The sequence below is a fragment of the Streptomyces sp. NPDC048361 genome, assembly GCF_040651795.1.
In the GTDB taxonomy this organism is placed as follows: Bacteria; Actinomycetota; Actinomycetes; order Streptomycetales; family Streptomycetaceae; genus Streptomyces.
On the sequence record NZ_JBEZKW010000029.1, the window covers coordinates 1 to 91,916 of the forward strand.

Here is a 91,916-nt window from a genome sequence, read left to right on the forward strand (position 1 = left end):
CTAATCAGCGGTCTGTCAGTGCCTCCGAAGCTGGTGACACCACCCCCCGGGCCATGCACTCGACAAGGGGAGGTAGTCATGCCAACTCCGAAGGCCGGCAGCCCCATTGCGGGGCTACGAAAACGGTAATGGGGGGGTCGTACGGTCCGTCCCTCCCCCAGACCGCGCGGGGCCCCAACATGCGGGGTGCCGTACAGCCCCTCGCCCGGGCCGCGCGGGGCCCCGACACGCGACTGCCATACGCCCCCTCCGGGCCGCGCGGGCCCCGTCACGCGACTTTCGGACGCCCCCCTCCCCCGAGTCGGGGGCCGCCGGGACCCGGGGCCGGCCGGGGCCTAGAACCGTGTCGCGGGCAGGTCGGCGAGGTCGAGGACGGGGAGGGTGACGTCCGGGTCGTCGAGGCATCGGCCGGTGCGCAGGTCGAACTCCTGCTTGTGCAGGGGCGACGCGACGACGGGGACGCCGTCCCGGCTGCCCATGATGCCGCCCGCGATGACGTCGGCGCCGGAGAACGGGTCGCGGTTGGACACCGCGTACACCTCCCCCGTACGGGACTTGAACAGGGCGGCCTCGCTGCCGTCGGCGAGCTTGGCGGGGCGGCCACGGCCGGGCTCCAGGGCGTCATGGGCACCGAAGTCGACGTGGCCGAAGCGGTCGAGGGCGGCCGGGTCGGCGAGGACGGCGCTCCACTCGTCGCGGTAGGCGGCGACGTGCCGGTCCATCTGCGCTTCGAGCTCGGCGCCGATGCCGAGGGAGTCCTCGATCAGGACAGCCTTCAAGTGGTCGAGGCCGCCGTCGATGCGCTCGATCCACGCGGCGGTGCGCTCCAGGCGTTCGGCGGTGCGCACGTAGTACATGAGGAACCGGTCGACGGTCCTGAAGAGGTCGGCCGTGGACAGGTCGGAGGCGAGCAGATCGGCGTGGCGGGGACGGGCGCCGCCGTTGCCGCAGACGTACAGGTTCCAGCCGCCGGCCGTCGCGATGACGCCGATGTCCTTGCCGCGCGCCTCCGCGCATTCGCGCAGGCAGCCGGAGACGCCGCCCTTGAACTTGTGCGGGGTGCGCAGGCCCCGGTAGCGGTTCTCCAGGTCGATGGCGAGCCGGATGGAGTCGCCCTGCCCGAAGCGGCAGAACCGGGCGCCCACACAGGACTTGACGGCGCGCAGCGACTTTCCGTACGCCTGCCCCGACTCGAACCCGGCCGCGCCGAGGCGCCGCCAGATGTCGGGCAGCTGGTCGGCGCGGGCGCCGAAGAGGCCGATGCGCTGGGCGCCGGTGATCTTGGTGTAGAGCCCGTAGTCGCGGGCGACCTCGCCGACCGCGATGACCTGCTCGGGGGTGACCTCGCCGCCGGGGACACGCGGGATGACGGAGTACGTGCCGTCCTTCTGGAGGTTGGCGAGGAAGAGGTCGTTGGAGTCCTGCAAGGTGGCCTGCTCGCCGTCGAGGACGTGCCCGATGCCGAGCTCGGGGGCGAGGGTGGCAAGGATGTTGCCGACGACGGGCTTGCAGACGGCGCACCCGTCTCCGCCACTGCCATGACGATCCATCAACTCCCTGAAGGAGGTGATGTGTTGCCGGGCGACGACCGCGTAGATCTCGGAGCGGGACAGGGTGAAGTGTTCGCACAGTCCGCGCGGCCTGGTGACGCCCGATGCGGTGAGTTCGGCGTCGAGTACGCCTTGCAGCGATCCGACGCAGCCGCCGCAACCGGTGCCGGCCTTGGTGCACCGCTTGATGCCGGCGATGTCGGTGAGCCCGTGCTCGGTGACGGCGTCGCGCACCTGCGCCTTGGTGACGTTGTGGCAGGAGCAGACGACGGCGTCGTCGGGGAGCGCGTCCGCTCCGGGTGCCTCGCCGCCCGCTGGGGCGATGAACACCTCGGCGGGGCTGGGGAGTTGGCGTCCGGTGTGTGGCTTGAGGGAGCCGTATGCTCCGGCGTCGCCGACCAGGATGCCGCCGAGGAGACGCCCGTCGGGTCCGAGCAGCAGCTTCTTGTAGACGCCCTCGCGCCCGTCGGAGAAGAGCACCTCGACGGCGCCGGTGTCGGAGGCGGCGAAGGGGTCGCCGAAAGAGGCGACGTCGGCGCCCATCAGCTTCAGCTTGGTGGAGGTGTCGGCGCCGGTGAAGGTGCGGCCCGAGCCGCCCGCGAGGCGTTCGGCGACGGTCTCGGCCATCTGGTAGCCGGGCGCGACCAGGCCGTAGACCCGGCCGTCGACGGTCTGGGCGCACTCGCCGACCGCATAGATGGACGGGTCGGTGGTGCGGCAGTACGCGTCCACGGCCACCCCGCCCCGGTCGCCGACGGCGAGCCCGCACTCACGGGCCAGGCGGTCCCGTGGGCGTACCCCGGCGGAGAACACCACGACGTCGGCCTCGATGCGGCGCCCGTCGCTGAGCCGCAGCTCACGCACCCGGCCGGCTTCGTCGAGCTCGACCTCGTGGGCGCCGACGCCGGTGTGCACGGCCACGCCCATGGATTCGATGGTGGTCCGCAGGGCCGCCGCGCCGCCGTCGTCGACCTGGAGCGGCATGAGGCGCGGCGCGAACTCGACGACGTGCGTGTCGAGCCCGAGCGTACGCAGCGCCCCTGCGGCCTCAAGCCCGAGCAGGCCGCCCCCGATGACGACCCCCCTGCGGGCACCCTCGCCGACGTACCGGGTGAGCTGCTCGACGTCGTACAGGGTGCGGTAGGTGAAGCAGCCGGTGGCGTCGGCGCCGGGGATGGGCGGCACGAAGGGGTAGGAGCCGGTGGCGAGCACGAGCGCGTCGTAGGGGACGACGGCGCCGGAGGTGGTGGTGACCGTGCGGGCGGCGGGGTCGACGCCTTCGGCGGGGTCACCGAGCCGCAGCTCGATGGCGTACGCCTCGATGAACTCGCCGTCACAGAGCGAGAGTTGCTGCGCAGTGGCCCCGGTGAAGGCGGAGGAGAGGTGGACGCGGTCGTAGGCGGGGACGTCTTCCTCGGCGAGCACGGTGACGCGCCAGCGGGGGGTGCCGGACGTACTGGGCGCGCTGGACGTGTTGGACGCGCCCGGCCCGGTCAGGCTTCCGAGCTCTGCCAGAGCTTCACGTCCTGCCAGAGCTTCACGTCCTGCCAGGACTTCGCGTTCGGCCAGGGCTCCGCGCTCGGCCAGGGCTCCGCGCTCGGCGAGGGCCTGGAGGAGGCGGTGGCCGACCATGCCGTGGCCGATCAGCACGAGGTGCTGCGCGGGCTGGGGCTGGGGCTGCGCGGGCAGGGGCTGCACCATGGTTCGCTCCGGGACTCGGGCTCGGCTCGGGAGGGCCTCAGGGACTCACTCTCCTTCGACGCTAGCCCGCCCGCCCAGGCCACGGCCCCCGAAAAAGCCCTGCTCACCAGGGCCGTGTGGCCCCCGGGGACCGGGCAGTCGGTCCCCCGTCCGCGTCCGCCCGGCGCCGGCTACTTCGGCGGGTGGAGCTTGCGGAAGTAGGTCCAGCTGGTCTCGTTGGGCTCGCTCCACTTCTCGGGGGCGTGCGCGAACTCGGGGTGGTGGTCGCCGATGTAGGCGCGGGTACGTTCGGGAACTTCGGCGTAGCTGCCGAGCTTGCGGCCCCGGCAGTGGTAGGTGAGCCCGCCGGCACGCTGCCCGCGCGCCATCCAGGGCAGCCACGGCGACATCCGGGTCCACGACATGGTGGCCGGCACGCTGGGCGCGGGGCCCGCGAGGTCGACGCGGTCGGCGAAGAACTGGAACAGTTCGAGCGCCTTGTAGGTGTCGCCGGCGGAATGGACCGGGTACTCGGCGACCGGCAGCGGCGAGGGGTAGGCCAGCGGGATCTCCAGGCTGAAGCAGACCTGCCCGCCGAGCTCGGTGGTGGGCACGGGGAAGGGGCGCCAGCGCTGGTTGGCCGGGTCGTTCCAGATGTGCAGGACGGGCAGGTCCTGCCAGGTGTCGAGGATCTCGCGGGTGACGGGGTCGAGGTAGAAGGCGGCCTCGCGAGTGAGCAGCTGGTACGCGTCCGGTCCGGCGTCCTCGTCGGGGACGAGGCGGGCGACGTTGACGCCCTCGAAGCCGAAGAGGCGCTGGTAGGGCTCGTCGGGGGCCCAGGAGTAGATGTCGCCGGACCACCAGTAGGTCACTTCTTCGCCGCCGAGGGAGGCGCGGGTGCGGGCGAGGTCGCGGAGCGGGTACGGGTGCACGGTCATCCCCTTACTCTGCGCGCCGCCCCGCCCGGACGAAACCCCGCGCCCCTGACGGCGCCGGTCGTGCGCGAACCGTACCCGCGTCTCGCACAGTTCCCCGCGCCCCTGACGGCGCCGGTCGTGCGCGGGCCGTACCCGCGTCTCGCGCAGTTCCCCGCGCCCCTGACGGCGCCGGTCGTGCGCGGGCCGTGCTCGCTTCTCGCGCAATTCCCCGCGCCCCCCCAACTACTCGGTGCCGGCCCGCATGGACATGGTCAGCCCGTCATGGGGGTCCCCCCTGGGCCTTGAGGCCTTGGGGGAGATCGAGGACGAGCGCCCTTCAGGCGCGAACGGGGTCCGGGGCGGAGCCCCAGGAGCCTGGACCTCAGCCCAACTCCCGCCCCCGGAGGGTTTCGGGAAGGGGCGGGGTGGGGCAAAACCCCCCGGGCCGGCCCCACCGCGTCCCTACCGGAAAGGGGAGCCCAACGTCCCCCCACCAGTGGGCTTTCGCCGAGCCCCGCACACCACCCCCCGCGCTAGCGTGAAGATGCCGGGGTGCCACGACACCACCCCGGCACCCACCCGGCCAGGGAACGGCCCCGCACCGGAAGGCCAAGCCACATGCTCGTGCTCGCCGTACACGGCAGCCCCGCCCCCGGCGCGGGCCGGACGACCGCCCGCCTCGTACAGGGGCTGGACCGCCCCACCCTGGTCGGGCACCTGGACGTACAGCGCCCCTCCCTCGCCGACGTCCTCGCGAGACACCCCGGCGCAGTCGTCGTCCCCCTCCTCCTCGGCGAGGGCTACCACCGCCGCGTGGACATCCCCGCCATCGCCCGCCGCTTCCACTGCACCGTCACCGCCGGGCTCGCGGGCGAGCCGGCCGTGGCCCGCGCCGTGCACGAGCGGCTCCTTGAGGCCGGCGGCCCCGGCGACGCGATCGTCGTCGCGGGCGCCGGCTCCACCTGGCCCGGCGGCGTCGACGGAACCCGTGCCGTGACAAGGGAGTTGAGCCGGGCCCACCCCAACCTCCCCGTCGTGGACGCCTACTGCTCCGCCGCACACCCCAGCGTCCCCGACCGCGTCGCGCAGCTCCGCGCCGCCGGGTTCCGACGGATCACGATCGCCACGCACCTCCTGGCCCCGGGCCGCTTCACCCGCGTACTCGAAGAGACCGGGGGCGTGCACGCCGTATCGGCGCCGATAGCCGATCACCCCCTCATCGCGCGCCTTGTGCTGAACCGGTACGAATCGGTGCGGCCCGAGGTGTTGGCCGCCTAGCGCACCGCGCCATCTGGTGTGCTGTGCGCATGCCACGCATGACCGCACGCAGCCGCCACGAGGGCCACCGCGCCTCCACCCCGCTAGAGCTCTTCTTCGACCTGTGCTTCGTCGTCGCCGTGGCCCAGGCCGGTGCCCGGCTCGTCCACTCTCTGGCGGAGGGCCACGTGGGCACGGGCGTCGCCGGGTACGCGGTCGTCTTCTTCGCCATTTGGTGGGCGTGGATGAACTTCACGTGGTTCGCCTCGGCGTACGACACCGACGACGCCCTGTACCGCGTGGTGACCCTGGTCCAGATCACCGGCGTACTGATCCTCGCGGCGGGCGTACCGCGCGCGTTCGACGGTGACTTCACGCTCAGCGTCATCGGCTACATCGTCATGCGGCTCGCGCTGACCAGCCAGTGGCTGCGGGCCGCGCTGTCCTGCGAGGACCGGGACGAGCGCACGATGTGCCTGCGGTACGCGGCCGGGCTCGTGGTGTGCCAAGTGGGCTGGGTCGTCCTGCTGTTCGTCCCCGACGCGGCCCGCAACTGGCTCTTCCCGCTCCTCGCCCTCGCCGAGCTGTCCGTACCGATGATCGCCGAGCGCATCCACACCACCACCTGGCACCCGCACCACATCGCGGAACGGTACGGACTGTTCACCCTGATCGTGCTCGGCGAGACGGTGTCGGCGGCGACCATCGCCGTACAGGAGGCCCTCGACGAACACGACGAGCTGGGTGATCTCCTCCCCCTTGCCGCAGGCGGACTGCTCATCGTGTTCGCCGCGTGGTGGATCTACTTCGCGGCCCCGATCCACGACCACCTGACCTCCAATCGGCAGGCTTTCGTGTGGGGTTACGGCCACTACGTGGTCCTGGCCGGGGCGGCGGCGATCGGCGCGGGCATGGAGGTGGCGATCGAGCAGACCGTGGGCAAGGCCCACATCTCGGCGAACGCGGCGGCTTCCGCCGTGACGGTCCCGGCGGCCCTGTTCCTCCTGACGGTCTGGCTCCTGCACTCCCGTCACTTCAAACGCGGCAAGGCCCAGCAACTGATGCTGCCCGTCGCGACGTTGGCCATCCTCGCCTGCACGTTCGCGGGCCACCTGGCCGTCCCCCTGGCCGGTGCGGTGGCAGTGGCGACGGTCGCGATCGGCTGGACCCTGAACCACCGCAACCCCGAGCCGGCACCGGCACCCTGACCGGCGCGCCACACCCGCCGAATCAGCCGGCACCGCCGACCACCCGGTCGCGATACGCCTGGAACGCGCGCCACCCCGTCACGTCCGGGCCGCTGAGCAGGCGTCCCGTGGAGATGTCCAGGGCCTTGCAGCGAAGGGCCCGAGCGATCCGGAGGACCAGGACGAGCACGTCGTCGCCGGAACCGTAGATGTGCAGCATGACCGTGTCCACGGGTTCGCCCTCGCCGATGTTGAGGTCCATGGACCAGGTGGGGCCCTTGAGTTCACCCCAGGCCGGGTCGGACAAGTCGGCCTCGGGAACACCCTCGCCCAGCGCCGCGAGGACGTCGTGCCGCGCGCCGAGTGCGGGCGGGGTGAAGTCGTCGGGCAGTTCTTGTACGGAGGTGAAGCCCTCGGGCAGGTGGAGCAGCAGGACGTCCCAGCTCATGGCGGCCTTCCGGTAGGACAGTGGTCGACGACACGAAGCGCCGGCCCGGACTCAGCCGTCACCCAGGCCGGGGTGACGTCGGAACCAGCCTGACATCCGCCACTGACATCGACCGCCCGCCCCAACTGGCCTGCGGACACCCGCCCTTGAGAAGCCGCATCAAGGCTGACCAACGTCCCCGCCACGGGTGAACCCATAGTGATCAGGCACGGCCAGACCGAGTGGAGCCTGACGGGGCAGCACGCGGGCCGGACCGATGTACCGCTGACCACGGCGGGGGACCTGTGGCGCGACGGGGTGGTCCCGGGCGACGCCGACCACCCGGGCGAGCAGCTCACCCAGGTCGCCACCCGCACCGACGCGGCCCTGGCTCCTCGGAGCGCCTGAGCCCGGCAGGCGCGCCAAGGCGGATATGCAAGCCCTCGGGAATGAATCCTGAGGGTCCGCGGCTGTCGATCAAGCCGGGATGATCGCAACGGCCCGGCTCCGTATGTGTGCGGTTTTGAGGGAGTGACAGCAGTATGTCCGTTACACAGCCTGCCGCGGAGCGTGTGCGTGTCTCCGCGGAACCCGACTGGTACGAGTCGGCCGGTATATCGCTCGGCGTCCGGGTCGGAAACCTGGTCTTCACATCAGGGCAGGCACCGATCGATGCCCAGGGAGCCACGGTCGGCACCGGGGACTTCGAGACGCAGGCCCGTCAGGCGCTCGCGAATCTGTCGACGGTGCTCACCAACGCGGGCTCCAGTCTCGCCGACGTGGTCAAGGCGACCGTGTTCGTCACGGACATCGCGCAGCAGGACGTCTTCGCGAGGTTGCGCGCGGAACACTTCCCGGACGAGCCGCACCTCGCAGAGTCGTTCGTAGAGGTCTCCGCACTCGCCGACCCTGAGTGGATGATCGAGATTGAGGCCATCGGGCTCGTCCGCTGACGCGGGGTACGCATAGACCCGTCGGCAGGCTTACGAGCCGGGCCCGGTGCATCGATCCGGCCCCGGTCAGTGCCCCTGCCCCGGCTCCCCCGGGTGGCGAGGATGCGCCCGCACATCGCGGGACGCCTCGTACCGACCCGTCTGATCGCCGGCCCCCTCCGCCTCGGCGAGCCGGAGCATGGCCCGCGCGCAGCCGTCACAGCCGTCGACGGGTTCGGCTTGGTACAGCCACGCGTCCAGGCCCGCCGACGGCTGCACGGCCCACATCAGCGCTCACCTCCTACGGGGGTGCCGTACATCTCGGCGCGCCGGCGCTCGGCTTCGGTGGGCGCACGCAGGCGGTGCGGGGCCACGGCCCATTCCCGGCCGCCGCCGGGTGGCCGCATGAACACCGACCCGGCGTACCGGCCGACGATTTCCCCGACGCGTCCGGTGTCCATGTCGACGACGTACCGGTCACCGTGCATTCTGCTCGCCTCCGCACTCCGTTCCGCCCCTCGTTCGGGGCGGCTTTTCCTGGCAACCCTCAACCTGCCTTTCTGGTAGCTAGGTTGGGAGTGCCCAAGGCTCTAAGAGCGCGAATTAGAGAGGAGCGAGGACCTGTGCCGAACACACGGCCGGAACCAGAGCTCTCCCCAGCGTGGTTCCTGGGACAGGAAGTCCTGCGGTTGCGCCGCGCCCTGGGCTGGTCACAGTCCACGCTGGCGGACAAGGCGCATATGGCGGTGTCCCGGATCGGACAGATCGAGAACGCCACGATTCCGGCGACGCTCGACAATGCGCGCGATCTCGATGCGGCGTTCCGGACGGACGGCATTCTTGAACGTCTCATGGTGCTGGTGGAGAACCCGCCGACCATCCCGGACTGGCTCGCCCTGTTCATTGGATTCGAGGACCGGGCCGTAAGCATCAGCGAGTACCAGCCGATGGCCGTGCCCGGACTACTGCAGACCGAGCCTTACGCCCGGGAGCTGTTGAGCCTGGGGCGGCTGGGCCGCATAGGGCCTGCGGACGCCATCGACGTTCAGCTTGAAGCACGTATGAGGCGGCAGGAGATCATCAATCGAACGCAGCCGCCCGCGCTGTGGTTCATCGTCGAGGAGTCCCTCCTGCGTCGCCCGGTCGGTGGGCCCCTCGTCATGGCGGAGCAGTTGGGGCACATGGTCACCATGTCCGAGCACCCGGCCGTGCACCTCCAGGTACTTCCCGAATCGATCGGTGCGCACCCCGCCCTGGGCGGCGCACTCACGGTCCTCGCTCTTCCGGAAAGGGCCAACGTTGCTTACCTGGAGGGTTCCTCCAGCGGACAACTCTTCGAGGAAGCACAAGCCGTGGCGCGCTACGGACTGATCTACGATCACCTCCAAGCGCACGCTCTCACGCCCCGTGAGTCGGTAGCCCTGCTCCGGCTCGCACAGGAGGACATGATCGAGATGAGTAAAACTCACCCGCAACACGACCTGACCGGGGCCGACTTCCGCAAGTCGACGCGCAGCAATACCGAAGGGCAATGCGTCGAGGTAGCCCTGAACCTTACTGCCGTGGTGCCTGTGCGCGACTCGAAGTTCGGCGTGGAAGAAAGCCCGGTGATGACCACCTCCCCCGCCGCCTGGGCCGCCTTCGTCGCGACGCTGAAGGGCTAGCCGGGGTCAAGGTCCAGCGGGGCCCGTCCGGGGTTGGCCGGGGCGTGGTAGGCATGCCCCATGACCACCAACTCCCTCACCGACGTCCCCGGGTTCCGCGTCGGGCACGCGGTCGTGGCCGGGCCCGACGCTCTGAGCGGGACCACCGTCGTGCTCGCGCCGGTCGGCGGGGCCGTCGCCGCCGTCGAGGTGCGCGGGGGCGGGCCCGGTACGCGGGAGACCGATGCGCTCGACCCCAGGAACGTCGTCGAGCGCATCGACGCCGTCGTTCTCACCGGCGGCAGCGCGTTCGGGCTCGACGCCGTGGGCGGGGTCATGGCCTGGCTGGAGGAACAGGGGCGCGGGGTGCGGGTGGGGCCCGAGCCGCGCCACGTCGTGCCGGTCGTGCCCGCGGCCTGCGTGTTCGACCTGGGGCGCGGCGGCAACTGGCTGGCAAGGCCCGACGCGTCGGTGGGGCGGGCCGCCGCCGAGGCGGCCGGGGCGGCCGGGCGCGAGGTCGCCGAGGGCAACGTGGGGGCCGGGACCGGCGCCGTGGTCGGTGGGCTCAAGGGCGGGGTCGGCACCGCGAGCGTCACCCTCGCCTCCGGGGTCACCGTCGCCGCGCTCGCCGTCGTCAACGCCGTCGGCTCGCCCGTCGACCCGTACACCGGCGTGCTGTACGGGGAGTACGGGGCGGGCCCGTTGCGTATCCCCGACCCCCGCATCCACGCGGCCGCGCAGGAGCAGATCGAGCGCTCCCGCGCACGCATGGGGCTTCCCCCGCTCAACACCACGCTCGCCGTCGTCGCCACCGACGCCCCGCTCAGCCGGCCGCAGGCGCAGAAGCTCGCCGGAACCGCACACGACGGGCTGGCCCGCGCGATCCGCCCCGTCCATCTGATGCACGACGGGGACACCGTGTTCGCGCTGGCGACCGGGGCGCACGGGGCCACCGAAACCGCGGATGCGCCCGGACCGCTGAGCCCCGAGGAGTTGAACGACGTCCTGGCCGCCGGGGCGGACGTCGTGGCGCGCGCGATCGTGCGGGGCGTGCGCGCCGCCGAAAGCGTCGAAGGACACACGGGACTCAGCGGAGAGGCCGGGGGGACATTCCCCTCTTATAGGGATCTGTACGGGAGTTGAGGCCCCGTAAGCCTTCAATGTGACGGCCGTCACATTCTGAGCTCGCAACCATGTGGTCCATTTGGGTGCTCTATGCCCGTACTGGATTCAATTCGCAGTCCATCACGCAGACATGGAGCAGCCCGTGACACCGCCCGCGTCGGACAACGCAGCGCAGCCTCAGCAGTTCAGCATCCCGCGCACCGCGCGTCCGCACGCCCGGCGTCGTGTCCGGCTGATCGCGGGCGCGGCCGGCCTGCTGGTCGGCGCGCTCGCGCTGACCGCCTGCGGCGGCGACGCCAAGGCGAACGACGACGCCAAGAGCGGCAAGGGCTCGGACGCCGCGGCCGCCAAGGACGCCTCCACGCTGAAGATCACCATCTCGGCGAAGGACGGCTCCACCAACGCCTCGATCAACGACGTCACGGTCAAGGCGGACGGCGGCAAGCTCTCCGACGTGACGATGACCGAGGCGCAGGGCGGCAAGACCGTGGCCGGCACGCTCGCCGCCGACGGGCTCTCCTGGAAGCCGACCGGCAAGGTCGAGCGCGGCACCCAGTACAAGATCACCGCGAACGGCAAGGACGACAAGGGCCGCCCGGCGACGGAGAACTCGCAGTTCACCACCGTCTCCGCCAAGGACAGCTTCATCGGCACCTACACCCCCGACGACGGCTCGACCGTCGGCGTCGGCATGCCGGTGTCCTTCACCTTCAACAAGGCGATCACCAACAAGAAGGACGTCCTCTCCCACATCACGGTCACCAGCAGCAGCGGCCAGCAGGTCGTCGGCCACTGGTTCAACTCCACCCGCCTGGACTTCCGGCCGGAGGAGTACTGGAAGGCCGGGTCCAAGGTGACGATGAAGATCGACCTGGACAAGGTCGAGGGCGCCAAGGGCATTTACGGCGTGCAGAAGAAGGACGTCTCCTTCACCATCGGCCGCAACCAGGTCTCGACGGTGGACGTGAAGACGCAGGAGATGACCGTCCAGCAGGACGGCAGGACCATCAAGACGATCCCCGTCTCGACCGGCAGCGCCGCGCACCCCACGTACAACGGGCAGATGGTCATCTCCGAGAAGTTCACGCAGACCCGGATGAACGGCGACAGCGTGGGCTTCGGCGGCGAGTACGACATCAAGGACGTGCCGCACGCGATGCGCCTGTCCACCTCCGGCACCTTCATCCACGGCAACTACTGGGGCGACCCGTCGGTGTTCGGCAACGAGGGCACCAGCCACGGCTGCGTCGGCATGCGCGACGTGAAGGGCGCCGCGGGTGACACCACGGCCAAGTGGATGTTCGACCACAGCCTCATCGGTGACGTCGTCGTCGTGAAGGGCTCGCCCGACAAGGTCATCCCCCCGGACAACGGCCTCAACGGCTGGAACCTGTCGTGGGCACAGTGGACGGCGGACAGCGCCTCCTGACCAACTCCCGTCCCGCAGACGGAACTTCACCGGCCGGTAACCCAAACGTGGGGTGCCGGCCGGAAAAGTTTCGGCCATGCCCGCTGCGCGATCGGGCCCCAGGGGCTACGTTGAGCACCTTCTACGTGACCAACAGCGACGGCCAGGAGAAGCCTTGGTGCTCCATGTGCCCCACCCGCTCTACGGCGAGCGCGGCCCCGGTGACGAATCGGCTCAGGAACAACTGGCCACACTGCTCGGGCGGGCCCTGAACTCCTTCGACCTGCCGGACGAGCTCGTCGAGCGCCTCGACTCCGCGATGGCGCACACCACTTCGCTCCACTCGTCCCTGCACACCTCGGCGGCGGGACCGGACGGCCACCGCCTGAGCCGCGAGACCTACCGGCACTGCTATCTGCTCCTGGACGGCACCACCCTCACCCTGTGGGAAGTCGCCCATCACGACGGCCGCGAGTACGCGCACGAGGTGTACGCGGCCGAGGAGGAGGCCCGTATCGCCGCCGCGCGGCTGCGCCGCAGGCACCTCCCGGCGGACGCGCCCACCGGAGCCGAGCAGGGATACGCCGAACTCCAGGATTTCGCGGACTGGGAGGCGGGGCTCGGGCCCGACGCCTTCGCGGAGCCCAGGCGCGTCACCCCGCACACCGGGCTCCTCCACCCGTACGCACCCGACGACTCCGCGGACCACGCACGGCGGTTGCTGCGCCGCGCCGAGAACCGGGACCAGCCGGGCCACCGCACCGCGCTACGGCTGCGGGCCGCACATGCGCACTGGATCAGCCAGACCTTCGGCAGCCACTGCCGTGCGGCCGGACGCGACGCCGCGTTCACGCTGTACGAGCACGCGTTCCTGCTGCTCGACGGCAGCGAGCTGAGCCTGTGGGAGGTCGAGCACACGGCCACGCCCGACGGCCGCCACATGTGCGAGGTGTACGGCAGCGAGCAGGCGGCCAGAACCGCCATGGAGCGCCGCGCACGCGTGAGTTGAGGCACGCATGAGTTGAGGCACGCGCGGGTTGAAGCACGCATTAGTTGACGCCGGGCGGCGTGGGGGTGCGCGCGCATGTTCCCGCCCGCCCGGCTCACACTCGCACCGTCCGTACGGTCAGGAGCGGCGCGGGTCCAGCTGACGCATCAGGCCCGCGAACGCGGCGCGCTCGGCCTCGGTGAGGGCCACCGCCTCCTGCGCGGGCGGCCCGGCCTGCCGGCCCACCGCCCGCAGTGAGCGCACGGCGTGCCACTCCGCCCGGTCGGCGCGCTCCCGGCGCAGCACGCGAACCAGTCCGACGACCCAGGCGACACTCGCCGCAGCGAGGACGGAGAGGCCTATCTGCTGAATGATCGTGATGTTCTGAGCCACGCGCCCCAGTAGACAACACCGCCGGGCCTTACGGCAGGGGGTGCAGGGGCTTTGGTCCTCAAGTGGTACATGTCACGTCATGACCGTCGAATGCGCCCGGCCTTGAGAGGGGCGTTGAGGATGGTGGTCGGCGCGGGAGCGCCCCGCCCCCTCCCGGTACGCCCCGCCGCCCTCCCGGAACGCCCCGCCGCCCTCCCGGAACGCCCCGCCGCCCTCCCGGTACGCTCCCTGGCATGAGTCCATGGCCGCCGGAACTGGAACCGCTGCCCGAGCCCGAGCCCGTGTTCACTCCGGAGATCACCGAGGCGGACTGCCGTAAATGCGGCACCCGTGTGGCGGGGCTCGACGGCCGGTACGCGTGTGGTGTGTGCGGCTGGACCAATGACTGGTCGGAGGGTCATCGCCCGCTGCCGAGCGGCGAGGACGACCCCGACTACCCGGGCCCGGACGGGCCGGGCAACCGCCTGACGCGCTGAGCCGTCCCCCGCGTCGCATCCGGCCTGGTTCGGCGGCCGGAGCGGTTCAGGGCGCCGGTTCCCTCAACGGCCGCTCCAGCGGCACCGCTTCGGTGATGGTGACCGCGGACGGCGCGAGGTCGGCGGGCGCGGGCGGCACGCTGCCGGGGAGGCGGACGGCGGCCGCGCCGTGGGCGACGGCCGCGGCCAGCGCCCGGGGGCCTTCGCCGCCCGCGGTGAGGAACCCGGCGAGCGAGGCGTCACCGGCCCCGACCGTGCTGCGTACGGCGTCGACGGGCGCACAGGCGAAATAGGTACCGGACGCGGAGAGCAGGAGCTGGCCGTCCGCGCCGAGGCTCGCGAGGACCGCGCCCGCCCCCGACTGCCGCATCTCCTGCGCCGCTTCGACCGCGTCGCCGATGGTGGCGAGGGGACGGCCGACGGCCCGGGCGAGTTCCTCGGCGTTGGGCTTGACCACATCGGGGCGTTCGCGCAACGCGGCGACGAGGGAGGGCCCCGAGGTGTCGAGGGCGACCTTGGCGCCGGCTTCATGGGCGCGGGCGACGAGGTCGGCGTACCACCGGGGCGCAAGGCCGGGCGGCAGGCTGCCGCAGCAGGCGATCCAGTCGGCGCCCACGGAGTGCTCACGCACGGTGGCGAGCAGCAACTCGCTTTCCGCCGCGCTCAGTTCGGGCCCGGGTGCGTTGATCTTCGTCAGGGAGCCGTCGGGTTCGACGACCGCGATGTTGGAGCGGGTGCGCCCGGCGACGGGGACGACGGCGACCTCGATGCCTTCGGCGGCGAGCAGCTCGGCGACGAGCGCGCCGGGGGCGCCGCCCAGCGGCAGCACGGCGAGCGTGCGGTGCCCGGCGGCGGCGACGGCCCGCGAAACGTTGACGCCCTTGCCGCCCGGGTCCACGCGCTCGCTCGTCGCCCGCAGCACCGAGCCGCGGCGCAGGCCGGGCACCTCGTAGGTGCGGTCGAGGCTGGGGTTGGGCGTGACGGTGAGGATGTTCATACGGTGACCACGGCCGTGCCGGCGGCCTCGATGACGGCGGCGTCCTCGGGGGCGAGCCCGCGGTCGGTGATCAGGACGTCGACGTCGGCCATGTCGGCGAAGCGGGCGAAGTGTTCCTGGCCGTGCTTGGTGGAGTCCGCGAGCAGCACGACCCGGCGGGCCGCGCCGATCGCGGCGCGCTTCACGGCGGACTCGGCGAGGTCGGGGGTGGTGAGGCCGTGCGCGGCACAGAAGCCGTTGGCGCCGAGGAAGATGACGTCGGCGCGGATCTCGCCGTAGGCGCGCAGCGCCCAGGCGTCCACGGCGGCCCGGGTGCGGTGGCGGATCCGGCCGCCGACGAGGTGGAGGTCGATGGCGGGGTGGTCGGCGAGCCGGGCCGCGACGGGCAGGGCGTGGGTGACGAGGGTCAGACCGCTCTCCAGGGGCAGCTCGGCGGCGAACCGGGCGATGGTCGAACCGGCGTCGAGGATGACGCTGCCCTCGGTGGGGAGTTCGGCGAGGGCGGCCCGGGCGATGCGGTGCTTCTCGTCGGCGGCGGTGGACTCGCGCTCGGCGAGGTCGGGTTCGAAGTCGAGCCGCCCGGCCGGGATGGCACCACCGTGCACCCGGCGGACCAGGCCGGCCCGGTCGAGCGCCTTCAGATCGCGCCGTACGGTCTCGGCGGTGACCTGGAAGGTCTCGGCGAGCGAGAGCACATCCACGCGCCCGCTCTCCCGCGCGATCCGAAGGATCTCCTGCTGCCGCTCCGGTGCGTACACGTTTGATTACGTCCGTTCCCTGCCCGAACTTGTGGTTGCTCAGCCAGGTTACGACCGTGCGGTCGTTCCGTACGTCGATCGGAGGGCCCTGCGGGCACAAACGGGCTTCGGTCCCTGGTGATCTTTCCCACGGCGGACCCACGGGGGGTCCACGGCGGGTCCACGGCGGTCCTGCCCGGCCCCACGCAGGCCTGCCTCGGCCCGCGCCGGCCACCTTCGGCGGCGGCCGGAGTCACGCAAAAGCCGCCCCCGCCGTGGCGGAGGCGGCCTTCCACGGCGTCCGGTGTCAGCCGATCGGCTGCGCCTCCCGCGTCAGGTCGAGCAGCTCGCTCTCGTCGATCGTGCCCTCGACGTGCTGCTCGGGGCGGGCCGGCAGCGCGAACATCACGCAGAAGATCACCGCGAGGACCCCGGCGACGTACCAGAGCGAGTGCTGGAAGCCGTCGATGAACGCCTGGTTCAGGCGCGGCGGGGTGAGGCCGTCGCCGATCGAGCCGAAGAAGACGACCGAGACCAGGCCGAGGCCGAGCGCGTTGCCCATCTGCTGCACCGTGTTGATGAGCCCGGACGCGGAGCCCGAGTGCTCCTTGGGGACCTCCGAGAGCACCGCGTCGGTGATCGGGGCGACGATGAGGCCCATGCCGAGGCCCATCACGACCAGCGGCAGCGCCATCTGCCACGGGGCGATGTCCAGGCCGTAGCGGCCGGCCTCCCAGATGTAGATCAGCAGCCCGGCCGCCATCGTCAGGGCGCCCGCCTGGAGGACCTTGCGGCCGAAGCGCGGGACGAGCTTCTGCACGGACAGCCCGGCGGCCACGGAGACCGCGATGGAGAACGGCACTCCGGTCAGGCCGGCGCGCAGGGCGCTCCAGCCGAGACCCATCTGCATGTAGAGCGTCCACACCAGGAAGAAGATGCCGAGCGCTACGCCGAACGTGGCCTGCACGGCGATGCCCGCGGCGAAGCTCTTCACCTTGAACAGCGACAGCTCGATGAGCGGGGAGCCGTCACGGGCCGCCTTCATCCGCTCGTACGCGATGAGACCGGCGAAGACCAGGACGCTGCCGGCCATGGAGAGGTAGCCCCACAGCGGCCAGCCGAGCTCGCGGCCGCGGGTCAGCGGGTAGAGCAGCATGAGCAGGCCGAGCGTGACCAGGACGACGCCGGCGAGGTCGAGCCGGAGGGCCCGGGGCGCCTTGGACTCGCGGATGAACTTGGTGCCGAGGATCAGGCCCGCGATGCCGACCGGCAGGTTGATCAGGAAGATCGGGCGCCATTCGAGGCCGAACAGGTTCCACTCGGTGAGCAGCGCGCCGAGCAGGGGCCCCGCGACCGCGCCGAGGCCGACGACCGCGCCGAACAGGCCGAACACCTTGCCGCGCTCGTGCGCCGGGAAGGTGGCGTGGACGATCGAGAGGACCTGCGGCACCATCATGGCGGCCATCGCGCCCTGCAGGATGCGGGAGGCGACCAGCATCTCGGGGCTCGCGGCGAAGCCGCACAGCGCGGAGGCGAGCGTGAAGCCGCCGATGCCGAGCAGGAAGAGCTTCTTGCGGCCGTGGATGTCGCCGAGGCGGCCGCCGGTGATCAGACCCGCGGCGAACGCGAGCGCGTAGCCGGCGGTTATCCACTGAATCGAGGAGAAGCTCGCTCCGGTGTCGTGCTGGATCGACGGTATGGCGATGTTGACGATCGTGACGTCGACCAGGTCCATGAAGGCCGCGGTCATGACGATGGCCAGGGCGAACCACCGGCGGCGGTCGGCTGCGGCGCTCGCCGCGGCCTCTGGGGTACTGCTGGTCGTGGTGGAAGTCATGAGAGGAAACCCCGTATAGGTCAAAGCGTGTCCTCATTGGCCGGGCATCCTGGAGGGCATGACGGACACCCCGGCACGGCTGCTGCAACTGCTCTCCCTGCTCCAGACCCCGCGCGAGTGGCCCGGCGGCGAGCTCGCGGACCGGCTCGGGGTCTCCCGGCGCACGGTGCGGCGCGACATCGACCGGCTGCGTGAGCTCGGCTATCCGGTGCAGGCGGCGCGCGGCGCCGAGGGCGGCTACCGGCTCGTCGCGGGCAAGGCGATGCCGCCGCTGGTCCTGGACGACGAGGAGGCGGTGGCCATCGCGGTGGGGCTGCGGGCGGGCGCGGGCCACGCGGTGGACGGCGTGGAGGAGGCGTCGGTGCGGGCCCTGGCCAAGCTGGAGCAGGTGCTGCCCTCGCGCCTTCGCCGCCGCGTCGCGAACCTCCAGGCGGCCACGATGCCGCTGTCCGGTGCCTGGCGCGGTGACGGCGCCACCGTCGACCCGCGCACCCTGACCACGCTGGCCTCCGCCGTCACCGGCGAGGAGCGGCTGCGGTTCGGCTACGTAGCGGGCGACGGCACCGCCACCAAGCGTCTGGCCGAGCCGTATCGCCTGGTGTCGACGGGGCGGCGGTGGTACCTGGTGGCGTACGACGTGGAGCGCGGCGACTGGCGTACGTTCCGGGTCGACCGGATCACCGAGCCGGTGGCGACCGGGGCCCGGTTCGCGCCGCGCGAGCTGCCCGAGGCGAACGCGGCGGAGTTCGTGCGGGCCTCGATGAACCGGCTGCGGCCCGTCCTTCCCGTCCTGGAGCTCGACGTCACCTTCGAGGCGCCGGCCGACTTCGTGACCGCCCGCCTGCCCGGCTCGCTCGGCGCGCCCGAGCCCCTGGACGCGGGCCGCTGCCGGCTGCGCACCACGTGCACCGACTCCCTGGAGTGGGTGGGGCTGCGGCTCGCCCTGGTGGACTGCGAATTCACGGTCGACGGCCCGCCTGCGATGACGGCGTATCTGCACGACTTGGGCGAGCGTCTGATCCGGGCGACACCGGTTGCGCCGGACGAGTGAGCGCGCCCCGGGGAACGCGACCCGCTGGCCCCGGGAGGCCTCCGTCCGAGCCGCCGCCGAAGGCCCCGTGGGCCGCGAACCCCGGGAGGCTTCCGGGAGCCGCCGCCGAAGACCCCGGTGAACGCGCGTCCGCGGGCCCGGAAAAGGGAGGGGCCCCGACACCAGGGGGGGAAGGTGCCGGGGCCGGGAGCCCCAGCACCAGGGGGGGGAGGGTGCCGGAGCTCGTCTTGGGGGTGCGGGGCCTAGGCCGCCGCGTCGAAACCCGTGTCTCGAGCCATCTTCTTCAGTTCGAGCAGGGCATGCTTTTCGATCTGCCGGATCCGTTCACGGGTCAGCCCGTGTTCCTTACCGACTTCTGTCAGCGTACGCTCCCGACCGTCGTCAATGCCGTAACGCATCTTGATGATCGAGGCGGTTCGCTGGTCGAGCTTGCCGATCAGGTCGTCCAGCTCCTCGCTGCGCAGCAGCGTGAGCACCGACTGTTCGGGCGAGATCGCGGAGGTGTCTTCGAGCAGATCGCCGAACTGGGTCTCGCCCTGATCGTCGACCGGCATGTTCAGAGAAACCGGATCACGCGCCCAGTCGAGCACGTCACCGACGCGCGCGGGCGTGGAGCCCAGCTCGGCGGCGATCTCCGCGTGCTCCGGGTCCCGGCCGTTCTCCCGGTTGAACTCGCGCTGGATCCGGCGGATACGGCCCAGCTCCTCCACGAGGTGCACGGGGAGGCGGATCGTGCGGGACTGGTCGGCGATGGAGCGGGTGATGGCCTGGCGGATCCACCAGGTCGCGTACGTGGAGAACTTGAATCCCTTGGCGTAGTCGAACTTCTCGACCGCGCGCACCAGGCCGGCGTTGCCTTCCTGGATGAGGTCGAGCAGCGGCAGACCGGCCCGCGGATAGCGGCGGGCGACGGCTACGACGAGGCGGAGGTTGGATCGGATGAACAAGTCCTTGGCGCGCTCACCGGCGGCGTACAGCGCCTCCAGCTCCTCCTGCGAGGCTCCTGCCGCCTTGCTCCCCACCTCGCCGTCGAGGATCTGGCGTGCGTACACACCGGCCTCGATGGTCTGCGAGAGCTCAACCTCCTTGGCGGCATCGAGCAGCGGCGTACGCGCGATTTCGTCGAGGTACATACCGACCAGGTCGCGGTCGGCGATCTCACCGCTGATAGCGCGGACCCTGCTTCCCGACTCCGAACCGCCAGAGGCGGACTGTCGGCGGGCGACGGCGCGGGTTGCCATGCGTGCTCCCTTACTGAGTGGTCGCGACACCCTCCCGGGTGCCCTGCATCCGATGGAAACAACGGCTGGAATCCGGACAGAATTCCCGACCCGTCCATCCATTTGCGTGATCATGCAGTACCCTGTCGCGCCACGGGAGGGGGACAGGTGCCGCAGGGACGTACAAAGGTGCAGGTCAGAGCCAGTCCGAAGGCCGTACTGGTGCCCGTTGGGGGCTTTTACACGCTCTTCACCCGTGAGACCGCCATCACACGCCCGATGGCCGTCTTGACCGACGGACGCTGCCGCCCACCGGTGCACTCCCACCCCTGAAGACGACCTGCCCCGACTTCTGGTTGCTGGCGATGCCCGATTTGTCGGAGAGGGGGAGCCCACAAGCCGCCGGAGCGGCCCCGCAGCCCGTCGACGCAGGTCCGCGCTGCGGAATCCGCGCGACCCACTCAGCCGTACTGCACCGACCGCTTGGCGAGCCCGAGCCAGAAGCCGTCGACCATGGTGCGGGCGCCGCCCGGGTCGTTCTCTCCGGCGCCCATCGTCACGAACAGCGGGGCGAAGTGTTCGGTGCGGGGGTGGGCGAGGCGGCCGGCGGGGGCCTTGTGCTCGAAGTCGAGCAGAGCGTCGGTGTCGGCTGCGGCGAGCGCCCGCGCGCCCCAGTCGTCGAACTCGGCGGACCAGGAGGGCACTTGACCTTCGGGCTCGCGCAGCGCGGCCAGATTGTGCGTGAAGAACCCGCTGCCGACGATCAGTACGCCCTCGTCGCGCAGCGGCGCCAGCTTGCGGCCGATGTCGTAGAGCTTGCGGGGGTCGAGGGTCGGCAGGGAGATCTGGAGGACGGGGATGTCGGCGGCGGGGAACATCTCCACCAGCGGGACGTAGGCGCCGTGGTCGAGCCCCCGGTCGGGGACGTCCTGCACGGGAACGCCGGGCGCACGCAGCAACTTGCGCACGGCATCGGCGAGTTCGGGTGCGCCGGGGGCCGCGTACCGCACCTGGTAGTAGTGCTCGGGGAAGCCCCAGAAGTCGTACACGAGCGGCACGGTCTCGGTGGCGCCGAGTGCGAGCGGGGCCTCTTCCCAGTGCGCGGAGACCATGAGGATCGACGTGGGCCGGGGCAGGCCGGTGGACCAGGCGGCCAGTTCGGCGGGCCACAGCGGGTCGTCGGCGAGCGGCGGGGCGCCATGGGAGAGGTACAGGGCGGGCATGCGCTCGGGGCGGGCGACGGTCATGGCGGACCCTCCGGGTTCACTCACGGGCCGGCCGGCCTCACGGCCGATGCTCCGGCGGCCGGGCTGTTGCTTGAACTCTCAAGTTTATGGATCCAGCCTAACTCCAGCTAGTTCAACTTTCAAGAAGCATCCGTACAGTAGATGCATGACCTCGGCACCTAACTGGCTCAGCGACGAGGAGCAGCGCACCTGGCGCGCCTACCTCCACGCCACCCGGCTCTTCGAAGACCACCTCGACCGACAGCTCCAGCGCGACGCCGGGATGCCGCACGTCTACTACGGGCTGCTCGTCCAGCTCTCGCAGGCGCCGCGGCGGCGGCTGCGGATGACCGAGCTGGCGAAGAACGCGAAGATCACCCGCTCCCGGCTGTCGCACGCCGTCGCGCGCCTGGAGAACAACGGCTGGGTCCGGCGCGAGGACTGCCCCTCCGACAAGCGGGGTCAGCTCGCCGCCCTGACCGACGCCGGGTACGAGGTCCTGGAGCGGGCGGCGCCCGGCCATGTCACCGCCGTACGCCAGGCCCTGTTCGACCGGCTCACCCCCGAGCAGGTGGACCAGCTCGGCGAGATCATGCGGGTGATGGCGCAGGGGCTCCAGCCCACCGACGCCAAAGCGGACCTGCCCTGGCTCCGCTGAGTTCAGCGGGGCCAGGGCAGGTCGTGCGTCCTGGGTGCTACCGGGGTCGTCCGGAGTGCCACCGGGTTCGCCCGGGGTCCTTCCGAGATCGTCCGGGGTGCTCCCGGGCGGTCAGTGGGCGACCACCGGGATGCGCACCTCGTCCTCGATGTCCTCGCCGGAGCCCGATCCGGCGATCGGACTCGCGCCGGGGCGCCCGGTGTTGATGAACGTGACGGCGATGACGGAAGCGGCAGCCAGGATGCCGACGGCCCACCAGATCGCGGCCGTGAAGCCGTGCACCATGGCCTGGAGCTTGAGGAGCTCGGGGTTGGTGGCGCCGAGCGCCATGTGACCGGTGACGTACGCCGTGGTCGCCGAGGCGGCGATGGTGTTGAGCAGGGCCGTGCCGATCGCGCCTCCGACCTGCTGCGAGGTGTTGACCATCGCGGAGGCGACACCCGCGTCACGCGGCTCGACACCGATCGTGGCGAGCGACATGGCCGGCATGAACGCGGTACCCATGCCGAGGCCGAGCAGGATCTGCGCGGGCAGGATGACACCGGCGTACGACGTGTCGACGTCCAGCTGCGTGAGCAGCAGCATGCCGACGGCGGCGGTCAGGAAGCCGGGGCCCATCAGCAGGCGCGGCGGGACCCGGGTCATCAGGCGGGCGCCGATCTGGGTGGAGCCGGTGATCATGCCCGCGATCATCGGCAGGAACGCGAAGCCCGTCTTGACCGGCGAGAAGCCCTGCACGACCTGGAGGTAGTAGGTGAGGAAGAGGAACAGGCCGAACATCGCGATGATCGCGAGGCCGAGCGAGAGGTAGACGCCGCCGCGGTTGCGGTTGGTGATCACGCGCAGGGGCAGCAGCGGGTGCCGCACCTTGGCCTCGATCGTGACGAAGGCGGTGAGCAGCACCGCGGAGGCGATGAACATCGAGATGGTCAGCGCGTCCGACCAGCCGGCCGACTCGGCGCGGGTGAAGCCGTAGACGAGGGCGACCAGACCGGTGGTGGACAGCAGCACGCCGGGGACGTCGAGCGGCGAGCGGTTGCGGGTGCCGGCCGGCTCACGGATGACGAGGTAGGCGCCGAGCGCGGCGACGATCGCGAACGGGATGTTCACGAAGAAGGTCCAGCGCCAGTTCAGGTACTCGGTGAGGAAGCCGCCGAGGATGAGGCCCACCGCGCCACCGCCACCGGCGATCGCACCGTAGATGCCGAACGCCTTGGCGCGCTCCTTGGCGTCGGTGAACATCACCGCGAGCAGCGAGAGGGCGGCCGGCGCGAGCAGCGCGCCGAAGGCGCCCTGGAGCGCGCGGGAGCCCAGCAGCATGGCCTCGCCGGTGGCGGCGCCGCCGAGCGCGGAGGCCGCGGCGAAGCCGAGCAGGCCGACGACGAAGGTGCGCTTGCGGCCCCACAGGTCGGCGATGCGCCCGCCGAACAGGAGCAGACCGCCGAAGGCGAGGGCGTAGGCCGTGATGACCCACTGCTTGTTGGCGTCACTGATGTGCAGCGCGTGCTGCGCGGAGGGCAGCGCGATGTTCACGATCGTCGCGTCGAGCACGACCATCAGCTGGGCCAGGGCTATGAAGGCGAGTGCCTTCCAGCGACTGGGATCGGGGGCGAGGGAGAACTGGTCCGGCTTGTCCAGACCGACTGTTTTAGACATGGGGGTAGCCACCTTGGGACGCGGATTACCGAGATAAGTGTTGTAACTGCGCTTCAACTACGGTGCGTGAACAGGGAGTTGAACGGAGAGGGTCGAACGCAAAAGACGGTCAACCCCTCCGGAGGTCTGCGAGGGTCGCCGCACTGCCCGGTAGCTCGGACCGCGCCGGGGCCTGAAGCCCGTCGAGGAACAGCTGCAGATGGCGGTGGACGAACTGGTCGATGTTCGGGCAGGGCGTACCCGGCAGCGGCCGGGTCAGCTGGGAGAGGGCGACCATGAGGTCACCCACGGCGACGTCGGTGCGGAGCCGGCCCGCGGCACGGGCCCGCCTCATGAGCCCCTCGACGTCGCGCTCCAGGCGCGCGCGGGCTTCGTTCAGCTCGGCGCGGTCCTGGTCGAAGGTGTCGGAGAGCATCGGGCAGAGCGCCCCGATCCGCTCGTCGGCGGCGGCGTGCACGAAGCAGCGCAGCGCGTCGAAGGGGTCGGCCTCCTCGGCGGCGGCCGCCTCGGCCCGCGCCGAGACGCGGTCCATGACGGAGAGCACGACGCTGGTGATGAGTTCGGTGCGGTCGGCGAAGTGACGGTAGATCGTGGCGTTGCCGACGCCGGCCCGGCGGGCGATCTCGTCCAGCGGCACCTCGGCGCCGAACTCGACGAACATCTCCCGTGCGGCGGCGATGATCCGCTCCCGGTTGCGCAGGGCGTCGGCCCGCGGGCGCGGGGCGCGGCGCGGTTCCGCGGTGACGGGTGCGGCGGCAGTCTGCACGGCTCTGCTCCTTCTTCGTAGAACGTCTCGGCGGGAGAGCCGCTGAGGCCCGACGGGCTCCAAGCGGGGAGGCTCTCCCCGTTTAGCGGGGACACAGGGTCAAACGGGGAGACCGTCCCCGTTTATTTCCCCGCCCGAAGGTGACCTGCGCCACACACGCACCATGGTCCGGTATGTCCGTAAAACCCCACATTCGGGCTACTCAGCGCGCGCACCCGACCCGTCCGACACAGGGTGATCAGACGAGCGCAGCCAGGAACCGGCCTGCTGTCGCGGACCCGAAGGCGAGCGCGTGCGCATGCAGGACGTCAGCCAGTCCCGCCCGGGCCGGGCGCCCCGACGCCGGATACGCCCCAGGCGCCGGACCACCTTCTTCGGCGCCGCTCTCGCCTCGGTCGCGCTCGCCGCGCTGACCACCGGTTCCACCACGCTGACCATCGCGACCCGCGCCTCCGCCGGGCCGGTCGCCGCCCCCGGCGAATCACCGCTCGACCCCTGCCGCATCCCGGCCACGCTCGGCGTGCAGATGTCGGAAGGGATGCCGACGCCGCCCGGATACGCCCACTCCACCGGCATCGTCCGCGCCCTCACACTCATGATCGACTTCCCGGACGCGCCGGGCAGCGGGACCGCGCTCAGCCGGTACAAGGAGTTCTTCCCGCAGACCAGCAACTGGTTCCGCAACGCCTCCTACGGCCGGCTCGACTACCGCCCCGAGGCACCGATCCCCCAGTGGCTCCGGATGCCCAAGGCGTTCTCGGCGTACGGGATCGACCGCGGCTCGCCCTACGAGCCCGGCTACCACCGGCTGGCCCAGGACATGATCGCGGCGGCCGGGAACCGGGTGAACTTCTCCAAGTACGACCTGGTGAACGTCCTGGTCACCCCGAACGCGGGCCCCTCGGCGCTGGACACGGTCCTGTCGGTGACGTTCTCCGGCAACGAGGACGCGCCCTACGCCGACGGCGTGCCGCTCTCCAACACCTCGTTCGTCTACAGCCGCCAGGACGACGGCTCCGGCTCGTACTCCCGGACCGGCTACCGGGTCCTTCCCCACGAGAACGGCCACGTCTTCGGACTGCCCGACCTCTATACGGCACAGGGCGGCGGGGCCGTCGGGCACTGGGACATCATGTCCGAGGACTGGGGCGCCAACAACGACATGCTGGGCTGGCACAAGTGGAAGCTCGGCTGGCTCGACAACAGCCAGGTGTCCTGCGTGACCGGCACCGGCGAGGGCCAGTACGCGCTGACGCCGCTGGCCACCGAGGGCGGCCCCAAGCTGCTCTTCGTACCGGTCACGAAGGACAGCGGGTACGCGGTCGAGGTCCGCACCCAGGCCGGCAACGACGAGGCCGTCTGCAAACCCGGGGTACTGATCTACCGCGTCGACGGCGGCATCGACACCGGCCGGGGCCCGGTCAACGTCTCGGACAGCGAGCCCACGACGGGCGGCTGCACCCGCCGCCCCAACGTCAACGCGGAGCTCTCCGACGCGCCCTACACGACGGGCGAGACCTTCACGGATCGGGCGAGCGGGGTGCGGATCGCGGTGACGGGGGTGGACGGAATGGGCAACTACCACGTCAAGGTCACCCGCTCCTGACGCGGGCGCGGGGAACTGCGCGAGAAGGGAGCACGGTCCGCGGCCTGGGGGCCGGGGCCAACGCGCGGCCCGGAGCCGGGGGCCGGGGCCGGGGGCCGGGGCCGGGGGCCGGGGCCCGGGGGCCGGGGGCTAACCCTCCCCCAGCTCCGCCCTCAGCTCCCTCTTCAGGACCTTTCCCGTAGCGTTGCGCGGCAGTTCGCCCTCGCGCACCTGCACCCGCGTCGGCACCTTGAAGGCCGCCAGCACCCCGGCCACATGTGCGCGGAGCTCGTCCGGGGTCACCGGCGCGCCCGGGCGGATCCGCACCACCGCCGCCACCTCCTCCCCCAGCGTCGGATGCGGCACCCCGAACACCGCCGCGTCCAGGACCGCGGGGTGGTCGTGGAGGACCCCCTCCACCTCCACGCAGTACACGTTCTCGCCGCCCCGGATCACCATGTCCTTGATCCGGTCGACGATCCCGACCCGCCCCTCCCGCACCACCGCGAGGTCGCCCGTCCTGAACCACCCGCCCCCGAAGGCGAGTTGGGTGGCGGTCGGGTCGTTCCAGTACCCCCGGGCCAACGACTGGCCGCGCAGCCACAGTTCGCCGATCTCGCCTTCCGGGAGGGCCGAGCCGTCCGCGCCGGCGATCCGCACCTCCGTCACCGGCGTCGGGCGCCCCGCACTCCCCGGCCAACTGCGGTACTCCGCACCGTAGTTGGCCAGCACCCCACCGCTCGTCTCGGTCAGCCCGTACCCGTTGCGCGGCTCGATGCGCGAGCCGTACCGCGCGGTGAGTCCGCTCACCAGGCCGGGCGGGGCCGCCGCGCCCCCGGTGTTGAGCGCGGCCAGGCCGTCGAGCCCGTCCCCGGACTCCTCAGCCGCGGAGAGGAGTTGGAGCGCGGTGGTCGGCACACCCGCGTAGTGCGAGACCCCGTGTTCGCGGATCAGGGCGAGGGCGCGCCCCGCGTCCCACTTGTGCATCAGGACGAGCGCCCCGCCCGCCGACATCGCCGCGTACACCGAGGTGAACGCCGCCACATGGAAGAAGGGAAAGGTCATGAGCGTGACGGGGGCCGGGCCCTGCCCCGGCACGACCCCGCGCCCGAGCATCGACATGGCCGCCTGGAAGCGGGGGTTCATGACCGCGCCGGCCTGCGCGAGCTGTGTGGCGACGGCACCCTTGGGGCGGCCGGTGGTGCCGGAGGTGTAGATGATGGTGGCGTCCGCGTCCGGCAGGACATCGACGTCGGGCGGCCCGGCGGCCCGGTCGGGCGAGGAGAGCTCGTCGAGGTCGTCCCAGCGCTCGAACCCGTCGGGCAGCGCACCGCCCGCGTGATGGAAGACCATGCCGCGCACTCCCGGCGTACGGGCCGCCCAGCCGGCCACCCGCTCCAGGCGCTCACCGTCGACGAGCAGCACCCTCGGCGCGCAGTCGTCGAGTGCGTACGCGACCTCGTCACCCGTCCACCACGCGTTGAGCGGTACCGCGACGAGGCCCGCCAACTGGGCTGCCCAGAAGGCGACTTGCCACTCGGGGTGATTGCGCAGGGCGATAGCGGCGCGGTCGCCGGGGCGCAGTCCGTAGACGTCGACGAGGCGGCGGGCCAGCGCGCAGGACGCGGCGAAGAACTCGGCGTAGGTATAGGTCCGGCTCTCGGCGATCAGGAACGGCCGGTCCCCGAAGGCCCAGACTGTCTCGGCGAACTCCCGCAGGGTGCGCGGCCCGGTGGCGTACTCGAGGGCGCCCGCCTCGCCCCGTACGACGGCGAAGGGCGCCCCAGGCGCGGTGAGCAGCCCCTCGGCGCGACGGGGCTCGATGTGCGCCGCGTCCGATCGTGCCACGTCGGATTGCCCGATGGCCCCACGCGCCGCGTCCGATCGCGCCCCGCCCGGCTGCGGTCCCGCCCCATCCGGCTGCTGCGCATCACCGCCGTGCGCCCCTGCCGCCCCAGTCGGCCCTGTCGCCCCAGTCGGCCCTGTCGTCACCACGGGAAGTCCTCCTAAGCGCCTGCTCAGTCCCAGTGGTGCCCGACGCTATGCCGCTCCCCCGCGACGGTCAAGGTCGGTGTAGAACACAACCGACTGGGTAGGGGGCGACGAGGAGCCGGGCCATAGGCTCGGGCCATCGGTCGGGCCATGGGCTCGGACCATCGGTCGGGCCATCGGCTCGGGCCATCGGTCGGGCCATCGGTTCGGCGACCGCAAGGGGCACAGCCACCGGAAGAGGCTGATCGAGTGGATGCGACCCGGCAGGCGGGGCTGAAGGACCCGGGGGAGGCGCGTGCTCAGCCCGGCATCACTACCTGACCGATTCCGTTCGGTACCGACGCCGTGCCGGTCAGGGCGTCCTCCGGAACCGGCCGGTCCGCCTTCAGGGCCGCCCAGACCTTCGCGACCCTGGCCGAGTCCGGCACCAGGCGGTCCTCGTCGCCCTGCTCCAGCTGCGCCGGCAACGTGACCATCTGGACATCGCGCGCGCCGAGTCCCCGCATCGAGTACGCCAGCGAAGCGAGGTTGCCGACATGGGCGAGGGAGGTGTCGGTCGTCAGGGACTTCGTCGCGGAGTCGGCCACGTCGAAGAGCCTGGCCGGGTCGGTCAGGAGGTTGCCGCCCGCGATCCGCCCGATCAGCGCCGTCAGGAACTGGTGCTGGAGCTGGATCCGGCCGAGGTCGCTTCCGTTGCCGACGCCGTGCCGGGTGCGTACGAGGTCGAGCGCCTGCTGGCCGTTCAAGTGGTGCCTGCCAGCGGCCAGATGGAGCCCGCTCTCCTTGTCGTCGATGGGCTTGGCCAGGGTGACGTCGGTGCCGCCCAGCGCGTCCATGAGCTCCGCGAAGCCGTTGAAGCCCACCTCGACGTAGTGGTTGACGTGCAGCCCGCCGGTGAGGGATTCCACCGCCGCGACCGTGCAGGGGGCGCCGCCCGTCTCGTACACGGAGTTGAACATGACGCCTTCGCGCGCCTCCAGTTTGCGGCCGGACGCGGTGGTGCAGGCGGGGCGGTCGACGATGGTGTCGCGCGGGATGCTGACGAGCGCCGCCTTCTTGCGGCCGCCGTACACATGGAGCAGGAGCGTGGTGTCGGAGCGGCCGGTGTCGTCGCCGCCGCCCGCGCGGGTGGCGTTCTTGCCGGCCCGCGAATCGGAGCCCACGACAAGGATGTTGAGATCGGACGTGGCCGAGGCGGCCGGAGTGAGCAAAGAGCCCAGTTCGACGCCGGTGATGTTCTGGTTGAGCCGGTGCCAGGTGTACGCGGCCGCGCCGCCCGCGAGCAGCAGGAGCCCGAGGAGCGAGCAGAGGACGATGCGGGTGGTGCGGCTGAACCGGGACGTACGGGTGGTTCGGCCGACGCCGGCGATGCGGGCGGTCCGGCCGACTCCGCCAGTATGCGCGGTCCGGCCAACACCGCCGGTGCGGATGGTCCGGCCAACACCGCCGGTGCGGGTGGTCCGGCCGACGCCACGGGTGCGGGCGGTGCGGCCGAACCGGGGTATCCGGCCCCAGCGAGGTCCGTGTGCCATCCCTCGACTCCGTCCGTCGGCGACCCAAGAACCCCGAGAACTCCCCGAGAACCCGACGAGCCCCAAACCACAGAACTCGGCATGCGTACGCACAGGGCGTTACCGCACACTACAAGAAAGGTGCATTACCCCGCATAACGGGCAGCCTGGACTGCCGGAGGGGAGACGTCCACAGTGATCTTCACTGCGACGGCCAGAGCGGCGGCCAGAGTGCCGGCCGCGGCGCAGGCCCGGTTCCTGTCCATCCGGATACCGAGCCGACCGACGGCGCGGCCCCGGCCACCCGGGCGACCGGCCGGCAGCCGGGGCAGCACCTGCGGGACCCGCCGGCCCCGGCGGCACCGCACCGCACCGGCCCTGTTCGGCCTGTTCGCGGCGGCGGCGCTCACCTTGAGCGCCTGTTCGTCGGGCGGCGGCGACCACGCCTCGCCGAGCCCGAGCCCGACCGTCTCCAGGGCCCGGATCACCACGACCCCCACGGACGGTGCCGGCCATGTGGGCATCACCGTCAAGGACGTCGGAGCGCGCGTCACGGACGGCACCTTCACCACCGTCACCCTGATGGCCCAAGGCGGCCCGGCGCTGCCCGGCGCCACATCCGCGGCCGGCACCGCCTGGCACCCCTCGGCCGCCCTGACCCGCGGCACGGCGTACACCCTGACCGCGCAGGCGAAGGACCCGGACGGGCGGACGGCGACCGTGACCACCCACTTCACCACCGTGTCCGAGAGCAACTCGGCGATCGCGTTCTACACCCCGGAGGACACCTCCACCGTCGGCGTCGGCATGGAGATCTCGTTCCGGTTCGACAAGCCGGTGAGCGACCGCAGGGCCGCCGAGTCCGCCGTGAAGATCTCGTCGAGCGGCGGCCAGCGGGCCGTCGGCCACTGGTTCGGCGACCGTCGCCTCGACTTCCGCCCCGAGACCTACTGGACACCCGGCTCCAAGGTGGCCGTCGCCTTCGACTTCGACGGGCTCGAACTGACCAAGGGAATATACGGAGTTCAGGACAAGTCGTTCTCCTTCACGGTGGGCCGCGAGCAGATCTCCACCGTGGACGCGGCCACCGAGGAGATGACCGTGCAGCAGAACGGCGCCACGGTCAGGACGGTGCCGGTCTCCACCGGTTCGCCGCAGTACGCCACGTACAACGGCACGATGGTCATCAGCGAGCAGGACCGGCAGACCAAGATGAACAGCACGACGGTCGGGCTCGGCGACGAGTACGACATCCCCGACGTGCCGCACGCCCAGCGCCTGACCAACTCCGGCACCTTCATCCACGGCAACTACTGGGCCGCGCCCACGACGTTCGGCGCCCGCGCGTCGAGCCACGGCTGCATCGGCATCCAGGACACCCAGGGCGCCGGCGACCCGGACTCCCCCGCCGCCTGGTTCTACGCCAACTCGATGCTCGGGGACGTGGTGATCGTGCGGAACTCCACGGGCGGCGGCACGGTCGCCCCGGACAACGGTCTCAGCGGCTGGAACCTGCCGTGGGCGCAGTGGACGGCGGGCAGCGCGCTCACCTAGGGAGTACCGGGGGACGCGGCTCGGCCAGCAAGCCCTTCGGGCCGAGCCCCTCCCCGCCAGCAAGCCCCCACCCTGATCCGCTACCCTGTCCAGGTCTGCCATCGGCAGCGCGCCTCCGTAGCTCAGGGGATAGAGCACCGCTCTCCTAAAGCGGGTGTCGCAGGTTCGAATCCTGCCGGGGGCACCAGGCCTGAACAGCGCGTTCACCTCTGCGAGGTGGGCGCGCTGTTCGTTGTGGCCATGGCATGGGCCGTCCATGCGTTCCGCGCCATGGCGAACACAGCCCCTTACGGGCGCCACCGGGGCGGCCCCGAACCGCGGCCGCCCGTGGCTCTCGCGGAGCGTCAGGCGGCCCGGCCCGCCCCGGACTGTCTGCGTCGGGCGTAGGCGGAGTGAGTGCGGCGACCAGGGGGCCCGGGCGGGCATCGAGGGCGTAGCCAGACGCCCATGACTGGGCCCACGGTTCCGTGCGGGAAGTCGGGGTTGGCACGTGGACCCCGGGAGCCGGCGTCACTGGCGCGCACAGAACCTGCGGGGCCCTGCCCTCCCTGTCACACCCCTGCGGGGCGGCGAGCGGACCGCCGGCCGCCGGCCCGGTCATCGCCCACCGCGGTCCTGCGGGCGTCGGCAGCACCCGTGCTCCGCGCCGCCCCTACGGGGCGACCAGCTCCCCCTCCGGGCACCCCGTCCCGCGCGGGAAGCTGTACGGGGCCGCCACGCGGTACGTGCCCGGTCTGGGGGCTACCAGCTCCGTCCACTCGTCGCCCGAGACGTTCGCCGGGGACTTGCGGAGGCAGCCGTTCACGTTGGTGTACGTCTTCGTGCCGTGGCCGCGGAGTTTGGACTCCGGGGTCTCCTGCGGGGCCTCGACGCCCTTGCCGTGGTCGTCGACCAGTTTCAGCCAGGGCGAGTACGGGATGCGGATCAGGACCGTGCCCGCCGAGCGGACGGCCACGGTGAGTTCGCCCTCGCCGGCATGCTTGACGGTGGCTGGCGGGTCCGCCAGCGGGGTCGGGTCGTCGACCGCGAACAGGCGCCAGTGCTCGTTCGACCAGACCTGCTTGAGATACGGCAGGCCCTGCTCGATGAGCTTGCCCTCCTGCACGGCGCCGTTGCGGTCCGCCGGGCCGAGCGGCAGCACCACGTAGCGCACCGCCCAGCGGTCCAGCCAGGCGTGGTAGTTGTCCGCGTTCAGGGTGTCGTCGTAGAAGAGCGGGTTGCGCTCCATGTCCGCCTGCCGGTTCCAACCGCGGGCGAGGTTCACGTACGGGGTGAACGCCGACGCCTCGCGGTGGCTGGAGGCGGGGACCACCTCGACGCGGCCGGTCGCCGCGTCGCGCCCCTGCAACTGGTCGACCAGCGGCGCCAGATCGCGCGCCCAGGTCGCCGCGGGGGCGGTGTGCACGATGTCGTCCACCGACTTGAAGCCGATCCACCCGTTGAGGCCGACGAACGCCAGCACCAGCGCGTACCACTTGAACGTCTTCGGGACGGCGTACGGGAGCGCCGCCAGCAGCACCACGCCCGCGAACAGCATCGAAAGACGCGTGATGTTCGAGCCGATCTGCGACTGGATCGCGAAGCACAGCAGCACCGCGACGCCGTACACCACCGCGGCCGTGCGGACCGTACGCCAGTCCTTCGGCACCAGGAAGAAGATGAGGACGGCGAAGAGGAACGGGCCCGATGTGGTGGCGAGCGACATCGGCTGCGTGCCCGAGAACGGGAACAGCCACGCCGACAGGGCGACCACCACGACCGGGGGCAGGCCGATCGCGTACGCACCCGGACGGCGCTTGTTCAGGAACAGCGCGGCCGCGACGAGGCCGAGGAACAGGCCCGCGACCGGGCTGCTCGCGGTGGCGAGCGCGGCGCAGGGCGCGGCCACGGCCGCCTTCGGCCAGCGGTTCTCGCGCTTGTTGTGCGGCCAGCAGAACACCGCCGCCACCGCGCCGAGCGCGAACATCGTGCCGAGCCCGAAGGTGACCCGGCCCGACATGGCGTTGCACAGGAACGCGAAGAGCGCCGCGAAGGAGCAGGCCAGCGGGGTGCGGACCGCCTTGACGCGGACCAGGATCAGCGTGGTCAGGGCCGCCGAGACCGTCCCGGCGATCATCATCGTCGTACGGACGCCGAGCAGCGCCATCAGATACGGCGAGACGACGCTGTAGGAGACCGGGTGCATCCCGCCGTACCAGGCCAGGTTGTACGCGGACTCCGGGTTGCGGCCGACGAACTCGGTCCAGGCGTCCTGCGCCGCGAGGTCGCCGCCGCTGTTGGCGAAGAGGAAGAACCACAGGATGTGGGTGACGGCGCCGGCGATTGCCATGAAGGCGACCGGGTGGCGCATCGGCCACGAATCCGGGTCCGGGCGCAGACGGCGCAGACGTGCTCGTATTCGCGGCCCGGCGCCGGGCTCCGGCACGGTGCCGGACGACGACGCTCCCGGCGCGGTCCCCGGCGTGCTCGCGCCCGCCCCCGCGTCGGTGGTCGTACCCGAGCACGCACCCGTACTCGCGCTCGTACTCGTGCTCGCGCTCGTACTCGTGCTGCTGTCGGCGCGGGTCGGCGTCGGCTCAGCGGTGGTCACTGCGGCTCTCCCGCCTCACGCTGTCTCACCTGGAATTACGCCACCGTGTGCAGATGCACACGGCAGGCGCGGGGCCGCCCGGTCCGGCCCGTACTGCTGTGCACGGGAACGACTCGATTCTCCCCCGGATACAGGGACGCCGTCCCCGCGTCCCCAGTTGCCCGAAGCTAGCACGGGGGCCGGCACGGGGGGCGCCCCGCAGGCCGGGGGCGCCCTCGACGGCTTCGGGGCGGTCAGCCCAGTCGGGTGAGCTTGGCGCCCACACCCGGCTCGGCGAGCGCGCTCTTCAGCTCGACCGGCGCGGTCAGCCTGCCGTTGCCGGAGCCGATGGACAGCTCGCCCACCACGTCACCCGCCTTCGCCGAGTGCGGGACCGGCTTGCCGCCCGCGCCCAGCTTGACGTCGACCTTCAGGCCCGGCCAGCCGACCGCCTTGAGGTCGTTGGCCGCGACCAGCGGCGTACGGCCGCCGAGCCCGTCGTCCGCATACCCGACGACGTCGCCCTTCTTGATGACGGTCGCCGAGGTCACGGCCTTCTGCACCGCCTGGATCAGCTTGTAGCTGTTGTTGATCGCGGAGCTCAGCTTGGCGTCGAGCGTGGTGCCGGTGCGCTGGCCCATGACGATGCCGTAGATCCGCTGGTTCTTGCCGTCGATCTTCGTGTCGGCCGACCACAGCAGGTTGCCGCCGGCCGGCGTGGACGAGCCGGTCTTGATGCCGCTCACACCCGGCTTGAGCAGGATCTTGTTGTTGTTGTAGATCATCGTCGGGATGCCCGGGATCTTGATCTGGGGCGTGTTGACGATCTCGCGGAACACATCGTTCTGCATGACGGCCTGGGCCAGCTTGAGCTGGTCGGTCGGGGTGGAGACCGTGGTCTCCTTCAGACCGCTCGGGTCGGTGTACGTGGTGCCGGTCATGCCGAGTTCCTTGGCGGTGGCGTTCATCTTCGCGATGAAGGCCTCCTCGTTCCCGGCGTCCCAACGGGCCAGCAGGCGCGCGGCGTTGTTGCCCGACGGGATCATCAGCAGTTCGAGCATCTGCTTCTCGGTGAACTGCTGGTCCTTGCGGATCGGCGCCGTGGACTCGTCGGGCTTCTTCGCGTCGTCCTCGGCCTGCTGGTCGACCGTGATCTTGTCGCCCTCCTGCTTCCCGGAGATCGGGTGGCCCTTGAGGATCACGTACGCCGTCATCGTCTTGGCCACGCTCGCCAGCGGGGCGGGCTTCTGCTCCCCGTGCGTGCCGAGGCTGCCCACGCCGTCCACCGTGATCGCCGACTGGCCGTCGGACGGCCACGGCAGGTCGAGCGTGCCGTCACTGAAGGTGTACGAGGCCGCGGATGTGAGGTCCAGCTTCGGCTCGGGAAGCGGACGCATGATCTGCACGACCGCAAAGACGATCAGGAGGAGCAGGACCAGTGGGGTCCAGATCTTGAACCGCCGCACCGTGGAACGGACCGCGGTCTGCGCCGGGGGCGGGGTGTTGGTCAGCTCGGCGAGCAGGTCGAGCGGGGGCTTGGGCGGCAGCGGCTGCTGTCTGGTCCGCTCGGCGCGCTCGGGAACGGCCGCGCCCGCGCCGGGGGCGGCCCCGGCCCCGGCGGGCGGCGGCGGGGTCACCTTCGGCGCCTCGGGCCGCTTGGCCGGGGCGTCGGGGTTCCTGACGGCGGTGCCGGCCCTCGCGTCGTCGGAACGCAGCGGCACGAACTGGCTGGCGCGCTCGGAGGGTCGCTCCGGGGCCCGGTCGGAGGTCCGGTCCGAGGCCCGATCGGAGGTTCGCTCCGAGACTCGTTCAGCGGCGGGCTCCGAGGTTCGCTCGGCGGCGGGCTCCCGCTGGGGCGCGGGGAGCTTGAGCATGGCCGTCGGCTGGTCGACGGGGGGCGCGGCGACGGCCTTGAACACGGCCGTGGGCTGATCGATCCCGGGGGTGGGCGAGGTCGAGTCGATCCCGGGGGTGGCCGAGGTCGAGCTCGCGGTCGAGGCCGGGGTCGAGGCCGAGTGCTCGGTCGAGGCCGAGGTCGTGCCGGCAGCCCCGGCTGCGCCGGCCCCGGCAGCGGAGGGCTTGGGGGCGGAGGGCTCGGGGGCAGCCGCCTTGTCGGCGGGGGCGGTCTTTTTGGCGTCCGCCGGGGTCGCCTTATCGGCATCGGCGGGAGCCGCCTGCGTGCTGGCTCCCGCGCTCGCCTTGTCGTCGAAGGCGGACTGCGCGGCCTCGGCCGGGGTCGCCTTGCCGGCGGCCTCGCTCGTCTCGGCCCCAGCGGCGCTCGTGTCGGCCGCAGTGGAGCTCGCCTTGCCCTCGGCAGGGGTCTTCTTCGCGCCGGACCGGGGCTCCGGGGCACCCGGCTTGGCAGTCGCAGACGTCGCGGAGGGCGCAGCCACCGCAGACGCCGCCGCCCCCGCCCCGGGCTCGCCCGCATCCGCCGCGTCCGACGTGTCCGACGCATCCGCCGCGTCCGTCTCCGCGTCGATCGCCCGCGCAGCTGCCCGCTCGGCGCCGCCGCCCGCAGCGGGGGCGGACTCGCCGCGGCCCGCCGTGACATCGCTGTCGGAGTCGCTGTCGCCGCCGGTTCCGGGCTTGTCGGCACCAGAGGTCGACCCCGTCTCAGCGGGCTCACGCTTCCCGGCGGGCTCACGCTTCCCGGCGGGCTCACGCTTCCCGGCGGGCTCACGCTTCCCGGCGTCGACATCGGCATCGCTGCCGCTCGCCTCGCCCTCCCGCGACGACGACTCGCCGCCCTCCTGGTCGACCCATGCCGCCACCGCCGCCCGGAGCCGGGTGTCGCCGTCGCCGTCCTCCTGGCGCGGGGCGCGGAAGACCGCGGTCGCCTGGTCCACGGACCCGCTGGCACCGGCTCCTCCGGTACGGCCACCGGTACCGACACCCGTACCCGTACCCGTACCGGAGCCGGAGTCAGAACCCGCACCCGCCCCGGAACCGTTCACCGCCTCCCCGCCGTCCTTCCCTTCGTCCGACGTGGAGCCGGAAGCCGACCGGGAAGCCGATCCTGAAGGGGACCCGGAACGGGCCGGGGGGTGGGAGAGCGCGAGACGCGGATCGCGTTCGCTCGTAGCCGTCTCCCCCGACGACTGCTTCTGCTCCGACTTGTCGGGGGACTCGCCCGCCACCGATGCCTCCTCCAGACGCCGGGTGGCGTCATCCGAAACTGTCCGAACCATGTACCAGTGTCCTGTGTGCCGGGTAGGACCCCCCGGCTAGACGAGAACGACATACCTGTTGGTTCCCGTACGAACCACCCAGGCGCTCTCGACAGATGAATGTGAGAGGGGTCACCCTGTCATTCATCCACGCGGGGAGGCATGGATGGGCAGGAGCCGCAGAACTATTCCGGAAGAGCTGTTGCTGCTCGCTCTGGACCCGGCCACGGGTACCACAGCGCAGCCGCAATCGCTCGACCTCGGCCTCGCCGGAGCCCAGCTAGTGGAGCTGGCTCTGGCAGGACGGATAGCCCCAGACGGGGATCGTATCGCCGTGGTGATGGCACGGCCGACAGGAGATCCGACCTTGGACTCCGCACTGGAACTGCTGCGCAGGCGTGGCAGTCCGGTTCGGGCGGTCCACTGGATCGGCGGGCCCCGTCTCGGGCTCCGTCAGATCTATCTCGCGCACCTGGAGCGGTGCGGCATGGTCCATGCCGTGTCGGGCCAGATGTGCGGGGTGCTGCCGACGACCCGCTACCAAGCGACGGAGACAGCGATCAGCCGGGACATCAGGGCCCGGCTGGACAGCGCGATCCGCACCGGCGTTCCGCCGGACCCGCGGACCGCGGCGCTTGCCGCGCTGGCCCACGCAGTCGGGCTCGGCAAGCACTTGTATCCCGGCAACGAGGGGCGGTCATCGCGCTCCCGTCTCAGGGATCTGATCAGGCACGATCCCATGGGCGGCCTCGTCGCGCACGCGGTGATGGACGTCCAGAACGGTGTGGCCGCTCAGCCACGCCGCACCACCACCACGCCGGACAACGGAAGCCGCCACGCCGCGGCGGCCGGCGTCCCGATGCAGCCGCATCACGGGGCGATGGCCAGGGCCGTGGTGCACCACTAGCACGACCCGCGACCGGCAGAACCCGCACCACCCCAGTCGCGCGCACCACAGCTGCACCGCAGACCGCACCACAGCCGCATGTCAGCTGCGCCGCGGCTGCACCGCAGACCGCACCACAGCCGCACGTCAGCTGCGCCGCGGCTGCATCACACCGCACCGCCGTCACACCGCCGCACCGCACCACCGCCGCACCGTCGTCCCCATGACCCGGTTCGGGAGCCGCACCACAACGCGCGGGGCTGTCCCAACAGCCCCGCGCGCTCGCGTCGTAGCTGTGTGTGGCCGTTTTCCAGCGCGCGCCCGGACGTTGGTGGCACTCTGCTGAGCAGAACAGCTGAGCAGAAGAACAGAAAAGCCGTGAGCCGGAGGTGCGTTACCCGTGGCGTCCAACGTCAATCCCACCGTCAGGCGGCGCCGACTGGGCCAGGAGCTGCGCAGACTCCGCGAGCTGAAGGGCATGACGGCCGAAGAGGTCGCCGAGCGCCTGCTGGTGTCCCAGTCGAAGATCAGCCGCCTTGAGAACGGCCGCCGCTCCATCAGCCAGCGCGATGTGCGCGATCTGTGCGGGGTGTACGAGGTCGAGGACCACCGCATCGTCGATTCGCTGATGCAGATGGCCAAGGACTCCCGCCAACAGGGCTGGTGGCACGCGTTCGGTGACATCCCGTACAGCGTCTACATCGGCCTGGAGACGGACGCGGCGAGCCTGCGCGTCTACGATCCGCAGGTCGTGCCCGGCCTGCTCCAGACCCGGCAGTACGCGGAGGCGCTGATCGCCGGCGCGCTCCCGGAGACGGCGCCGAGCGACGTCGAGAAACGCGTGAACGTCCGGCTGCGCCGGCAGGAGCGCGTGAAGGCGGCGGAGAACCCGCTGCGGCTGTGGGTGGTCATCGACGAGGCGGCGCTGCGCCGCAGGGTCGGCGGCAAGCAACTGATGATCGACCAGCTGGAATCCCTCATCGAGCAGTCCCAGCTGCCCCATGTGACCGTGCAGGTACTGCCGTTCAGCATGGGCGCGCACCCCGGAATCAACGGCCAGTACGCGATCCTGGAATTCCCCGACGCGTCGGACTCCAGCGTTGTCTACATCGAGGGCATCACCAGCGATCTGTATCTGGAAAAGGCGAATGATGTCCAGAAATACAGCGTGATGTACGAGCATCTGCGGGCGCAGGCCCTGAATGTGGACCAGACCCGGGAATTCATCACCGCGATCGCCAAGGAGTATGCCGATGAAACGGCGGGATGAGTGCTGAAACGGCGGGCCGAGCGCTGAAGCGCGGCACGGTACACCCCACGCGTACCGCGGTGGAAGGCCCAACCGGAATATGCCATCCGGTCGAGTGAATGGCCGCCCCGCACCCCGGAGGCTGCGAGTAGCGTCGATCACGCCAACGAAGACCGCTGGCCGAGAACGACCAACTCGCAAGAACCGGAGCGAACATGGCAATTCTTCAGGGCGCCACGGACACCTGGACCAAGTCCTCGTACTCCACCGGAAACGGCGCATGCGTTGAGGTCAAGTCCCCCGTGATGGAATCCATCGCTGTGCGGGACTCCAAGGTCTGCGAGGGCCCCTCGATCTCCTTCGCCCCCGGCGCGTGGAACGCGTTCGTGGCCGAGGTGACCCGGGATTCCCTCAGCTGACCACGCCAACCGTCATCGTGATACCCGCATTACCGACAAGAGCCCTCTCGACTGGCCCGCCGTCCCGGCCGAGGGGGCTCGGCCATGCCCGCGGCCCCCGGCCCTCCTGCCCGCGCCACCCTGCCCGCGGGCCTGCCACCCCGCCCGCCGCCCTGCCCGCGCCCGTCGCGCGCGGACGGCTGCCTCCCGGCCGGCCACCGCAGCCCGTCGAACAGCCGGTCACCGCAGCTCGTCCACATAGCGGTCGGTGCCCGGGACAGTGGGGATGAACGGCGCCGCCAACTCCAGCCGCCCCAGACCCGTTTCGGCGATCGCCTCATCGAGCCCGGTGAAGTGATCGGCCCACACCTCCCTCGGGTCACGCTCCAGGAACCAGAGCAGGGTGAGCCGGGTGCCGACGCCCTCGACCTGCTTCACGTACGACATACGGTCGCCCGGCAGCGGCGTCGGCGCGAAGACCGTCACCATGGCGGCCGGCCCCCCGGGAAGGCGCCGGGGCAGATGGCGCGAGCGCAGCCACTCCAGCAACTCCGCCCGCGCAGCCGGGCTTTCGGCATCGACGACTTCCAGGACCAGCCCCGCGTACGGGTGGTCGAGCGCATGGTAGTCGCGGGGGCCGGCCGCACCGTCGCGGTAGACAGTGGCCGCATGGTCCTGGAAGGCGGTGAAGACATGGGTACGGTCCTGGTAGACCCGGCCGTCGCGATTGAGGCGCTTGTTGATGCCGACGGTCCACTTCATGTGCTCGTCGTAGCGCCCGTCGGTGATCCAGTACGTGGAGAGGTAGCACCCGGCGCCGACCGGCTGGGCGATCGCGGACTTCTCCGGGTAGCGCAGCTCCTGGAGTTCGCGGGTCGCCACCCAGCGCCGCCCGGAGAACATCCAGGGCATGGCCATCGCGCCGGCGTAGTAGTGGTCGTCCTCGTACCAGCGGTTGTACGCGTACTCATGGCCCGGGTGCGGCTCCACCATGGTGATCAGCGCATGTCCCGGCCGCACCCCGTAGGGCCCCACCGACGCCAGCTCCGCGTACGCCTCGGGCCGTGTGTCCTCGCTCATGCCGCTTCCCTTCCCTCCGTCACCGGACGCGGCTTACTCTGACGCTCCGTCAGAAAATGTGCCAGTGCCTGGAGGCGACCGGATGTTGCTGAGTGGGAAGACCGTCATCGTCTCCGGGGTCGGGGCCGGGCTCGGGCACCAGGTCGCGGCGGCCGTCGTGCGCGACGGCGGCAACGCGGTGCTCGGCGCGCGCACCGCGGCCAACCTCGCGAAGTCCGCGGCCGAGATCGACCCGGACGGCGCCCGCACCGCCCATCTGCCGACCGACATCACCGACGAGACCCAGTGCGAGGCGCTGGCCGCGCTCGCCGTGGAGCGGTTCGGCGCCATCGACGCGGTGGTGCACGTGGCGGCCTGGGACAGTTACTTCGGCGGCCTCCAGGACGCGGACTTCACCACCTGGCAACAGGTCATCGACGTGAACCTGCTCGGCACCCTGCGCATGACCCGGGCCTGCCTGCCGGCGCTCAAGGCACACGGCGGCTCCGTCGTCGTCATCGGTACGCAGTCATCGGTGGCGGCGCCCTCCCAGGTGTGGCAGGCGGCGTATGCGGCGTCGAAGGGCGCGCTGACCTCGGCGATGTACTCGATGGCGAGGGAGCTCGGGCCCGACCGCATCCGGGTCAACACGGTGCTTCCGGGGTGGATGTGGGGGCCGCCGGTGCAGGCGTACGTCCAGTTCACCGCGCACACCGAGGGCGTGCCCGAGGAGGAGGTGCTCGGCCGGCTCACGGAGCGGATGGCGCTGCCGGAGCTGGCGACGGACGGCGATGTGGCCGACGCCGCGGTCTTCCTGGCCTCCGACAGGGCCCGCGCGATCACCGGCCAGTCGCTCCTTGTGAACGCCGGTGAGCTGATGAGGTAGCGCCTCAATCGCCCCTCCATGGAAGGACGTTGATCCTCAGTTCCTCGACCGCACGGGACCCGCATCCCGTGCGGTCGTTCGTTTCGGTACGCGCGCCCGTGCCCTGACGGGCGGAGCCTGACGAAGTGCCCGCTCATCGTGTGGCCCCCGTCACGCACACGACAACACCCCCGAGGCAAAGGCGAAGTAAATTCGTTCTACTTCCTGATCGGTGTTCATATCCATGACCGCCAGATGTCTTGACCACTCCCTGCGCCAAGAGGTTCAATCCTCCAAGTCCCCGCTCCCGCACGGGGCCCGCTGAGCCGGACGCGCTGACGAAGAGCATCCGAGTTCACAGGCGTCGTACAGCGACGTTCACAAGGCGGACCCCTGGGAGGGGGCACATGAACAGTCTCGACTGGGCCGTGCTCATCGGCTACTTCGGTGTGATGGTCGCGATCGGCATCTGGTCCCACAAACGGGTCGACGACGTCTCCGACTTCTTCACCGCTGGCGGCCGCATGCCGTGGTGGCTCTCCGGCATCTCGCACCACATGTCGGGCTACAGCGCGGTGATGTTCACCGGATACGCCGGTATCGCCTACCGGTACGGCGTCACGTCGTTCGTGACATGGTCCTTCCCCATCGCGGTCGGCATCGGCATCGGAGCCAGACTCTTCGCGCCCCGCCTCAACCGGCTGCGGTCCCGACTCCACGTGGCCTCGCCGCTCGAATACCTCAAGAACCGCTACAACGTCTCCACACAGCAGGCCCTCGCCTGGTCCGGGCTGCTGCTGAAGATCGTCGACGTGGGCGCCAAGTGGGCTGCGATCGCCACCTTGTTGTCGGTCTTCACCGGTATCACGATCACCCAGGGCATCTTCATCACCGGGTGCATCACCGCGATCTACTGCACGGTCGGCGGCCTGTGGGCGGACGCGCTCACCGAACTCGGCCAGTTCATCATCCAGTTGTTCGCCGGGCTCGCCATGCTGATCGCCGTCATGGGCAAACTGGACGGCTTCTCCACGCTGTGGACGGTCTGGGACAAGCTGCCCGCCGACCACGCCGACCCCACCGCGGGCCCGTACACCGTCACGTTCCTGATGGCGTTCCTGTTCATCAAGACCTTCGAGTACAACGGCGGCATGTGGAACCAGGCCCAGCGCTACATGGCCACCGACTCCGCGCGCTCGGCGTCCCGTTCGGCCTGGCTGTCCGCGATCCTGTGGGCGGTGTGGCCCACCGTGCTCTTCTTCCCCATGTGGTGCGCGCCGCTCCTCGTCCGCGCCAACAAGCCCGACGGCTCGGACAGTTACGCCCTGATGACCGAGACACTGCTGCCGCACGGCATGCTCGGCCTGGTCGTCGTCGGCTTCTTCTCGCACACCATGGCCATGTGCTCGTCGGACGCCAACGCCATCTCGGCCGTCTTCACCCGGGACATCATGCCGGTCCTGTCGAAGTCGGCCCGCGCCTGGAACGCGCGCGCGGGTCTGGTCGCTGCCCGCTTGTCGACGCTCGTCTTCCTCGGCCTGTCGATGACGATCGCGACGCAGGTCAGCTCGCCCACGTTCAAGGACATCATCACCGTGGTGATCAAGTGGGTGGCGGGGCTCATGGGGCCGATCGCGATCCCGTTCATGCTGGGCATGCTGAGGCCGTTCCGCCGGTCCGGCCCGACGGCGGCGCTCACCAGCTGGGCGGCCGGGCTGCTCGCGTTCTTCTTCGTCAACTACGACCTGGACGGCTCGCAGAAGACGGGCGTGGCCTTGCAGTGGCAGGTGTCGGTGCCGCTCGTGATCTCACTCGTCCTGTACGTCGTGATCGGCCTGGTCAAGCCGGAGGACACCCCGGAGCGGGACGCGCTGCTCGCGCGGATCAACTCCGATGCGGGTGGGCCGGGTTCGGCGAACGGAGCGACGGCGGCCGTACCGGTACAGCCCGAGAGCGGGGACGCGAAGGTCGCGGCACAGCCCGAGGGCGGGGACCCGAAGGTGGCGATGACCGACTGAGGGGCGACGGCCGGCTGACGGGCACGACAGCCGACTGAGGGGCGCAACGGCCGAATGACGGGCGCGTCAGCCGACGATCTCCGGATCGTCGTCGTTCCGGCGCGGCGCGGGGGCGTCCTGGCCGTCGCCGCCGCCGCTCTCGGCCGGGTAGGCCTCGTCGCGGTGCGGGCCCCAGCGGTCGTACCGGTCCTGCCGGTCGTACCCGTCCTGCTGCTCGTATCCGCCCTGCCACCCGTAGCGGTCCTGCCACTCGTGGCCGTCCTGCTGCCCGTAGCCGTCCTGCTGCCCGTAGCCGTCCTTGCTGTCGTCCTCGGACGGCGGGCAGTGCCGCCCCGCCCCCTTCGCGTCGTCCGCCTCCTCGTCCATCACCATGTCGTCGACGGCCTGCTGGGCCTCTCCGGCGTCGTACGGCGGGAGTTCGTCCTCGCGAGCCGCGGGGTCGGCGAGAGCGGGCACGGTCTCGCTCTGTACGTAACTCTGGTGATCGGCGTCGTCGGCCGGCACTGCGGCGGAGGAGGCGCCGGCACCGGAGCCGAGCAGGGCGAGGGCCACCAGCGGTGCCGTGAACCAGCGGGCCGACGGGGTGCGGCGGCCGTGCGGGATACGGGCGGTGGGAAGGGGGGTCATGGCGACGACCCTGGCGAACGCCCGCGCGCGTGCGCGAGTGACACGCGGCGCCGGAGCCGATCCTTCGCTCGCACGAGTGGTTTCAGCCCCTCGGGTAGCGGAGCAGCCACCCCGCCGTGTTGACGGCCGGGCCGTGCAGCGCGGGCCCCTGGGTCATCTCCATCGCGAAGTCGTCGGCGAGCTCAAGTACCGTGGCGCGACCCTCCAGTTGGGCCAGCCAGGCGGGGGGCAGCGCGGTCTCGCCGTGCATCGCGCCGAGCAGGCTTCCGCAGACGGTGCCGGTGGCGTCCGAGGGCCCGTCGTGGTTGACGGCGAGCAGGAGCCCGTGCCGGATGTCCTCGCCGACCAGGGCGCAGTACACGCCGATCGCGAGCGCCTCGGGGGCGGTGTGCCCGGCGCCGAGGGTGGCGACGAGGGCCGGGCTCGGCATGCCCTGGCGTACGGCGCCGAGCGCGTGCTGGAGCGCCTCCGTGACCCGCTGGTGCCCGGGGCGTACGGCGAGCTGCGCGAGGGCCCGCTGGACGGCGCCGTCCATGGACTCGCCCCGGGCGAGCCCGTGCACGATGACGGCGAGCGCGCCCGCCGCGAGGTAGGCGGCCGGGTCGCCGTGGGTCTGCGCCGCGCACTCCACGGCGAGTTGCAGCACCAGCTGCGGCTCCCAGCCCACGAGGAGGCCGAACGGCGCGGACCGGGTGAGCGCGGCCGGGTCGTCGGCGGCCGGGTTCTTCGGCTGCTCCAGGGTGCCCATGATGTCGTCGCCGAGCCCCACGAGGCAGGTCTTGGCGGGGTCGCGGCGGGCGTAGAGCCACTCCTGGCGGGCGAGCCAGCCGTTGTCCTCGCGGCGCTCGTCGGGGCCCCAGTCGCGCTGTGTGGCGGCCCAGCGCAGGTGCGCGCGGTGCACATCGGTGGGCGGGTGCCAGGCGCCGGTGTCGCGGCGGACCTGGGCGCGTATGAGCCCGTCGACGGTGAACAGGGTGAGCTGGGTGGCCGCGGTCACGGCGCCCGCGCGGCCGTGCACCGGTACGAGGTCGTCGAGGGCGTCCGGGCCGTGACGCTCGCGGATCTCGCTCAGCGCCAGCCCGGCGACGCCGGCGCCCAGGGTGTCGCCGATCGCCCCGCCCAGCAGGCAACCCCGTACGCGGCTACGGAAGTCCTGCTGTTCGGCCCGGCCCCATATGGGTGCGGATGCGGCTGCGCTCATGCGGCAGCACGGTACCTGAACGGATGCGCCCGTTTAAGAGGGCAGATTGACCGGTCCTGTACACGCCCGGTCCTTCCGGGCGGGCCCGGGGCGCGCCCTCAGCCCCGGGCCGGGCACTCCGCCCCGGGGGCACCCTCAGCCCCGGATCGTGCCCTCCGCCCGGGCCGGGCACTCAGCCCCCGGGGGGCACCCTCAGCCCCGGATCGTGTCCTCCGCCCGGGCCGGGCACTCAACCCTGGACCGCGGGCCCCGGCCCCGGCCCCGGCGGGGTGCCCGGGTAGGCGGGGTCGTCCTCGTCGGCCGGGAACGGGCCGGGCGGTATGCCCCGTGCCGCCCCCTCGCCGGCCGCCCGCAGGTGGGCCGCGCGCGCCAGGTCCGCGAGGGCCGGCTCCTCACGGCCGGCGGCCCGGTGCAGCCGCGCGCGCTGCTCGTACGCCCATACATAGCCCGGCACCATCGCCACCGCGCGGTCCAGGTCGGCCAGCGCCTCGCCCGCGCGGCCCAGTTCGGCGAGGGCCACCGCCCGGCTGCCCAGCGCCCACGCGTACCCGGGATCGAGCGCGAGCGCCCGCCCGTACGCGGCGACCGCCTCCTCGTAACGGCCCGCGAACCGGTACACGTCGCCGCGCTCGCCCAGGACCCAGGCCCACGACGGCGAGAGCCGCTCGGCGCGGTCGAGGTCACCGAGCGCGCCCGCCGTGTCGCCGAGCAGACCCCGCACATGGGCCCGGCGCACCAGCGCCCAGCCGTAGTCCGGGTCGATGAGCAGCGCCCGGTCGAAGTCGTCCAACGCCTCTGCTGTGCGCCCGAGTTGGGCTTTCGCCTGGCCTCTGCTGCCCAGGATGAGGGCGTCGCCGGGGCCGAGCGTGAAGGCCCGGTCGAGTTCGGTGACCGCGTCGGCGTAGCGGCCGGCGCGCCGGTGGGTCTCGCCGCGTTCGCGCGGCGCGCGGGGCCGGCCGGGCTCCAGCGCTTCGAGCAGGTCGAGGTCGACCAGGGCCGCCGCGTAGTCGCCGACGGCGCGGTGTGCGACGGCCCGCCCGTGATGGGCGTCCGCGCAGGACGCGTCCAGGGTGAGCGCCCGCCGGTGGTCCGCGAGACACTCCTCGTACGCCTCGGCCCTGAAGTAGCCCCAGGCGCGGGCGACGTACACGGCGACCCGGTCCGCGTCGGTGAGTTCGGGGCGGGCCAGCATCATGCCGAGCACGTCGACGCCGTGGCGATGCTCGGCGGTGAGCGCGGCGAGGCAGGCCGCGCCCCACTTGCGCAGCGGCTCGCGGTGGGCGTCCTCGCCCGCCTCGGCGACCATCCGCGCCCAGTGGCCCGCGGTGACCGTGCCCTGGCGGCACGCCTCGATGCCGTCGCGCAGCACCTGCCCGAACGCGCCCGCCGGGTCGGCGCACAACCGGTGGTACAGCTCTTCGAGCCGGGGCTCGCGCCACGCCTCGTCGCGCCAGCGCCCCTCGCTGCCGGCGGCGGCCACCTCGTGGGCGTACCACGCGGCGAGCCGCTCGTGCCCGGCGCGCCAGCGCTGCGGCGACGCGGTGCGCTGGAGGCGCAGCATGGGGGCGCGGACGACGTCGTGGTACTTGATCCGGCCGCCCTGGTCCCGTACGAACGGCAGGGACCGCAGCCAGCCGAAGAGCCCGGCCGCGTCGCCGGTCACCGCCGCGCGGAAGACGTCCTCGTCGAGCCGCCGTGGCAACGCGCCTTCGAGCGCGGCGCTCCTGCGCACCGGGTCGGGCTCCCACTTCAGGAACCGCTCGACCGCGGTGGCGCTCGGGTCGCCGATGTCGGCCGGGGTCGCGGGCCGCGCGCCGGCCAGGGTGCTGACCAGCACCGGGAGACGGCCGGACAGGCGCAGTACGTCCCGCACGACCTCCTCGTCGACCACCCCCTTGGTGGCGAGCAGTTGGCGGGCCTCGTCCTCGGTGAAGGGTTCCAGGGGCAGCTCGGCGACGTAGTCCGCGGCGGCGGGCCAGGCCAGCGGGTCGGGGCGGCCCTGGCCGGACAGGGTGAGCACGGTGGTGGCGGGGAGCGCGCCGTAGCGGTCGGTGGTGACGAGGTCGCGCAGCCAGCCGTCGAGGAAGGCACCGGTGCGTTCGTAGGTGTCGAAGAAGAGCGCCACCCACGGAACCTGGGCCGCCACCCGGGCCAGCTCCTCGACGAAGACGGGGGTGAGCACGCGCAGCGGATCGAGGACGAGCTGCACATCCTCCTGACGCCCCAGGCGCGCGCTCAGCGCACCCCGCAATCGGTCGGCGCCTTCGGCGAGTTCGACGGGGTCGAGGGCCGCGGTCACCAGGGAGGCGCCCGGCACGAGCCCGATGCCGGCGAGGCCCGCCCGTGCCGTGACGAGCGCCCCCGCCGACGGGCCCGCCCCGGTGTCGGCGCCCCCCGCCTCCGCCTCGTGCCGGCGCCTGCGGTACGTGGCGAGGATCCGGTCGAGCGCCTTGAGCGGCCACCCCTGCCGGGCGAACGCCTCGCTGATCGCCCCGAGTACCTCCGGGACGCTGTCGGCGCCCTCGTCCAGGGTGGCGGCCAGCGCACCACGCTCGCGTGCCGCCTGCTCCAACTCCCGTACCAGTGAGGTCTTTCCGACCCCGGCGTCACCGTGCACCCGGAAGACGAAGCGGTGCCGCTCGTCCTCGACCGGCAGATCGAAGTTGCGCCGGTACACGGCGAGTTCGGCCCGCCGCCCCACGAAGCCGGCCCGCTTGCGGCGCCGGATGAGCTCCTGCATCGAAGGCCGCACGACCCTTGCCCCTCCCCATGAGCGGTGAGCGCGTCACTCCCCCGCCTCCGACCCTATCGGGCCCGCCAGAACACCTCGGCGCGCGGCGGGCCCCCGGCCCTCAGTCCCCCACCACCGGCAGCAACTGCGGCAGATGCCCGTCCGAGGCGTGGGCCGCGGTGACCCGCTCCGCCGGCACCTCCCCGTAGAGCGTCGTGCGCGCACGAGACGGACGCCCTGCGGACTCCGCGATCGCCACCAGATCCTTGATGGACCGATACGAGCCATAACTCGACCCAGCCATACGGGAGATGGTCTCCTCCATCAGCGTGCCGCCCAGGTCGTTCGCGCCCGAGCGCAGCATCTCGGCCGCCCCTTCCTGCCCCAGCTTCACCCAGCTGGTCTGGATGTTGGGGATGTGCGGGTGGAGCAGGAGGCGGGCCATGGCCGTGACCGCCCGGTTGTCTCGGGCCGTGGGCCCCGGCCGCGCGATTCCCGCCAAGTACACCGGCGCGTTGGTGTGGATGAACGGCAGGGTCACGAACTCCGTGAAGCCGCCGGTCTCCTGCTGGATCCCGGCCAGCGTACGAAGGTGGCCCAGCCAGTGGCGGGGCTGGTCGACATGCCCGTACATCATCGTGGACGAGGAACGGATGCCCAGCTCGTGGGCGGTCTTGATCACCTCGATCCAGGTCGCCGTCGGCAGCTTGCCCTTGGTGAGGATCCAGCGGACCTCGTCGTCGAGGATCTCCGCCGCCGTGCCCGGGATCGAGTCGAGCCCGGCCGCCTTCGCCTCGGTCAGCCACTCGCGGATGGACAGGCCGGTGCGGGTCGCGCCGTTCACCACTTCCATCGGCGAGAACGCGTGGACGTGCATCCCCGGCACCCGCTCCTTCACGGCGCGCGCGATGTCGAAGTACGCCGTGCCCGGCAGGTCGGGGTGGATACCGCCCTGCATGCAGACCTCGACGGCCCCGACGTCCCAGGCCTGTTGAGCCCGATCAGCCACCTGGGACAGCGACAGGGTGTATGCGTCCGCGTCCGTGCGGCGTTGTGCGAAGGCGCAGAAGCGGCAGCCGGTGTAGCAGACGTTGGTGAAGTTGATGTTGCGCGTGACGATGTACGTGACGTCGTCGCCCACCATCGACTTGCGGACGTCGTCCGCGACCCGGCACAGCGCGTCGAGGGCCTCGCCGTCCGCGTGCAGCAGCGCGAGCGCCTCGTCGTCGGTGAGCCGGGTCGGGTCGTCGGCGGCCGTCGCCAGCGCCTGGCGTACGTCGGCGTCGATGCGCGACGGCACCATGCCGGGTGCGGCGGCCTCGCGCAGCTCCGCCCAGTCCCCGTACACGGAGTCGAAGTCGTCGCGGCGGTCGCCGGTGCGGCCCTCGGTGTCGATGGTGTGGTGCAGATCGGTGCGGCCGCTCGCGGTGAAGCCCTCGTCGGGCTCCTGCCAGGGCAGACCGCGCACCTGGGCCGCCTCGTTCGCCAGGCCCGTCTCCGGGTCGGCGAGTGCGCGCACGTGCGGCAGCAGCCGGGGGTCGAGCCACGGCTCGCCGCGCCGCACGAACTCCGGGTAGATGCACAGCCGTTCCCGCAGCGAGAACCCGGCGGTGCCCGACTTCTCGGCGAGCTCCTCGATCCGCGGCCAGGGGCGCTCGGGGTTGACGTGGTCGATGGTGACCGGCGAGACCCCGCCCCAGTCGTCGATGCCCGCGCCGATCAGCCGGCCGTACTCCCCCGCCACCAGGTTGGGCGGCGCCTGGAGGCAAGCGGCCGGGCCCATGATGTGCCGGGCGACGGCGACCGTCGCGACCAGGTCGTCGAGCTCGGCGTCGGGCATGCCGCGCATCGCCGTGTCCGGCTTGGCGCGGAAGTTCTGGATGATCAGCTCCTGGATGCCGTGGTAGGCGCGTGCCACGCGGCGCAGCGCGAACAGCGAGTCGGCGCGCTCCTCATACGTCTCGCCGATGCCGATGAGCAGCCCGCTGGTGAAGGGCACCGAGGAGCGCCCCGCGTCCTCCAACACCCGCAGCCGTACGGCGGGTTCCTTGTCGGGGGAGCCGTAGTGGGGGCCGCCGGGCTCGGACCACAGGCGGGTCGCGGTGGTCTCCAGCATCATGCCCATGGAGGGCGCGACGGGCTTGAGCCGCTGGAAGTCGGTCCAGGAAAGGACTCCGGGGTTGAGGTGCGGGAGCAGCCCGGTCTCCTCCAGGATCCGGATGGACATGGCGCGCACATAGGCGATGGTGTCGTCGTACCCGTGCGCGTCGAGCCATTCGCGCGCTTCGGGCCAGCGGTCCTCGGGCTTGTCACCGAGGGTGATCAGGGCTTCTTTGCAGCCCAGTTCGGCCCCGCGGCGGGCGACGTCGAGCACTTCGTCGGGTGACATGAACATCCCGTGGCCGGCCCGGCGGAGCTTGCCGGGCACGGTGACGAAGGTGCAGTAGTGGCAGGTGTCCCGGCACAGCCGGGTGAGCGGGATGAAGACGCTCTTGGAGTACGTGATCACTCCGGGCCGGCCGGCCGCCGCGAGGCCGGCGTCGCGGACCCGGGCGGCGGACGCGGTGAGGTCGTCGAGGTCGGCGCCGCGTGCCTGCAGCAGCACGGCGGCCTCGACGACGTCGAGCGCGACCCCGTCCCTGGCGCGCTTCAGCGCGCGTCGCATCGCGTTGGCGGTCGGTGCGCCGGGGGTGTGCGGGGTGGGGGGCTGCGCGCTGGAAGTCATCCTCCGAGGATACGAGCGCCCCCCAGCTGCGCAGCTCCCCGCGCCCCCGTCGGGGCTGACCTCGGCAGGGCGCCCAGCATCGGCATCCTCAGTCCGTCATGGGGGTCCCCCCTGCCATCTGGGCGGCATGCCCAGTTCAGGCCACCCCAGCCTGTCATGGGGGTCCCCCCTGGCCCTTAAGGCCTCGGGGGAGATTGCGGACGAGCGCCCTCAAGGCGCGAACCGGCCCCTGGGGCGGAGCCCCAGGGGCCCTAGAGGAACTGGGCGTATTCGTCGAGGGCCGCCGCCACCCCACCCTCCCCCGCCGAAGGCAACTGCACCACAACCTCCTCGACCCCCAACTCCGCATACCGCCCCAGCTTCCCCGCCCCCGGCACCACCGCGTACGGCACGACCTGGAGGTCACCCGGCGCCCGCCCCGCCTCCTCCCACACCCTCCGCAGCACCGGCAGGGAGTCGGCCAGCCCGCGCCCCCCGATCGGCATCCACCCGTCCGCGTACTCCGCGATGTGTGCGAACAGCTTCGGCCCCGCCGCCCCGCCGACGAGGATCCGCGGCGCCCCGTCGCGTACCGGCTTGGGATACGCGTACGAGGCCCTGACCGACCCGAACTCCCCGTCGTAGGCGATGGGTTCGGCCGCCCACAGCGCGCGCATCAGCCCCATCCGGTCCCGCACTAGGTCGCGCCGGTTCGCCCACGCGACACCGTGATCGGCCGCCTCCTCCTTGTTCCAGCCGAAGCCGAGTCCGAGCGTGAAGCGCCCGCCGGAGAGGTGGTCGAGGGTCGCGACCTGCTTGGCGAGGTCGATCGGGTCGTGCTGCGCGACCAGGGTGATCCCGGTGCCCAGCTGGAGCCGCTCGGTGACCGCCGCGGCCTGGCCGAGCGCCACGAACGGGTCGAGGGTGCGTCCATACTCCGGCGGCAGCTCCCCGCCGGCCGGATAGGGGGTGACCCGCTCCACCGGGATATGGGTGTGCTCGGGCAGGTAGAGCCCGGAGAACCCGCGCTCCTCCAGCTCGCGCGCCAGGCGTACGGGGGTGATCGTCTGGTCGGTGAGGAAGATGGTGGCGGCGATGCGCATCGGCATACCTTCCGGTCGGTCTGGAGTCCGGGTCACTTCCTATCCCCGGCGCCGCCCAACCGCAAGAGACGCTCCCGGGCCACGCGGCCCCGCCCGGAATCGGACACCACCCCTCAACTCTCCGACTCCCCTTGTTCACACGCGGGTACGACAGTGGGCAGGCGCGTCCGGGAGGGGCAGCACCGCCCTCCCGCCCTTCCGACTCAGGGGAGCCCAGCTCATGACCGAGAACGGACCGCACGACCAGCACGGGCCGTACGACCAGCAGGGACCGTACGACCAGCAGGGTCAGCATGACCGGCAGGGTCGGCGCGACCAGCGCGAACGGCACGGCCAGCACAGCCAGCACGGATCCGCCCCCATCGGCAGGCGAAGCCTCATCGCGACGGGCGCGGCCACCGCACTCACCCTGGGAACCGTGAGCTTCGCGAACGCGGCCCCCGGCGCCAGGCCCGGCTCCACCCGCCCCGATGAGACCAGAGTGGTGCGCGGCACGCTGCCGCCCGGCGCCCCCGACTTCGTATACCTGCCCGTCGAAGTGCCGCGAGGCGTACGGGAGTTGATGGTCTCGTACGCGTACCAGAAGGCGAGCGTGCCGCCCGGCACGCAGAACAACGCGCTCGACATCGGCATCTTCGACGAGCGCGGCACGGCGCTCGGCGGGGCCGGGTTCAGAGGCTGGTCGGGCGGGGCGCGCACGGAGTTCTTCCTGCGCGCCGACGACGCGACCCCGGGCTATCTGCGCGGACCGGTGCGCGCCGGGACCTGGCACATCGCGCTCGGCCCGTACACGGTCGCCCCGCAGGGCCTGCCGTACACGGTGACGGTCACGCTGAAGTACGGCGAGCCCGGCACCACCCCCGCGCCGGTCTATCCGCCGCCGCGCGCCAAGGGCCGGGGCCGGGGATGGTACCGGGGCGACTGCCATCTGCACTCGGTGCACTCCGACGGCGGCCGCACCCCGGCCCAGATCGCGGCGCACGCCCGTGCGGCGGGGCTCGACTTCATCAACACCTCCGAGCACAACACGTCGTCGGGGCACCGGGCCTGGCAGGGCCTGTGGGGCGACGACCTGCTGATCATGACGGGTGAGGAGATCACCACCCGCAACGGCCATGTCGTCGCCCTCGGCACCGAGCCCGGACACTTCATCGACTGGCGCTACCGGGCCCGGGACAACCGTTTCGGCCACTTCGCGCGCGAGGTCCGCGCGGCGGGCGGCCTCGTGGTCCCGGCCCACCCGCACGCCACGTGCGTCGGCTGCAGCTGGAAGTTCGGGTTCGGCGACGCGGACGCGGTGGAGGTGTGGAACGGCCCGTACACCCCGGACGACGAGGTGGCCCTCCTCGAATGGGACAACTCCCTTGTGATTGCGGCGCGTTCCGGGCGCGCGTGGCTGCCCGCGATGGGCAACAGCGACGCCCACCGCGACCCGGACCGCGTCGGCGGCCCTCAAACGGTGGTGCTGGCCGACGACCTGACGACGCGGGCGATCCAGGCGGGCCTGAAAGCAGGGCACTCCTACGTCGCGGAGTCGGCGGCGGTCTCCCTGTCCTTCGGCGTCTCGGGCGCCCGGGGCGGCCACGCGGGCATCGGCGACCGTCTGCGGGCCGCACCCGACGAGCTGGTCACCGCCCACCTGGAGGTGACCGGCGCTCCCGGCTGCACGGTGTGCTTCGTCACCGACCAGGGCACCCTGCACACCGTCGCCCTCCCCGCGTCGGACAGCGGCACGGCCACCTGGCAGACGACGCCGGCCAACGCCGCCTACATCCGCGCGGAGGTCCGCCACGCCCCCACCAGCCCGGCCTTCCCGGGCCCGATGGCGGCCCTCACCAACCCGGTGTTCCTGGGCGACTGAGACCGCCCCGACGCCCGGCGTGACGTGGTGTCCGTGCGTATCGTTGTACTGCGCGGCTGCCTGTGACCACACACGCGGCGGGGAGGGGTGCCACAGTGACTGCTGTCGGCGACAGGATCAGGATGGCCAACCAGAGCGACGAGCTCACGCTCGACTTCGGCGCCCCCATCGACCTCGAAGGAACCGTCGTGGACCTGATCCTCCAGACCGACGACTTCGCCCGCGACTGACCGGCCCGGCTCGGGGCGGCCTGCGGGCGGCCGGTGCCCGGTATGGCCGGTTTCGCGGAGACCGGGTGGGCCTGGCACAGTTAGAGGCATGATCTTCATCGCCGTCAGGTTCACCGTCCGTCCCGAGCACGCCGACAACTGGCTCACCATCGTCGACGACTTCACCACCGCCACCCGCGCCGAGCCGGGCAACCTGTTCTACGACTGGTCGCGCAGTGTGGACGACCCCACCCAGTACACGCTGCTCGAAGCCTTCGCCGACTCCGCCGCCGGTGCGGCCCACGTCGACTCCGACCACTTCCGCGCCGGGATGGAGACGATGGCCGGATACATCGCCGCCACCCCGGACATCATCAACGTCGAGGTGCCCGGCCAGGGCTGGAACAAGATGGCCGAGCTCCAGCCCAAGTAGCCGAGCCCCGGACCATGTAGCCGAGCCCCAGCCCAAGTAGCGGGATGGCGGCCCCCATAGCCGATTCGGACGGTCAGCCGGGCCAGTCGGGCGGTCAGCCGGGCCAGACGATCGACTGGAGTTCGCTGTACGCGTGCAGCGCGTACGAGCCGACGTCCCGGCCCACCCCGCTCTTCTTGAACCCGCCGAACGGCGCCTCCATGTTGCGGCCGATCGTGTTCACCCCGACCCCGCCGGCGCGCAGCCGCCGCGCGACCCGGAAGGCACGGGCCACGTCCCCGGACCACACGTAGTCGAGCAGGCCGTACTCGCTGTCGTTGGCCAGCGCGACGCCCTCCTCCTCGTCGTCGAAGGGGATGACCACGACGACCGGGCCGAAGATCTCCTCGCGGGCCACCCGCATGGCGTTGGTGCACTCCGCGAGGAGGGTGGGGGCCACATAGAAACCGCGGTCGAGTGGTGGGCGTTCACCGCCCGCGACGATGCTCGCCCCCTCCTTCCGCCCCAGCTCCACATAGGACTCCACCCGGTCCCGGTGGGCGGCCGAGATCACCGGTCCGACCACCGTGTCACGGGCCGAGGGGTCACCGACCTTCAGGAACCCCGCGTACGCCGCGAGCTGCTCGACCAGCTGGTCGTGGATACCGCGCTGCACGAGAACGCGGGTGGGCGCGGTGCAGATCTGCCCGCTGTAGAAGGAGAAGGTGGTGCCGATGCCCGCGACCGCCGATGCGAGGTCGGCGTCGTCGAAGACGATCGCGGCGCCCTTGCCGCCCAGCTCCATCAGCTGCCGTTTCATATGGCGCCCGCACACCTCGGCGATCCGCTGCCCCACGGCGGTGGAGCCGGTGAAGGAGACCATGTCGACGTCGGGAGAGTCGACGGCCGCCTCGCCGACCGCCGGCGCGGACCCGGTGACCACGTTCACGACCCCGCGCGGTACCCCCGCCTCCTCCAGCGCCTCGGCCATCCTGAACACCGACAGCGGGTCCTGCGGGGCGGGCTTCACCACGACCGTGTTGCCCATCGCGAGCGCCGGCGCCACCTTGCCCGCGGGGTTGGCCCACGGGTTGTTGTACGAGGTGACGCAGGTGACCACCCCGACCGGCTGCCGCACCGCGAGCGCGCCGAACACCCCCGCGCGCCCCATCGGCCCGGCCTCGTTGACCTGCGGCACGAGCGCCTGCTCCACCGGCTCCAGGGCGCCCTTCGCATATCGCCGGAACCGGGAGACCCCCACCGCGACCTGCATGCCGCGCGCCGTCGCGGTGGTGGCGCCGGTCTCGGCGCGGGCGAGCTCGGCGTTGGGCGCGAAGTCGCGCTGCATGAGGCCGGCGGCCCGGTCCAGGATCGCGGCGCGTTCCTCGGGACGCGTACGCGACCAGGCGCCGAAGGCCTCCCGCGCCGCGGCGGCCGCCCGGTACACCTGATCGCGACTGGCCTCGGGCGCGTACCCGACCACGTCCTCGGTCGCGGGATCGAGTACGGGATAGTGCCCGCCGTCGGGCTCCACCCACTCCCCGCCGATGAACAACTGCCGGGCGTCGTCGCTCACTTGGTGCTCACCGTCCTGGTGTCGCGTCCCGAACGGAGCACCGTGCCGGGCACGGCGCCGGTCACCCGGTCGTCGCGGAGCGTCTCGATACCGTTGACCCGGACCGAGACGACGCCGATCGCCTTGGAGTCGAGCCGGGGGCTGTCGCCCGGCAGGTCGTGCACGAGAGTGGCGGGCCCGGCCTCGATGCGCTCCGGGTCGAACAGGACGAGATCGGCATGGAACCCCTCCTCGATCCGCCCGCGCTCGCGCAGCCCGAAGAGCCGGGCGGGATCGTCGCTGAGCATCTGCACGGCCCGCTCGAGCGGGACGAGCTTGCGTCCGCGCAGACAGTCCCCGAGGAAGCGGGTGGTGTACGGGGCGCCGCACATCCGGTCGAGGTGCGCCCCGGCGTCGGACCCGCCGAGCAGCACGTCCTCGTGCTCCCAGGTCTCGCGGCGCAGCGCCCAGGTGGCCGGGTCGTTGTCGGTCGGCATGGGCCAAAGGACCGTACGCAGGCGGTCGTTGGCGCAGATCTCGACGAGACAGTGGAAGGGGTCGAGTCCGCGCTCGGCGGCGATGTCCCCGACCACCCGCCCCGACAGGCCCTCGTTCTCGGGGCTGTAGGTGTCGCCGATGACGTACCGGCCGAAGGTGGCGAGCCGCCGGAAAATGCCGGCTTCCTTGCTGTGGGCACGGCGCAGCATCTCGGCCCGTACGTCCGCGTCGCGCAGCCGGTCGATGCGTTCGGGGACGGGCAGGGCGAGGATCTCCCCCCACCCCGGGATGAGGTTGAGGGCGCAGAACGTGCCGAGCGACATGTTCATGGGGGTGAGGATCGGCATGGTGAGCGCCACGATCCGGCCACCGGCCTTGCGCGCGCGCTCACTCGGTACCAGCTGGCGCGGTACGCGTTCGGGTACGGCGGCGTCGATGGTCAGCACGTTCCAGTTCAGCGGCCGCCCCGCGACGGCGCTCATTTCCACCAGCAGGTCGATCTCGTCGTCCGCGAACTGGTCGAGGCACCCGGCGACGATCGCTTCGAGCTGGGTGCCCTCGTGCTCGCCCACGGCCCGGCTCAGCGCGAGGAGCTCGGCGGGCAGCGCGTGCCGGGACGCGACGGGTTTGCCGTCGCCGTCGGAGTGGGTCGAGGACTGGGTGGTGGAGAGCCCCCAGGCGCCGGTCTCCATCGCGTCGTGGAGCAGCGCGACCATGGCGTCGAGCTGAGCGGGGGTGGGTTGCCCGCCGACCGCGTCCGGACCCATCACATGGCGCCGCAGGGCGCAGTGGCCGACCATGAACCCGGCGTTGACGGCGATGCGCCCGTCGAGCGCGTCGAGGTACTCCCTGAAGCTGCTCCACCCCCAACTGACGCCTTCCTCAAGGGCCTTGAGGGACATCCCCTCCACCTTGGACATCATGCGCCGGGTGTAGTCGGCGTCCTCGGGGCGGTCGGGGTGGAGGGGGGCGAGGGTGAATCCGCAGTTGCCGCCGGCGACGGTGGTGACGCCGTGGTTCATGGACGGCGTGGCGTACGGGTCCCAGAAGAGCTGGGCGTCGTAGTGGGTGTGCGGGTCGACGAACCCGGGCGCGAGCACGAGACCGGTGGCGTCCTCGCCGGTGGCCGCGGCCTCCGTCACCCCGCCCGGCCCGGCGACGACGGCGATCCGCCCATCCCGGATCCCGACGTCGGCGAGGCGCGCGGGGGTGCCGGTGCCGTCCACGAGGGTGGCGCCCTTGATCACATGGTCGAGCATGGGGTCCCTTTCTTGTACGGGCGTTCCGGTACGGGCGTTGCGTGGTGCCCGGCGCAGGCGTTGCGTGGTGCCCGGCGCAGGTGTGCTGGTCCCGCCCCGGCCGGGGGTGCCGCGGGGGCCTCCGGCCGGGGCGGGTGACGAGCCGACGATCCGGGAAGACGCCGGCCCGTGTCTGCGGGGTTGCCCACCCACCTCCCCGCGCGGCGGGTTTGCGCGCCCACCCCGCTGTCGTCTGCGGACCGTGCTCGCGTCTCGCGCAGTTCCCCGCGCCCCTAGGTGGGTTGCCCATGGCAGGGTGCCCAGCCTCGGCATCCTCAGCCGGTCATGGGGGTCCCCCCTGGCCCTTGAGGCCTTGGGGGAGTTTGAGGACGAGCGCCCTCAAGGCGTGAACGGGGTCTGGGGCAGAGCCCCGGCAACCCCGGTTCGCTTTCGGGTGCGGACCGTGCTGGGGCACCCGCGCAGTTCCCCGCGCCCCTGAAGACGTAGGGCACCCGGTGCCGAGCAGGCGCACCGCACCCGCCGTGGCGGAGCCGTGCAGAGACGGTCAGGCGCTGCGGAAGCGGGTGGTTCGGTGGACCGGGTCCGTGTCGATGCGCGGAATCACATGCTCCCCGATGAGCCGAATCGTCTGGAGCGTGTCCTCGTACGAAATCCCGATCGGCAGTCCGAAGGACAACTGATCCGCCCCCGCCTGCTCCCACCGCTTGCACTGCGCCGTCACCTCGTCCGGATCCCCGCAGATCATCAGCTCCTCCGCGATGAGCAGCTCGATGATCTCCGCGTTGTACTCCGGCAGCAGCTCCGGCCACTCCGGGATCCCCTCGGGCCGGGGGAACGTGTCGTGGTAGCGGAACACCAGCGATTGGAGCCGGTTGAGGCCGCCCTCGACGGCGATCCGCACCGCTTCGTCGTGCGTCGGCGCACAGATCGCCGTCGACGTCACCATCACGTTGTCGTTGACGAAGTCACCGATCGGCTCGGCGTCCCGGATCGCCGTCTTGTACTGCTCCAGGACCCACTCCATGTCGGAGACCTTCTGCACGGAGAACCCGAGCACCCCGAGCCCCTTGCGCGCCGCCATGGCGTACGAGGAGGGTGACCCGGCCGCGTACCACATGGCCGGGTGCGACTTCCCGTACGGCTTGGGGAAGATCTTGCGCGGCGGAAGCTGCCAGTGCTTGCCCTGGAACCCCGGGTACTCCTCCTGGAGCCACATCTTGGGGAACTCCGCGATGGTCTCTTCCCAGATCTCCTTGGTGTAGTTCATGTCGGTGACGCCGGGTATGAACCCGAGGATCTCGTGGGAGCCCGCGCCGCGCCCGCTGCCGAACTCGAAGCGGCCTTCGGAGAGGTGGTCCAGCATGGCCACCTTCTCGGCGACCTTGACCGGGTGGTTGACCTGGGCCAGCGGGTTGAAGATGCCCGAGCCGAGGTGGATGCGTTCGGTGGCGTGGGCGAGGTAGCCGAGGAAGACCTCGTTGGCCGAGAGGTGCGAGTACTCCTCCAGGAAGTGGTGCTCGGAGGCCCAGGCGTACTTGAAGCCGGACTTGTCGGCCTGGATGACGTACTTCGTCTCCTCCATCAGCGCCTTGTGCTCCGCCATGGGGTCGACCGCGGACCGTGCCGCCGGCACGTATCCCTGCACAAAGAGTCCGAATTCCAAGGGACTTCTCCTTCATGAGGTATCACGCGTTTCTGACGCACCGTCAGATTGTGATGGGCTCGACTGTTCCACCGGCCGCGAGGACCGTCAATACCTGACGCCCAGTCAGCGCACAGCCGAACCGTCCGGAACCGGGGCTCAGAAGGGGCTCAGAAGGGGCTCAGAACAGGGACACCCCCGCGAGCCACCCTCCGTCGATCACGAAGGGCTGCCCCGTGATGTACGAGGAGTCGTCGGCGGAGAGGAAGAGCGCGAGGGCGGCCACCTCCTCGGGGCGGCCCACCCGGCCGAGCGGCACCAGCTTGCGGTAGAGCTCGTCGAGGGCGGCCGAGGTCGCCGACGCGTCCGCCGTCGGGTCGAGTTGTGCGGGGTTGGACATCGCGGTGTCGATGGCCCCGGGACACACCGCGTTGACCCGGATCCCGAGGTGCGCGAGCTCCAGCGAGGCCACCCGGGTGAGCCCGAGGATGGCGTGCTTGGTGGCCGCGTACGTACCCACCGCCGCCATCCCGGTCATCGCCGTGTACGACGCGGTGTTGACGATGGTGCCGCCGCCCGCGGCCCCGATCTCGGGCGCGACGGTCTTGATCCCGAGGAAGCAGCCCACCTGGTTGACCTGCACGACCTGCATGAACTCGTCCAGCGGCGTGTCCACGAGCGAGTTGAAGCGGAGGATTCCCGCGTTGTTGACCAGCCCGTCGATCTTCCCGAAGGCGTCCTTGGCGGCGGCGACCGCGTCCGCCCACTCCTCCTCGCGGCTCACATCGAGATGGACGAACCGGGCGCGGTCCTGCCCCAACTCCTTGACGAGCGCCTCCCCCTGCCCGTCCAGCACGTCGGCGACGACGACCTGGGCACCCTCGGCCACGAACAGCCGCGCCTCCTGCTCCCCCTGCCCCCGCGCACCACCGGTGATGAAGACGACCCGTCCGTCGAGCTTGCCCATGCTGGACTCCTAGTCATTGAGGTGCGGGGCGACCTCGGCCCCGAACGCGGCCATCTGGTCGATGAGTTCGTCGCATCCGCGGGAGCGGAACCGCACCTGGATCTGGTCCACGCCCATCGCGCGGTACGCGCGCAGCGACTCCGCGAGGGCCTCCGGCTTCCCGGTGAGGGTGCGCCGGCCGGCCTCCCAGCCGGGCTCACCCACGTACAGCGCCTCCGTGATCGCGCCCACGGTGATGGGCTCGTCGACCCCGGCCTGTTCGCGCAGCTCCCTCAACCGGCCGATCTGGGCGGGGAGCCGGTCGCGCGGGTCTCCTTGCGGCAGCCATCCGTCGCCGCGCAGGGCGGCGCGCCGGACCGCCGCCGGGGACGATCCGCCGACCCAGACCGGCACGCGCCGCTGCGCGGGCCGGGGGCGCTGCCCGAGCCCGTCGAAGGAGAAGTGCTCGCCGTGGAACGCGGGGTACTCCTCCGGCCCGAGCGCCGCCCGGAGGGCATCGATGGATTCGTCGAGCACGGGTCCCCGGCGGGCGAAGTCCGCCCCGACCGCGTCGAACTCCTCCCGCACGTGGCCGGCGCCGACGCCGAGGATCAGCCGCCCGCCGCTGAGGTGGTCCAGGGTCGCGTACTGCTTGGCGGTGATGAGGGGGTGGCGCAGTCCGACGACGGCGACATGGCTCATCAGCAGGACCCGCTCGGTGACGGCCGCCAGGTGGGAGAGGGTGGCGACCGGGTCGTACCAGATGGTGCTCATCGGCCCCGCGAGCCGGCGCGGGATGGCCACGTGGTCGCAGCTCGCGACGTAGGCGAAGCCCGCCCGGTCGGCGGCCCGCGCGACCTCCACGAGTTCGCGGGGGCCCGCGTCGGCCTCCCACCCCTCCGCGTACATGGTGCTCTGCGACTGGACGGGAAGCTGCATCCCGTACACCAGACGCCCGTTCGGCAGTATCGGCACCGCGCGCCCGCCTCCACCCGTATCTGACACTCCGTCAACTGCGTACGGGCCCCATCGTCATTGCTGACGCATCGTCAGGCAAGGGGTGTGCGGGCGGCGGTGGTGCCAGGGGCGGGGACTGCTGCCTGTTCCGGTACGACGCACTTCGGCTGCGGGCGGGCTGCGAGGGCCCGCTCGATCAGGCGGCGGTCGGCTGGGGGCGGCGCAGTTCCGGCTGCCCGAAGAGGAGGGCATATCCGTCGGGGAGGCGGTGGAGGATGCGGGCGAGGAGGTCGGGGCCGGCGAGGCGGGTGACGATGGCGAATACGGCGCCGGTGTCCCAGCGGACGGTTGCCGGGGTGGCGCCGGTGCGGGCGGCCAGGTCCTTGACGAAGCCCCAGCCCGTGAGGGGTCCGGCGTCGGGGACCTGGGCGGTCAGGGTGAGAGCGGCCTCGACGGGCAGGCACTGGGCGAGGTCGACGCGTTCGTCTCCGGTGAGCTGGCGGCCGAGGGCGGAGAGGACGTGGTGGACGGCTTCCGCAGCCCGTTCGCGGGTGGGGTAGGCGCCTTCGTAGCGCACGCGTTCCAGCATCTGGTCGAGCGTCATGGCGGTCCGGGACGGGTGCGCTCGGGGCCGGGGCTGGTCGTACATGGCTGCGGTTGCCTTTCTGCGCGATGGCTGTCGGCCCGGTCCGCCGGTGATGGTCGGGCCGGTCGGGGTGGTCGGGTCGGCCGGGGGTGGCCGAACAGGAGGTCGTAGCCGGGCGGGAGTTGGAGGAGGACCTCATGGGTGAGGGCTTCGCCCGCGGCGGCGGCGACCGCGGAGAGGACGGCGCCGATGTCCCACAGGGCTGTCGTCTCGGTGGCGCCCTCGATCCAGGCCGCGGTCGCACGGTGGTGAAGGGCTCGAAGGGGGCGCGAAGGGCGGGGTGCCTGGGGGGAGTCGGATCTTTCCCGCCCTCCGCCGCCGGCTCACGCCGGAGGATTCAGCCGGCGATCTGCTTGCGGCCGGATTCCCCGCCGATGCTGATCTTTCGGGGCTTGGCGCGCTCGGCGATCGGGATGCGCAGGGTCAGGACACCCGCGTCGTAGTCCGCCTGGATCCGCTCGGTGTCCAGGGTGTCGGCCAGGACGAGCTGGCGGGAGAAGACACCCAGCGGCCGCTCGGAGAGCTCCACCTTCACCGAGTCGGCCTTCGCGGCCGGCCGGCGCTCCGCCTTCACGGTCAGCATGTTCCGCTCGACGTCGATGTCGATCGCCTCGGTGCTGACGCCCGGGAGGTCGAAGGCGATCACGTAGGCGTCGCCCTCGCGGTAGGCGTCCATCGGCATGACGGACGGCTTCGACCAGGTGCCCGACGTACCCGACAGCTGCTGGACGATCCGGTCCATCTCGCGGAACGGGTCAGTGCGCATCAACATCGCGAAACACCTCCAGTTGGTTCAGGCAGAAACTGCCAATGCGCTTCAACGTGCATCCGTTGTAGCATGTCATCGAAACGATGACAAGCAAGATGTCATCTGGAGGATGACAGGGCGGAGCGAAGAGAGAAGCCCCATGAACGAAGCCACCTCACCCGACGCCGGGGTCCCTTTCTCCGCCGCCGCGGCGGCACTGGAAGCCATCAACCAGTCCGTGCAGGACGCTCAGGAATCCGCCACGGCGACGGCCACGGCGCCGCCCGGCGCCGACGCGGGCCCGCAACCGGCCCTGGCCGCGCTGCTGATGCTGCGCGAGGTCCGTGAACAGCTGGCCGGCTGGGAGAGCGGGCTGATCGAGACCGCCCGACGGCAGGGCGCGAGCTGGGCCGACCTCGCCGGCCCCCTCGGCGTCGCCAGCCGCCAGGCCGCCGAACGCCGCTACCTGCGCCTGCGGCCGGGAACGCCCGGGAGTACCGGCGAAGAGCGGGTCCAGGCCACCCGCGACAACCGTGCCGCCGATCGCACCGTCACCGCCTGGGCCCGCGACAACGCGGCAGACCTCCGCCGCCTCGCCGGACAGATCACCGCCCTCACCGACCTGCCCGCAGGATCCGAGGACGCGGTCGGCGAGCTGAACCTGGCCCTCGCCCACAGCGACCCGGCCCGGCTCGTGGGCGCCCTGACCGCCACCCGTCCCCACCTGCAGCCCGAGGCCGCCGACCTCGCCGACCGCGTCGACGACCTCACCCGCCGCACCGAACAACTGCGCCGGGACACCCACGACCAGCGCGGCACCTAGACCGCACCCGACGCCCTGCCTCCGAGGTCCGCGCGTGCCCCAAGGCGCGTGTCAGCGCGGCGGCTTGAGGGTGAGGAGACGGTTCGGCGAGCCGGCGCCGGGCCTGGTGACGAGCCCGGTGATGGCCTCGGCGGTGAGAGCGGCGGCGACCTGGTCCGGCCGCGCCGTGGGGTGGGCGGCCAGATGGAGCGCCGCGGCGCCGGCCACGTGCGGGGCCGCCATGGACGTACCGGAGTCGGTGACGGTGGAGGTGTCGCTCGCGTTCCAGGCCGAGGCGATGGACTCCCCCGGGGCGAACAGGTCGAGCGCGGCACCGTAGTTGGAGAGGCTGTCGCGGGAGTCGCGTTCGGTGGTGGCGCCCACGGTGATGGCCTCGCGGACCCGGGCCGGGGAGTGCGCGGAGGCGTCCCCGGCGTCGTTGCCGGCCGCGACGGTGTACGTCACACCGGAGGCGATGGACTTCCGTACGGCCTGGTCGACCACCGCGTCCGCCCCGCCGCTGAGCGACATGTTGGCGACGGCGGGCTTGGCGGCGTGCCGGGTCACCCAGTCGATGCCCGCGACGATCTGTTCGGTGGTGCCGGAGCCCGCGTCGTCGAGCACCCGTACCGCGACGATCTTCGCCTTCTTGGCCACGCCGTAGCGGCTGCCCGCGGCGATGGCGGCGACGTGGGTGCCGTGACCGTTGCCGTCCTGGGCGATGGCGTCGTCCTCGACGGCGTCGTAACCGTGGGAGGCGCGGCCCCCGAAGTCCTGGTGGGTGATGCGGACCCCGCTGTCGAGGATGTACGCGGTCACGCCGGCCCCGGCGCCCGCCGGGTAGGTGTAGCTCCGGTCCAGCGGGAGCTTCCGCTGATCGATCCGGTCGAGGCCCCAGGACGGCGGGCGGGACTGGGTGCCGGTGACGCGGAAGGCGCGGTCGGCGGTGACGGAGGCGACGGCCGGGTCGGCGGCCATCCGCTGAGCCTGCGCGGCCGAGGCGCGGACCGAGTAGCCGTTGAGGGCCTGGTGGTAGGTGCGCTTCACGGTGGCGCCGTACCGCGCGGCGAGCGCCCGGCCCGCGGCGGAGTCGGCGCGCGGGGCGGTGTCCTTGAGGGTGACGATGTAGCTGCCGGGTATGGCGGTGGCGGGCGCGGGACCGGCCGTGCGGATCGCTTCCGCCGGGGCTCCGATGGCCGTGGGGGGCGCTGCGTCGGAAGGGGTCGCTGTGGCGGAGGCCGACGTCAGGCCCGTGGTGAGTGCACCGAGAGCGGTCAGCCCCACGGTGATGGTTCGTGCCCATGGCATGACAGGGGTGTCTCCTTGTTCGATGAGGTGCCCGTGCGCGCAGGTGCCCGTGCGCGCAGGTGCCCGTGCGCGCAGGTGCCCGTGCGCGCAGGTGCTCGCGTGCGGAGGTACGCGAAGGTGCCCGCGCACCCGGCTTCCCTGACCCGAGGTCAGACGGAGGTGACGTCACGGCGGCGGTACGCCCACAGGCCGGCCGCCGCGACGGCCGCGGTGCACAGGCAGAACACGCCCGCCGCGACCGGCGTGGCCAGATGGGAGCCGACCAGCGCCCGCGCGAAGGGCCGGTCGTCGGGCGGGAAGGCCGAGACGTCGGTCAGCATGGCCCGGCCGGCCGCGAACGGCAGCCAGTCGCCCACGCCGTCGAGCCCCGGCACGTACTGCAGCGCCATGCCGGCGAGGCGCTCGCCGAGCAGCGGCCACAGGACGAGGAGGAGGACCGCGACGGTGCGGTTCCGCAGCAGTACGGCGACGGCCATGGAGAGCACCGCCCAGCACCCCATCCAGGCGGTGAACCGGAGGGCCGGTGCCAGTACCCCGCTCCATGCGGGCTGCTGGGCCCCGGCCACCGCGAGGGTCACCGCGCAGGCGAGCGAGCCGAGGAGGGCGCTCGCGGCGGCCACGGCGAGCCCGGTGAGACAGCCGACCGCGCACTTCGCGGCGTAGGCGGTGCCGCGGCCGTTGACGGCGAGCCAGGTGGTGCGCGCGACGCCGCGTACGAGGTCGGTGGAGACCGGCCCGGTGGCCAGGACGAGCACGAAGAAGCAGAGGGTGGGGATCTGGGTGGCCAGCGGGGACCACGCGATGGCGTCCGCGACGGCGACGGCGGGGACCGGGTGCGAGGCGTCGTCGTCCGCGTCGAGCAGGACCGTGGCGCCCGTGGCCATGCTCAGGACGGCGACGACACCGAGCAGGATCCAGGTCGACCGCAGTGCGCCCAGGTGCCGCCACTCGTACCGGCAGGCACGGCGGAAGGACTCGGCGCGACTGATGGGGGCGGGGGCCGGGAGGGTCGCGGGGGCTGTCATGAGATCGTGAATTCCTCTTCGGCGATGGCCAGGTAGAAGTCCTCCAGCGAGGGGCGCTCCTCGTGCAGCCAGTACAGGGGGAGCCCGGCATCGACGGCGAGCGTGCCGATCCGTACGCGGTCGAGGCCGGTGACGAGGCCGGTGTGCTCACCGGTGGGCGTCAGCTGACCCCCCTGTTCCGCCACCACCCGTGCCAGGACAGGTAGTTCGGGGCACTCAAGGTTCACGGCCCGGCGCCCGGCCACCCGCTCGACGATCTCCGCCATCGGCGCCTGCGCCACCACCCGCCCACGGGTCAGCACCACCACGCGGTCGGCCAACTGCTGCATCTCGCCCAGGAGATGGCTGGAGACGAGGACGGCGCGGCCGAGCCCGGCCTGGGCGCGCAGGAACTCGCGCAGCCAGCGCAGGGCATGGGGGTCGAGCCCGTTCGCGGGTTCGTCGAGGATCAGCACGGGCGGGTCACCGAGGAGCGCCTGCGCGATGCCGGCCCGCTGGGCCATGCCCAACGACAGTTCGGGCAGGCGCAGTTGGGCCGCGCCGGTCAGCCCGACGATCTCCAGGAGCTCGTCGACGCGCCGGTCCGGCACCGCGGACCCGGCGGCCACCATGCGCAGATGGGCCCGCAACCGGTGCCGGGGATGCCCGGCGACACCGCCGAGGACCGCGCCGACCACGGTGCCGGGGGCGCCGAAGGCGTGCAGCGGGCGGCCGAGGAAACGGGTCTGCCCCTCGCCCCGCAACAGGCCGAGCATCAGGGAGATCGCCGTGGTCTTGCCCGCGCCGTTGGCCCCGACGAAGCCGGTGACCTCACCGGCACGCAGGGCGAGCGAGACTCCGTCCAGGATCCGTTTGGAGCCGAACGAGCGGCCGAGGCCGTGCGCCTCTACGAGCAGGTCGCCCTTCTTCACTGCGCCATTCCTTCATGTGTCGCCCGTTGCGGCATGTGCCGCCTTTCGGCCGGCCCCGACGACGCGCCGCGAGAGCGTGGACAGCCGCCGTACGTGACGCCGGGGCTCGGGTAGGGTTCCAGTGCGTTATCGCATGGGGGAAGAAGTCTTCACGGGCAGCCCGAACAGGCGTGGAAACCGAAAGGCCGCCCGCGACTTCTTCCCCCGATTACTTACCTTCTCCGCATCACCGGGCCTGCGACCACGAATTCAGGGCAGCGTGGCGATACGGAACAGAACAGATCTATACAGATCTATTCAGACCCGCATCAAAAGGGCTGCCAACTGCCAGGCCAGTATGGCGTGGACGAGAATGCACATGCCCCATTGGGCGGACCGGTGCATTCCCCGGCGACGTACCAGCGTCCACTCGACCGCCACCAGAATGACGGACACGGCCCACAGCACCCAGGAAATGGAACTCCACAGGGTGGAGGCCCGGTCCGCGAGGATTCCGATGGCCGCCAGCGGCGCAAGTGCCGGCAGGGGCAGGGCCCACGCGCCCTGGGCGGTGGCGCGGGGGGACTCGGTGTCGTTCATCCAGGACGCTCCGTCTCGGCTGGGGGCGGGCGACGGCCGGGTGCGTCCGGACGGACCCGGCCGGCGCCGCGTACGGCGTTAGTGCAGGGCGTTGTAGATGTCGAGAATGGTCAGGCCGGGGCTGACGGCCGCGAGCGGGGCCTTCACCCACCAGGACAGGCCGTCGTACCACTTCTTGAAGTCGCTGTACTTGCCCGCGATGGCCTTGGCGAAGCCGCCGACCTTGCTGAACGCGGCCTTGATGGCGCTCCACTTGCTGGCGGCCGTGAAGTCGCCGTTGGCGATCTGCTTCATCTCGGCCTGCTCGGCCGGAGAAAGCTGGGCCGCGAACGGGCTCGCGAGAAGGGCGTGCGCGGCCTGCTGGGCCTCGGCCTGCTGCGTCACGGAAACGGACTGCGGCGCGGCCACCCGGGCTTCGGAGGCCTGAGCCAGACCGGCGGCCCCGCCGAGGGTGACGGCAGCGATGGCGGAAACGGCAGCCATGCGCAGAGAGTTGCGGTTCATTGTCTTCATCCCTTGCGTCGTCGCAAGGGGGAGGAAGCCCAGAAGGGCACCCCGAACAGGCGTGGAAACCGAAAGGTCCCCCCGGACTTCATTCCCCCGATTACCCGGCTGCCGCGTCCTCTTGGTCAGGAGGAGTACGACCACCGGGCGCCCAGCCTTTCGGTGCCAGGCACGACTGAACGTAACACGCGAAACGATCACTTGGCCACCGATGCCGGTGACCCGATTTCCAACCACCCAGGGTCTACGGTCGATATAGCACGGGCAATGTGTTGGTCAAGAGCAACTGGTCCATTGAGTGGCGGAGTTACGCGCGACGGCGACACCTTGGACCTGCGTCGCCGGGCGGCGGACGACCGGACTGCGCGGGGCTCAGCCGAGGAGGGCGTAGACCGTGGAGGCTCGGGCAGCCGGCTCGTCCGCGCCCTCGGCCGTCATGGTGATCTCGGCGAAGGCCATGCGGCGGCCGAGCTTGGTGACGCGGGCGTCGAGCAGCACGTCGGCGCCGGTCACCGGGCGCTGGAAGGTCGTGGACTGCTGCACGGTCGTCATCGGCCCGTACGCCCCGCGCGCGGAGGCCACCGCGATGACCGTGGCGGTGTCGGCGGCGGCCATCAGGGCCTGCCCGCTGAGCCCGCCGCCGTCCCGGGCCAGCCGGTCCGACCAGGGCAGCCGCAGCACCGCGTGCCGCTCACCGGTCTCCTCCACGCTCAGGCCCAGTTCGAGCACCCAGGGTGCGAAGTTGTCGGCCAGGATCTTGTCTGCCTCGGCAGGTGTCAGCGCCATGGCGTTCATGGTGACGCCGGGCCGGACAAATGTCACCGGCACCCCAGGACGGACCACTCTGCCGACACCCCACGTCCGCCCGGCACCATGGCGTCATGTCCTTCCACACGGTGATCCTCTACGGCTGCGCGGCGGCCGTCGTGCTGCCCGGGGTCGAGGTCGTCAAAGCCTCGACGGGCGGCGGACGGCGTATGAGCCCCGTCGAGCTGCTGCGTGCCTTGTGGCGACGGCCGGTGCCCGGGGTGGCGGGGGCGACGGTCGCCGCAATGGCCGCGATGGCTGTCGTGCAGACCTGGTCCCCCTCCGTCATGGACCACCTCCAGCGGGAGCCCGGCGCACCCTGGTGGCGTGCGGTGACCGCGCTCCTGCCACAGACCTCCGGCTGGCCCCAACTGACGTTCAATCTCGCCGCGTTGATCGTCCTCGCGCCGACCGCCCAGCGCGTCCTCGGGCCGCTCGTGATGCCGCTGGTCTTCCTCGTGAGCGGGGTCGCCGCGCAAGCGGTCAGCATGGCGGGGTGGAGCCCGACCGGCGGCGGCGACTCGGTGGCCCTCTGCGGGCTGGTGGGCGCCCTCGCCGTCATCACCGCCCTACGCCCCGGCCCGCTGCCGGCCCGCCTCCTCCCCCTTCTGATCCCCGCCGCGGGCCTCGTCCTGTGCGTCCTGCACAACAACCACGGGGTCGGCCTGCTGACGGGCTGCGCCCTGGCCTGCGCCCTCGCCGCCCTCCCCGCACGGCGGCTCAGCACCACCCCGGCGGCCTGAACCCGGCCCACCGCGGCCCGTTCCGCGCGGCGTCGGCAGCTCCGCCCACACCGTCTTGCAGGGGCCCGGCCCCGCGAGAACACCCCAGCGCTCGGCGAGCGCCGCCACGAGCAGCATCCCGCGGCCCGACTCCCCCCACGGTTCCGTCCGCACGACGGGCGCCCGGTCGCCCCGCGCGTCCACCACCTCGATCCGCAGGGTCACCCCGTCGTCCCTCAGCACAAGCCGCATGTCCCGCCCGAGCACCCGCCCGTGCAGCACGGCGTTGGCCGCAAGCTCCCCGACGATGCTCTGCGCATCCTCGAACTCCCTTTCCCAACGCTTCAGTTGCTCGATCGTCAACATCCTGGCGATCCGGGCGCCGCGCCGTGTGCAGGAGAGCTGGACGCTGAACTCACGTACCCCTTGGGCCGTTTCCTCTTTCACATCACTCAGCGTGGCCACGTCCGCCTACGCTGACCAGTGATCGCGTGCGTACGCAGCGTTTCTGTCCCGGCTCTGCCCGGTGGCGCCTCGCTGTGCAGGGGTACGGCTTCGCTCGGAGGTGGTTGCAGGTGAGTGACAACTGGAGGACGGATGTGGACGACGAAGCCTGCGCAGTGGCGGCTACGGTCGGGCGTCAGCTCAAACTCTGGCGCGAGAAAGCCGGGTTGACGGCGGCGGAGTTCGGCGCGGCGATCGGTTACGGCGAGGATCTGGTCTACAAGGTGGAGGGCGGGCGCAGGGTCCCGCGCCCGGAGTATCTGGACAAGGCGGATCAGGTGCTCATGGCCGGGGGCAGACTGTCGGCCATGAAGGAGGACGTGGCCGTCGCGCGATATCCGAAGATGGTCCGCGAGTTGGCCAAGCTGGAGGCACAGGCAGTGGAACTGTGCATGTACACCACGCACAACATCCATGGGTTGTTGCAGACGGAGGAGTACGCGCGCGCACTGCTGCGGACACTGCGGCCCGCGTATTCGCAGGACGAACTGGAGCGGATGGTCGCGGCGAGGGCAGCTCGGCGCTCCATCTTCGACCGCACACCTGCCCCGGAACTAAGTTTCGTGCAGGAGGAAGTGACGCTGCGAAAGCCGATCGGCGGGGCTGACGTGCTGCGTCAGCAGCTTGAACGACTGCTGGAGGTGGCCGATTTACCACACGTAGATCTTCAGGTGATGCCTACGTCGCGGGCAGACCACCCAGGGACGGCTGGCATGATCCAGGTGCTGAAGTTCAGCAACGGCTCGGCCACTGGTCGCGCGGATGGCGAATTCAGCGGTCGACCGATCTCAGAACCGCGTCACCTCCGTATCCTGGAACTGCGCTATGGCGCCATCCGGGCCCGGGCTCTCACTCCGGACGAGTCACGAGCCTTCATCGAGCGAGTGCTGGGAGAGACATGATCCGCGAGTACGCCTCCATCGAAGGCACCGGGCTGACGTGGTTCAAGAGCAGCTACAGCAGCAGCAGTGACGGCAACGACTGCGTCGAAGTCGCCGCCACCCCCCGCACCATCCACATCCGCGACTCCAAGAACACCACCGGCCCCCGCCTCGGCGTCGCCCCGCAGACCTGGGCCGCCTTCGTCTCCTACGCGGCCGGGCACTGACGTCGCGCCAGGTGTGGCCGGCCCGGGTGTACGGGCCGGCCCGCCGGCGGCGTTACGCGCCTACGCCCCCGCCCACAACCCCTCCCCCGTAAGCCCCAGCAGGGCAATCGCGTTGCCCCGCACGATGCGTTCCACCACCTCCGGTGACAGGTGGCCCATCTGGGTCTCGCCGACCTCCTTCGACTTGGGCCAGGTCGAGTCCGAGTGGGGGTAGTCCGTCTCGTACAGGACGTTGCCGACGCCGATCGCGTCGAGGTTGCGCAGCCCGAACGCGTCGTCGAAGAAGCAGCCGTAGACATGCTCGGCGAAGAGTTCGGACGGGGGGCGGTGGACCTTGTCCGCCACTCCGCCCCAGCCCCGGTTCTCCTCCCACACCACGTCCGCGCGTTCCAGGACGTACGGGATCCAGCCGATCTGGCCCTCCGCGTACATGATCTTCAGGTGGGGGAAGCGTTCGAACTTGCCGCTCATCAGCCAGTCGACCATCGAGAAGCAGCAGTTGGCGAAGGTGATGGTCGAGCCGACGGCGGGCGGTGCGTCCGGTGACGTGGACGGCATCTTGCTGGACGAGCCGATGTGCATGGCGATGACCGTGCCGGTCTCGTCGCACGCCGCGAGGAACGGGTCCCACGCGTCGGTGTGGATGGACGGCAGGCCGAGGTGCGGGGGTATCTCGGAGAAGGCCACCGCGCGCACCCCGCGCGCCGCGTTGCGGCGGACCTCGGCGGCGGCGAGTTCGGGGTCCCACAGCGGGATCAGGGTGAGCGGGATGAGGCGGCCGTGGGCGTCGGGGCCGCACCACTCCTCCACCATCCAGTCGTTGTACGCGCGCACACTGAGCAGACCGAGTTCGCGGTCGGGGGCCTCGGTGAAGGTCTGGCCGCAGAAGCGCGGGAAGGTGGGGAAGCAGAGCGCGGACTGGACGTGGTTGACGTCCATGTCGGCGAGGCGGGCCGTCACGTCGTACGAGCCCTTGCGCATCTGCTCGTACGTGATGACCTCCAGGCGGATCTCGTCCCGGTCGTAGCCGACCGCCGTGTCGAGGCGGGTCAGCGGGCGGTGCAGGTCCTCGTACACCCACCAGTCACCGATCGGCCCGTCGTCACCCTTGGCGCCCATCACCGGGGCGAACTTGCCGCCCAGGAACGACATTTCCTTCAGCGGTGCCCGCACGATGCGGGGCCCGGTGTCCCGGTACCTGGACGGGAGGCGGTCCTGCCAGACGGTGGGGGGCTCCACCGTGTGATCGTCCACCGAGATGATCTGCGGAAAGGGCTGCGGGAAAGTCTGCGGGGAGGGCTTCGGGAAGGTCTGCGGCAAGGGCTCCGTGCGCTCGGTCTCCATACGGCTTACGGTAGACCGAATCTGACGATCCGTCAGTAAGTTGGCTCCGGATCCGGGAACCATCGGCCCCTCGATGCGTGTGAAGGCCATGTGTCGAGGCCTTGTGCAGAGCGTCACCCGTTGCTGACGCGACCCCTCCGGACAGGGCAGACTGGCGGGGGCAGCACACAGGGGTACGGGGGTACAGGGGGCAGCAATGGACCGTGACGGCGGGCCACGCGTACCGCAGCGGCGCGCTCCGGAGGCGACCGGCGCCGGGTTCCGCTTCGGCGTACTCGGACCCGTCCGGGCCTGGCGGGGCGACGAGCTCCTGCCGTCCGGCTCTCCGCAGCAACGCGCGCTGCTCGCCGCCCTGTTGCTGCGCGACGGCCGCACCGCCACCGCGTCCGAACTCATCGACGCCATCTGGGGCGAGGAACCGCCCTCGCGGGCGCTCGCCGCGATCCGTACGTACGCCTCCCGACTGCGCAAGGTCCTCGACCCCGGGGTCCTGGTCAGTGAGTCCGGGGGCTACGCGATCCGGGCCGGCTCCGCCGCCCTCGACCTCACCCGCGCGCAGGAGCTGGCCACCGCCGCCGAGAAGGCGCGGGCCGGCGGCGACCAGGCGCGGGCCCGCCACCTGCTGAACGCCGCGCTCGCCCACTGGGACGGCGAGCCGCTGGCCGGTGTGCCGGGCCCCTATGCCGAGAACCAGCGCACCCGGCTCGCCGAGTGGCGCCTCCAGCTCGTCGAGGTCCGGCTTGACATGGACCTGGAAGCCGGCTGCCACGCCGAGGCCGTCTCGGAGCTGACCGCGCTGACCGCCGCCCATCCGCTGCGCGAGCGCCTGCGCGAGCTGCTCATGCTGGCCCTGTACCGCAGCGGACGCCAGGCCGAGGCGCTCGCCGTGTACGCGGACACCCGGCGGCTGCTCGCCGACGAGCTCGGCGTGGACCCGCGCCCCGAGCTCTCCCGTCTCCAGGAGCGCATCCTGCGCGCCGACGACGGCCTGGCCCGCAACCCCGCCGGAGCCCCGGCCGCGACGGCCAGCGCCGCGCCGGTGCGGCCCGCCCAACTCCCGGCGTCGATACCGGACTTCACCGGGCGCTCCTCCTTCGTGCGCGAGCTCACCGCGCGGCTCGCCGACGCCGAGACCAAGGTCATGGCGGTCTCCGCGCTCGCCGGGATCGGTGGCGTCGGCAAGACCACCCTCGCCGTGCACGTCGCCCACGCGGCCCGCCCCCACTTCCCCGACGGGCAGCTGTACGTCGACCTCCAGGGCGCCGGGTCGCACTTCGCGGAGCCGGACACCGTCCTCGGCGCGTTCCTGCGCGCGCTCGGCACCCCGGACTCGGCGATCCCCGAGTCGATGGAGGAGCGGGCCGCCCTGTTCCGCTCCACCCTCGACGGCCGCCGGGTCCTCGTGCTGCTCGACAACGCACGCGACGCGGCACAGATCCGGCCGCTGCTGCCGGGCACCGCGGGGTGCGCGGCGCTCGTCACCAGCCGGATCCGCATGGTCGGCCTGGCCGGCGCGCACCTCGTCGACCTGGACGTGATGTCCCCCGACGAGGCGCTCCAGCTCTTCACCAGGATCGTCGGTGTGGAGCGGGTGTCCGCCGAGCGCGAGGCGGCCCTCGACGTGGTCGCCGCCTGCGGCTTCCTGCCGCTCGCCATCCGCATCGCCGCCGCGCGGCTCGCCTCGCGCCGCACCTGGACGGTGTCGGTGCTCGCCGCGAAGCTCGCCGACGAGCGGCGCCGCCTGGACGAGCTCCAGGCAGGCGACCTCGCGGTCAAAGCCACCTTCGAGCTGGGTTACGGCCATCTGGAGCCCGCCCAGTCCCGCGCGTTCCGCCTCCTGGGCCTGCCCGACGGGCCGGACATCTCGCTCGCCGCGGCGGCCGCCGTCCTCGACCTGCCCGAGCAGGACACCGAGGACCTCCTGGAGTCCCTGGTCGACACCAGCCTCGTGGAGTCCGCGGCGCCCGGCCGGTACCGCTACCACGATCTCGTACGCCTCTACGCGCGTTCCTGCGCCGAGCGCGATGACCTGCCGGCGGCGGAGCGCGAATCGGCGATGTCGCGGCTGCTCGACTTCTACCTCGCGACAGCGGCCGGGGTGTACGCCCTTGAGCGGCCGGGCGACCGTCTCGTGGACCACCTGGAGCCGACCGCGCACCCGGGGCTCTCCTTCGGCGACCGCCGCTCGGCGCAGGACTGGCTGTACTCCGAGGCCGACCCGCTGCTCGCCTGCGTACGCCGGCAGTCGGGTCCGCGCACCCTGCGCCGCGCCGTGGACCTGCTGTACGCGGCGCTCGACCTCGGTGAGTCCGGCGCCAACTCCAAGCAGTACGAGGCGACCGCGGAGGCCGTCCGGGAGGCGGCCCGCACGGTCGCGGACACGCAGGCCGAGGGGCGCGCCGTGATGACGCTCGCCAATGTGCACCAGCTCGCGGGCCGCTTCGAGCCGGCCGACCGCGAGGCGCAGGAGGCGATGCGTCTTGCGGCCCCCACCCAGGACCCGCTGCCGCTGTGCTGGGCCTCCAACGCGCGCGGGATCATCGCGCTCTACCAGAACCGGCACACCGACGGCGAGACCCATCTGACGCGCGCCATCGAGGCGTTCCGCGCCGACGCCAACCGGCCCGGCGAGGCGAGCGCGCTGTGCAACCTGTCCCGGATCCACCTGGCGATGGGCCGCACCGCGAGCGCGGTGACCCTCGCCGAGGAGGGTCTCGCCATCTACGACGCGATGGGGCACGAGCTGCGCGGCGCCAACGCCCGCTACGCGCTGGGCCTCGCGCTGACCCAGAGCGGCCGGCTGCGCGCGGCGACGGACCGGCTCAACGAGGCGCTCACCGTCTTCCGCGACAGCCGCCAGCGCCTGTGGGAGGGCATGACCATGTTCCGGCTCGCCGAGGTCGACCTCGCGGGCAGGCGGCCCGCGCAGGCGGCGGCCAACGCCGAGATGGCGCTCACAGTGCTGCGCGGCATCGGCGGCGAGTGGCGGCGCGGCAATGTGCTGACCGTGCTGGGCCGGGCGCTCGACGGCATCGGGCACGCGGGCCGTGCGCAGGTCTGCTGGCGCGACGCGCTGGCCATCTTCGACGAGCTGGGCTCCCCCGAGGCCGCCCAGGTCCGTGCCCTGCTCAGCCCCGTGGCGGCCGCTTAACGAGCCCGGCCGACGCGTTCATTGAACGTTTATCGGCGCCCGGCACTCTTATGGATGTCGGCCCGTCGTGTCGGGGGGCACCGGGCCGGCACGGTGACCGGCGAGCGGGGGGGGGACCGGTCCTGGCAGGTCCGTCCGGCCACCCTCGGGGGAGTGGCCGGACGGTTACGCCGAGCATGAGGCAGCGTCATCAACGGGAGATGAGAATCATGGGCGACGTGAAGAAGAACGAGCCGCCGATCGTCACGCCACAGGACCAGCACGCCACGGACCAGCCGCCGATCACCACGCTCGACTCCGTCGACACCCCCATCACCACGCTCGACCAGCACGCCACGGACGAGCCGGCGATCACCACGCTCGACCAGCACGCGACGGGTAGGCCGCCGATCACATCGCTCGACCAGCACGCCACGAGTGAGCCGCTCGGGGCGGCCCAGTAAGCCAACTGAACGGGGGACGGCCGCGGCGGCGCGGGAGGGGAGCCGCCGCGGCCGGAGCACCACCGGCCGGCCGCGGTCCGGGATCACCCTGGGGGGAGGATCCCGGACGGCGGCCGGCCGCACTGGCAGGGAGCCCACCCTGGACGGGCGGCCCCGGGCGTCACACGGGCATGACGGCGACGTCGTACTTGGGGATCCACTGGTCCCGCGTCACCAAGGTCATGCCCTCGATCTGCGCTTGCGCGACCAGTATCCGGTCGAACGGATCCCGGTGGAGGGCCGGAAGGCGGCCCGCCCGCACCCCGTGCCCTGCCGTGATGGGCAACCCCGTGAACTGGCTGTCGCGCACTCGCTCCGCCAGGTCCGGCGGCCCCTCCAGTTTCCCGACCGGCTGTTTGATGGCGATCTCCCACGGGGTCACCGCGCTGACGTACACACCCGGCTCGGTGTCGAGCAGGTCCTTGACCTCGCCGGACAGCTCCGGGGAGTCGTCGAGCCACCAGAGCACGACGTGGGTGTCGAGGAGGAGTCGCATCAGCGCATCCCGAAGGCGTCGGCGATGTCGTCGGGCAGCTCGTCGAAGTCGTCCTGGATGCGCGCCACCGGCGGCCCGGGTCACCTCCCCCGCAGCTCCCCCTTCACCACCTTGCCGCTCGCGTTGCGCGGGAGCTGCTGCACGAACTCGACCTCTCTCGGCACCTTGTAGTTGGCCATCTCGCGGCGCGACCAGGCGATCAGGTCGTCCGCCGTCAAGGGGGAGCCGGGGCGGCGGACCACGTACGCGCGGCCCACTTCGCCGAGGCGGGGGTCCGGGATGCCGATGACGGCCACGTCGGCCACCGCCGGGTGCAGGCCCAGGAGTTGCTCTATTTCCGCGGGGTAGGCGTTGAAGCCGCCGACGATGAACATGTCCTTGATGCGGTCGGTGATGCGCAGGTTGCCCGCCGGGTCGAGGACGCCGATGTCGCCGGTGTGCAGCCAGCCCTCCTCGTCGATGGCGCGCGCCGTCTCGGCCTCGTCCTCGAAGTAGCCCCGCATGACGTTGAAGCCACGGACCAGGATCTCGCCGGGCTCGCCCGGTCCGGCCAGGACGCGTAGTTCGGTGCCGGGTATCGCGCGGCCCGAGGTCGAGGCGATGACCTCCGCCGGGTCGCCGCGGCGGCACATCGTGACGATGCCGCTCGCCTCGGAGAGCCCGTACGCGGTCAGGACGGTGTCCACGTTCAGTTCGTTCCGCAGCCGCTCCACCAGCCGCAGGGGTACCACCGCCGCGCCGGTCACCACCAGGCGCAGCGCGCTCAGGTCGTGCTGGTCGCGGGCCGGGTGGTCGAGGAGCGCCTGGTGGAGGGTGGGCGGGCCCGGCAGTACCGAGATGCGTTCGGCGGCGATGTTGGCGAGGGCGGTGTCGACGTTGAACACCGGCTGCGGCACCATCGTCGCGCCCCGCATCAGGCAGGCGATGATGCCCGCCTTGTAGCCGAAGGTGTGGAAGAACGGGTTCACGATCAGATAGCGGTCGCCCTCGCGCAGCCCCGCGAGCTCCGACCAGATCGCATAGCCGCGCAGCGTCTGGGCGTGGGTGATCACCGCGCCCTTGGGGCGGCCGGTGGTGCCGGAGGTGTAGACGATGTCGGAGGGCGACTCCCCGGACAGGGCGTTCGCGCGGGTCGTCACCTCCGCCCGCGATACGGACTCCCCCTCGGCCAGGAAGTCCTTCCAGGTGCGGAAGTCGGGCGGGGCGTCGTCCGAGAGGACCACCACGTGTTCCAGGTGCGGCAGGGAGGGCAGCGGGCCGGGGCCGGGCCCCTCGGCGGTCGCGCGGCGCAGCGAGGCGACGTAGGAGGTGCCGAGGAACGTGCCGGTGATGAAGAGGATCTTGGCGCGGCTGCTTTCCAGGACGTACGCCGCCTCCGCGCCCTTGAACCGCGTGTTCAGCGGCACGAGCACGGCGCCCGTGCTCACCGCGCCGAGCGCCGAGACGATCCAGTCCGCGGTGTTGGGCGCCCACAGCGCGACCCGGTCGCCCGGTTCCACCCCGGCCGCGATACATGCCGCGGCGGCCCGCTCGACCCGCTCGCCGAGCTCCGCGTACGAGATCCGGGCGCGGCCCTCGACGACCGCCTCCCGGTCGCCGTAGCGCTCGGCCGCGCCGCGTACCAGCTTCGCGATCGTGCCCCACTCCAGGTCCCCGCGCATCGAAAGCCCTCCCCACGCCAGCTGACTAACCGTCAGATTAGCTGTAGCCTCCTCCGCTGTCAGTACTGGTGACGCTCGTGGAGGTGGGGCCATGGCCACTCTGAAGGACGCGACAGCCATAGTCGGGATCGGGCAGACGCCGTTCGCCAAGCAACTGCACCAATCCGAGAAGACCTTGGCGTGCCGGTCAATCATCGCCGCGCTCGACGACGCGGGCATCAGCCCCTCGGAGGTGGACGCGTTCGCCTCGTACACGATGGAGGAGACCGACGAGGTCGAGGTCGCCAAGTCCATCGGCGCGGGGGACGTGACCTTCTTCAGCAAGATCGGCTACGGCGGCGGCGGTTCCTGTGCGACCGTCGGCCATCTCGCCGCCGCGATCGCCACCGGACAGGCCAACGTCGGGATCGCCTGGCGGTCCCGCAAGCGCGGCAGCGGGCCAAGGCCTTGGAAGAACACGGCCGTTCAGCTGCCCACGCCCGGCCAGTGGACCCGGCCCTTCGGGCTGCTGCGGCCCGCCGACGAGATCGGCATGCTGGCCCGCCGCTACTTCCACGAGTACGGCGCCACCCGCGACCACCTCTTCAACGTGGCGCTCGCCTGCCGCAACCGCGCCAACCAGAACCCGGCCGCGATGATGTACGAACGCCCGCTGACCCGCGAGATGTACATGACGTCCCGCTGGATCAGCGACCCGCTCTGCCTCTTCGACAACTGCCTTGAGACCGATGGTGCGTTGGCGTGCGTCGTCGTCTCCGCCGAGCGGGCCCTCGACTGCCGGCACAAGCCCGTGTATGTGCACTCCGCCGCACAGGGCTTGCCCTCCCAGCACCACGGCATGGTCAACTACTGGAACGACGACCCGCTGACCGGGCCCGCCTGGACCGCCGCCCGACACCTGTGGAAACAGGCGGACTTCGGGCCCGGCGATGTGGACGTGGCGCAGATCTACGACGCGTTCACCCCGCTCATCCCCCTCTCCCTGGAGGGCTACGGCTTCTGCGGGCGCGGTGAGGGTGCCGCGTTCACCGAGGGCGGCGCCCTGGAGATCGGCGGCCGGCTGCCCCTCAACACCGGCGGCGGCGGCCTCAGCGAGGCCTACGTCCACGGGTTCAACCTCATCAACGAGGGCGTGAAGCAACTGCGCGGCACCAGCACCGCCCAAGTGCCGGATGCCGCCACCTGCCTGGTCACCGCGGGCGAGGGTGTGCCCACCTCCGCCATTCTGCTGAGGAGTTGAGCGATGCTGACACCCGTACCGGACGACGACGGCGCCCCGTTCTGGGAGTACGCCGCGAGGGGCGAACTGCGCGTACAGGCGTGCGCCGCCCCCGGCTGCGGCCGGCTCCGCTTCCCGCCCCGCCCCTGCTGCCCGCACTGCCAGTCCTTCGACAGCGAGTGGCGGCGCGTCTCGGGGCGCGGCCGCGTCTGGTCGTACGTCTTCCCGCACCCGCCCCTGCTCCCCGACTACGCGGCGATGGCCCCCTACAACGCGGTCGTCGTCGAGCTCGCCGAGGATCCACTGATCCGCCTGGTCGGCAACGTGGTCGCCGAACCGGACGCGGCCCTCGACTCGGTCGACCCGGCGCGGCTCAGGATCGGCGCCCGCGTCCAGGTCGCGTTCACCGAGGTCGACGGGGTGAGCGTGCCGCGCTGGCTTCTGGAGCGCGCGTGAGCGTCCGGGTGGCCCGCGCCGAGGAAACCGGCGTCGCGGTCGTCACCCTGGACCGGCCCGAGCGCCTCAACGCGATCGACCTGAAGGCGGCGGGCCAACTGACCGACACCTGGCGGCAGTTGCGGTACGACGACACCGTACGCGCGGTCGTCCTGACCGGCGCCGGGGAACGATCCTTCTGCACCGGGATCGACCGCTCGGCCGAGGTCGCGCAGCCCTCGTCCCCGTACTCGACCGACGATCCACTCCTCACGATCGGCCCGAAGGCCAACGACCTGTGGAAACCGGTGATCGCCGCCGTACGCGGAATGGCCTGCGGCGGGGCGTTCTACCTCCTGGGCGAGGCGGAGTTCGTGATCGCCGCCGAGGACGCGAGCTTCTTCGACCCGCACACCACGTACGGGATGGTCAGCGCCTACGAGTCGATGTACCTGGCGCTGCGCATGCCGCACGGCGAGGCGGCCCGGCTCGCCCTGATGGGGACGGCCGAGCGGATGTCGGCGCGACGCGCGTACGAGATCGGGTTCGTGAGCGAAGTCACGCCGCCCGGCGCGGAGTTGGCGGCCGCACTGCGGTGCGCGCAGACGATCGCCTCGTTCCCGACGGAGGCGGTACAGGGCACGGTGCGATCACTGTGGGCCGCCAAGGAGGCCGCCCTCACCCAGGCCCACGCCCGCGCCCCGGCGTTCGTGGCACTCGGCAACCTGCCGCCCGACCGGCAGGCGGAGCTGTTCGGCGCGCGGCGCTCGAAGGAGTTCCGGATGCGGTGACGAGCACGCGCGACGCGGGGCGTCCACAGCGGGGAAGGCCATCTTGCCCCCGGCTCTGCCCTTACGGTCCTTTCTCGTGCCGGGCCGCGCCGTCAATCCTGAAGGTTGGTCGAGGAGGAGAGCCATGCGCGCACAGTCTTCAACGGAGGCGGAGAACGCCCAGGTCCGGGCGAGCGCGAAGCGCGGCGCCGGGCACGGCGCGACGTCCGCCCACGGGGCGATGCTCGCCCTTCAGCGCACAGCGGGCAACGGTGCGGTCAGCGCCATGATCCAGCGCAGCCGTATGGAGCGCGGCCATGAGTGCGGCTCCACCGGCTGCGGTGAGTCCGGGGTCGTACAGCGCTCCAAGGGCGGCGAATCCGAGGTGGTGCAGCGCGCCATGGGCAGTGAGCCCCCGGTGGTGCAGCGCGCCATGGGTGGTGAGCCCCAGGTGATTCAGCGCGCCAAGGGCAAGGACTGGAAGCTCGGCTCGACGAGCACCGAGCTCGCCTCGGTGAAGGCCGCCCACCCCGGTGATCCGCTGGTGGACACGCTGCACCACATCATTCCCAAATCGCTCTTCCAGCCGTTCCTCAACCTGCTGACCCCCGCCCAGGTGCAGCAGATCACGACGGACCTGGCGCCGCTCGCTCCTGCGGCCTTCGCCTCGCCCAACCTCGACAAGGCCCTCAAGAACGTCCCGGCCAACTTCCGCGTCGGCCCCCGGCCCGAGGACAGGACCGACGACCCGGGCAGCGGCCTCGACCTGAACACCACCGGCTCGGGCAGTACCACCCCTCGCTCCGCGCAGCTGGAGAGCGCCTTCAACTACATGGAGGGCGCCATCGCCGCCGGCGCGGTGACCCAGGCGGAGTTCAGCAACAAGTTCCTCGCCCCGATGATCGACGCGTGCACACAGCACGGAACGGCGATCAACATCGACCCGGCACGCGCGACGTGGGTCAACGACCCCGCCAGCGGCAAGTACCACAAGCCCTGACGGAGACGGTTGCCGTCGCCGTCAGGACAGGTGGCTCGCCTGGCTGACGGGGGCTCCTCAGGCGGGGCTCACCACGGCGTCGCAGCGGGTCACCTTGGGGAGCAGGCCGGGGTGGTCCATCGGGACCGTGACGTACCGGGACGCGCTCGGAGTCATGCTCACCGTGGTGGAACCCTCGTCGACGGTGGCGCCGGACGCGTCGAGGAACGTGACCCGCACCTGGTAGCGGCGGCTGTCGGAGCCGGAACCCGAGGCGCTGCCCGCGGTCACGTGCACCGTGGAGCTCGTCACGCCCTTCGCCGCCGAGGCGCACTCGGTGACGACTGAGGAGACGGCGGCCGAGCTCCCCGCGGTGGAGCGGCCGCTGGAGCCGGAGGTGGTGCCGGTAGTGGTACCGCTGGTGGTGGTGCTGGTGCCGTAGCGGTTGCCGTTGTAACCACTCGTACCGCTGGTGTAGCTGTCTGCGGTGCTGCCGCTGGTGTAGCTGTCTGCGGTGCTGTCGCTCGTGCTGCCGCCGGAATCGCTGCCCGAGCTGCCGCTGGTGCCCGAACTTCCGTTGCTCTTATGGGAGTTGGAGCACCCGCCGCCCGAGCTGGAGCTGCCGTGCCCGTGGCCGTGCCCCGAGAAACCGGTCAGCGCGAGCACCGTCCCTGCCAGCACGGCCGCACATTTCATTCCGCGACGGAACACGTCGCCCCCCTCCGAAGACCGGCCGACACCGTAACAGCGGCCGGCATGGACATGCAGCGTCGTTTCTCGGCCCCCGTGCCGCCCGGCACACGATCTCCCCGCCGTCCCCGCCGTACTCCCACAGCTGCCGGGCCGCCACCGGCATGCGGCCGGTCGGGTAGCGGGCCGGGCTCACCGGGCGTAGCGTCGGCAACGAGAGCCGTCTGTAAGGAGGGCCGGAGATGGTCCGCAATGTGATCGGCTCGGTCCTCGCTCTCGTCGGAGCGGCGGCCGCCGTCTGGAGCCCCTTCCGTGCCTGGTACGACGGCCGTCACGGCAGCGCCTACCGCATCGACGATCTCTTCTCGGGCATCTCCGCCGACAAGGCCGAGGTGGCCGGGTCGATGCTGCTGCCGTTCGCCTTCGCGGCCCTGGTCACCCTGATCGCCGTGGTGTTGCGTTCCCGCGTCCTCGTGGTTGTCGCCGCCGTGGTGGTGCTCGGCTTCACCGTGCTGTGGATGGTGCGCCAGGGCCAGGCCGCGGGCAGCCTGACGATCGACTCGTCGGGCAAGGGGCTCGGGCAGGGCGTGGCGCTGGCGCTGGGCGGTGGTGTGGTGATGCTGATCGGCGCCGCCCTGATGGCGGGCCGCCGTCCCGCACCGGCGCGCAGCCGCTTCGGGACGCCCACCCTGGACGAGCGCTCCGCGCGCCGCGACGAGCCCGGGTACGAGACCCGGAGCCGTCGCGACGAGCCCGTCGCCGAGCCCGGATACGAGCAGCCCGGATACGAGCAGCCCGGCGAGGCGCCCCGCGAAGGGCGGCCCGGTCAGGCGGGACCTGCGGGACCGGCCGAGACTCGTCCGGATCAGCACCCCGGTGAGGCCCCGCCCCCGGGACGGACGCCGCCCGCCGACCCCCCGTACCGGCACGCCTCGGACTCCCCGTACACGCACGGGCACCCGGTCGGCGCCCCTTACGAGACCCGCTCCACCGAACCCCCGAGCGAGCCGCCTCCCGAGGAGCCGCAGGACGAGCCGCCGGCGGACGAGCCCCGGCACAGGTAGCGCCGCCCCGGGAGCAGGTGGGGCCCCGGGCACCCGCGGCACCCCGGCAGGGCCCTCACTCCCGTATGCCCGTCACCACCGTCGCGTACAGCTCGTCCGAGGTGATGACGCGGGCGCGCAGGCCGCCTGCCGACATGGCCGCCAGGGCGCCCGGCACCTGGCGTTCGCTGGTCTCCATCAGGAGAGTGCCGCCGGGGGCGAGCCACCGCGGTGCGGCGAGGGCGACGCGGCGCATGATGTCGAGTCCGTCCGCGCCGCCGTCCAGGGCGACCAGCGGTTCGTGGTCGCGGGCCTCGGGTGGCAGCAGGCCGACCTCGTCGGAGGGGACGTAGGGGACGTTCGCCGTCAGGAGGCGGACGCGGCCCTGGAGCTCCGCGGGGAGCGGCGCGAACAGGTCGCCCTCGTAGACGTGCCCGCCGAGCGCGGCCAGGTTGCGGCGGGCGCAGCGCACGGCGGCGGGGTCGATGTCGGCGGCGTGAAGTTCGGCGTGGGGCAGCGCGGACGCCAGGGCCGCGCCGAGCGCCCCCGAGCCGCAGCACAGGTCCACGACGACGGCCGGGCGGGACGGGTCCACGGCGGCCAGCGCCTGCCCCACCAGGAATTCGGTGCGGCGGCGCGGAACGAAGACCCCGGGGTCCACTGCGACCTTCAACCCGTGGAACTCGGCCCATCCCAGGACGTGTTCGAGCGGCAGACCGGAGATTCTGCGCTCCACCATCGCGGCGAGTTCGGCGGGGTGCCGGGCCGTGGCGAGGAGCAACTCCGTCTCGTCCTCGGCGAATACGCACCCGGCGGCGCGCAGCCGGGTCACGATGGATGCGGGGGAAAGCGGTTCGGCGGGTTCGGCGGGTTCGGCGGGTTCGGCGGAGTCGGGATTGCCGGGATGGCCGGGATTACCGGGTGCATCGGGTGCGTCGAGTGCGTCGGGCTCAACTGACATGCGGGACAAGGCCTTTCGGGATACCGAAGGGCGCTCTCGCGGTCACCCGCTCAGCGGCGGACCGCGCGGTTTTCGCGAGGGGAGAGCACCCTGCTTGCTGCTGCGGTGACGGGTCCCACCTCCTCGGTCGCTGCCGTCGACTCCGTACGGGGTCGACGGGTCGTACGGGGCCGTACAAGGCCGTACGGGCGAGCGCCACAGTACGTCATGCGCGGCGCCGTACGGCATGCGCGCTGTTCACCGGGAGCCCGATGTGGCCGTTCCCTTCACCGCGTCCAGGGCGTACACGCAGCGGTCCTTGCTGCACGCGTACACAACTCCGTTGCGCACGACGGGAGATCCGCTGATCTCGCCGCCGGTGGCGAGCTTCCAGCGGAGCTGGCCGCCGGCCGCGTCCAGGGTGTAGAGACAGTGGTCGGCCGAGCCGAAGTGGATGCGGCCGTCGGCGACGACGGGGGTGCCCACCACCGCGCCGCCCGCTGCGAAGCGCCACTTGGGGGTCGAGGTGACCGCGTCCAGGGTGTACAGCGCGTGGCCGCTGCCCACGTGGACGTTGCCGTCGGCGACCAGGACCGGCTCGACGGAGTTGCGGGCCTCGGTGGCGATGCGCCAGCGGTCCTTGCCGGTGGAGGCGTCGAGGGCGTACACCGTGCCGAGGTAGTCGGCGAGGTACACCCCGCCGCCCGCGACCGACGGGCCCGGCGCGAACGTGGGCGGGCCGAGGAAGACCGCGGGGGCCTCGAAGTGCCAGCGGACGTGGCCCGACGCGATGTCGACGGCGAGGACGCGGGTGCCGGCCGCGATGTAGACGTAGCCGTCCTCGGCGGGGGCGACCCGCACGGGGACGCCGCCGCAGGAGGCCGCGTCGCCCACGGGGTAGGACCAGCGCTCGGTGCCGGTGCGGGCGTCCAGGGCGCGCAGCCGGGCGTCCTGCCAGACGTAGACCGTGCCGTCGTGGACGACGGGCCCGGCCTCGGGTGTCTCGAAGTCGCTCTGGGCACCGGAGATCGCCCACAGCTGCTCGCCGTTGGCGGCCTCCCAGGCCTGGACGCCGCCGCCGCGCGTGGCGGTGACGACGGTGCCGCGGTCGGCCTTGAGCGCGTACACCCAGGCGTCGGCCTGGAGGCGCCACAACTCGCCGCCGTCGCTCGCGTCCAGGGCGTACAGGGTGGGTCCGTCGGAGGCGTGGATGCGGCCGGCCTCGACGGCCATCGCCCAGGCGACGTCACGCGTCTTGAACTGGCGGCGGCCGGTGCCCACGTCCAGGGCGTGCACCTCGAAGGAGGTCACGTACAGCAGGTCCCCGGCGACGGCGGGGGTGCCCCACACATCGTTCGACATGCGGAAACGCCAGGGGCGCCAGCGGCCGGGCACTTCCGGTGGATGGGCCGGGGGCGGCACGGGCGCGACCTGCGCGCCCTGGGCTCCATGAGGGCCCTGGGCTCCATGAGGGCCCTGGGCTCCGTGGGGGCCCTGGCCCCCGTGGGCGGCGGCCGCGCCGGGCCTGCGGACCCAGCCGGTGGTGGGACCGGCGTCGACGGCGACCCGGGAGGCGTCCGCGACGCGGGGCCCGGGCCCGATGGGCACCTTGGCGCCGGGCAGCCGGACCGGCTCGTCGGCGTGGACCGGCGGGTAGGTGACGGAGGAGCCGCCGCCGTGGCGGGCCGCGTACGGAGGGTCTGCGGGCCGGGGCGGCGCCTGGGGGCCGGGCCTGCCGGAGCGCGGGGCCGAACTGGGCGCCGGGTCGGGGGGCGGGGCGAGCAGCTGCATGCGGCCCCCTCCCCTGCGCTGCTCGATCATGGCCACCGAGCGCGGCGGCAGCCACGCCGAAGCGGTGCCGCTGTCGTCCGAGCCGGAGGCGAACAGGTGCGGTGCGAGCTGCGCCTGGAGGTCCTCGGGCGAGGGCCGGTTAGGATGCTCCATCTGCATGCAGGACTCGATGAGCGGACGCAGCTCGTCCGGCAGGCCCGTGATGTCCGGGCCCTCGCGCAGCAACATGAACACGGTCTCGACGGGGTTGGCGCCGTGGAAGGGCGCGTGCCCGGTGGCCGCGAAGACGAGGGTGGAGCCGAGCGAGAAGACATCGGACGCGCCGGTGACGCTGCGCGAGTCCTTGGCCTGCTCCGGTGACATGTACGCGGGGGTGCCGACCGCCACGTTCGTCATGGTCAGCCGGGTGTTGGAGACCCCGGACGCGATACCGAAGTCGATCACGCGCGGCCCGTCCTCGACGACGAGGACGTTGGACGGCTTCAGGTCACGGTGGACCAGGCCCGCGCCGTGGATCGACTGGAGGGCCTCGGCGATGCCGGCGGCGAGCCAGCGCACCGCCTGGGCCGGGAGCGGCCCGCACTCATTCACTATTTCTTCGAGCGAGGGCGCCGGTACGTAGGCGGTGGCCAGCCACGGGACAGGTGCGCGCGGGTCGGCGTCGACGACGGCGGCGGTGTAGAAGCCGCTGACCGCGCGGGCCGCCTCCACCTCGCGGGTGAAGCGGACCCGGAAGAGCTGGTCCTCGGCGAGTTCGGTACGCACCGTCTTGATGGCGACGCGGCGGCCGGACGCCGAGCGCGCCAGGTAGACGAGCCCCATGCCGCCGGCACCGAGCCGTCCCAGCACCTCGAACGGGCCGATCCGCCTCGGGTCGTGCTGCGTCAGCTGCTCCACTTGCCTGCCACCTCCCCGTACGGGCCGTGCATGAATGCGGCCCCGTGCAGCGTCTCACGCGGCACCCCGATTCTCCCTGCCGGAGGTGGTCGGTGGCGAACCCGGGTCGGGACCGGGTCGAACCGCCGCGAACGGGGGCATTACGGTCCAGGTGCGGGGCCTGCTAGCTGTCCGCGCCCTGGAGGATGGCGAAAGTGGCGCCCTGGTTGTCGTTGAGGACCGCCATCCGCCCGTACTGGATGTCGAACGGTGCGGCGGTGACCCGCCCGCCGAGCCGGGTGCAGGCGGCCGCCGCCGCGTCGCAGTCCTCGACGAGGAAGTACACGAGGAAGTGGTCGGGCAGCGCGGCGGGGAAGGCCGGCGACATCAGGGCGCGGGCGGCGACGGCGGTGCCGGGCCCCGGTTCGGTGCCGGGCAGCGACCAGGTGCGCATGTCGGCGCCCAGCTCGTCGGCGCTGCCGGGGCTGGCACCGAGGTAGCCGAAGACGGACTCGTAGAACGCGTCGGCCTGGTCCTTGTCGCGGGTGTAGACCTCGGCCCAGCAGAACGATCCCGGCTCGCGGGTGCGCTCGAAGCCGGCGTGCGCGTCGGCCTGCCAGAGGCCGAAGACGGCGCCGCCCGGGTCGGCCGCGATCGCCATCGTGCCGTGCGGCGGGACCGGCATCGGGTCGGTGATGACCTGGCCGCCGGCCTCACGGACCCGGGCGGCGAGGGCGCGGACGTCGGGGGTGGCGAAGTAGACGGTCCAGGTGGTCGGCATGCGGCCGTCCTGCTTGGACTGGAGAGCGGCGACGCGCCGCCCCTCCTTGTAGGCGTTGGTGTACTGCCCGTACCGCTGCTCGTCGGTGTTCTCGGCGGTGCTCTCGTCGAAGGTCCAGCCGAGGAGCTCCCCGTAGAACCGCTTGCCGGCGGCGACGTCGGACAGCGAGACGTCGGCCCAGCACGGCGCGCCTTCCGGATATCCGCCCATGCGCCTGATTCCTTCCTGAGGTGCCGCGTCGCGGTGGTGGTCGCGTCCGAGGTCGCATCGCGAGGTACTACGGCTGAGGTCGCCCCGCGAGGTCTACGGCTGAGGTCGCGTCGTGGCCAAGCTAATGAGCTATCCCGTTCGGCGCGGGCGCACAATTCGAACATATAGCCGCTTTTCGGCGTTCGGCGGGCCTCCCGGCCCAGGCGCCGCACCGCTTGTCCACCAAAGTTGTCCACAGGCTGTTGATAACACCATTCGAGTGGTGGACGAGATCCGGCCACCCCGGACCGGCCCGCGGCACCCGCTCGCAGCACCTGGCGCACCCCCTCGCAGCGCCCGCTGCACCCCGCTCCGGGCGCCCGGTTCCGCGCGCTCGGGGGCGCGGAGCACACCCGGGCCCCCATTTGCACTCGGCCGAATAGCGCTCCGATCACCCCTCGGTAAGCTGACGGCATGACAGGACAAGTACGCACCGTCGACGGCCGCGTGGCCGGCCGACGCGGCCAGGCGACACGGCAGAAGCTGCTCGACTGCCTCAGTGAGATGCTCAGCTCGTCGCCGTACCGGGACGTAAAAGTCATCGATGTGGCCCGGAAGGCGGGCACTTCACCCGCGACCTTCTACCAGTACTTCCCCGATGTCGAGGGCGCCGTCCTGGAGATCGCGGAGGAAATGGCCAAGGAAGGCGCCGGGTTGACCGCTCTGGTCGAGGGCCGCTCCTGGGTCGGCCGGGCGGGCTGGCAGACGGCCGAGGAGCTCGTCGAGGGCTTCCTCGACTTCTGGCGCAAGAACGACGCGATCCTGCGGGTCGTCGATCTGGGCGCGGCGGAGGGCGACAAACGCTTCTACAAGATCCGCATGAAGATCCTGAACTCGGTCACCAACTCCCTTACGGACGCGGTCACCGAGTTGCAGAGCAAGGGCAAGGTCGACAAGGACGTCAGCCCGGCCGCCATGGCGGGCTCCCTCGTCGCGATGCTCGCGTCGGTGGCCTCGCACCAGAAGGGCTTCCAGACCTGGGGCGTCAAGCAAGCCGAACTCCGGCCGAACCTGGCGCTCTTGGTCCACCTGGGCATCACGGGTAAGAAGCCGACGAAGTAACCGCAGTACGCGAGCACACAGTCTGCCGAGCAAGTCCTGTCGCGCCGACGGCGGTTCACCCCGGGCAGGGGATGACCGCCGTCGGCGTTCCCGTCTGCACCTCAGGTCTGAACGTCAGGTCTGAACGCCAGGTCTGAACGTCAGGTCCGAGCTCTCCCCGTCTAAGCGTGCGCGTTCCGCGCCCTGGGCTCCAGCCGGAAGAGCCGGATCTCGCGCTCGATCCGGGACTGGTAAGTGGCGTACGGGGGCCAGAAGTCGAGGGCCGCACGCCACACCTCGGCGCGCTCGTCCCCCTCCAGCAGCCGGGCCCGCACCGGGATGGACCGGCCCTTCCAGCTGATCTCGGCGTCGGGATGGGCGAGCAGGTTCGCCGTCCACGCCGGGTGGCCGGGGCGTCCGAAGTTGGACCCGATGAGCACCCATGTCCCGGTCGCCTCCTGCGGCATGCAGGCCAGCGGAGTGGTGCGCGCAAGACCGGACTTGGCGCCGCGCGCGGTCAGGATGACACCCGGCAGCATCTGTGCGCTGAGGATGACCCTGCCCCGAGTGAGACGGTGCACGGCGCGGTCCATGGCGGGCACGACGTGCGGGGCGACCTTGGCGAACGCCCGCGTCGAGGACACCTTCTGCATGAGCCGCACCCCGGGCGCGGCCCTCGTGGCGCCCGGCTTCACGCGGTCACCTCGCGCGCGGCGGGCCCGAACAGTCCGGCCTGTTCCGCGGCGTGGCCGCGCAGCCGGTGCACGGGTCCGAAGAGCAGCTCGTCGGCGGCGGCCCGCTTGAAGTAGAGATGCGCCTCGTGTTCCCAGGTGAAGCCGATGCCGCCGTGCAGCTGGACGGCCTCGGACGCGGCGGAGCGCAGTGCGTCGAGGCCCTGGGCGAGCGCGAGGGCGCCGGCGCCCGGGTCCCAGGAGGCGTAGTACGCCGCCGACCTGGCCGCCTGTACCTGCACATACAGGTCGGCGAGCCGGTGCTTGACCGCCTGGAACGAGCCGATGGCCCGCCCGAACTGCTCGCGCTCCTTGACGTAAGCCACCGTCCGCTCCAGCGCCTCGCTCGCCGCGCCGACCGCCTCGGCGGCGAGACACGCGGCGGCGGTGCGGCCCACGGCGGCGAGCGCCGCATGCAGATCGACGGAGTCGTCACCGCCTAGCAACTCGCCCTCGACATCCCGTAGTTGGACCCTGGCCTGAGTGCGGGTCTCGTCGAGGGTGGTCTGCCGGGTGCGGCGCAGGCCGGCCGCGTCGCCGTGCACGACGAAGAGGAGGGTGCGGCTGCGGGCGAAGCCGCCGGTGTGCGCGGCGACCAGGAGCAGCTGGGCGCTGTGCCCGTCGAGCACCTGCCCGGCCTCCCCGTACAGGCGCCATCCGTCCTCCGGTGTCCGGCGCGCCTGTACGCCGCCGGCCCGGCCGCCCCCGGCCCACGCGCAGTCCGCGCTCTCGCCGGTGAGACCGAGCGCGAGGGCGAGACCGGTGCCGGGCACGACGAGGGTGGCGCTCCGCTCGCCCCGGGCGAGGGATGGGAGCAGGGCGGCCTTCTGGGTCTCGGTACCGAGGGCCGCGATGAGCGGCGCGGCGAGCACCGCCGTGGCGAGCAGGGGTGACGGCAGCAGGGCGCGGCCCGTCTCCTCGCAGGCCAGGGCGAGTTCGGCCCTGGTGCAGCCGACTCCGCCGTACTCCTCGGGCAGCGCGAGACCCGCGAGCCCGAGCTCGGCGGAGAGCCGGCCCCACAGCGCGGCGTCGTACCCGAGCGGGGTGCGTACGGCGCTCTTCACATCCTGTGGGCCGCAGTGTTTGGCGAGCACTTCGTGCAGGGTGCGGCGGATCTCGTCCTGTTCCGCGGTGAAGGTGGCGTCCATCGGCGGGCTCCTCCCCCAGAGGCCGAGCCTCTGAACTGACGGGGCGTCATGTTAGGCGCGGGGGCAGCAGATGCACAGGCTGTGTGCGGAGTTCTTCGAGGGCGGGGGGCGGGGCGGTGAGGAGGGGAGCCCTTCGGGGGCGGCGCCGGGCGGGCGGAGTTCTTCGAGGGCGGGGGAGGCGGGGAGGGCGGGGAGTTCTGCGGCGCCCTCTGCCTCGCGCGGGATCTGATGTACCGTCAGTTTCATGGCCTCCTCGCCCTCAACTCACCGCCCGCGCAAGGTCGCTGTCGTAGGCGTCGCCCTGTCCGACACCGGACGCGTGGACGACCTCACCCCTTACGCCCTGCACGCCCAGGCCGCCCGGCGCGCCCTCGCCGACTCCGGGCTCGACCGTTCCGTCGTCGACGGGTTCGCCTCGGCGGGGCTCGGCACGCTCGCGCCGGTGGAGGTCGCCGAGTACCTGGGGCTTCGGCCCACCTGGGTCGACTCCACCTCCGTAGGGGGCGCCACCTGGGAGGTCATGGCCGCGCACGCCGCCGATGCGATCGCCGCCGGGCAGGCGCGGGCCGTTCTGCTGGTGTACGGGTCGACCGCGCGGGCCGACGTCAAGGCGGGGCGGCGCACCTCCAACCTCTCCTTCGGCAGCCGGGGCCCGCTCCAGTTCGAGGTGGCGTACGGCCACACGCTGATCGCCAAGTACGCGATGGCCGCGCGGCGCCATATGCACCAATTCGGCACGACACTTGAGCAGTTGGCGGAGATCGCGGTACAAACGCGGGCCAACGCGGCGACCAACCCGGACGCGATGTTCCGCGATCCGATCACCGTGGACGAGGTGCTTTCGGGGCCGATGATCGCCGACCCGTTCACCAAGCTGCACTGCTGCATCCGCTCCGACGGCGGCTGCGCGGTGCTGCTCGCGGCCGAGGAGTACGTGCCGGACACGGTCAAGCCGCCGGTGTGGGTACTGGGTTCGGGTACGTCGGTCTCGCATGCGGCCATGTCGCAGTGGCAGGACTTCACGGTGTCCCCGGCGGCGGTGTCGGGCCGGCGGGCCTTCGAGCGGGCCGGGGTGGAGCCCGCCGACATCGACCTGGCCGAGATCTACGACGCGTTCACGTATATGACGCTCGTGACCCTGGAGGACCTGGGGTTCTGCGCCAAGGGCGAGGGCGGGGCGTTCGTCGAGAAGGGGCGTCTGCTGCGGGACGGCGGGCTGCCGGTCAACACGGACGGAGGCGGACTCTCCGCGTGCCATCCCGGGATGCGGGGGTTGTTCCTGCTGGTGGAGGCGGTGCGGCAGCTGCGGGGGGAGGGTGGGGCGGGGCAGGTTCGGCGTGCGGATGGGGGGTTGCCGGAGTTGGCGGTGGCGTCGGGGACGGGCGGATGGTTCTGCTCCGCGGGAACGCTGGTCCTGGGGCGGGCCTGACCCCGCGGCGCCGCTGCGCGGCGGTGAGCGCGCCGATTCGACACCGGGTGCCCTACCGCTGCGCGGCGCAGGGGGGGCTCTACGGCTCGGTGCCGGGTGCGCTCCTGCTGCGCGGGCGCAGGGACTTTGGCGGCTCGGCACGGGTGCCCTACCGCTGCGCGGGCGCAGGGAGCTCGATGGCTCGGCATCGGGTGCCCTACAGGGGCGGGGCTGTGTCTTTTGCGCGGCTCCGCCGCGGTGGGCGCGGGTGCCCCAGCACGGTCCGCAGCCGGAAGCCGGGCCGCTGGTGCTTCGCCCCAGACCC

Annotated in this window: 80 protein-coding genes, 1 tRNA gene and 1 pseudogene; 34 read left to right on the top strand and 48 right to left on the bottom strand. The window is 71.9% G+C overall.

The genetic code is table 11. The features are described 5' to 3' along the window. Positions 1-335: 335 nt before the first annotated feature. Both nirB and AB0D31_RS18300 read right to left on the bottom strand, forming a co-directional pair. The gene (gene nirB, locus AB0D31_RS18295) at positions 336-3,251 is read right to left on the bottom strand and encodes a nitrite reductase large subunit NirB (RefSeq protein ID WP_362723767.1); all 2,916 of its coding nucleotides are present in this window, start codon (positions 3,249-3,251) and stop codon (positions 336-338) included. A 170-nt stretch (positions 3,252-3,421) separates the two neighbouring features. Next, positions 3,422-4,168 carry a DUF1838 family protein gene (locus AB0D31_RS18300; protein ID WP_362723770.1) on the bottom strand — a complete coding sequence of 249 codons (747 nt, stop codon included), beginning with the start codon at positions 4,166-4,168 and terminating at the stop codon, positions 3,422-3,424. Positions 4,169-4,765: 597 nt separating this feature from the next. Here AB0D31_RS18300 and AB0D31_RS18305 point away from each other — a divergent pair. Together AB0D31_RS18305 and AB0D31_RS18310 are read left to right on the top strand one after the other, a co-directional pair. Then, on the top strand, positions 4,766-5,425 hold the full coding sequence (locus tag AB0D31_RS18305; RefSeq protein ID WP_362723772.1) for a CbiX/SirB N-terminal domain-containing protein: 660 nt from the start codon (positions 4,766-4,768) through the stop codon (positions 5,423-5,425). Between the two features lie 29 nt (positions 5,426-5,454). Further along, the gene (locus AB0D31_RS18310) at positions 5,455-6,612 is read left to right on the top strand and encodes a low temperature requirement protein A (RefSeq protein WP_362723775.1); all 1,158 of its coding nucleotides are present in this window, start codon (positions 5,455-5,457) and stop codon (positions 6,610-6,612) included. Between the two features lie 22 nt (positions 6,613-6,634). On the opposite strand, the gene AB0D31_RS18315 is transcribed toward AB0D31_RS18310, so the two are convergent. After that, positions 6,635-7,039 (bottom strand): hypothetical protein, encoded by a 405-nt coding sequence (locus AB0D31_RS18315; RefSeq protein WP_362723776.1) that lies wholly within the window; start codon positions 7,037-7,039, stop codon positions 6,635-6,637. A 198-nt stretch (positions 7,040-7,237) separates the two neighbouring features. Between AB0D31_RS18315 and AB0D31_RS18320 the strand changes: the two genes are divergently transcribed. Together AB0D31_RS18320 and AB0D31_RS18325 are read left to right on the top strand one after the other, a co-directional pair. Continuing rightward, positions 7,238-7,426 carry a histidine phosphatase family protein gene (locus AB0D31_RS18320; protein WP_362723778.1) on the top strand — a complete coding sequence of 63 codons (189 nt, stop codon included), beginning with the start codon at positions 7,238-7,240 and terminating at the stop codon, positions 7,424-7,426. Between the two features lie 134 nt (positions 7,427-7,560). Beyond that, on the top strand, positions 7,561-7,971 hold the full coding sequence (locus AB0D31_RS18325; protein ID WP_362723781.1) for a RidA family protein: 411 nt from the start codon (positions 7,561-7,563) through the stop codon (positions 7,969-7,971). Between the two features lie 66 nt (positions 7,972-8,037). Here the strand turns inward: AB0D31_RS18325 and AB0D31_RS18330 are convergent, their stop codons facing one another. Next, positions 8,038-8,238 (bottom strand): hypothetical protein, encoded by a 201-nt coding sequence (locus AB0D31_RS18330; protein WP_362723783.1) that lies wholly within the window; start codon positions 8,236-8,238, stop codon positions 8,038-8,040. Beyond that, the gene (locus tag AB0D31_RS18335) at positions 8,238-8,438 is read right to left on the bottom strand and encodes a hypothetical protein (protein WP_362723785.1); all 201 of its coding nucleotides are present in this window, start codon (positions 8,436-8,438) and stop codon (positions 8,238-8,240) included. The genes AB0D31_RS18330 and AB0D31_RS18335 overlap by 1 nt, the downstream gene beginning before the upstream one ends. A 135-nt stretch (positions 8,439-8,573) precedes the next feature. Here AB0D31_RS18335 and AB0D31_RS18340 point away from each other — a divergent pair, with 135 nt between their 5' ends. The 4 genes from AB0D31_RS18340 to AB0D31_RS18355 all read left to right on the top strand — a co-directional run bounded on the left by AB0D31_RS18340 (position 8,574) and on the right by AB0D31_RS18355 (position 13,135). Further along, complete coding sequence (locus AB0D31_RS18340) at positions 8,574-9,614, top strand: Scr1 family TA system antitoxin-like transcriptional regulator (protein ID WP_362723788.1); 1,041 nt, start codon at positions 8,574-8,576, stop codon at positions 9,612-9,614. 60 nt (positions 9,615-9,674) lie between these two features. Beyond that, the gene (locus tag AB0D31_RS18345; protein WP_362723791.1) at positions 9,675-10,736 is read left to right on the top strand and encodes a P1 family peptidase; all 1,062 of its coding nucleotides are present in this window, start codon (positions 9,675-9,677) and stop codon (positions 10,734-10,736) included. A gap of 112 nt (positions 10,737-10,848) precedes the next feature. Further along, on the top strand, positions 10,849-12,147 hold the full coding sequence (locus tag AB0D31_RS18350; RefSeq protein WP_362723793.1) for an Ig-like domain-containing protein: 1,299 nt from the start codon (positions 10,849-10,851) through the stop codon (positions 12,145-12,147). Positions 12,148-12,313: 166 nt separating this feature from the next. Continuing rightward, positions 12,314-13,135 carry a DUF6227 family protein gene (locus tag AB0D31_RS18355; RefSeq protein WP_362723960.1) on the top strand — a complete coding sequence of 274 codons (822 nt, stop codon included), beginning with the start codon at positions 12,314-12,316 and terminating at the stop codon, positions 13,133-13,135. Positions 13,136-13,252: 117 nt separating this feature from the next. Here AB0D31_RS18355 and AB0D31_RS18360 read toward each other — a convergent pair whose 3' ends face one another. After that, positions 13,253-13,507, bottom strand: coding sequence for a hypothetical protein (locus tag AB0D31_RS18360; protein ID WP_362723796.1), 255 nt, complete (start codon positions 13,505-13,507; stop codon positions 13,253-13,255). 233 nt (positions 13,508-13,740) lie between these two features. On the opposite strand from AB0D31_RS18360, the gene AB0D31_RS18365 reads away from it, so the two are divergent. Next, complete coding sequence (locus AB0D31_RS18365) at positions 13,741-13,983, top strand: hypothetical protein (RefSeq protein WP_267052727.1); 243 nt, start codon at positions 13,741-13,743, stop codon at positions 13,981-13,983. 46 nt (positions 13,984-14,029) lie between these two features. On the opposite strand, the gene pfkB is transcribed toward AB0D31_RS18365, so the two are convergent. The 3 genes from pfkB to AB0D31_RS18380 all read right to left on the bottom strand — a co-directional run bounded on the left by pfkB (position 14,030) and on the right by AB0D31_RS18380 (position 17,554). Beyond that, positions 14,030-14,980 (bottom strand): 1-phosphofructokinase, encoded by a 951-nt coding sequence (pfkB, locus tag AB0D31_RS18370; RefSeq protein ID WP_362723799.1) that lies wholly within the window; start codon positions 14,978-14,980, stop codon positions 14,030-14,032. Further along, a complete protein-coding gene (locus AB0D31_RS18375; protein ID WP_362723801.1) occupies positions 14,977-15,738 on the bottom strand; it encodes a DeoR/GlpR family DNA-binding transcription regulator in 762 nt (253 codons plus the stop codon). Before AB0D31_RS18375 ends, pfkB begins: the two co-directional genes overlap by 4 nt. 286 nt (positions 15,739-16,024) lie before the next feature. After that, entirely contained in the window at positions 16,025-17,554 is a 1,530-nt protein-coding gene (locus AB0D31_RS18380; RefSeq protein ID WP_362723804.1) for an MFS transporter, read from the bottom strand. A 58-nt stretch (positions 17,555-17,612) separates the two neighbouring features. Between AB0D31_RS18380 and AB0D31_RS18385 the strand changes: the two genes are divergently transcribed. Continuing rightward, a complete protein-coding gene (locus AB0D31_RS18385) occupies positions 17,613-18,605 on the top strand; it encodes a YafY family protein (protein ID WP_362723807.1) in 993 nt (330 codons plus the stop codon). Between the two features lie 242 nt (positions 18,606-18,847). Here AB0D31_RS18385 and AB0D31_RS18390 read toward each other — a convergent pair whose 3' ends face one another. Both AB0D31_RS18390 and AB0D31_RS18395 read right to left on the bottom strand, forming a co-directional pair. Next, on the bottom strand, positions 18,848-19,846 hold the full coding sequence (locus AB0D31_RS18390) for a sigma-70 family RNA polymerase sigma factor (RefSeq protein WP_362723810.1): 999 nt from the start codon (positions 19,844-19,846) through the stop codon (positions 18,848-18,850). 440 nt (positions 19,847-20,286) lie between these two features. Then, entirely contained in the window at positions 20,287-21,072 is a 786-nt protein-coding gene (locus tag AB0D31_RS18395; protein ID WP_362723812.1) for a class III extradiol ring-cleavage dioxygenase, read from the bottom strand. Positions 21,073-21,217: 145 nt separating this feature from the next. Here AB0D31_RS18395 and AB0D31_RS18400 point away from each other — a divergent pair, with 145 nt between their 5' ends. After that, positions 21,218-21,709 (top strand): MarR family transcriptional regulator, encoded by a 492-nt coding sequence (locus AB0D31_RS18400; RefSeq protein WP_362723814.1) that lies wholly within the window; start codon positions 21,218-21,220, stop codon positions 21,707-21,709. 111 nt (positions 21,710-21,820) lie between these two features. Here the strand turns inward: AB0D31_RS18400 and AB0D31_RS18405 are convergent, their stop codons facing one another. Continuing rightward, a complete protein-coding gene (locus AB0D31_RS18405; RefSeq protein ID WP_362723817.1) occupies positions 21,821-23,365 on the bottom strand; it encodes an MFS transporter in 1,545 nt (514 codons plus the stop codon). Positions 23,366-23,474: 109 nt separating this feature from the next. Beyond that, entirely contained in the window at positions 23,475-24,131 is a 657-nt protein-coding gene (locus tag AB0D31_RS18410; RefSeq protein ID WP_362723820.1) for a helix-turn-helix domain-containing protein, read from the bottom strand. A gap of 298 nt (positions 24,132-24,429) precedes the next feature. Here AB0D31_RS18410 and AB0D31_RS18415 point away from each other — a divergent pair, with 298 nt between their 5' ends. Next, on the top strand, positions 24,430-25,737 hold the full coding sequence (locus AB0D31_RS18415) for a M6 family metalloprotease domain-containing protein (protein ID WP_362723962.1): 1,308 nt from the start codon (positions 24,430-24,432) through the stop codon (positions 25,735-25,737). Positions 25,738-25,866: 129 nt separating this feature from the next. Here the strand turns inward: AB0D31_RS18415 and AB0D31_RS18420 are convergent, their stop codons facing one another. The 3 genes from AB0D31_RS18420 to AB0D31_RS18430 all read right to left on the bottom strand — a co-directional run bounded on the left by AB0D31_RS18420 (position 25,867) and on the right by AB0D31_RS18430 (position 29,743). Continuing rightward, on the bottom strand, positions 25,867-27,564 hold the full coding sequence (locus tag AB0D31_RS18420) for a class I adenylate-forming enzyme family protein (protein WP_362723822.1): 1,698 nt from the start codon (positions 27,562-27,564) through the stop codon (positions 25,867-25,869). Between the two features lie 443 nt (positions 27,565-28,007). Continuing rightward, complete coding sequence (locus AB0D31_RS18425) at positions 28,008-29,240, bottom strand: LCP family protein (protein ID WP_362723825.1); 1,233 nt, start codon at positions 29,238-29,240, stop codon at positions 28,008-28,010. Positions 29,241-29,365: 125 nt separating this feature from the next. Then, positions 29,366-29,743, bottom strand: a complete 378-nt coding sequence (locus AB0D31_RS18430; RefSeq protein ID WP_362723828.1) for a hypothetical protein — start codon at positions 29,741-29,743, stop codon at positions 29,366-29,368. Here AB0D31_RS18430 and AB0D31_RS18435 point away from each other — a divergent pair. Next, positions 29,736-30,773: an Ig-like domain-containing protein gene (locus AB0D31_RS18435; protein ID WP_362723831.1), complete on the top strand. Its 1,038-nt coding sequence runs from the start codon at positions 29,736-29,738 to the stop codon at positions 30,771-30,773. The genes AB0D31_RS18430 and AB0D31_RS18435 overlap by 8 nt on opposite strands. A gap of 111 nt (positions 30,774-30,884) precedes the next feature. Beyond that, positions 30,885-30,960 (top strand) — tRNA-Arg (locus AB0D31_RS18440). A 465-nt stretch (positions 30,961-31,425) separates the two neighbouring features. Here AB0D31_RS18440 and AB0D31_RS18445 read toward each other — a convergent pair. Together AB0D31_RS18445 and AB0D31_RS18450 are read right to left on the bottom strand one after the other, a co-directional pair. Further along, positions 31,426-33,363 carry an MFS transporter gene (locus AB0D31_RS18445; RefSeq protein WP_362723834.1) on the bottom strand — a complete coding sequence of 646 codons (1,938 nt, stop codon included), beginning with the start codon at positions 33,361-33,363 and terminating at the stop codon, positions 31,426-31,428. A 233-nt stretch (positions 33,364-33,596) separates the two neighbouring features. Further along, entirely contained in the window at positions 33,597-36,191 is a 2,595-nt protein-coding gene (locus AB0D31_RS18450; protein ID WP_362723837.1) for a serine hydrolase, read from the bottom strand. A gap of 487 nt (positions 36,192-36,678) precedes the next feature. On the opposite strand from AB0D31_RS18450, the gene AB0D31_RS18455 reads away from it, so the two are divergent. The 3 genes from AB0D31_RS18455 (at position 36,679) to AB0D31_RS18465 (ending at position 39,066) form a co-directional block, all read left to right on the top strand. After that, on the top strand, positions 36,679-37,419 hold the full coding sequence (locus AB0D31_RS18455; protein ID WP_362723839.1) for a GPP34 family phosphoprotein: 741 nt from the start codon (positions 36,679-36,681) through the stop codon (positions 37,417-37,419). A gap of 379 nt (positions 37,420-37,798) precedes the next feature. Further along, a complete protein-coding gene (locus AB0D31_RS18460; RefSeq protein ID WP_362723841.1) occupies positions 37,799-38,668 on the top strand; it encodes a helix-turn-helix transcriptional regulator in 870 nt (289 codons plus the stop codon). Positions 38,669-38,862: 194 nt separating this feature from the next. Continuing rightward, positions 38,863-39,066 (top strand): DUF397 domain-containing protein, encoded by a 204-nt coding sequence (locus tag AB0D31_RS18465; RefSeq protein WP_362723844.1) that lies wholly within the window; start codon positions 38,863-38,865, stop codon positions 39,064-39,066. A 219-nt stretch (positions 39,067-39,285) separates the two neighbouring features. Here the strand turns inward: AB0D31_RS18465 and AB0D31_RS18470 are convergent, their stop codons facing one another. Further along, on the bottom strand, positions 39,286-40,125 hold the full coding sequence (locus AB0D31_RS18470) for a hypothetical protein (protein WP_362723847.1): 840 nt from the start codon (positions 40,123-40,125) through the stop codon (positions 39,286-39,288). 82 nt (positions 40,126-40,207) lie between these two features. On the opposite strand from AB0D31_RS18470, the gene AB0D31_RS18475 reads away from it, so the two are divergent. Both AB0D31_RS18475 and AB0D31_RS18480 read left to right on the top strand, forming a co-directional pair. Beyond that, complete coding sequence (locus AB0D31_RS18475) at positions 40,208-40,990, top strand: SDR family oxidoreductase (protein ID WP_362723849.1); 783 nt, start codon at positions 40,208-40,210, stop codon at positions 40,988-40,990. Positions 40,991-41,376: 386 nt separating this feature from the next. Then, on the top strand, positions 41,377-42,987 hold the full coding sequence (locus tag AB0D31_RS18480; protein ID WP_362723852.1) for a sodium:solute symporter family protein: 1,611 nt from the start codon (positions 41,377-41,379) through the stop codon (positions 42,985-42,987). A gap of 66 nt (positions 42,988-43,053) precedes the next feature. On the opposite strand, the gene AB0D31_RS18485 is transcribed toward AB0D31_RS18480, so the two are convergent. The 5 genes from AB0D31_RS18485 to AB0D31_RS18505 form a co-directional block, all read right to left on the bottom strand. Further along, positions 43,054-43,614, bottom strand: coding sequence for a hypothetical protein (locus AB0D31_RS18485; RefSeq protein ID WP_362723854.1), 561 nt, complete (start codon positions 43,612-43,614; stop codon positions 43,054-43,056). An 82-nt stretch (positions 43,615-43,696) separates the two neighbouring features. Next, complete coding sequence (locus tag AB0D31_RS18490) at positions 43,697-44,815, bottom strand: ADP-ribosylglycohydrolase family protein (protein WP_362723856.1); 1,119 nt, start codon at positions 44,813-44,815, stop codon at positions 43,697-43,699. Between the two features lie 229 nt (positions 44,816-45,044). Beyond that, complete coding sequence (locus AB0D31_RS18495; RefSeq protein WP_362723858.1) at positions 45,045-47,555, bottom strand: tetratricopeptide repeat protein; 2,511 nt, start codon at positions 47,553-47,555, stop codon at positions 45,045-45,047. A 112-nt stretch (positions 47,556-47,667) separates the two neighbouring features. After that, on the bottom strand, positions 47,668-50,271 hold the full coding sequence (locus AB0D31_RS18500) for a bifunctional FO biosynthesis protein CofGH (protein ID WP_362723861.1): 2,604 nt from the start codon (positions 50,269-50,271) through the stop codon (positions 47,668-47,670). A 251-nt stretch (positions 50,272-50,522) separates the two neighbouring features. Next, entirely contained in the window at positions 50,523-51,353 is an 831-nt protein-coding gene (locus AB0D31_RS18505; protein WP_362723864.1) for an LLM class F420-dependent oxidoreductase, read from the bottom strand. Positions 51,354-51,573: 220 nt separating this feature from the next. Here AB0D31_RS18505 and AB0D31_RS18510 point away from each other — a divergent pair, with 220 nt between their 5' ends. After that, the gene (locus AB0D31_RS18510; protein ID WP_362723867.1) at positions 51,574-53,214 is read left to right on the top strand and encodes a CehA/McbA family metallohydrolase; all 1,641 of its coding nucleotides are present in this window, start codon (positions 51,574-51,576) and stop codon (positions 53,212-53,214) included. A gap of 318 nt (positions 53,215-53,532) precedes the next feature. Continuing rightward, positions 53,533-53,856, top strand: coding sequence for a putative quinol monooxygenase (locus AB0D31_RS18515; RefSeq protein ID WP_362723870.1), 324 nt, complete (start codon positions 53,533-53,535; stop codon positions 53,854-53,856). Positions 53,857-53,950: 94 nt separating this feature from the next. Here the strand turns inward: AB0D31_RS18515 and AB0D31_RS18520 are convergent, their stop codons facing one another. From AB0D31_RS18520 to AB0D31_RS18555, 8 genes and pseudogenes are all read right to left on the bottom strand, one after another. Continuing rightward, on the bottom strand, positions 53,951-55,411 hold the full coding sequence (locus tag AB0D31_RS18520) for an aldehyde dehydrogenase family protein (RefSeq protein WP_362723873.1): 1,461 nt from the start codon (positions 55,409-55,411) through the stop codon (positions 53,951-53,953). After that, a complete protein-coding gene (locus AB0D31_RS18525) occupies positions 55,408-57,147 on the bottom strand; it encodes a D-aminoacylase (protein ID WP_362723875.1) in 1,740 nt (579 codons plus the stop codon). Before AB0D31_RS18525 ends, AB0D31_RS18520 begins: the two co-directional genes overlap by 4 nt. A gap of 544 nt (positions 57,148-57,691) precedes the next feature. Continuing rightward, entirely contained in the window at positions 57,692-58,810 is a 1,119-nt protein-coding gene (locus tag AB0D31_RS18530) for an LLM class flavin-dependent oxidoreductase (RefSeq protein ID WP_362723878.1), read from the bottom strand. Positions 58,811-58,970: 160 nt separating this feature from the next. After that, the gene (locus AB0D31_RS18535; protein ID WP_362723881.1) at positions 58,971-59,756 is read right to left on the bottom strand and encodes a glucose 1-dehydrogenase; all 786 of its coding nucleotides are present in this window, start codon (positions 59,754-59,756) and stop codon (positions 58,971-58,973) included. 9 nt (positions 59,757-59,765) lie between these two features. Next, positions 59,766-60,710 carry an LLM class F420-dependent oxidoreductase gene (locus AB0D31_RS18540; protein WP_362723884.1) on the bottom strand — a complete coding sequence of 315 codons (945 nt, stop codon included), beginning with the start codon at positions 60,708-60,710 and terminating at the stop codon, positions 59,766-59,768. A gap of 178 nt (positions 60,711-60,888) precedes the next feature. Further along, the gene (locus AB0D31_RS18545) at positions 60,889-61,341 is read right to left on the bottom strand and encodes a DUF2267 domain-containing protein (RefSeq protein WP_362723887.1); all 453 of its coding nucleotides are present in this window, start codon (positions 61,339-61,341) and stop codon (positions 60,889-60,891) included. 74 nt (positions 61,342-61,415) lie between these two features. Further along, positions 61,416-61,583, bottom strand: a pseudogene (locus AB0D31_RS18550) (DUF2267 domain-containing protein); the annotation flags it as partial. 92 nt (positions 61,584-61,675) lie between these two features. Beyond that, the gene (locus AB0D31_RS18555) at positions 61,676-62,110 is read right to left on the bottom strand and encodes an Hsp20/alpha crystallin family protein (protein ID WP_267052688.1); all 435 of its coding nucleotides are present in this window, start codon (positions 62,108-62,110) and stop codon (positions 61,676-61,678) included. A 136-nt stretch (positions 62,111-62,246) separates the two neighbouring features. On the opposite strand from AB0D31_RS18555, the gene AB0D31_RS18560 reads away from it, so the two are divergent. After that, a complete protein-coding gene (locus tag AB0D31_RS18560) occupies positions 62,247-62,909 on the top strand; it encodes an HSP18 transcriptional regulator (RefSeq protein ID WP_362723890.1) in 663 nt (220 codons plus the stop codon). Between the two features lie 51 nt (positions 62,910-62,960). Here AB0D31_RS18560 and AB0D31_RS18565 read toward each other — a convergent pair whose 3' ends face one another. The 6 genes from AB0D31_RS18565 to AB0D31_RS18590 form a co-directional block, all read right to left on the bottom strand. Continuing rightward, the gene (locus tag AB0D31_RS18565; RefSeq protein WP_362723892.1) at positions 62,961-64,196 is read right to left on the bottom strand and encodes a S8 family peptidase; all 1,236 of its coding nucleotides are present in this window, start codon (positions 64,194-64,196) and stop codon (positions 62,961-62,963) included. A gap of 149 nt (positions 64,197-64,345) precedes the next feature. Further along, positions 64,346-65,221: a hypothetical protein gene (locus tag AB0D31_RS18570; RefSeq protein ID WP_362723895.1), complete on the bottom strand. Its 876-nt coding sequence runs from the start codon at positions 65,219-65,221 to the stop codon at positions 64,346-64,348. Next, entirely contained in the window at positions 65,218-66,132 is a 915-nt protein-coding gene (locus tag AB0D31_RS18575) for an ATP-binding cassette domain-containing protein (RefSeq protein WP_362723898.1), read from the bottom strand. Before AB0D31_RS18575 ends, AB0D31_RS18570 begins: the two co-directional genes overlap by 4 nt. 297 nt (positions 66,133-66,429) lie before the next feature. Next, a complete protein-coding gene (locus AB0D31_RS18580; RefSeq protein WP_362723900.1) occupies positions 66,430-66,711 on the bottom strand; it encodes a hypothetical protein in 282 nt (93 codons plus the stop codon). A 78-nt stretch (positions 66,712-66,789) separates the two neighbouring features. After that, positions 66,790-67,215 carry a hypothetical protein gene (locus AB0D31_RS18585; RefSeq protein WP_362723903.1) on the bottom strand — a complete coding sequence of 142 codons (426 nt, stop codon included), beginning with the start codon at positions 67,213-67,215 and terminating at the stop codon, positions 66,790-66,792. A gap of 372 nt (positions 67,216-67,587) precedes the next feature. Continuing rightward, positions 67,588-68,001: a PaaI family thioesterase gene (locus AB0D31_RS18590; protein ID WP_362723905.1), complete on the bottom strand. Its 414-nt coding sequence runs from the start codon at positions 67,999-68,001 to the stop codon at positions 67,588-67,590. A 95-nt stretch (positions 68,002-68,096) separates the two neighbouring features. Here AB0D31_RS18590 and AB0D31_RS18595 point away from each other — a divergent pair, with 95 nt between their 5' ends. The 3 genes from AB0D31_RS18595 to AB0D31_RS18605 all read left to right on the top strand — a co-directional run bounded on the left by AB0D31_RS18595 (position 68,097) and on the right by AB0D31_RS18605 (position 70,356). Then, on the top strand, positions 68,097-68,765 hold the full coding sequence (locus tag AB0D31_RS18595) for a rhomboid family intramembrane serine protease (protein ID WP_362723908.1): 669 nt from the start codon (positions 68,097-68,099) through the stop codon (positions 68,763-68,765). Positions 68,766-69,283: 518 nt separating this feature from the next. Next, complete coding sequence (locus AB0D31_RS18600; protein WP_362723965.1) at positions 69,284-70,150, top strand: helix-turn-helix transcriptional regulator; 867 nt, start codon at positions 69,284-69,286, stop codon at positions 70,148-70,150. Beyond that, positions 70,147-70,356 carry a DUF397 domain-containing protein gene (locus AB0D31_RS18605; protein WP_362723911.1) on the top strand — a complete coding sequence of 70 codons (210 nt, stop codon included), beginning with the start codon at positions 70,147-70,149 and terminating at the stop codon, positions 70,354-70,356. Before AB0D31_RS18600 ends, AB0D31_RS18605 begins: the two co-directional genes overlap by 4 nt. Before the next feature lie 60 nt (positions 70,357-70,416). On the opposite strand, the gene AB0D31_RS18610 is transcribed toward AB0D31_RS18605, so the two are convergent. Further along, complete coding sequence (locus AB0D31_RS18610; protein WP_362723914.1) at positions 70,417-71,700, bottom strand: amidohydrolase family protein; 1,284 nt, start codon at positions 71,698-71,700, stop codon at positions 70,417-70,419. Positions 71,701-71,896: 196 nt separating this feature from the next. Here AB0D31_RS18610 and AB0D31_RS18615 point away from each other — a divergent pair, with 196 nt between their 5' ends. Together AB0D31_RS18615 and AB0D31_RS18620 are read left to right on the top strand one after the other, a co-directional pair. Continuing rightward, a complete protein-coding gene (locus AB0D31_RS18615; RefSeq protein ID WP_362723917.1) occupies positions 71,897-74,851 on the top strand; it encodes a BTAD domain-containing putative transcriptional regulator in 2,955 nt (984 codons plus the stop codon). 218 nt (positions 74,852-75,069) lie between these two features. Next, positions 75,070-75,294 carry a hypothetical protein gene (locus AB0D31_RS18620; protein WP_362723920.1) on the top strand — a complete coding sequence of 75 codons (225 nt, stop codon included), beginning with the start codon at positions 75,070-75,072 and terminating at the stop codon, positions 75,292-75,294. Between the two features lie 160 nt (positions 75,295-75,454). Here the strand turns inward: AB0D31_RS18620 and AB0D31_RS18625 are convergent, their stop codons facing one another. Next, the gene (locus AB0D31_RS18625) at positions 75,455-75,829 is read right to left on the bottom strand and encodes a type II toxin-antitoxin system VapC family toxin (protein WP_362723922.1); all 375 of its coding nucleotides are present in this window, start codon (positions 75,827-75,829) and stop codon (positions 75,455-75,457) included. Between the two features lie 80 nt (positions 75,830-75,909). Then, complete coding sequence (locus tag AB0D31_RS18630) at positions 75,910-77,490, bottom strand: FadD3 family acyl-CoA ligase (RefSeq protein ID WP_362723925.1); 1,581 nt, start codon at positions 77,488-77,490, stop codon at positions 75,910-75,912. Positions 77,491-77,581: 91 nt separating this feature from the next. On the opposite strand from AB0D31_RS18630, the gene AB0D31_RS18635 reads away from it, so the two are divergent. The 4 genes from AB0D31_RS18635 to AB0D31_RS18650 all read left to right on the top strand — a co-directional run bounded on the left by AB0D31_RS18635 (position 77,582) and on the right by AB0D31_RS18650 (position 80,914). Further along, positions 77,582-78,730: a lipid-transfer protein gene (locus AB0D31_RS18635; RefSeq protein WP_362723928.1), complete on the top strand. Its 1,149-nt coding sequence runs from the start codon at positions 77,582-77,584 to the stop codon at positions 78,728-78,730. Positions 78,731-78,733: 3 nt separating this feature from the next. Then, a complete protein-coding gene (locus AB0D31_RS18640; RefSeq protein WP_362723931.1) occupies positions 78,734-79,165 on the top strand; it encodes an OB-fold domain-containing protein in 432 nt (143 codons plus the stop codon). Beyond that, the gene (locus tag AB0D31_RS18645) at positions 79,162-79,935 is read left to right on the top strand and encodes an enoyl-CoA hydratase/isomerase family protein (RefSeq protein ID WP_362723934.1); all 774 of its coding nucleotides are present in this window, start codon (positions 79,162-79,164) and stop codon (positions 79,933-79,935) included. Before AB0D31_RS18640 ends, AB0D31_RS18645 begins: the two co-directional genes overlap by 4 nt. A 124-nt stretch (positions 79,936-80,059) precedes the next feature. Continuing rightward, on the top strand, positions 80,060-80,914 hold the full coding sequence (locus AB0D31_RS18650; protein WP_362723937.1) for a hypothetical protein: 855 nt from the start codon (positions 80,060-80,062) through the stop codon (positions 80,912-80,914). Between the two features lie 57 nt (positions 80,915-80,971). Here the strand turns inward: AB0D31_RS18650 and AB0D31_RS18655 are convergent, their stop codons facing one another. Beyond that, positions 80,972-81,574 (bottom strand): hypothetical protein, encoded by a 603-nt coding sequence (locus AB0D31_RS18655; RefSeq protein WP_362723939.1) that lies wholly within the window; start codon positions 81,572-81,574, stop codon positions 80,972-80,974. Between the two features lie 251 nt (positions 81,575-81,825). Here AB0D31_RS18655 and AB0D31_RS18660 point away from each other — a divergent pair, with 251 nt between their 5' ends. Then, entirely contained in the window at positions 81,826-82,647 is an 822-nt protein-coding gene (locus AB0D31_RS18660; protein ID WP_362723941.1) for a hypothetical protein, read from the top strand. 55 nt (positions 82,648-82,702) lie between these two features. Here AB0D31_RS18660 and AB0D31_RS18665 read toward each other — a convergent pair whose 3' ends face one another. From AB0D31_RS18665 to AB0D31_RS18675, 3 genes are all read right to left on the bottom strand, one after another. Beyond that, the gene (locus AB0D31_RS18665; RefSeq protein WP_362723944.1) at positions 82,703-83,587 is read right to left on the bottom strand and encodes a putative protein N(5)-glutamine methyltransferase; all 885 of its coding nucleotides are present in this window, start codon (positions 83,585-83,587) and stop codon (positions 82,703-82,705) included. 237 nt (positions 83,588-83,824) lie between these two features. Beyond that, positions 83,825-86,254 carry a PQQ-binding-like beta-propeller repeat protein gene (locus AB0D31_RS18670; RefSeq protein WP_362723947.1) on the bottom strand — a complete coding sequence of 810 codons (2,430 nt, stop codon included), beginning with the start codon at positions 86,252-86,254 and terminating at the stop codon, positions 83,825-83,827. A 163-nt stretch (positions 86,255-86,417) separates the two neighbouring features. Then, positions 86,418-87,224 carry a VOC family protein gene (locus AB0D31_RS18675; protein ID WP_362723950.1) on the bottom strand — a complete coding sequence of 269 codons (807 nt, stop codon included), beginning with the start codon at positions 87,222-87,224 and terminating at the stop codon, positions 86,418-86,420. A gap of 453 nt (positions 87,225-87,677) precedes the next feature. Between AB0D31_RS18675 and AB0D31_RS18680 the strand changes: the two genes are divergently transcribed. Then, on the top strand, positions 87,678-88,325 hold the full coding sequence (locus AB0D31_RS18680; protein WP_362723952.1) for a TetR family transcriptional regulator: 648 nt from the start codon (positions 87,678-87,680) through the stop codon (positions 88,323-88,325). Between the two features lie 161 nt (positions 88,326-88,486). Here the strand turns inward: AB0D31_RS18680 and AB0D31_RS18685 are convergent, their stop codons facing one another. Genes AB0D31_RS18685 through AB0D31_RS18695 form a run of 3 tightly spaced genes read right to left on the bottom strand, consistent with a single transcriptional unit; the run spans position 88,487 to position 90,429 of the window. After that, positions 88,487-88,957: a nitroreductase/quinone reductase family protein gene (locus AB0D31_RS18685; RefSeq protein ID WP_362723967.1), complete on the bottom strand. Its 471-nt coding sequence runs from the start codon at positions 88,955-88,957 to the stop codon at positions 88,487-88,489. A gap of 38 nt (positions 88,958-88,995) precedes the next feature. Beyond that, a complete protein-coding gene (locus AB0D31_RS18690; protein WP_362723954.1) occupies positions 88,996-90,183 on the bottom strand; it encodes an acyl-CoA dehydrogenase family protein in 1,188 nt (395 codons plus the stop codon). 51 nt (positions 90,184-90,234) lie between these two features. Then, on the bottom strand, positions 90,235-90,429 hold the full coding sequence (locus AB0D31_RS18695; protein WP_362723956.1) for a hypothetical protein: 195 nt from the start codon (positions 90,427-90,429) through the stop codon (positions 90,235-90,237). On the opposite strand from AB0D31_RS18695, the gene AB0D31_RS18700 reads away from it, so the two are divergent. Continuing rightward, entirely contained in the window at positions 90,428-91,612 is a 1,185-nt protein-coding gene (locus AB0D31_RS18700; protein WP_362723958.1) for an acetyl-CoA acetyltransferase, read from the top strand. The two genes, AB0D31_RS18695 and AB0D31_RS18700, sit on opposite strands and share 2 nt — an antisense overlap. The last annotated feature ends 304 nt before the right edge of the window (positions 91,613-91,916 follow it).

Excerpts from the sequence above, each read along its gene's own strand:
- AB0D31_RS18475 (WP_362723849.1), top strand. The coding sequence starts at position 40,208 with ATGTTGCTGAGTGGGAAGACCGTCATCGTCTCCGGGGTCGGGGCCGGG.
- AB0D31_RS18650 (WP_362723937.1), top strand. The coding sequence starts at position 80,060 with ATGCGCGCACAGTCTTCAACGGAGGCGGAGAACGCCCAGGTCCGGGCG.
- AB0D31_RS18325 (WP_362723781.1), top strand. The coding sequence starts at position 7,561 with ATGTCCGTTACACAGCCTGCCGCGGAGCGTGTGCGTGTCTCCGCGGAA.
- AB0D31_RS18350 (WP_362723793.1), top strand. The coding sequence starts at position 10,849 with ATGGAGCAGCCCGTGACACCGCCCGCGTCGGACAACGCAGCGCAGCCT.
- AB0D31_RS18605 (WP_362723911.1), top strand. The coding sequence starts at position 70,147 with ATGATCCGCGAGTACGCCTCCATCGAAGGCACCGGGCTGACGTGGTTC.
- AB0D31_RS18455 (WP_362723839.1), top strand. The coding sequence starts at position 36,679 with ATGGGCAGGAGCCGCAGAACTATTCCGGAAGAGCTGTTGCTGCTCGCT.
- AB0D31_RS18545 (WP_362723887.1), bottom strand. The coding sequence starts at position 61,341 with ATGTACGACCAGCCCCGGCCCCGAGCGCACCCGTCCCGGACCGCCATG.
- AB0D31_RS18365 (WP_267052727.1), top strand. The coding sequence starts at position 13,741 with ATGAGTCCATGGCCGCCGGAACTGGAACCGCTGCCCGAGCCCGAGCCC.
- nirB (WP_362723767.1), bottom strand. The coding sequence starts at position 3,251 with ATGGTGCAGCCCCTGCCCGCGCAGCCCCAGCCCCAGCCCGCGCAGCAC.
- AB0D31_RS18610 (WP_362723914.1), bottom strand. The coding sequence starts at position 71,700 with ATGGAGACCGAGCGCACGGAGCCCTTGCCGCAGACCTTCCCGAAGCCC.
- AB0D31_RS18385 (WP_362723807.1), top strand. The coding sequence starts at position 17,613 with ATGACGGACACCCCGGCACGGCTGCTGCAACTGCTCTCCCTGCTCCAG.
- AB0D31_RS18630 (WP_362723925.1), bottom strand. The coding sequence starts at position 77,490 with ATGCGCGGGGACCTGGAGTGGGGCACGATCGCGAAGCTGGTACGCGGC.
- AB0D31_RS18515 (WP_362723870.1), top strand. The coding sequence starts at position 53,533 with ATGATCTTCATCGCCGTCAGGTTCACCGTCCGTCCCGAGCACGCCGAC.
- AB0D31_RS18555 (WP_267052688.1), bottom strand. The coding sequence starts at position 62,110 with ATGTTGATGCGCACTGACCCGTTCCGCGAGATGGACCGGATCGTCCAG.
- AB0D31_RS18615 (WP_362723917.1), top strand. The coding sequence starts at position 71,897 with ATGGACCGTGACGGCGGGCCACGCGTACCGCAGCGGCGCGCTCCGGAG.
- AB0D31_RS18595 (WP_362723908.1), top strand. The coding sequence starts at position 68,097 with ATGTCCTTCCACACGGTGATCCTCTACGGCTGCGCGGCGGCCGTCGTG.
- AB0D31_RS18580 (WP_362723900.1), bottom strand. The coding sequence starts at position 66,711 with ATGAACGACACCGAGTCCCCCCGCGCCACCGCCCAGGGCGCGTGGGCC.
- AB0D31_RS18700 (WP_362723958.1), top strand. The coding sequence starts at position 90,428 with ATGGCCTCCTCGCCCTCAACTCACCGCCCGCGCAAGGTCGCTGTCGTA.
- AB0D31_RS18585 (WP_362723903.1), bottom strand. The coding sequence starts at position 67,215 with ATGAACCGCAACTCTCTGCGCATGGCTGCCGTTTCCGCCATCGCTGCC.
- AB0D31_RS18590 (WP_362723905.1), bottom strand. The coding sequence starts at position 68,001 with ATGGCGCTGACACCTGCCGAGGCAGACAAGATCCTGGCCGACAACTTC.
- AB0D31_RS18490 (WP_362723856.1), bottom strand. The coding sequence starts at position 44,815 with ATGAGCGCAGCCGCATCCGCACCCATATGGGGCCGGGCCGAACAGCAG.
- AB0D31_RS18430 (WP_362723828.1), bottom strand. The coding sequence starts at position 29,743 with ATGCCCACATGGCCGGCACCGTCCGTGGGGGTCGTGGTGATCCGGGCC.
- AB0D31_RS18310 (WP_362723775.1), top strand. The coding sequence starts at position 5,455 with ATGCCACGCATGACCGCACGCAGCCGCCACGAGGGCCACCGCGCCTCC.
- AB0D31_RS18690 (WP_362723954.1), bottom strand. The coding sequence starts at position 90,183 with ATGGACGCCACCTTCACCGCGGAACAGGACGAGATCCGCCGCACCCTG.
- AB0D31_RS18525 (WP_362723875.1), bottom strand. The coding sequence starts at position 57,147 with ATGCTCGACCATGTGATCAAGGGCGCCACCCTCGTGGACGGCACCGGC.
- AB0D31_RS18625 (WP_362723922.1), bottom strand. The coding sequence starts at position 75,829 with ATGCGACTCCTCCTCGACACCCACGTCGTGCTCTGGTGGCTCGACGAC.
- pfkB (WP_362723799.1), bottom strand. The coding sequence starts at position 14,980 with ATGAACATCCTCACCGTCACGCCCAACCCCAGCCTCGACCGCACCTAC.
- AB0D31_RS18380 (WP_362723804.1), bottom strand. The coding sequence starts at position 17,554 with ATGACTTCCACCACGACCAGCAGTACCCCAGAGGCCGCGGCGAGCGCC.
- AB0D31_RS18470 (WP_362723847.1), bottom strand. The coding sequence starts at position 40,125 with ATGAGCGAGGACACACGGCCCGAGGCGTACGCGGAGCTGGCGTCGGTG.
- AB0D31_RS18685 (WP_362723967.1), bottom strand. The coding sequence starts at position 88,957 with ATGCAGAAGGTGTCCTCGACGCGGGCGTTCGCCAAGGTCGCCCCGCAC.
- AB0D31_RS18330 (WP_362723783.1), bottom strand. The coding sequence starts at position 8,238 with ATGTGGGCCGTGCAGCCGTCGGCGGGCCTGGACGCGTGGCTGTACCAA.
- AB0D31_RS18535 (WP_362723881.1), bottom strand. The coding sequence starts at position 59,756 with ATGGGCAAGCTCGACGGACGGGTCGTCTTCATCACCGGTGGTGCGCGG.
- AB0D31_RS18560 (WP_362723890.1), top strand. The coding sequence starts at position 62,247 with ATGAACGAAGCCACCTCACCCGACGCCGGGGTCCCTTTCTCCGCCGCC.
- AB0D31_RS18680 (WP_362723952.1), top strand. The coding sequence starts at position 87,678 with ATGACAGGACAAGTACGCACCGTCGACGGCCGCGTGGCCGGCCGACGC.
- AB0D31_RS18640 (WP_362723931.1), top strand. The coding sequence starts at position 78,734 with ATGCTGACACCCGTACCGGACGACGACGGCGCCCCGTTCTGGGAGTAC.
- AB0D31_RS18500 (WP_362723861.1), bottom strand. The coding sequence starts at position 50,271 with ATGACTTCCAGCGCGCAGCCCCCCACCCCGCACACCCCCGGCGCACCG.
- AB0D31_RS18510 (WP_362723867.1), top strand. The coding sequence starts at position 51,574 with ATGACCGAGAACGGACCGCACGACCAGCACGGGCCGTACGACCAGCAG.
- AB0D31_RS18480 (WP_362723852.1), top strand. The coding sequence starts at position 41,377 with ATGAACAGTCTCGACTGGGCCGTGCTCATCGGCTACTTCGGTGTGATG.
- AB0D31_RS18405 (WP_362723817.1), bottom strand. The coding sequence starts at position 23,365 with ATGTCTAAAACAGTCGGTCTGGACAAGCCGGACCAGTTCTCCCTCGCC.
- AB0D31_RS18465 (WP_362723844.1), top strand. The coding sequence starts at position 38,863 with ATGGCAATTCTTCAGGGCGCCACGGACACCTGGACCAAGTCCTCGTAC.
- AB0D31_RS18485 (WP_362723854.1), bottom strand. The coding sequence starts at position 43,614 with ATGACCCCCCTTCCCACCGCCCGTATCCCGCACGGCCGCCGCACCCCG.
- AB0D31_RS18635 (WP_362723928.1), top strand. The coding sequence starts at position 77,582 with ATGGCCACTCTGAAGGACGCGACAGCCATAGTCGGGATCGGGCAGACG.
- AB0D31_RS18675 (WP_362723950.1), bottom strand. The coding sequence starts at position 87,224 with ATGGGCGGATATCCGGAAGGCGCGCCGTGCTGGGCCGACGTCTCGCTG.
- AB0D31_RS18315 (WP_362723776.1), bottom strand. The coding sequence starts at position 7,039 with ATGAGCTGGGACGTCCTGCTGCTCCACCTGCCCGAGGGCTTCACCTCC.
- AB0D31_RS18300 (WP_362723770.1), bottom strand. The coding sequence starts at position 4,168 with ATGACCGTGCACCCGTACCCGCTCCGCGACCTCGCCCGCACCCGCGCC.
- AB0D31_RS18660 (WP_362723941.1), top strand. The coding sequence starts at position 81,826 with ATGGTCCGCAATGTGATCGGCTCGGTCCTCGCTCTCGTCGGAGCGGCG.
- AB0D31_RS18345 (WP_362723791.1), top strand. The coding sequence starts at position 9,675 with ATGACCACCAACTCCCTCACCGACGTCCCCGGGTTCCGCGTCGGGCAC.
- AB0D31_RS18305 (WP_362723772.1), top strand. The coding sequence starts at position 4,766 with ATGCTCGTGCTCGCCGTACACGGCAGCCCCGCCCCCGGCGCGGGCCGG.
- AB0D31_RS18425 (WP_362723825.1), bottom strand. The coding sequence starts at position 29,240 with ATGGCACACGGACCTCGCTGGGGCCGGATACCCCGGTTCGGCCGCACC.
- AB0D31_RS18695 (WP_362723956.1), bottom strand. The coding sequence starts at position 90,429 with ATGAAACTGACGGTACATCAGATCCCGCGCGAGGCAGAGGGCGCCGCA.
- AB0D31_RS18400 (WP_362723814.1), top strand. The coding sequence starts at position 21,218 with ATGACCTCGGCACCTAACTGGCTCAGCGACGAGGAGCAGCGCACCTGG.
- AB0D31_RS18505 (WP_362723864.1), bottom strand. The coding sequence starts at position 51,353 with ATGCGCATCGCCGCCACCATCTTCCTCACCGACCAGACGATCACCCCC.
- AB0D31_RS18395 (WP_362723812.1), bottom strand. The coding sequence starts at position 21,072 with ATGACCGTCGCCCGCCCCGAGCGCATGCCCGCCCTGTACCTCTCCCAT.
- AB0D31_RS18565 (WP_362723892.1), bottom strand. The coding sequence starts at position 64,196 with ATGCCATGGGCACGAACCATCACCGTGGGGCTGACCGCTCTCGGTGCA.
- AB0D31_RS18415 (WP_362723962.1), top strand. The coding sequence starts at position 24,430 with ATGCAGGACGTCAGCCAGTCCCGCCCGGGCCGGGCGCCCCGACGCCGG.
- AB0D31_RS18665 (WP_362723944.1), bottom strand. The coding sequence starts at position 83,587 with ATGTCAGTTGAGCCCGACGCACTCGACGCACCCGATGCACCCGGTAAT.
- AB0D31_RS18390 (WP_362723810.1), bottom strand. The coding sequence starts at position 19,846 with ATGGCAACCCGCGCCGTCGCCCGCCGACAGTCCGCCTCTGGCGGTTCG.
- AB0D31_RS18335 (WP_362723785.1), bottom strand. The coding sequence starts at position 8,438 with ATGCACGGTGACCGGTACGTCGTCGACATGGACACCGGACGCGTCGGG.
- AB0D31_RS18570 (WP_362723895.1), bottom strand. The coding sequence starts at position 65,221 with ATGACAGCCCCCGCGACCCTCCCGGCCCCCGCCCCCATCAGTCGCGCC.
- AB0D31_RS18495 (WP_362723858.1), bottom strand. The coding sequence starts at position 47,555 with ATGCAGGAGCTCATCCGGCGCCGCAAGCGGGCCGGCTTCGTGGGGCGG.